82 protein-coding genes and 1 pseudogene (2 of these 83 running past the window's edge) are annotated in these 115,343 nt (G+C 68.3%); 46 read left to right on the plus strand and 37 right to left on the minus strand.

Features of this window, described 5'->3' with window-relative positions; all coding sequences use genetic code 11:
• The 9 genes from AC07M9_RS16615 to AC07M9_RS16655 all read right to left on the minus strand — a co-directional run.
• Window positions 1-2,163 carry the 5' portion of a TonB-dependent receptor gene (locus AC07M9_RS16615; RefSeq protein WP_494885196.1) on the minus strand. Its footprint begins 261 nt before the window's first position, so the window shows 2,163 of its 2,424 coding nt (coding positions 1-2,163); its start codon is at window positions 2,161-2,163; its stop codon lies beyond the left edge, outside the window.
• Window positions 2,164-2,315: 152 nt separating this feature from the next.
• Window positions 2,316-4,340 (minus strand): MGH1-like glycoside hydrolase domain-containing protein, encoded by a 2,025-nt coding sequence (locus AC07M9_RS16620; RefSeq protein WP_494885197.1) that lies wholly within the window; start codon window positions 4,338-4,340, stop codon window positions 2,316-2,318.
• Between the two features lie 242 nt (window positions 4,341-4,582).
• Complete coding sequence (locus tag AC07M9_RS16625) at window positions 4,583-7,186, minus strand: TonB-dependent receptor (RefSeq protein WP_494885199.1); 2,604 nt, start codon at window positions 7,184-7,186, stop codon at window positions 4,583-4,585.
• A gap of 192 nt (window positions 7,187-7,378) precedes the next feature.
• The gene (locus AC07M9_RS16630) at window positions 7,379-8,809 is read right to left on the minus strand and encodes a glycoside hydrolase family 43 protein (RefSeq protein WP_494885201.1); all 1,431 of its coding nucleotides are present in this window, start codon (window positions 8,807-8,809) and stop codon (window positions 7,379-7,381) included.
• A 109-nt stretch (window positions 8,810-8,918) separates the two neighbouring features.
• Window positions 8,919-9,926 (minus strand): arabinan endo-1,5-alpha-L-arabinosidase, encoded by a 1,008-nt coding sequence (locus AC07M9_RS16635; protein WP_494885203.1) that lies wholly within the window; start codon window positions 9,924-9,926, stop codon window positions 8,919-8,921.
• On the minus strand, window positions 9,923-11,488 hold the full coding sequence (locus tag AC07M9_RS16640; RefSeq protein WP_494885205.1) for an alpha-N-arabinofuranosidase: 1,566 nt from the start codon (window positions 11,486-11,488) through the stop codon (window positions 9,923-9,925). Before AC07M9_RS16640 ends, AC07M9_RS16635 begins: the two co-directional genes overlap by 4 nt.
• Before the next feature lie 23 nt (window positions 11,489-11,511).
• Complete coding sequence (locus AC07M9_RS16645) at window positions 11,512-12,438, minus strand: Gfo/Idh/MocA family protein (RefSeq protein ID WP_494885207.1); 927 nt, start codon at window positions 12,436-12,438, stop codon at window positions 11,512-11,514.
• A 2-nt stretch (window positions 12,439-12,440) separates the two neighbouring features.
• Window positions 12,441-13,445, minus strand: a complete 1,005-nt coding sequence (gene araD1, locus AC07M9_RS16650) for an AraD1 family protein (protein WP_494885209.1) — start codon at window positions 13,443-13,445, stop codon at window positions 12,441-12,443.
• A gap of 77 nt (window positions 13,446-13,522) precedes the next feature.
• A complete protein-coding gene (locus tag AC07M9_RS16655) occupies window positions 13,523-15,049 on the minus strand; it encodes an aldehyde dehydrogenase (NADP(+)) (RefSeq protein ID WP_494885211.1) in 1,527 nt (508 codons plus the stop codon).
• 112 nt (window positions 15,050-15,161) lie between these two features.
• On the opposite strand from AC07M9_RS16655, the gene AC07M9_RS16660 reads away from it, so the two are divergent.
• On the plus strand, window positions 15,162-15,920 hold the full coding sequence (locus tag AC07M9_RS16660; protein WP_494885467.1) for a FadR/GntR family transcriptional regulator: 759 nt from the start codon (window positions 15,162-15,164) through the stop codon (window positions 15,918-15,920).
• Window positions 15,921-16,025: 105 nt separating this feature from the next.
• Here the strand turns inward: AC07M9_RS16660 and AC07M9_RS16665 are convergent, their stop codons facing one another.
• Window positions 16,026-17,342: a sugar MFS transporter gene (locus AC07M9_RS16665; protein ID WP_494885213.1), complete on the minus strand. Its 1,317-nt coding sequence runs from the start codon at window positions 17,340-17,342 to the stop codon at window positions 16,026-16,028.
• Between the two features lie 158 nt (window positions 17,343-17,500).
• Between AC07M9_RS16665 and AC07M9_RS16670 the strand changes: the two genes are divergently transcribed.
• From AC07M9_RS16670 to AC07M9_RS16680, 3 genes are all read left to right on the plus strand, one after another.
• Complete coding sequence (locus AC07M9_RS16670; protein WP_494885215.1) at window positions 17,501-18,658, plus strand: aldose epimerase family protein; 1,158 nt, start codon at window positions 17,501-17,503, stop codon at window positions 18,656-18,658.
• A 22-nt stretch (window positions 18,659-18,680) separates the two neighbouring features.
• Window positions 18,681-20,477, plus strand: coding sequence for an IlvD/Edd family dehydratase (locus AC07M9_RS16675; protein ID WP_494885217.1), 1,797 nt, complete (start codon window positions 18,681-18,683; stop codon window positions 20,475-20,477).
• A gap of 111 nt (window positions 20,478-20,588) precedes the next feature.
• Window positions 20,589-21,443, plus strand: a complete 855-nt coding sequence (locus AC07M9_RS16680) for an SMP-30/gluconolactonase/LRE family protein (RefSeq protein ID WP_494885219.1) — start codon at window positions 20,589-20,591, stop codon at window positions 21,441-21,443.
• Between the two features lie 106 nt (window positions 21,444-21,549).
• On the opposite strand, the gene AC07M9_RS16685 is transcribed toward AC07M9_RS16680, so the two are convergent.
• The 6 genes from AC07M9_RS16685 to AC07M9_RS16710 are packed head-to-tail and all read right to left on the minus strand — an operon-like array spanning window position 21,550 to window position 28,247.
• Window positions 21,550-22,203, minus strand: coding sequence for a YjbE family putative metal transport protein (locus tag AC07M9_RS16685; RefSeq protein ID WP_494885221.1), 654 nt, complete (start codon window positions 22,201-22,203; stop codon window positions 21,550-21,552).
• A complete protein-coding gene (locus AC07M9_RS16690; protein WP_494885223.1) occupies window positions 22,200-23,276 on the minus strand; it encodes a D-alanine--D-alanine ligase family protein in 1,077 nt (358 codons plus the stop codon). The genes AC07M9_RS16685 and AC07M9_RS16690 overlap by 4 nt, the downstream gene beginning before the upstream one ends.
• A complete protein-coding gene (locus AC07M9_RS16695) occupies window positions 23,263-24,345 on the minus strand; it encodes an AbrB family transcriptional regulator (protein WP_494885225.1) in 1,083 nt (360 codons plus the stop codon). Before AC07M9_RS16695 ends, AC07M9_RS16690 begins: the two co-directional genes overlap by 14 nt.
• A complete protein-coding gene (locus tag AC07M9_RS16700; protein ID WP_494885226.1) occupies window positions 24,342-25,643 on the minus strand; it encodes a CitMHS family transporter in 1,302 nt (433 codons plus the stop codon). Before AC07M9_RS16700 ends, AC07M9_RS16695 begins: the two co-directional genes overlap by 4 nt.
• A gap of 28 nt (window positions 25,644-25,671) precedes the next feature.
• A complete protein-coding gene (locus tag AC07M9_RS16705; protein ID WP_494885228.1) occupies window positions 25,672-27,156 on the minus strand; it encodes an OprO/OprP family phosphate-selective porin in 1,485 nt (494 codons plus the stop codon).
• On the minus strand, window positions 27,153-28,247 hold the full coding sequence (locus AC07M9_RS16710; RefSeq protein ID WP_494885229.1) for an ABC transporter substrate-binding protein: 1,095 nt from the start codon (window positions 28,245-28,247) through the stop codon (window positions 27,153-27,155). Before AC07M9_RS16710 ends, AC07M9_RS16705 begins: the two co-directional genes overlap by 4 nt.
• Window positions 28,248-28,341: 94 nt before the next feature.
• Between AC07M9_RS16710 and AC07M9_RS16715 the strand changes: the two genes are divergently transcribed.
• The 3 genes from AC07M9_RS16715 (at window position 28,342) to AC07M9_RS16725 (ending at window position 33,277) form a co-directional block, all read left to right on the plus strand.
• Window positions 28,342-29,007, plus strand: coding sequence for a response regulator (locus AC07M9_RS16715; protein WP_494885231.1), 666 nt, complete (start codon window positions 28,342-28,344; stop codon window positions 29,005-29,007).
• The gene (locus tag AC07M9_RS16720; RefSeq protein ID WP_494885233.1) at window positions 29,004-30,380 is read left to right on the plus strand and encodes a sensor histidine kinase; all 1,377 of its coding nucleotides are present in this window, start codon (window positions 29,004-29,006) and stop codon (window positions 30,378-30,380) included. Before AC07M9_RS16715 ends, AC07M9_RS16720 begins: the two co-directional genes overlap by 4 nt.
• A gap of 104 nt (window positions 30,381-30,484) precedes the next feature.
• Window positions 30,485-33,277: a bifunctional diguanylate cyclase/phosphodiesterase gene (locus AC07M9_RS16725; protein ID WP_494885235.1), complete on the plus strand. Its 2,793-nt coding sequence runs from the start codon at window positions 30,485-30,487 to the stop codon at window positions 33,275-33,277.
• A 15-nt stretch (window positions 33,278-33,292) separates the two neighbouring features.
• Here the strand turns inward: AC07M9_RS16725 and AC07M9_RS16730 are convergent, their stop codons facing one another.
• Window positions 33,293-36,205: a PAS domain-containing protein gene (locus tag AC07M9_RS16730; RefSeq protein WP_494885236.1), complete on the minus strand. Its 2,913-nt coding sequence runs from the start codon at window positions 36,203-36,205 to the stop codon at window positions 33,293-33,295.
• Between the two features lie 418 nt (window positions 36,206-36,623).
• On the opposite strand from AC07M9_RS16730, the gene AC07M9_RS16735 reads away from it, so the two are divergent.
• The 7 genes from AC07M9_RS16735 to AC07M9_RS16765 all read left to right on the plus strand — a co-directional run bounded on the left by AC07M9_RS16735 (window position 36,624) and on the right by AC07M9_RS16765 (window position 45,549).
• On the plus strand, window positions 36,624-39,173 hold the full coding sequence (locus AC07M9_RS16735; protein WP_494885237.1) for a TonB-dependent receptor: 2,550 nt from the start codon (window positions 36,624-36,626) through the stop codon (window positions 39,171-39,173).
• Between the two features lie 279 nt (window positions 39,174-39,452).
• Window positions 39,453-40,613 (plus strand): DUF418 domain-containing protein, encoded by a 1,161-nt coding sequence (locus AC07M9_RS16740; protein WP_494885238.1) that lies wholly within the window; start codon window positions 39,453-39,455, stop codon window positions 40,611-40,613.
• 270 nt (window positions 40,614-40,883) lie between these two features.
• Window positions 40,884-41,921 (plus strand): glycosyltransferase 61 family protein, encoded by a 1,038-nt coding sequence (locus AC07M9_RS16745; RefSeq protein ID WP_494885239.1) that lies wholly within the window; start codon window positions 40,884-40,886, stop codon window positions 41,919-41,921.
• The gene (locus AC07M9_RS16750; RefSeq protein WP_494885240.1) at window positions 41,914-42,465 is read left to right on the plus strand and encodes a serine O-acetyltransferase; all 552 of its coding nucleotides are present in this window, start codon (window positions 41,914-41,916) and stop codon (window positions 42,463-42,465) included. Before AC07M9_RS16745 ends, AC07M9_RS16750 begins: the two co-directional genes overlap by 8 nt.
• A gap of 8 nt (window positions 42,466-42,473) precedes the next feature.
• Window positions 42,474-44,045 (plus strand): AMP-binding protein, encoded by a 1,572-nt coding sequence (locus AC07M9_RS16755; protein ID WP_494885241.1) that lies wholly within the window; start codon window positions 42,474-42,476, stop codon window positions 44,043-44,045.
• Window positions 44,046-44,050: 5 nt separating this feature from the next.
• Window positions 44,051-44,290: an acyl carrier protein gene (locus AC07M9_RS16760; protein WP_494885242.1), complete on the plus strand. Its 240-nt coding sequence runs from the start codon at window positions 44,051-44,053 to the stop codon at window positions 44,288-44,290.
• Window positions 44,287-45,549 (plus strand): type III PLP-dependent enzyme domain-containing protein, encoded by a 1,263-nt coding sequence (locus AC07M9_RS16765; protein ID WP_494885243.1) that lies wholly within the window; start codon window positions 44,287-44,289, stop codon window positions 45,547-45,549. The genes AC07M9_RS16760 and AC07M9_RS16765 overlap by 4 nt, the downstream gene beginning before the upstream one ends.
• Before the next feature lies 1 nt (window position 45,550).
• On the opposite strand, the gene AC07M9_RS16770 is transcribed toward AC07M9_RS16765, so the two are convergent.
• Together AC07M9_RS16770 and AC07M9_RS16775 are read right to left on the minus strand one after the other, a co-directional pair.
• On the minus strand, window positions 45,551-46,123 hold the full coding sequence (locus tag AC07M9_RS16770; protein ID WP_494885244.1) for an Lrp/AsnC family transcriptional regulator: 573 nt from the start codon (window positions 46,121-46,123) through the stop codon (window positions 45,551-45,553).
• A 49-nt stretch (window positions 46,124-46,172) separates the two neighbouring features.
• Window positions 46,173-48,641: a zinc-dependent metalloprotease gene (locus AC07M9_RS16775; RefSeq protein WP_494885245.1), complete on the minus strand. Its 2,469-nt coding sequence runs from the start codon at window positions 48,639-48,641 to the stop codon at window positions 46,173-46,175.
• A 709-nt stretch (window positions 48,642-49,350) separates the two neighbouring features.
• On the opposite strand from AC07M9_RS16775, the gene AC07M9_RS16780 reads away from it, so the two are divergent.
• The 6 genes from AC07M9_RS16780 to AC07M9_RS16805 are packed head-to-tail and all read left to right on the plus strand — an operon-like array spanning window position 49,351 to window position 59,046.
• Complete coding sequence (locus AC07M9_RS16780) at window positions 49,351-52,164, plus strand: TonB-dependent receptor plug domain-containing protein (RefSeq protein WP_494885247.1); 2,814 nt, start codon at window positions 49,351-49,353, stop codon at window positions 52,162-52,164.
• A 26-nt stretch (window positions 52,165-52,190) separates the two neighbouring features.
• Window positions 52,191-53,783, plus strand: coding sequence for an amidohydrolase (locus tag AC07M9_RS16785; RefSeq protein WP_494885249.1), 1,593 nt, complete (start codon window positions 52,191-52,193; stop codon window positions 53,781-53,783).
• A gap of 14 nt (window positions 53,784-53,797) precedes the next feature.
• Window positions 53,798-55,405 carry an amidohydrolase gene (locus tag AC07M9_RS16790; protein WP_494885251.1) on the plus strand — a complete coding sequence of 536 codons (1,608 nt, stop codon included), beginning with the start codon at window positions 53,798-53,800 and terminating at the stop codon, window positions 55,403-55,405.
• Window positions 55,362-56,747, plus strand: a complete 1,386-nt coding sequence (locus AC07M9_RS16795; RefSeq protein ID WP_494885468.1) for a D-amino acid dehydrogenase — start codon at window positions 55,362-55,364, stop codon at window positions 56,745-56,747. The genes AC07M9_RS16790 and AC07M9_RS16795 overlap by 44 nt, the downstream gene beginning before the upstream one ends.
• A gap of 41 nt (window positions 56,748-56,788) precedes the next feature.
• Entirely contained in the window at window positions 56,789-58,093 is a 1,305-nt protein-coding gene (locus AC07M9_RS16800; protein ID WP_494885253.1) for a M20/M25/M40 family metallo-hydrolase, read from the plus strand.
• Between the two features lie 47 nt (window positions 58,094-58,140).
• Window positions 58,141-59,046 carry an alpha/beta hydrolase gene (locus AC07M9_RS16805; protein WP_494885255.1) on the plus strand — a complete coding sequence of 302 codons (906 nt, stop codon included), beginning with the start codon at window positions 58,141-58,143 and terminating at the stop codon, window positions 59,044-59,046.
• Here AC07M9_RS16805 and AC07M9_RS16810 read toward each other — a convergent pair.
• The gene (locus AC07M9_RS16810) at window positions 58,974-59,750 is read right to left on the minus strand and encodes a methyltransferase domain-containing protein (protein ID WP_494885256.1); all 777 of its coding nucleotides are present in this window, start codon (window positions 59,748-59,750) and stop codon (window positions 58,974-58,976) included. The genes AC07M9_RS16805 and AC07M9_RS16810 overlap by 73 nt on opposite strands.
• Window positions 59,751-60,017: 267 nt before the next feature.
• Here AC07M9_RS16810 and AC07M9_RS16815 point away from each other — a divergent pair, with 267 nt between their 5' ends.
• From AC07M9_RS16815 to AC07M9_RS16845, 7 genes are all read left to right on the plus strand, one after another.
• Window positions 60,018-60,248: an acyl carrier protein gene (locus AC07M9_RS16815; protein WP_494885258.1), complete on the plus strand. Its 231-nt coding sequence runs from the start codon at window positions 60,018-60,020 to the stop codon at window positions 60,246-60,248.
• A complete protein-coding gene (locus AC07M9_RS16820; protein ID WP_494885259.1) occupies window positions 60,245-61,474 on the plus strand; it encodes a beta-ketoacyl-[acyl-carrier-protein] synthase family protein in 1,230 nt (409 codons plus the stop codon). The genes AC07M9_RS16815 and AC07M9_RS16820 overlap by 4 nt, the downstream gene beginning before the upstream one ends.
• On the plus strand, window positions 61,471-62,559 hold the full coding sequence (locus AC07M9_RS16825; protein ID WP_494885261.1) for a type III polyketide synthase: 1,089 nt from the start codon (window positions 61,471-61,473) through the stop codon (window positions 62,557-62,559). Before AC07M9_RS16820 ends, AC07M9_RS16825 begins: the two co-directional genes overlap by 4 nt.
• Before the next feature lies 1 nt (window position 62,560).
• Window positions 62,561-63,652 (plus strand): NAD(P)/FAD-dependent oxidoreductase, encoded by a 1,092-nt coding sequence (locus AC07M9_RS16830; protein WP_494885262.1) that lies wholly within the window; start codon window positions 62,561-62,563, stop codon window positions 63,650-63,652.
• A gap of 176 nt (window positions 63,653-63,828) precedes the next feature.
• Complete coding sequence (locus tag AC07M9_RS16835) at window positions 63,829-66,276, plus strand: hypothetical protein (RefSeq protein ID WP_494885263.1); 2,448 nt, start codon at window positions 63,829-63,831, stop codon at window positions 66,274-66,276.
• 8 nt (window positions 66,277-66,284) lie between these two features.
• The gene (locus AC07M9_RS16840) at window positions 66,285-68,102 is read left to right on the plus strand and encodes a GMC family oxidoreductase (protein ID WP_494885265.1); all 1,818 of its coding nucleotides are present in this window, start codon (window positions 66,285-66,287) and stop codon (window positions 68,100-68,102) included.
• 3 nt (window positions 68,103-68,105) lie between these two features.
• Window positions 68,106-69,281, plus strand: a complete 1,176-nt coding sequence (locus AC07M9_RS16845; RefSeq protein ID WP_494885266.1) for a catalase family protein — start codon at window positions 68,106-68,108, stop codon at window positions 69,279-69,281.
• A gap of 4 nt (window positions 69,282-69,285) precedes the next feature.
• On the opposite strand, the gene AC07M9_RS16850 is transcribed toward AC07M9_RS16845, so the two are convergent.
• From AC07M9_RS16850 to AC07M9_RS16870, 5 genes are all read right to left on the minus strand, one after another.
• Complete coding sequence (locus AC07M9_RS16850; protein ID WP_494885267.1) at window positions 69,286-70,671, minus strand: Dyp-type peroxidase; 1,386 nt, start codon at window positions 70,669-70,671, stop codon at window positions 69,286-69,288.
• Window positions 70,668-71,942, minus strand: a complete 1,275-nt coding sequence (locus AC07M9_RS16855) for a hypothetical protein (protein ID WP_494885269.1) — start codon at window positions 71,940-71,942, stop codon at window positions 70,668-70,670. Before AC07M9_RS16855 ends, AC07M9_RS16850 begins: the two co-directional genes overlap by 4 nt.
• A 10-nt stretch (window positions 71,943-71,952) precedes the next feature.
• Window positions 71,953-72,390, minus strand: a complete 438-nt coding sequence (locus tag AC07M9_RS16860) for a hypothetical protein (RefSeq protein WP_494885271.1) — start codon at window positions 72,388-72,390, stop codon at window positions 71,953-71,955.
• A 160-nt stretch (window positions 72,391-72,550) separates the two neighbouring features.
• Window positions 72,551-73,882, minus strand: a complete 1,332-nt coding sequence (locus AC07M9_RS16865) for a sigma-54-dependent transcriptional regulator (protein ID WP_494885272.1) — start codon at window positions 73,880-73,882, stop codon at window positions 72,551-72,553.
• Complete coding sequence (locus tag AC07M9_RS16870) at window positions 73,879-75,621, minus strand: sensor histidine kinase (RefSeq protein WP_494885273.1); 1,743 nt, start codon at window positions 75,619-75,621, stop codon at window positions 73,879-73,881. Before AC07M9_RS16870 ends, AC07M9_RS16865 begins: the two co-directional genes overlap by 4 nt.
• 353 nt (window positions 75,622-75,974) lie before the next feature.
• Between AC07M9_RS16870 and mqo the strand changes: the two genes are divergently transcribed.
• Window positions 75,975-77,693, plus strand: a complete 1,719-nt coding sequence (mqo, locus tag AC07M9_RS16875; protein ID WP_494885275.1) for a malate dehydrogenase (quinone) — start codon at window positions 75,975-75,977, stop codon at window positions 77,691-77,693.
• A gap of 63 nt (window positions 77,694-77,756) precedes the next feature.
• Here mqo and AC07M9_RS16880 read toward each other — a convergent pair whose 3' ends face one another.
• From AC07M9_RS16880 to AC07M9_RS16890, 3 genes are all read right to left on the minus strand, one after another.
• Complete coding sequence (locus AC07M9_RS16880) at window positions 77,757-78,779, minus strand: class 1 fructose-bisphosphatase (protein WP_494885470.1); 1,023 nt, start codon at window positions 78,777-78,779, stop codon at window positions 77,757-77,759.
• A gap of 70 nt (window positions 78,780-78,849) precedes the next feature.
• On the minus strand, window positions 78,850-79,698 hold the full coding sequence (locus AC07M9_RS16885) for a shikimate 5-dehydrogenase (RefSeq protein WP_494885276.1): 849 nt from the start codon (window positions 79,696-79,698) through the stop codon (window positions 78,850-78,852).
• Window positions 79,699-79,703: 5 nt separating this feature from the next.
• The gene (locus tag AC07M9_RS16890; protein ID WP_494885277.1) at window positions 79,704-80,711 is read right to left on the minus strand and encodes a LacI family DNA-binding transcriptional regulator; all 1,008 of its coding nucleotides are present in this window, start codon (window positions 80,709-80,711) and stop codon (window positions 79,704-79,706) included.
• A gap of 144 nt (window positions 80,712-80,855) precedes the next feature.
• On the opposite strand from AC07M9_RS16890, the gene ptsP reads away from it, so the two are divergent.
• Genes ptsP through AC07M9_RS16910 form a run of 4 tightly spaced genes read left to right on the plus strand, consistent with a single transcriptional unit; the run spans window position 80,856 to window position 87,449 of the window.
• The gene (gene ptsP / locus AC07M9_RS16895) at window positions 80,856-83,378 is read left to right on the plus strand and encodes a phosphoenolpyruvate--protein phosphotransferase (protein WP_494885278.1); all 2,523 of its coding nucleotides are present in this window, start codon (window positions 80,856-80,858) and stop codon (window positions 83,376-83,378) included.
• The gene (gene pfkB / locus AC07M9_RS16900; protein ID WP_494885279.1) at window positions 83,378-84,346 is read left to right on the plus strand and encodes a 1-phosphofructokinase; all 969 of its coding nucleotides are present in this window, start codon (window positions 83,378-83,380) and stop codon (window positions 84,344-84,346) included. Before ptsP ends, pfkB begins: the two co-directional genes overlap by 1 nt.
• Window positions 84,343-86,043, plus strand: a complete 1,701-nt coding sequence (locus tag AC07M9_RS16905) for a PTS fructose transporter subunit IIC (protein ID WP_494885280.1) — start codon at window positions 84,343-84,345, stop codon at window positions 86,041-86,043. Before pfkB ends, AC07M9_RS16905 begins: the two co-directional genes overlap by 4 nt.
• Window positions 86,044-86,096: 53 nt before the next feature.
• Window positions 86,097-87,449 carry a carbohydrate porin gene (locus AC07M9_RS16910; protein ID WP_494885281.1) on the plus strand — a complete coding sequence of 451 codons (1,353 nt, stop codon included), beginning with the start codon at window positions 86,097-86,099 and terminating at the stop codon, window positions 87,447-87,449.
• Window positions 87,450-87,462: 13 nt separating this feature from the next.
• On the opposite strand, the gene AC07M9_RS16915 is transcribed toward AC07M9_RS16910, so the two are convergent.
• Complete coding sequence (locus AC07M9_RS16915; RefSeq protein ID WP_494885282.1) at window positions 87,463-88,329, minus strand: Ros/MucR family transcriptional regulator; 867 nt, start codon at window positions 88,327-88,329, stop codon at window positions 87,463-87,465.
• A gap of 232 nt (window positions 88,330-88,561) precedes the next feature.
• Here AC07M9_RS16915 and AC07M9_RS16920 point away from each other — a divergent pair, with 232 nt between their 5' ends.
• The 6 genes from AC07M9_RS16920 (at window position 88,562) to AC07M9_RS16945 (ending at window position 94,353) form a co-directional block, all read left to right on the plus strand.
• Window positions 88,562-89,578 carry an LLM class flavin-dependent oxidoreductase gene (locus AC07M9_RS16920; RefSeq protein WP_494885283.1) on the plus strand — a complete coding sequence of 339 codons (1,017 nt, stop codon included), beginning with the start codon at window positions 88,562-88,564 and terminating at the stop codon, window positions 89,576-89,578.
• Between the two features lie 168 nt (window positions 89,579-89,746).
• The gene (gene rsgA, locus AC07M9_RS16925) at window positions 89,747-90,820 is read left to right on the plus strand and encodes a ribosome small subunit-dependent GTPase A (RefSeq protein ID WP_494885284.1); all 1,074 of its coding nucleotides are present in this window, start codon (window positions 89,747-89,749) and stop codon (window positions 90,818-90,820) included.
• A 3-nt stretch (window positions 90,821-90,823) separates the two neighbouring features.
• Complete coding sequence (locus AC07M9_RS16930) at window positions 90,824-90,979, plus strand: hypothetical protein (RefSeq protein WP_494885286.1); 156 nt, start codon at window positions 90,824-90,826, stop codon at window positions 90,977-90,979.
• Window positions 90,980-91,130: 151 nt separating this feature from the next.
• Window positions 91,131-93,254: a xanthine dehydrogenase family protein molybdopterin-binding subunit gene (locus AC07M9_RS16935; RefSeq protein ID WP_494885288.1), complete on the plus strand. Its 2,124-nt coding sequence runs from the start codon at window positions 91,131-91,133 to the stop codon at window positions 93,252-93,254.
• Window positions 93,251-93,736 carry a (2Fe-2S)-binding protein gene (locus AC07M9_RS16940; protein ID WP_494885289.1) on the plus strand — a complete coding sequence of 162 codons (486 nt, stop codon included), beginning with the start codon at window positions 93,251-93,253 and terminating at the stop codon, window positions 93,734-93,736. The genes AC07M9_RS16935 and AC07M9_RS16940 overlap by 4 nt, the downstream gene beginning before the upstream one ends.
• Complete coding sequence (locus AC07M9_RS16945) at window positions 93,736-94,353, plus strand: Isoquinoline 1-oxidoreductase subunit (protein ID WP_494885290.1); 618 nt, start codon at window positions 93,736-93,738, stop codon at window positions 94,351-94,353. The genes AC07M9_RS16940 and AC07M9_RS16945 overlap by 1 nt, the downstream gene beginning before the upstream one ends.
• Window positions 94,354-94,733: 380 nt before the next feature.
• Here AC07M9_RS16945 and AC07M9_RS16950 read toward each other — a convergent pair whose 3' ends face one another.
• The 3 genes and pseudogenes from AC07M9_RS16950 to AC07M9_RS16960 all read right to left on the minus strand — a co-directional run bounded on the left by AC07M9_RS16950 (window position 94,734) and on the right by AC07M9_RS16960 (window position 98,403).
• Window positions 94,734-95,492, minus strand: a complete 759-nt coding sequence (locus tag AC07M9_RS16950; protein ID WP_494885471.1) for a DUF1214 domain-containing protein — start codon at window positions 95,490-95,492, stop codon at window positions 94,734-94,736.
• A 66-nt stretch (window positions 95,493-95,558) separates the two neighbouring features.
• Window positions 95,559-96,116 (minus strand): annotated as a pseudogene (locus AC07M9_RS16955) (DUF1254 domain-containing protein); the annotation flags it as partial.
• A gap of 289 nt (window positions 96,117-96,405) precedes the next feature.
• Window positions 96,406-98,403, minus strand: a complete 1,998-nt coding sequence (locus AC07M9_RS16960) for a pyrroloquinoline quinone-dependent dehydrogenase (protein ID WP_494885292.1) — start codon at window positions 98,401-98,403, stop codon at window positions 96,406-96,408.
• Window positions 98,404-98,640: 237 nt separating this feature from the next.
• On the opposite strand from AC07M9_RS16960, the gene AC07M9_RS16965 reads away from it, so the two are divergent.
• The 6 genes from AC07M9_RS16965 to AC07M9_RS16990 all read left to right on the plus strand — a co-directional run bounded on the left by AC07M9_RS16965 (window position 98,641) and on the right by AC07M9_RS16990 (window position 106,466).
• A complete protein-coding gene (locus AC07M9_RS16965; RefSeq protein WP_494885294.1) occupies window positions 98,641-100,860 on the plus strand; it encodes a TonB-dependent receptor in 2,220 nt (739 codons plus the stop codon).
• A gap of 155 nt (window positions 100,861-101,015) precedes the next feature.
• Window positions 101,016-102,035, plus strand: coding sequence for an alpha/beta hydrolase fold domain-containing protein (locus AC07M9_RS16970; protein ID WP_494885295.1), 1,020 nt, complete (start codon window positions 101,016-101,018; stop codon window positions 102,033-102,035).
• The gene (locus AC07M9_RS16975; protein WP_494885296.1) at window positions 102,032-103,222 is read left to right on the plus strand and encodes a serine hydrolase domain-containing protein; all 1,191 of its coding nucleotides are present in this window, start codon (window positions 102,032-102,034) and stop codon (window positions 103,220-103,222) included. The genes AC07M9_RS16970 and AC07M9_RS16975 overlap by 4 nt, the downstream gene beginning before the upstream one ends.
• On the plus strand, window positions 103,219-104,379 hold the full coding sequence (locus AC07M9_RS16980) for a serine hydrolase domain-containing protein (RefSeq protein ID WP_494885297.1): 1,161 nt from the start codon (window positions 103,219-103,221) through the stop codon (window positions 104,377-104,379). Before AC07M9_RS16975 ends, AC07M9_RS16980 begins: the two co-directional genes overlap by 4 nt.
• Window positions 104,380-104,443: 64 nt before the next feature.
• Entirely contained in the window at window positions 104,444-105,280 is an 837-nt protein-coding gene (locus AC07M9_RS16985) for an HTD2 family dehydratase (protein ID WP_494885299.1), read from the plus strand.
• A gap of 19 nt (window positions 105,281-105,299) precedes the next feature.
• Window positions 105,300-106,466 (plus strand): acyl-CoA dehydrogenase family protein, encoded by a 1,167-nt coding sequence (locus AC07M9_RS16990; protein WP_494885300.1) that lies wholly within the window; start codon window positions 105,300-105,302, stop codon window positions 106,464-106,466.
• 47 nt (window positions 106,467-106,513) lie between these two features.
• Here the strand turns inward: AC07M9_RS16990 and AC07M9_RS16995 are convergent, their stop codons facing one another.
• The 5 genes from AC07M9_RS16995 to AC07M9_RS17015 form a co-directional block, all read right to left on the minus strand.
• Window positions 106,514-108,145 (minus strand): Na+/H+ antiporter, encoded by a 1,632-nt coding sequence (locus tag AC07M9_RS16995; protein WP_494885301.1) that lies wholly within the window; start codon window positions 108,143-108,145, stop codon window positions 106,514-106,516.
• 193 nt (window positions 108,146-108,338) lie between these two features.
• On the minus strand, window positions 108,339-109,490 hold the full coding sequence (locus tag AC07M9_RS17000) for a glycosyltransferase (RefSeq protein ID WP_494885302.1): 1,152 nt from the start codon (window positions 109,488-109,490) through the stop codon (window positions 108,339-108,341).
• A gap of 7 nt (window positions 109,491-109,497) precedes the next feature.
• Entirely contained in the window at window positions 109,498-110,031 is a 534-nt protein-coding gene (locus AC07M9_RS17005) for a DUF2141 domain-containing protein (protein ID WP_494885304.1), read from the minus strand.
• Complete coding sequence (locus AC07M9_RS17010) at window positions 110,028-110,972, minus strand: hypothetical protein (RefSeq protein WP_494885473.1); 945 nt, start codon at window positions 110,970-110,972, stop codon at window positions 110,028-110,030. The genes AC07M9_RS17005 and AC07M9_RS17010 overlap by 4 nt, the downstream gene beginning before the upstream one ends.
• Before the next feature lie 20 nt (window positions 110,973-110,992).
• On the minus strand, window positions 110,993-112,186 hold the full coding sequence (locus tag AC07M9_RS17015; RefSeq protein ID WP_494885305.1) for a glycosyltransferase: 1,194 nt from the start codon (window positions 112,184-112,186) through the stop codon (window positions 110,993-110,995).
• 249 nt (window positions 112,187-112,435) lie between these two features.
• Between AC07M9_RS17015 and AC07M9_RS17020 the strand changes: the two genes are divergently transcribed.
• Window positions 112,436-114,769, plus strand: a complete 2,334-nt coding sequence (locus tag AC07M9_RS17020) for a TonB-dependent receptor (protein WP_494885306.1) — start codon at window positions 112,436-112,438, stop codon at window positions 114,767-114,769.
• Window positions 114,770-114,861: 92 nt separating this feature from the next.
• Window positions 114,862-115,343, plus strand: the start of a protein-coding gene (locus AC07M9_RS17025; RefSeq protein ID WP_494885307.1) for an alkaline phosphatase D family protein. It continues 1,249 nt past the right edge of the window; the window shows 482 of its 1,731 coding nt (coding positions 1-482); its start codon is at window positions 114,862-114,864; its stop codon lies beyond the right edge, outside the window.

Genomic DNA, 115,343 nt, shown 5'->3' on the forward strand with positions numbered 1-115,343 from the left:
CGGGTTGGCCTCGGTCTGCGTGGTGTAGCTGCTGCTATAGGCGGTATCGACGGCCACCGTCCCGCCAAGGCTGGTCGAGAATTCGTGGTCGTAGGCGGCGCCCGCCGTCAGCGAGAATTCGGGCGCGCGGAACAGGCGCTGGCCGGTCTGGTCCTGGTCCTGATAGGGATTGGCCGCCGTGCCGTAAGTCGATGCCGGAAGGCTGGGTGTGCGCGGATTGAGGTTGCACCCCGCCCCGACCGACTGGCCCGCGTAGCACCCGCCGATGAAGTCGGTGTACTTCGAGTGATTGTACGCCGCTGCCGCGTTGAGCGACAGGCCGGGCAAGGCGCCGGGCCGATAGCTCACGCTCGCCTCGACGCCCTCGATCTCCGCCCCGCCCGCGTTCTGGGTGAGCTGGGTGAACGAGGCATTGTCGTAGCGCGACAGCTGCAGGCCGGAATACTTGTAGTAGTACCCCACGAGGTCGAACATCACCTGCCGCCCGCCGAGGTAGCCCTTGATCCCGGCCTCCCCGCCCTTTGCGGTCATCTGCCCGTAGGACAGGTCGACGCGCGGCGGGGTCTGGTTCGCCTGAGAGCGCAGGGTCGTCGGCACCGTGTTGAAGCCGCCCGAGGTGAACCCCTCGCGATAGGCGGCGTAGAGCGTCAGGTTGGTGCTCGGCCGCCAGGTCAACGTGACCTCGGGCGAGAAGTCGGTGTACCTGCGCTTCGGATTCAGCACGTCGATCGGGCTGGCGAACGATGTGCCTTCAAGCGACTTGGTCTCCCAGGAATAGCGCCCGCCCGCCGCCAGTTCGAGGTCCTCTACCAGCTTGTAGCGCGCCTGCCCGAACAGCGACGAGGCTTCGGTATGGACGTCGTAGTAGGTCGAGCCGACGAGGAACGGCGTCGTCACCCCGCCGAAATCGACCGCGAAGGCCTGTCGGATCTTGAAGTGCGCGTCCTGGTAGAACCCGCCGGCGAGGAAGTTCAGCGGTCCGTCGAAATCTGTCGCAAGACGCAGTTCCTGGCTGAAACCGGTGGCGTTGATGTCGTTCGAAGCGCCAAAGTAGGTGGCGTTCGAGAAGGTGAACGGATCGACCGACTTTTCGCGCAATTGGTAATAGCCCGTGACCGACGACAGCGTCAGCGCCTCGCCAAGGTCCTGGTCGATCGAGAGCGAGGTCAGGAACTGGCTCGACTTGGCGAAGGGAACGCCGTCCTGCAGCGTAGGGTCGAGCGCGGTCATGCGGGCGGGCAGGATGACGCTGTAGAACTTGCGGTTCAGCTCGCAGTCTATGGCGCCGGAGAGACGGCTCACGCCGCCCGGGCAGAACACGATCTGCGAGCCGCCGGTCGGCCCGACGCCGTCGCGCGTGCGCTTGCCATAGGCGATCTTGGCCTTGGCCCGCGTCCCGCCGCCTGCGGAATCGTAGGTCAGGGTGCCGCGCACGAAGACGTCCTCGGCGTTGTAGCTGTCCGCCGCCGGGCCGGGTGTCACCCCGGCGATGGGCACGGCGACGTTCTGGAACCAGCCATCCTCCTTGGAGTAGTAGCCGACCACGCGCGCGCCGATGGTCTCGGTCAGCGGCGAGGATACCGTGCCCTCGACATAACGCTGGTCGCCCGCGAACTCGTAGCCGGTGCGCAGCTTGGCCTCGAACACCTTGCCCGGATCCTGCGAGGTCAGCGAAACGATGCCGCCGGGGCTGTTCTTGCCGTAAAACAGCGCCTGCGGGCCCTTCAGCACTTCGACCTGACTAAGGTCGTACTGGCCGAGGCGGATCGCGTTGCCGTAGCTGATCGGCACGCCGTCGATGTTCAGGGTGACGGCGGTCTCGGTCGAGGGGTTGGAGATGCCCGAGCCGATGCCGCGCAGGTTGATCGAGCCGCCGACCTGGTTCTGGGACTCGGCGATGACGAGCTGCGGCACCTGCTGGCTTATCGTGGTGAGCGTTACCGTGGCATAGCGCTCAAGCTGTTCCTTCGACAGCGCCGAAACCGCCACCGGCACGTCGAGCAGGCGCTCGCTGCGCTTGCGCGCGGTGACGATGATGTCGCCGGACGTATCTCCGGCGGCCTGCGGGGCCGCCTGCGCCTGCGCCTGCGCGGCGGGTGTGGCCGCAAGGGTTCCGAACACGGCCAGCGCGGTTCCCGCCGCAAGCCTTTGCGCGTTCCTCATAATCCTCTCCTCCGACGACGTCCCTTTGCTGGACTATCGCGGCGGAGGCTTCCACCTGGATAGACAGTTGTCAACGCAGGCGCTCCCGACGAGGGGCGCCAGCGCGTCGTCATCGTTCCGGCGTTGCCGCGAGGGTCAAGCCCTCGCGAGGTTCAGCGGGCGAAGGCTTTCAGTTCGGCGAGGCGGATCGCGCGGCCGGGAGCGGGGTTCATGGTCACGCGGATGCGTTCGGCCTCGACGGCAGGCCATGCGACCTGGGTGATGCCGTTGGCGAGCGGCACGGTGCCCACCGCCACCTTGCTCCATCGGCCGCCGCGGAACAGTTCGACCACCACGGTGCGCGGCGCGGCGAACGTGCTGTCGTCGGCGAAGAAGGCCAGTTCCGCGCGGCCCAGCGTGACGGTCTTGCCGAAGTCCACCGCGTACCACTGCGGCTTGTCGGAGGCGGCGGAATCCCAACCGTTCGGCAGTTCCGGGTAGAACCACGCGCGGCCGTCGATGCCGTCGTGCAGCTTTTCGGCGTCGGTGCCGGATGAAGCGTCGGGCCTCGGATAGGCGCCGCGCACGAGCTGGACCGCCAGGTTCTCCTCGCGCGCGATCGCGGCGTTGGCCTTGCGCGCGACGGGCACCTCGATGCGCCCAAGCTGCGGCTTGCGGGCGACTTCGCGGCCGTCCACCTCGATGGCGAGGCCCCTGCCCCGGCCGTAATGGGTGCCGTCCGCGTCCCATGTGACCGAGACTGCGTGGCCGTGGTAGGGCACCCGTTCGACGCGGAACCACGCCAGCGCCTGCAGGTCACCGGCGGCGGGCAGCAGTGGATTGACCTCCAGCACGTCGTCGGCGCGCGGGCGGATGCCGACGAGGCCGCTCAGGATCAGGTCGAGGTAGCCGGAGTGGAAGTAGTGATGGCTGCGGTCCAGCCCGACGATGGGCTTGCCGGTCTCGGGGTCGTAGTCCTCCTCGAGGTCCAGCTTGTCACCCTGGAAATGCATCTGGGTGTAGAGGCGCAGCTCGCGCATCCAGTCGCTGCGGGTGACGGGGCCGCGCGCGTCGTAGTGATCGAGCAGGTTGGCCATGCCGGTCAGCACCTGCGTGGTCTGGTAGGGCCACACGGGTCCGTTCCACTGGCACTCGCGCGCGGTGCCGAGGTAGCGGTACTGGCGCATGTAGTATTCGTAGTTCTTCTCGACCGTGCGCATCCCGGCCTTGCCCGCCAGCGAAGCCGGGTCGAGCAGGTGCGTCCACGCCTTTGAATACTTCGCCTCGTCGGGCACGAGGTCGAACATCCACGGCAGGTAGCCGACCAGTTCGCGGTTGCGGATCGGGTCCCAGTACTTGACGTATTCGTTGGTAAGCTGGTGCCGGTCGGTGAAGTGGGCGAGCTTGGGATTCCACAGGTCGGCGAGCACGCGCGTGCGCAGCGCCTCGGCGCGACCGGCGTATTCCTGCGCCATAGCCGTGTCGCCCGCCAGCGTCGCCATGCGCGAGAGGGCGCGGGCGTTGGCGAACATGTAGCTGTTGACCGAAGGCCGGAACGCATCACCGCCCCGGAACCCGTCCTTGCCGCCCGAGGCGTCGATCGAGGACACGGTGTACTCGGTCGCGTCCAGCAGCGGCTCGACGAAGTAGAGGCCCTTGTCGAAGTCGAACTTCTCGTCCCACAGGCGGTAGACGTGGCGCATCGTCTTGAGGTGCGCGAGCACCGCCTCGCGGTCGCCGTCGACGAGGTAGCGGCCCCAGACCGAGTCCGCCATGTGGTCGGTGAAGTGGCGGTCGTTGCCGCCCTCGTACATGAAATTGACGTAGTCGTCGGTGAACCGGCGGTCGTTCAGCCAGCGTCCCTCGGCGATGTGGAAGCCGCTGGCGTCGTTGAGGCTGGCGAAGGGATGGCGCTGCCAGTCGACGTCGTCGGCGAACTCGGTGGTGATGTAGCCCTGCGCGCCCAGGTCGCGCTGGTGCGCGCGGAACAGACCCCAGCGGTAGTAGTAGACCGCGTCTATCTTGGGATCGGAGGATTCGAAGAAGGGAATGCGCCCCTCGTACCACGGCGCGTCATTGCCGAAGCGCGCCTTGGCGATGGCGGGAATGTCGAGGGCCGGTGCGGCGCCGGGCGGAGGGCTCGCGGCCGTTGCGAGAAGCGCCGCGGCGGCGAGGATCATCCCGTTCTTCAAGCGCATCTTCACCCCTTCGAAACGACATCGTCCCCGGCTCGACCGGGGACCGCTGGCGGCACTTCAGGCACAGCCCCACCGAAAGGTGGGGTGGCCCGGCCAGCGGTCCCCGATCGAGCCGGGGACGACGATATAGCACTTCGGGCGACCGTTCCCCGGGTGTTGGGAGAGGAAGGAGCCCCGGAGAAACGGTCGCCCGGTGCGGGCCGCGCCGCGTGAATGGCGTTCACGTCGCGGCCTGCATCCGATCAGAACTTGAAGCGCGCGCCGACTTCGAAGGTACGGTCGTAGGTGCGCGTGTCACGCGGCGTGCTGGAATACACGCCGCTCGCGTTCAGGCCCTTGAAGCGGTCCTGGTACGTGCGGTCGGTGATGTTGGTGGCATCGAAGGTCACCGTGAACGCCGGCGTCAGGTCGTAGCTGGCCGAGAAGTCGAGCTGGCCGGTCGGGTCTGCCACGACCGAGTTCGCCTGGATGCCGCCTGCATTGTAGGTGTCCACGAAGCTCGAACGCCAGTTGTAGGCGAGACGGGCCGAGATGCCGTACTTCTCGTAGATCGCCACGAGGTTGTACGAATACTTCGACACGTTGACGAGACGCTGGCTGCCGCCGTTGATCGGGTCGTCGTTCTTGCCTTCGATGTAGGTGCCGTTGATCTGGGCACCCAGGCCGCTGAGCGCGCCCGGCAGGAAGTCGAAGAACTGCTGGTAGGCCAGTTCGACACCCTTGAGCGTACCCTTCACGCCGCGCGGACGGCTGACCAGCCAGGTCTGGCCCTGGTACTGTTCGGGCGCCGCGTAAGTCTGGATGTAGCCGTCGAACTTGCGGTAGAACGCCGCCGCCGTCAGCGAGGTATTGCTGCTGATGTAGTATTCCAGCGTGGCGTCGTAGGCGTCCGACTTGATCGGGGCGAGGTCGGGGTTGCCGCCGCCGCCGGTGCCGGCATAGCCCTGGTTGCCGGTCGAGCCGCTGGGCACATAAGTGACGAGCGGGTTGAGGTCGGCGAAGTTCGGGCGGGTGATGGTCTTGCCCGCGGCCAGACGCAGCTTCAGGTTGTCGGCCAGGCCGAAGCGGATGTTGATGCTGGGCAGGACGTCGACGTAGTTCTGCTTGCTCTCCACGCCGTTGCCGGAAAGGTTCTGCACCGTGTTGACCACGCGCGCGCCGACCACGCCGTCCACCGGCATCGAGCCGATATCGAAGCGGTAGGCCGCCTGGCCGTAGAAGGCATAAGTCTTCTCGACGTCGGCGAAGGCAAGGTTGGGCTCGTAGGGACGGTCACCGGCGGCCTGGCCGAACCAGCTGCGGACGGTGTCGCTGTTGCTCAGCAGGTAGTCGCCGTTGGCGTCGAGGAACGAGCCGATGCCGGCCTTGCCCTTGACGAGGCCGCTGGGCGACAGGTCCCAGAAGTCGGTCGGCAGGGTGCTGACGAGGACCGGATTGGTGGCGGCCAGCGGGATCGAGGCGGTCGCCTGCGAGTCCACGCGGCGGTTGGTGTAGCGTGCGCCGACCTTGAGCGCCGACAGGAAGCCGTCGTCGAACCGGTGCTCGACGTCAGCGCGCCATGCCCACTGCTTGCTGATCGCGACGCTGTGGTTGTCGAACAGCGTGCGCAGCGTGAAGTTGGCGGGATCGGTGAGATCGACGCCCTGGATGTCGATGTTGGGCGTGCCGCCCACGTCGAACTGGTACACCGCCGTCGGGGCGTTGAACGAGGTGTCGACGATCATGTTGCGGTTGGCGATCTTGCTGCGATTGTACGTCAGCTCGGTCGTCAGCGTGGTGTAGTCGTCGGCGTCGTACTTCAGGCCACCATTGATCTGGTAGGTGGTGGTCTTGTCCTTGTACGCCTGGTTGCTGGTGATCGTGTAGGCGTTCTGCACCGTCACGCCGCTGGCGAGGCCGGGATAGTCGGCGTCGGGCGTCACCGAGGTGACGTTGCCCGCCTTGGGCAGGCCGACGAAGAAGTCGGTGTCGTAGCGGTTCTTGTACTGGGTGTAGATGCCGTCGACGTAGACCTCGAGGTTCGAAGCCGGGCGCCACTGGAACGAGCCGTTGTAGGCCATGCGCTTGCGGTCGCCCTGCGTGTACAGGCCGCCCACGGTGTCGGGCACGCCGACCATGGCGCCGGTCGCGGGGTTGGCGATCGGGTTCGACACGAAGTCGAACGCGGTGTTGTCCTCGAAGCGGCGGCGGTTGTACGAAGCCGCGAGCATCAGGCCGATCTCGCCGATCGGGGTCTCCCAGCGATTGCTGACGAGGCCGCTGCCCAGGTAGCTCCACTTGTCCGACTGGTCGCTGTAGATCGCGCGGCCGCCGCCGGCGATCTCGAGGCCGGTGAAGTCGAACGGACGGCGCAGGCGCACGTCGATGACACCGGCGACGCCGCCCTCGACGAGGTCGGGTGTGCTGGTCTTGTAGACGTCGACGCCGGCGAGCAGTTCGGCCGGGATGTCCTGAAGAGCGACGCCGCGGCCGGTGCCGGTGAAGGCTTCGCGGCCGTTGAGCAGCGTGGCGGTGTTGGGCAGGCCGCGGATCAGCACGGTGCCGGCTTCACCCGCGCCGCGCGTCACCTGGACGCCGGTCACGCGCTGGAGCGCATCGGCCACGGTGTTGTCGGGCAGCTTGCCGATGTCCTGGGCGACGATCGAGTCGACGATCTGGACCGAGTTTTCCTTGATCCGCTGCGCGCTGGCGAGCGAGGCACGGACGCCGGTGACGATGATCTCTTCAGCCGAAGCGTCGTCAGCGGCCGGGGCCTCGGGGGCCGCGGTGTCCTGCGCATGGGCCACGGTGGCCAGGCTCAGCGCGAAAACGGATGCGGTGCAGAATGCGAATGGCTTGAGTGCCATGGTATCAACCCTCCCAAATGGGGCTGGTCGATACCATGCCCCTCCAATTACTCCGGCTAGTTATTAGTCGGACTAATTCGTTGCAAGAGGAAAAACACCGAAGCTGTCAAAAACCTTTCACGGGTGTTGCCGATCCGCCGCAATACCGCCGGAAACCGGGAGGTTTCCGGCGGAAAGCAGGGAGAAACGAGGTCAGCCCGGAAGCCACGCGCTCGCCGGATCGGCAGCGGCCGCGAGTCGCACGTTGTCGGAGGAATGGGCCAGCGCCTTGCCGGAGAACGCCTGCGAGACGAAGCGCACGGCCCCGCCCTTAGCCTCCTCGCGGCGGAAGCGGTCGGCGCCCGGCACGGCGCCGGTCGCGGCGCGGGGCGCAAGGGTGACCGAACCGTCGGCGGCGGCGACGAGGCACTGGTCGCGCTTCATGATCGGCGAGAGCTGCACCGTGCCGTCGTCCGCCGGCCACGAGCGGAACTGCGTCTGCTCGATCGGGCCGGTTCCGACCTTGAGGCGGTCGCCCTCCAGCAGGAGGTTTACGCTGCGCTTCACGGCCGGGGCAAAGCGCTCGGGAAGCGGCCCGTTGCCGACCGGCACGCCGAAGTCGGGGCTGCCGTTGGCGCCGAAGTACAGGCGCTGGACGCGCGTATGGCGGTCCGGGTTGTAGAGCGGGTCGCCCTCGATCGCCTCGTAGTCGCGGCCGTGGTAGACGAGGATGTCGCGGCCCTGCTCGTCCACGGTGAAGCTGTTGTGGCCCGGCCCGTAGACCGAGGTCTCGCGGCAGGTGACGAAGACCGGTTCCTGCGACTTGGTCCAGGCGCGCGGGTCCATGATGTTGGCGGTCTCGTCCACGCTCAACAGGCCGAGGCAGTAGCGGGCGTCGGTGGCGCTGGCGGAGTAGGTCATGAACAGGCGCCCGTTCTTGACGATGAACGCGGAGCCCTCGTTGACCTTGTAGCCGCGCACTTCCCAGTCGAGCGTCGGCACGGTCAGGCGCGCGGGCGCTGCGGCGAGGGTCAGCGCGTCCTTCATCGGCGCGATGTAGACGTTGGAATTGGTGTCGATCCCCGGCTCGCGCTGCGCCCACGAGAAGTAGCGCACGCCGCGGTGGGTGAAGACGGTGGAATCGAGGTTGAAGCTGTCCCACGGCGCCTTGAACTGGCCCAGCACCGACCAGTTGCCGGTCATCGGGTCCGGGCCGTCACAGACCACGGCGAAAGTGCGGATGCGGAAGACGTCCTCGCCGCCGCCGCTCGGGCCCGCCGCGAAATAGACGATCCAGCGCCCGTCGATGAAGTGCAGTTCGGGCGCCCACAGGAAGCCGGACATCGGCCCGCTTGCCTCATGGCGCCAGAGCACGCGCTCCTCGGCGGTGGCGAGGCCGGCGATGGTCTTGGCGCGGCGCAGCGCGAGGCGGTCGTACTCGGGCACCGAGCCCATCAGGTAGTAGAAGCCGTCGTCGTGGAGGAAGATCTGGGTGTCGGCGCGCTGGCGCACCAGCGGGTTGATAGGGCCGGTCGGCTTGGGTGCCGGCGGGGTGCCCAGGGCGGCCGTGCCGGGGTTCGTGCAGGCGAGCGGCAGCAGCGAGGCCGCGGCGGCGAAAGTGCGGCGCGATAGAAGCATCGTCATGTCGTCCTCTCCGGTGGTCGTGTATGTTTAGGTGTCGTTCAGGTGCCGGTTAGGTCTACCTGAAAAAAGAGCGCCCCGGCACGAGGGCCGGGGCGCCGTCAGGTGGGTCTCAGTATTGCGCTACGGGCCAGCCGTCGGCATCCCAGCGGACCGGGGCGATGCGCAGTTTCGGCGCGCCTTTGTCCTGCTTGTCGTAGGCATGGTAGACGACGTAGGTCTGGCCGTCCTTGTCGGTGAAGGCGCCCGCGTGGCCGGGCCCGCGGAAGCGCTGCTGCTCCTGCAGGTCGGCGCGCAGGAAGATGCTGCCGCCCCCCTGCATCATGTCGCTGCCGTCCTTGCCGAGGTAAGGTCCGGTGACCTTCTTCGAGCGGCCGACCACGGTGTAGTACGTGCTGTTAACGCCCTTGCAGCAGTAGTCGTAGGACGCCAGCAGGTAGTACCAGCCCTCGTGCGGGATGATGAACGGCGCCTCGATCGGCGCGGGTCCGCCGGCCGGGGCAGGACGGCGCGCGATCGAGTAGGGCTCGGTCCCCGGCGCGGGCTTGCCGGTCCTGGGATCAAGCGGGAAGAGCTTGATACCGCTCCAGAAACTGCCGAGCGACAGCCACTGGCGGCCCTGCGCATCGACCACGAAGTTGGGGTCGATCGCGTTGAAATCGTCCTCCTTCGTGGACAGGACGACGAGGCCCTGGTCCTTCCACTTCGCCTTCGCGCCCAGCGTCGGACTTGTGGCGAGGCCGATGGCGGAGCGGTTCGAACCGAAGGTCGAGACCGAATAGTAGAGCCGGTATTCGCCGTTCACGTAACTGATGTCAGGCGCCCAGATGCCTTCGGTTCCGGGAACGGCCTCCTTGGCCCAGGCGGGAATCTCGGCGAAGACGGCACCCGCGTCGGTCCAGGTCTTCAGGTCCTTGGAGGTCCTGATCCCGATGTATTTGCCCACGGTGCTGAACACGTAATAGGTGTCACCCTCGCGGATGATGACCGGGTCGTGCACGGTGAGGTCGCCCGTGAGCTGCGAGTTGAGCGTCGGCGGCGCAGTGCCCTGCGCCAAAGCGGGCGCAAGCGCCGCGTTGGAAAATCCCAGCGCGGCAAGGGTTAGGAACAAGGTCTTCATTGCAGTTCGAGCACGACGACCGACTTCGCCGGCAGCGTGACCACGAGGTTTCCGCCCTGCACGCTCGCGCCGGTGAAGGGGACAGGCTTGACCACGTCGGGCGCGTCGAAGGTGTTGTGCGAGTTGATTGCCGAGGCCGTCAGCACCCGTCCGGTCACGCCGGCAGCGGACACGCCGTCCAGCTTGATCGTCACGGTGTTGGGCTGATTGGGATCGAGGTTCGACAGGCCGACATGGACCTTGCCGTCCTTGCCCTTCACCGCCGAGCCGCTCACCGCCGGCATAGTGAACTGGTCCTTGGCGTACCAGGGGGACTTGATCTCGATCGGCAGCACGGTCGCATCCTGCCACGGCTTGTACATCTCGAAGACGTGGTAGGTGGGCGTCAGCACCATCCTGTTGCCGTCCGCGAAGATCATCGCCTGGAGCACGTTCACCATCTGCGCGATGGCGGTCATGCGCACGCGGTCGGCGTGCTTGGCGAAGATGTCGAGGTGGGTGGAGGCCACAAGCGCGTCGCGCAGGGTGTTCTGCTGGCGCAGGAAACCGGGGTGCGTGCCGGGGTCCTGGGCGAACCAGGTGCCCCACTCGTCCACGGCCAGGAAGACCCGCTTGTCGGGGTCGTACTTGTCCATGATCGCGCTGTGCTTGGTGATCAGCTCGTCCATGCGGCGGGCTTCGTTGAGCGTATCGGCCCAGCCATGCTCGTCGAAGTTCACCGGGTCAGCCTTGGGCGGCCAGCCACCTTCGGGCAGCGTGTAGTAATGCAGCGAGACGCCGTCGAGCTGGGGCGCGGCGACACGCATCATGGTCTCGGTCCAGTTGTAGTCGTCGACGTTGGCGCCCGCTGCGACCTTCAGGATCTTGGTGCCGGCGGGCGGCTTGATGAAGGTGGCGTAGCGGCGGGTCTCGTCTGCCGCGAACTCGGGGCGCATGTTGCCGCCGCAGCCCCACAGCTCGTTGCCGACGCCGAAGTACTGGATCTTCCAGGGCTCCTTGTGGCCGTTCCGGGCGCGCTCGTCGGCCAGCGAACCGGCGGGCGAGGTCATGTATTCCACCCACTCGGCCATTTCGCGCGGCGTGCCGTTGCCGACGTTGCCGGCAATGTAGGCTTCCGCGCCGACCTGGCGGATCAGCTCGAAGAACTCGTGCGTGCCGACGGTGTTGGGCTCGGTGACGCCGCCCCAGTGGGTGTTGATCTTCACCGGGCGCTTGTTCTGCGGGCCGATGCCTTCACGCCAGTTGTACTCGTCGGCGAAGCAGCCGCCCGGCCAGCGGATCACCGGCACCGACAGGTCGCGCAGCGCCTTGACGACGTCGTTGCGGAAGCCGTTGGTGTTCGGGATCTTGCTGTTCTTGCCGACCCACAGGCCGCCGTAGATGCCGGTGCCGAGGTGCTCGGCGAACTGGGTGAAGACTTCCTTGTGGTAGACCGGGCCGGGCTTGTCGGCCTCGATCGTGGCGGTGGTCGGCTGGTTGTTGGTATCGGCCTGGGCCGTGCCCGCCAACGCGGTCGCGCCGAGCAGCATGGCCAGAGTAGTGCGGCGAATTGCCTTGATCATGTCCTGTCCCCTCCCTGGGGTTGTCAGTCGTGGAATGCGTCGACGATCTGGCGATTGCCGCGCAGGAATGCGTCGGCGACGAGGCGAAGCGGCGCGATGTCCGCATCGCTGCGCCCGCCCCGTATGAGGTTGGCGAAACGGGCGTAGAGGCCCGGATACTCGAGGTCCTCGTTGTGCTCGGTGCCGCTCGGCAGGGTCAGCACCGCACCGCCGTGCGAGAGCTTGAGCGTGCCCGCGTCGGTCTCGACCACGATGTCCCAAGACTGCGGGCCGGTCTGGCGCCAGTCGAGGTCCATGTGGATTTCGGCTCCGGCGGTGTCGCGGAACTCGATGTCCGCAGCGATCGGGGCAGCGCGGTTGGAGGGTATCTCCAGCGTCGCGGCCTTGATGAAGAACGGACGCGGCAGGATGTGCGTTGCGATCGAAAGGGCGTTGATGCCCGGATCGAAGACACCGAGGCCGCCCGGCTCCCAGATCCACGCCTGGCCCGGATGCCAGACGCGCACGTCCTCGCGCCAGACGATCTTCGCGCTCGTGACCGTGCGTTCGGCCAGCCATGCGCGGGCCGGGCCGACACCGGCCGCGAAGCGCGAGTGCCACGAGGCGAACAGCGTCACGCCCACCTTGTCGGCGCGGCTTTCCAGCGCGGCGACTTCGGCCAGCGTTGCGCCCGGCGGCTTCTCCAGGAACACGTGCATGCCCTTGGCGAGCGCCAGCGCGGCCAGATCGTAGCGCACCTGCGGCGGCGTGCAGAGCGCCACGGCGTCGACCGCCGGGCCGCTCTCGATCAGCTCCTCGAGGGTGTCGAAATGCGGAATGCCTTCCGGACCCTTGTGGTGCGGGCTGACCGTCGCGGCGAGGCTGAACGCCGCGTTGCCGTTGATCGCGGGGATGTGCTGGTCGCGCGCGATCTTGCCGACGCCGACGATGGCGATGCGGATCGGATCCATGCTCAGAGCGACTTCACGTTGGTCGTCGGCTCTTCCGAAGCGGCGGCGCGGGCCAGCGGGTTCGACACGGGCAGCGTGAAGGGCGCGGCGGCGATTTCGAAGACGTCGCCTTCCTCCGTGGTCACGCCGTCGGCGAACGACAGCGTCGCGGTGCCGAAGAAGTGGACGTGCACGTCGCCGGGGCGGCGGAACAGGTCGTACTTGAAGTGGTGGTGCTCCAGGTTGGCGAAGGTGTGCGACATGTTGTCCTCGCCCGAGAGGAAGGGCTTTTCCCAGATCGTCTCGCCATTGCGGACGACCTTGCTGGTGCCCTCGATCTTCTGCGGCGGGGTGCCGAGCAGCAGTTCCGGGCCAAGCGCGGCCTGGCGCAGCTTCGAGTGGGCGAGCCAGAGGTAGTTGTGGCGCTCGGTCACATGGTCCGAGAACTCGTTGGCGAGCGCGAGGCCGAGGCGGTACGCGGTGCCGTCCTCGCCGATCAGGTAGATGCCGGCCAGTTCGGGCTCCTCGCCGCCGTCCTTGGCGAAGGCGGGCATGACGAGCGCTTCGCCGGGGCCGACGAGCAGCTGGCCGTCACCCTTGTAGAACCACTCGGGCTGCTGGCCTTCGGTGCCCGCGGCGGGCTTGCCGCCTTCGAGGCCCTCGAGGAACATGCGCATGGAATCGGTCAGGTTGCCGCCCGAGGACGCGGCCTGGTGCATCTTGTCGCGGCCCTCGGCGGAACCGAGGTGGGTGAGGCCGGTGCCGGTCATCAGCAGGTGCGCCGAATCCTCGTGGTCGATCGGGGCCAGCAGGTTGCCGGCGGCGAATTCGGCGGCGATGTCGATGGCTTCGCCCTGCCCGCAGGCTTTCGCGGCTTCGGCGAGCGTCACGCCCTCGGCGATGGCGCGCAGCGCGAGTTCGCGGGTGCTGGTGACGCCCGGAAGGACATGGGCGGCATCGCCCTCGGCGAGAATGACGGAGCGTGCGCCGTCGGCGCTGCGATGCTGGAGCAGGCGAAGGTAGGTCATGGGGTCTCTCCCGAGGGATTCTTGGCCCTGCCGCGGCGCGCCTTCTGGTGAGGAGCGCCGCGGGGACTGGCTGGTGATCAGTTGAGGGTAAGCGTACCGTCGATCAGGCGCGGGGCGCCGTCACCGAAGGCATCGTCGCGCAGTTCGGGCGGAAGCACGCCCTGCGCGAGGTTCTGGTAGCTGACCGGACGCAGGAAGCGGTCGATTGCCATGCTGCCGACCGACGTGGTGCGCGGGTCGGAGGTCGAGGGGAACGGGCCGCCGTGGACCATTGCGTGGCACACTTCGACGCCGGTCGGCCAACCGTTGGCGAGGATGCGCCCGACCTTGCGCTCCAGCACGGGCAGCAGGCGCGAGGCAGTGCCCTCGTCCGTATCGTCCATGTGCAGGGTGGCGGTCAGCTGGCCTTCCAGGCCCTCGAGCAGGGTCAGCAGCTCGGCTTCGTCCTTGGCGCGCACGACGATCGAGGCTGCACCGAAGACTTCGTTGCCGGCTTCCTTGTCGGCGAGGAACTGCGCCGCCGTGGTCTGGAACAGCGCGGCGCCGCCGGTGGTGCGGCTGCCTTCCTCACCCTTGGCGACCGTCTCGACGCCCGGCAGAGCCGAGAGCGTCTCGACGCCCTTGGCGTAGGCGGCGGCGATGCCGGTGGTCAGCATGGTCTGCGGCTTGGCTTCGGCGACCGCGCCCGAGGCGGCGGCGATGAAGGCGTCAAGCCCCTCACCCTCGATGGCGAGGATCAGGCCGGGGTTGGTGCAGAACTGGCCGGCGCCCATGGTGAGCGAGCCGACGAACGCCGTGCCCAGCGCCGCGCCGCGCGCCTTCAGCGCTTCGGGCAGCAGCACAACGGGGTTGATGCTCGACATTTCGGCATAGACCGGGATCGGCACTTCGCGGGCCTGCGCCAGCTTGACGAGGGCGAGACCGCCGCCGCGCGAGCCGGTGAAGCCGACCGCCATGATGTGCGGGTTCTGGACCAGCGCCGCGCCAAGCTCGTTCGACGGACCGGCGAGGTGCTGGAACATGCCCTCGGGCAGGCCCGAAGCCGCAACCGCCTTGCTGATCGCGGAAGCCACGAGGCCGCCGGTGATCGGGTGCGCGGGGTGGCCCTTGACCACGACCGGGCAGCCGGCCGCGAGCGCGGAGGCGGTGTCACCACCCGCGGTCGAGAAGGCGAGGGGGAAGTTCGAGGCGCCGAACACGGCGACCGGGCCGACCGGGATCATGCGCAGGCGCAGGTCCGGACGCGGCAGCGCACGCTCGGGCAGCGCGGGATCGATGCGCAGCTGCTGCCACTGGCCCTTGCGGACGACGTCCGCGAACAGGCGCAGCTGGCCCATGGTACGGCCCCGCTCGCCTTCGCTGCGCGCACGCGGCAGGCCGCTCTCGGCGGTGTAGGCGTCGAGCAGCGAATCGCCGAGCGCGAGAATCTCGTCCGCGATTCGCTCGAGGAACGCGGCGCGCTCCTCGCGGCTGGTGGCGCGGTAGGTGTCGAACGCGGCGGCGGCGGCGGCGCATGCGGCCTCGACGTCGGCGGCGGTGCTCACGGGAAGGGGTTCGCCGTGGGGTTCGCCGGTGGCAGCGACGATGGAGCGGAATTCGGTCATCTGGGCTCTCCTGATTTACTCCGACATATTGTCGTCGAGCCGGAAACGCAATGTTTGTCGTTCCTTCTCGTGGAAAGGACTGTTAGTTTCGGTTTTGGAGGAACTCGTGACAGTGTCAGAAGCCGATTATACCAATACCGACGCGAGCGCGAGGCAGGGCGAGGAATCGCGGGGACCGGGGCGGAGGCTCCACGGCGCGATCGCCCACAAGCTGGGTACGGCCATCTTGTCGGGCAAATATGCCCCCGGAGACATTTTGTCCGGCGAAGTTGCTTTCGCCGAGGAACTGCAGGTCTCGCGCAGCGCCTACCGCGAGGCGATCCAGGTGCTGTCCGCCAAGGGGCTCGTGGCAAGCCGCCCCAAGGCCGGCACCCGCGTCCTCCCGCGCGACCGCTGGAACCTGCTCGACCCCGAAGTGCTCGGCTGGGCCTTCACCGGGGAGCCGGACATCGAATTCGTGCGCAGCCTCTTCGAACTGCGCGCCATCGTCGAGCCCGCCGCCGCCCGTCTCGCCGCCCAGCGCCGCGACAAGGTGGACCTCAAGGCGATGAAGGACGCGCTCACCGCCATGCGCCGCCACACCCTCACCACCGAGGCCGGGCGCGCGGCGGACCGCGATTTCCACAAGGCGATCCTGCAGGCGACCCGCAACGACGCCCTGCTCGTCCTCAGCGCCTCGATCGGCGCGGCGGTGAACTGGACCACCCAGTTCAAGCAGCGCGCCCGCGCCCTGCCCCGCAATCCGATCCCCGACCACGTGCGGGTGTATGACGCGATCGCAAACGGAGACGCCGCGGGCGCGGCCGAGGCGATGAACGTTCTTGTGGACCTGGCGCTCGAGGATACCCGCAGCTCGATGGAAGAGAAGTAAGGGCGAAGACCTGGGCCATCGCACCAGGTTTTCCCTTTCCTGACCTCTGAAACGAAAAACCCCGGCGATCTCTCGCCGGGGTTTTTCGCTTGTTCAGTCCCGCCCCTACTCGGCCGCGGCAGGCACCTGATCCGGCACCGCGTTGGTCACCTTGCTCCCCCACAGCGCGTAGAACAGCACGTAGAGTTCGCATGCCGCGGTCAGCAGGAACGAGGTCTGGAGGCCGTAGTTGTCGGCGATCCAGCCTTGCACGATCACCAGCGAACCGCCGGCGATGGCCATCACCAGCAGGCCCGAGCCTTCCTCGGTCAGCGGGCCGAGCCCCTTGATGCCGAGGGTGAAGATGGTCGGGAACATGATCGAGTGGAACAGGCCGACAAGGATCAGCGACCACATCGCGACGGGGCCGGTGGTGAACACTGTAACCATCATCACCACGAAGGCGCCGACCGAGAACACCGCGAGGACCTTGCCCGCATCGAAGCGCTGCATGATCGCGGAGCCGGCGAAGCGGCCCAGCATCATGCCGCCCCACAGGAAGGTCAGGTACTTGCCCGCCTGCTCGTGGGTGAGGTTGGCGATCTGCGGCTGGCTGACAAAGTTGACGAAGAGGTTGGCGACGCCGATTTCCGCGATCAGGTAGATGAAGATCGCAGGGATGCCGAACACGAGGTTGCGGTGGTTCCAGAGCGACAGCCCCTTGCGCTGCTCCTTGGCGACGCGCGAGCCGGCCGAGCCCATCGCGGGCAGCGGGAACTTGGCGATGATGACTGCAAGGATCACCAGCACCGCGGCAACGAGCGCATAGGGCAGCAGCACGGACTGTGCGTCCGCGAGGCGCTCGGCGTCGGTGAGGACGGTGCCCACCGCCGAAGTACCGCTCTTGGAGCGGCCGAGGATCAGGTAGGCGCCGAACAGCGGCGCGAGCATGGTGCCCGCCGAGTTCAGGGCCTGTACGAGATTGAGCCGCGAGGACGCGGTCTCGGGGTTGCCGACGACGGCTACGTAGGGGTTCGCGGCAACCTGCAGCAGCGTGATGCCGCTGGCGATGACGAACAGCATGACCAGCGTGACGCCGTAGGACGGGATGCTCGCGGCCAGCATCATGCCCAGCGCGCCGGCGGCCATGATGAGCAGGCCGGTGACCAGCGACTTCTGGTAGCCGATCCGCTCGATCAGCTTGGCCGAGGGAATCGAGGCCACGAAATAGGCGATGAACCACACGGATTCGATCAGCGTCGTCTGGGTGTAGCTGAGGTCGAACACGCTGCGCAGGTGCGGCAGCAGCGTGTTGTTGATGACGGTTATGAACCCCCACATGAAGAACAGGCTGGCGAGCAGCGTGAGCGCGGGACCGTAGCGGACGCCGGGCGTCTGCGCGTGAACCACGGGGGCGTCTCCGGACGAGACCACTGGGGGCATGACATTCCTCTCAAAAACTCAAAGCCGTCGACCAGTGGCAAACCGGCTTGCGCTCGTTCTATTTGTCGGACTATATGCGCGACAAGACGTCGTCAATGGTCGGCGTCATCACGCTGCTAACAGAAATCGATACTTGGACAACAGGTAGGAGTCAGGGAATGAGGAACGTGGGCAAGGGCTTGATGATGGCAGCGGCGGTATCCGCGCTCGCCTGCACTCTCTCGGCCGGACCGGCACTCGCCGCCGATGCCACGCAGGCTTCCGCCGGCAAGCTCTCCGACGGCACCGACGTACGGGCGGTGACGCTGACGGCCGCCAATGGCGTCTCGGCGACGATTCTCACCTATGGCGCGACGCTCTGGAAGCTGATGGTCCCGGACCGCGACGGCAAGGTCGCCGACGTCCTGCTCGCCTACGGCGACGTCGCCGGCTTCGAGAAGAAGCCGAACTACTGGGGCGCCACTATCGGCCGCTACGGCAACCGCATCGCCGGCGGCAAGTTCACGCTCGACGGCAAGACCTACCAGCTTCCCCAGAACGACCACGGCCAGTCGCTGCACGGCGGCGGCAAGGGCTTCGACGTCCAGAACTGGAAGGTCGAGTCGGTCAAGTCGGGCAAGGTCGCCACGGCGGTCTTCTCGCTCGTCAGCCCCGACGGCGATTCGGGCTACCCCGGCACGGTGAAGACCAAGGTCACCTATTCGCTCGACGAAAGCGGCAACCTGCAGATCGTCTTCGACGCGACGACCGACAAGCCGACCGTGCTCAACATGACCAACCACGCCATCTTCAACATGGCCGGCGAAGGTTCCGAGCGGGACGCGACGACGAACGTCCTCACCATCCCGGCAAGCCGCTACACCCCGGTGGACGACAAGCTGATCCCGACCGGCGAACTGCGCCCCGTCGCCGGTGGCCCGTTCGACTTCACCAAGGGCAAGGCTGTCGCCGTGGGCCTGCGCGACGGCAAGGACCAGCAGATCGTATTCGGTCGCGGCTTCGACCACAACTACGCGCTCGACAAGGGCCAGACCAAGACCCCCGAACTGTCCGCCCGCCTGGAGGACCCCATCTCGGGTCGCGTCCTCGAAGTGCTGAGCACCGAGCCCGGCGTGCAGTTCTACTCCGGCAATTTCCTCGACGGCACGCTCGTCGGCAAGGAAGGCCACCTCTACCGCATGGGCGACGGCATCGCGCTGGAACCGCAGAAGTTCCCCGATGGCCCGAACCATGCCGACTTCCCGTCCACCCGCGTCGATCCCGGCAAGCCCTACCGGCATGTCATGATCTACCGCGTGACCACCTCTCCGCGCTGACCGACACGAAACGAACCGATCCATGACCGAAAACACCGCCCCCAAGCTGCGCTCGCGCGCCTGGTTCGACAATCCCGACAACATCGACATGACCTCGCTCTACCTCGAGCGATACCTGAACTTCGGCCTCAGCCTCGAGGAACTGCGTTCGGGCAAGCCGATCATCGGTATCGCCCAGACCGGCAGCGACCTCTCGCCCTGCAACCGCCACCACCTCGTGCTGGCCGAGCGCATCCGCGAAGGCATCCGTGAGCAGGGCGGCATCGCGCTGGAATTCCCGGTCCACCCGATCCAGGAAACCGGCAAGCGTCCGACCGCCGGGCTCGACCGCAACCTCGCCTATCTGGCGCTGGTCGAGGCGATCTACGGCTACCCGCTCGACGGCGTTGTGCTGACCACCGGCTGCGACAAGACCACCCCGGCACTGCTGATGGCGGCGGCGACCGTGAATATCCCGGCGATCGCGCTGTCGGTCGGCCCGATGCTCAACGGCTGGCACAAGGGCGAGCGCACCGGCTCTGGCACGATCGTGTGGAAGGGCCGCCAGATGATGGCGGCGGGCGAACTCGACGCGGACGGCTTCATCAAGCTCGTCGCCTCCTCCGCCCCCTCGACCGGCTACTGCAACACTATGGGCACGGCGACGACGATGAACTCGCTCGCCGAAGCGCTGGGCATGATGCTCCCGGCCTCCGCCGCGATCCCCGCGCCCTACCGCGACCGCCAGGAATGCGCATGGCGCACCGGCAAGCGCATCGTCGACATGGTGCACGAGGACCTCAAGCCCTCCGACATCCTGACGCTCGACGCGTTCCACAACGCGATCGTCGTCAACGCCGCGATCGGCGGCTCGACCAACGCGCCGATCCATCTCGCCGCGATCGCACGCCACATCGGTGTCGACCTGCCGCTCAAGGACTGGGAGCGCCTCGGCCACAAGATCCCGCTGCTGGTGAACCTCCAGCCCGCCGGTGAATACCTTGGCGAGGACTACTACCGTGCAGGCGGCGTGCCCGCCGTGGTCGCGCAGCTGATCGGCCAGGGCCTGATCAACGAAGGCGCGATGACGGTCAACGGCAAGACCATCGGCGACAACTGCCGCGATGCGACCATCGAGGACGACAAGGTCATCAAGACCTTCGACACGCCCCTGGTCGAAGAAGCCGGCTTCCTGGTCCTGTCGGGCAACCTGTTCGACGCGGCGATCATGAAGACCAGCGTGATCTCGGACGAGTTCCGTGCACGCTACCTGTCGAACCCCGACGATCCAGAAGCCTTCGAAGGTCCTGCCGTGGTGTTCGACGGTCCCGAGGACTACCACCACCGCATCGACGACCCCTCGGTCGGCATCACGCCCGAGACGCTGATGTTCATGCGTGGCGCCGGCCCGATCGGCTACCCGGGCGCGGCGGAAGTCGTGAACATGCGTCCGCCTTCGTACCTCATCACCGAGGGCGTGAGCGCCCTGCCCTGCATCGGCGACGGACGCCAGTCGGGCACCTCTGGCAGCCCTTCGATCCTCAACGCCTCGCCCGAGGCGGCGGCGATGGGCGGTCTGGCGCTGCTGAAGACCGGCGACCGGGTGCGCATGGACCTCAAGAAAGGCACCGTGGACGTGCTTATCTCCGACGAGGAGCTGGCCCAGCGCCGCGCCGACCTCGAAGCCAAGGGCGGTTATCCCTACCCGGCCTCGCAGACGCCGTGGCAGGAAATCCAGCGCGCGCTCGTCGGCCAGATGGACACCGGCGCGATCCTGGAAGGCTCGGAGAAGTACCAGCGCATCGCCCAGACCATGGGCCTGCCGCGCGACAACCACTAAGACATAGGGGCCGGCGTTCTGAACCGCGCCGGCCCGCTCCCCACCCGGTCTTTGATCCTGTCCGACCGGGGACCGGGTGGGGGCTCCAACCCATACCGAGGGAGAGAACGGATGCCGCTCTGGCGCAAGATCGAGCGCGACGTGCGCGATACCCTGGGCGAAGGCGCGCTATGGTCCGCCCGCGACGGGGCATTCTACTGGGTCGACATCCTCGGCCCGGCGCTCAACCGCCTCAGCCTCGCCGACAATTTCATCACGCGCTGGGACATGCCTGCGCCCCTCGGCTGGGTGGCCGAGCGCGCTTCGGGCGGCCTCATCGGCGGCTTCCGCGACGGCGTTGCGGCGATCACGCTGGACCCGCTGACGGTAGGCGAGCGCTCCGATCCCGAGCCCCATCTCCCTGGCAACCGCATGAACGACGGCAAGGCCGACCGCCACGGCGCGATCTGGTGCGGCACCATGGACATGGCCGAGGAGGAAGTCACCGGCTCGCTCTACCGCCTTTCTCCCGGCGGCGAATGGCAGGTGATCGACACGGACTATACGGTGCCCAACGGCCCGGCATTCTCGCCCTGCGGGAACTGGATGTACCACGCCGATTCCGGCCGCCGTGTAATCTACCGTTTCTCGCTGACCGAGGGCGGCGTGGGCGAGCGAGAGGAATTCGCCCGCTTCTCCGAGGAGGACGGCTATCCGGACGGCATGACTACCGACGCCGAGGGCTACCTCTGGTCCGCGCACTGGGACGGAGGGCGCATTACGCGCTTCGCCCCGAACGGCACGCGCGACCGCTCGATCGAGCTGCCGGCGAAGCGCATCACCAACATCGCATTCGCGGGAGAGGGGCTCGACCGCATGTTTGTGACCTCGGCCTCGACGGGACTGCCAGAGTCGGAGTTCGACGGGGCCTTGTTCGAGGTCGATGCGGGCGTGACGGGAAACGCGGCCGGAACGTACCTAGGTTAGCCCAAAACACCGCGTCGTCCCCGCATGCGCGGGGGCGACGGAGATCTGGATTCAGTTCGGAGACTGCAGCAGGGGCGGGAGCATCGCTGCTCCCGCCCCTGCACCATCAGAACAACACCAGCAACCCGCGAGCCGGATCGACCAGACCTTCCCAGATCATCTTGCCCGCAACATAGACGATCACCAGCAGCCCGACATAGGCGAGCCAGCGATAGCGTTCGATCACCCGCGCCAGCACGTTGGCGGCAAGGCCCATCAGCGCGACCGAAAGGATCAACCCGATCGCGAGGATGCCGGGGTGGTCGCGCGCGGCACCGGCAACGGCGAGCACGTTGTCGAGGCTCATGCTGACGTCCGCCACCGCGACTGCCCAGGCGGCGGCCGCAAAGGTGCGCGGCGCCGACTTGGCGATGGCGTCGGTATCCTCGCCGCCCTCGCCCCCGGCCTGCAGCTCGCGCCACATCTTCCACGCTACCCAGACGAGCAGCAGCCCGCCCGCGAAGACGAGGCCGACGACCTGCATCAGCTGGCTGACCACGAGTGCGAAGGCCACGCGCAGGACCAGCGCGGCCATCACGCCGATCAGGATCACCTTGCGGCGCATGACCGGCGGCAGGCCCGCGGCCAGCGCGCCCACGACGATGGCATTGTCCGCTGCCAGCATGATGTCGATCAGCACCACCTGCCCGAACGCGGCGAGCGCGGCGGGGGAGCCGATGTTGGAGAAGTCGGCAACGATATGCTGCCACAGGTCGGTCATTCGGGATGTTCCTTGTTGGTCCATGCGGCGCGCGCGGCCGCGAGCAGAAAGTCGGAGTAGCGCCAACCGATCGCGGCGGCGGCGAGGGTGGAGAGGCTGTTCTGGTCCTCGCGGCCGTGCCGTCCGGCGCCGGTAAGGTTGGGCTTGGCGTTGACGTCGAACAGCAGGAACGTGCCGTCGGCGTCGGCCCGGCAGTCGATGCGCATGGTGGCGCGAATTTCTAGCAGCGCGGCGGCGGTCTCACAGGCGGCGGTCACCGCCACGATGGCGGGATCGGCGCATTCGTCGAGCGTCAGCGCCGCGCTGTTGCGGCTCACCGGCACGTCGCCGTTGTAGGGCGCGACATCGCCCACCTGGTCGAAGCGGCGGATCGGAGGGAGCGCGAAAGGTGCGTGTTTACCGGGGTGGGCGGCGGCAGGCATCACGGTGATCGTGATCTCCTCGCCCGGCAGGAACTGCTCCAGCATGATCGCCGCGCCGAAGCGCCGGCTTGCCGCGAGGGCCGTGACCTGGAGGCTGAGCTGGTCGAAGTCGCGCGCGACGCTTACCCCCTGGCTTCCCCGCCCGCGCAGGGGCTTCACCACCAGCGGCAAGCGGTCGGCGAACGGCCTGATGAACGCGTCGACGTCAGGCGCATCGCCGTCGATCAGCCACGAGCGCGCGACCGGCAGGCCCGCATCGCGAAGCCGGCCATTGGTTGCCCGCTTGTCATCGATGGCCTGCATTGCCTGCGGGTCGGGACCGACGATCCAGGCACGGCGGCTCGCCTCCTCGATCGGATGTCCTGCGAACACCACGGTATTGGCCCATAGCAGCGTCGCGCCGGCTGCGAGAGCCTCGGCAATGCCCTCCGGCGTATCGGGCCACACCCAGTCGAACACGCTCGCACGATCGGGATCAGCCACCGGCGTCACCAGCGTGCAGCCCGCCGAGACGAGCGCCGCGCCAATGTCGGCGCCGCTGTCCGAATAACCGCCGGGCTTGGCCTCCTTGCGCGCGCCGTCGATAACCGGCGGTTCGAGCGCCTGGTAGAGAATGGCGATCTTCTGCCGTAGCGGATCAGGCGCTTTCATCGGGAGCTCCCATCATGCGGAACGCGAAGGGCGCGCCAGCGATGACCAGCATCACGCGCACGAGGTGGTGGACGATCACGAAGCCCGCCTCGAGCGACAGGCTGAGCGCGACCATGCTCATCTCCGCCACCCCGCCGGGCGAATAGGCCAGCGCGACGAGCGCCGGGTTGAGCCCCGTGCCCCACCCGATCGCGAATGACCAGCAGAAGGTCACGACCAGCAGGATTGCGGTAGACCCCGCCGCCAGCACGAGCGTGCGGACCAGCGTCCGGAAGGATAGGCCGACGAAGCGGCAGCCGATCGTCGCGCCCAGCCCCACTTGCGCGGCGGCGATCGCCCAGGCGGGGATATGGAAGTCGCTTAGGCCCGAAAGGTGCACGGCGGCGCTGACGAACAGCGGGCCCATCAGGTGCCACGCGGGAAGGCGCAGCGCCTTGCCCAGCGCTGCGCCGACGATGACGCAACCGAGCGCCCACGGGAGCAGCGACCAGCTCGCCTGCCCCACCACCTGCGCCGCTGCCATGACCGGTGCGTGGGTTCCGGACTCGAAAGCGCGGATCAGGAACGGCAGGATGAACACGACGAGGAAGATGCGGGCGCCGTGGATCAGGCCGATGGTGCGCTCGTCCGCGCCGCGTTCGGAGCCCATGACGACCATCTCGGCGATGCCGCCCGGCATTCCGGCGAAATAGGCGGTCGGCGGGTCGAACTTGGCGACGCGGCGGAAGTAGAGGATGCAGGCGAAGGCGGAGGTCGCCAGGAACAGCGGCAGCAGCGCGATGGGCACGATCCACTGCATGGCCTGCGCGAACAGACCGGGATGGAAGGCGCTGCCCAGCACGACGCCGATCACCGCCGCCATCGGGCGGCGGCTGGCGCCCGATGCCTCGATCGGCAGTCGCGCTATGCTGCCGCCCGCGCAGGCGATCATCGAGCCGAGCACCCACGGCAGCGGCGCGCCGATCGACCAGAACAGCGCGCCCCCCACGGCCCCCAGCGCCAGCGCGGCAAGGAAGCGCAGGACGGTGCGCCGCGCTCCTTTGCCCGTATTCGCGCCCTCCCCCGTCATCCGACGAAGGGGAACGCCAGCACGAGCATGCCCACCACGGTCATCACCAGGCAGCACAGCGCCGCTGGGACCAGCGTGAAGCGCTGGTGGTCGGCAAGATCGACGCCGGCGATGCTGACCAGGAGGTAGGTCGAAGGCACCAGGGGGCTGAGCAAATGGACCGGCTGGCCCATCAGCGAGGCGCGGGCGATGGCGATCGGCTCCACCCCGTAGTGGGCGCCCGCCTCGGCGAGGATCGGGAGCATGCCGAAGTAGAAGGCGTCGTTCGAGATGAAGAAGGTGAACGGCAGGCTCAATAGCGCCGTGATAGGAGCCATGTAAGGGCCCAGCACGGGCGGGATGAAGTTCACGACCTCGTGGCTCATCGCGTCGACCATGCCGGTGCCCGAGAGGATGCCGGTGAAGATGCCCGCCGCGAAGATCAGGCCGACCACCGCCAGCACGTTGCCCGCATGGGCGGCGATGCGCTCCTTCTGCGTCGCGGTGTCGGGGTAGTTGGCGATCATGGCGATCGCGAAGGCCAGCATCATCAGGATCGGCAGCGGCAGCACGCCCCAGACCAGCAGGACCAGCAGCGCGATGACCAGCGCGGCGTTGAACCAGATCATCTTCGGCCGGCGCGCCTCGGGATACTGCGAAACCGCAAGGTCGCTCGCCTCGAGCGTCGTGGGCATCTCGATCGTGCCGATGCGGCGGCGTTCCTTGCGGCCGAAGTGGATCGCCAGGCCGATCAGGAACACGAGGCCCGCGATCATGCCCGGGATCAGCGGTACGAACAGCGTCGCGGGATCGAGCTTGAGCGCACTGGCCGCGCGCGCGGTCGGGCCGCCCCAGGGGGTCAGGTTCATCACGCCGCTGGTCACCATCAGCAGGCAGACGAGATGCAGGCGGTTCATGTCGAAGCGTTTGTAGAGCGGCAGCATGGCCGCCATCGTGATGATGTAGGTCGTCGAGCCGTCACCATCGAGGCTGACCAGCGCGCAGAGCACGACCGAGCCGATCAGGATGCGCATCGGGTCGCCGTGGACCAGACGGATCAGCTTGCCGACCAGCGGGTCGAACAGGCCGGTGTCGGTCATGGTGCTGAAGAACAGGATCGCGAAGAGCAGCATGACGCCGGTCGGCGCGAGGTTCTTCAACCCGTCGATCATCATGGCGCCGAGGCCGGAATGGAAGCCGGCGAGCAGCGCGAAAAGCGTGGGCACGACGATCAGCGCGACCAGCGGTGTCATCCGCTTGGTCATGATGAGCGTCATGAATGTGGCCACCATCAGGAAGCCGATCAGGGCAAGGCTCATGTTCGTCCTATGTCTGGTTGGGTGCGGTTCAGAACGTCACGCCGACGCGGGCGGAGAGCGTCTCGCCGTCGTCCTTGCCGGTGTAGGCACCGGCGGCGTTGTCGGTGTTCCAGTGGATCGCGTTGACTTGGAAGCGGGTGAAGCTGTTGAGATACCAGTTCACGCCCAGCGTCGCCGCCCAGCCATCGGCGGGGGTGACGATGTCGTCGAAGGCCAGGTTTTCGTAGCGCGCGGTGACTTCGATCGCGCCGGGGCCGCCCTCGAAGATCGAGCGCTTGACCTTGGGCTGGCCGAAACTGCCGAGGCGCGGGTTGTAGGGCGGAAGATCGCCGGTCAGGAACCAGCCACCCGACACGCTCCACGCCTTGGTCACGAAGTCCGGGCGGCCGCTATCGAGCCGCGCATGGCGCTCGCCGGCCTCGGCCATGACCCAGACCGGGCCGGAATAGCCGCCCAGTTCGGCGCCGTAGCCGGTGGTGCCGGTCCCGCCGAGCAGCGTGCCCGTCGAGAGGCGCAATCCGCCGCTGAAGCGGCCGCCGATCACCGTGTTGCGCGTCAGGGTGCCGCGCCCCGGCTGGAGATGCTCGTCGAAGCCCCAGATGCCGAGGTGCAGGACCTGGCGGTCGGACTTGATCGGGTTCCAGTGCGCGCGGCCCAGAACCGTGCGGTTGTCCGAGGTGGACTGGTCGCCGTCGATGCGGTCTCCCGTCACCGTCAGCGAGGCGTGGCCGGTCTTCCAGAACAGGCGCGGCATGATGCCCAGGCCGTAGAAGGCGCGCTGCGGGATGATCGCGGTGGCGACCACGGTACGCTCGAGGAACGGCGTCGAATCCGAGCCGGTCGAGCCTTCGAAGCTGCGGTCGTTGAACAGGTGGCCGATGCGCACGTCGTAGTCGAGCCCCGGCGAGATGCGGTTGCGCCAGCCCATGAAGGCGGTGACGACGTCGACTTCGTTCTCCGAGAAGTCGCTCTCGAACTGGTAGAAGAAGTGCGTGCCGACAGTGCCTTCGAGGCCCATGCGCAGCGCGCGCATGCCGGTGGTGGTAAGGTTGCGGCCCTCGTACTTCGAACCGGTCGAGGTGCTCACGTCGGTGATGATGCGCCCGCGCGGCTTGAAGGTGAACATGCCGTCGGCGGAGTGGAATACGGGGAGGCCCTGTCCCCATTCGGTGCTGCCGCCGGCTGCCGCGACCGCTGCCGCGCGGATGCGCTCGATGTCGCGCTCGGCGGGGCCGGGGGGCAGCAGCTGGGCGGCGTAGGGCTGGGTCACGATCGGCGCGGGCGGCGTCACCGGCTCTGCTGCGGCCAGCACCGGCGCGGGTGCCTGCGGCGCTGCCGCGGCCACGGCGCGCTCCGTCTCCAGCTTTTCGACGCGCTGGCGCAGCGAGGCGATCTCGGCGGCCTGCGCGCGCACGAGGTCGGCAAGGTCGTCACGGCTCGGCGTCTGGGCGAGCGCCGGGGTCGACGCGATCAGCGCGACGAGGGCCGCGCCGGTGGACAAGGTGCGTGTCATGGATTCGTGTTTCCGGAGGACAGGATCGCGTTCCAGTCGCGCAGGAAGCGCTCCCGGGTCAGGCGATCGAGGTTGACGAGAAGCTGGGGCCCGACGCGCACGACGCGCGCTTGCCCCGCAGGCAACCGGCGCGAAGGAACGTCGCTACGCACCGGCCAGAGGCTGTGCCGGGCAAGCTGCGACTGCCCGGCGCGAGAGAGGAGAAAGTCAAGGAACAGCCGCGCAGCCGCCGGATGGCGCGCTTCGCGGGAAATGAAGGCGATGCGCGAGGTCACCAGCGTGTAGTCGCGCGGGAACACCACGCCGAGGTTCGGATTGCGCCGCGCCTGCTCCAGCGCGTAGGAGCCGATCACGTTGTAGGCGATGGCCAGCTTGCCCGAAGAGACCCCCGCCAGCATCGGCCCGGTGTTGGTCGCCAGCACCGGCCTGGTCGCCGCGATCGCTTCCATCAGGCTGCGGGTGTCGCGGGTCGTCTGGAAGTCCTGCGAAAGATAGAGGTAGCCGGTGTTCGAAAGCGCCGGGTCGAACGTCGCGACTTTGCCGGCGAAGGCCGCGCGGCGGGTTCGGAGCAGGGTTTCGAGGTCCTGGTGGCTGCGCGGGACCTGCGCGGCGGGAACCCGCTTGCGGTTGTAGACGATGCCGATCGGCTCCGCCGTCACGCCGAAGCCCATGTTCTTCCACACCGCCGTGTCGGGCAGGTAAGGCTTCTCGGGGCTGGCGTACTGCTGCGCGTAACCGTCGTTGATGAGCTTGATCTGCAGGTCCATCGCCGAGGACCAGACGATATCGGCCGAGTACTGCCTGGCGCGGGTCTCGCGCACGTAGCGGCTGTACATCTCGGTCGAGCCGATATCGGCGTAGAAGACCTGGATACCGGGGAAGCGGCGCTTGAACTCGGCCACGACCGGGACCAGTTCGGCGCGGTCGGCATTCGCGTAGATGCGCACGCGGCCTTCGATGCGGGCATCGGCGATCGTCGCGTCGTACGACCGGGGGTAGCCCGCCGGGCGCTGCGGCGCGGCCGGTCGCTGGGCAGCCGCCGGCACCGCGAGCAGCGCGGCCAGAGCCAGGACAGGGGTGACGATGCGCATTTCGGTTCCTCTCGCTTTCCGGATCGAATGTCGGATAAGCAGTGCCGATGCTCTACGATTGCAACCTGTCATTCACCTTTCACGGATTCCCGCCTTGCGGATCCTGATCGTCGAGGACGACGCGGCCCTCGCGCGCGGGGTCGTCACCCTGCTGCGCGCCGCCGGCCACGCCGTCGACCATGTCGGCTGCGGGGAGGAAGCGCTGTCGATCCTGGCGAACGAACCCTACTCGCTGGTGATCCTCGACGTCGGCCTGCCCGACATCGACGGCTTCGAAGTGCTGGCCCGCCTCCGCACCCGGGGCGATCAGGCGCAGGTGCTCATGCTCACCGCGCGCGACGGCCTCGACGACCGCGTGCGCGGGCTGGACCTCGGCGCCGACGACTACTTGCGCAAGCCCTTCGAGGTCGAGGAACTCGAGGCCCGCGTCCGCGCGCTCGGCCGGCGGCGGGGCGGTGACGCGGCGCCGGAAATGCGCATCGGCGCAATGACCATCAACCGCTCCACCGGCCGTGTCGAGGTGGATGGCCGTCATGTCGAGCTGCGCCGCCGCGAATGGTCGGTGCTGGAAGCGCTGGCGGCGCGGGCCGGGCAGATCGTCCCGCGCGAGACGCTGCAGGCCGAGGTTTTCGGCTTCGACGATCCGGTCGGCTCCAACGCGCTCGAAGTGAACGTGACGCGCCTGCGCAGCAAGCTGGCGCCCGATGGCCCGGCTATCCGCACCGTGCGCGGGGTCGGATACATGCTCGACCGTCCATGACGCAGTCGCCGAAAAGCGCGGTTTCTCTGCGCCATCGCCTGCTGACGGCGATGATGGTGCCGCTGGTGATCCCGGCGCTGGCGCTGGGCCTCATCGGCTGGGTGCTGATCTCGGACGTCGTGCGCCGCACCAACGACCGCGTGCTGGGCGGCGCGCTGGGGGCGATCGCGGAAACCGTGCAGGTGGAGCGCGGCGAGATCACGCTGGACCTGCCGCCCGCAGCCTTCGGGATGCTGGAGAATTCCGAGCGCGACAACGTCTACTACCGCATCGCCGTGGGGAACCGGATGCTGACAGGCTACGCCGACCTTCCCGCGCCCCCCCTCTCCGCCCTCTCGGCCGAGCGCGCGCGCTTCCGCTTCGCCGACTATCGCGGCCAGCGCATCCGCATCGCCGAGGTCCGGCGCGACCTGCCCCGCATATCGGCTCCGGTCGTCGTGCAGGTGGCCGAAACGCTCGAAAACCGGCGCTCTCTGGAGCGCGGGCTGATGACCGCCCTGCTGATCGGCGAGTTCGTGCTGGTCGGCATCGTCCTGCTCCTGATCCGCCCCGCACTGGGCTGGAGCTTGCGCCCGCTCGCCGAACTGCGCACCGTGATCGAGGCGCGCGACACCCGTGCCGCGCCCGACCTTTCGCCGCTCGAGACCGGGCCTCTGCCCGCCGAGCTGCAGCCGCTGTCGCGCTCGTTCGACCGCCTGCTCGCCCAGCTGGACCAGGCGACGACCGGCATGCGCCGCTTCACCGCCGATGCCTCGCACCAGATGCGCACGCCGCTTTCGGTGCTGAAGGTGCAGCTCGCCCTCGCGCGGCGTGGATCGAACGAGGCCCTGCACGAGATCGGCGAAGCAGCCGACCGGCTGGAACGCCTGCTGACCCAGCTCCTCGCCCTAGCCCGCGCGGACGAGGCGGGCGAGCAGCCGCCGTTCGTGCGGATCGACCTCAGGGAAGTCAGCCGCGCGGTCATATCCCGCCGCATCCACCAGGCGATCGACGCCGACGTGGAGCTGCGGCTCGATTGCGAGGGCGAAGGCCCCGTACTGATCGCGGGGCATCGGACGCTGGTCTTCGAGATGCTCTCCAACCTCGTGGACAACGCCATCCGCTACAACCGGGGGGACGGCACGGCGACGATCATGCTGGAACGGGGCGAGCGCGTGCGCCTGACCGTCACCGACACCGGCCCGGGCATTCCGGCCGCCCTGCGCGGCCACGCTCTCGATCGCTTCGCCCGCCTGCAGGGCGAGCAGGGCCCCGCCGGCAGCGGTCTCGGCCTGGCGATCGTCAAGGCCGTGGTCGAGCGGCTCGGCGCGGGACTGGAACTGGGCGACGCCGGCCCCGGCCTGCGCGTCACCGTGACCTTCCCGGCGGCGTAGCAATTTCTGGCCGAGAAAATGCCTATGGGAAAGAGGCTTAGGCGCTCGTTAACCAACAGCGGCTACCAAAAGCGCTCCTAAACCCCGGGGGCTCATTTTTTCCGATGTTCGATGTTCTGCTGTGCATCCACGACCAGCACGACGGCTTGCTCGTTCTCCTGGCGGCGCTGATCTGCGTCATCGCGACGATGAGCTCGGTCCAGTTGCTTCGCCATGCACGCTACCTTTCGGGCCATGCGGTGACGCGGTGGATCTGCGGCGCCGGCATCGCAGTCGGCTTCGGCATCTGGGCGACTCACTTCGTCGCCATGCTGGGATACGATCCGGGCGTGATCGCCGGCTTCCGGCTTCCCGCGACGGTCGTCTCGCTGGTGACCGCGATCGCGATGACGACCATGTCGTTCTCCATCGCCCTCGCCCGGCCCGACCGCAAGGGACTGGCGCTTGCCAGCCTGCTCGGCGGCGGCGGCATCGCGGCGATGCACTACATCGGCATGTCCGCTCTGGAAATGCCGGCGGACATCCGCTGGAACGGCGGATACCTCGCTCTCTCGCTGCTGTTCGCGGTGCTGCCCATTGGCCCCGCCCTCGCACTGGCGGTGCGCGGTCGCTCGGTGCGCAGCGGCGTCGGGGCGGGCCTGCTGATGACGCTTTCGATCGTGTTGCTGCACTTTACCGGCATGACGGCCGTCCGGCTGGTGCCCGCGCCGCTCGACCTGCGAACCGGCGTCCTGATGTCGCCCGAAGGCATGGGCGCGGCGATCGCTGCCGGGGCGCTCGGCATTCTGGCGGTCTGCATCTCGGTGCTGGCCGTGGCGCGTCAGGCCCGCCTGGCGATCCACGCGAGCGAGCGCGACATGACGATCCTCGTGAAGGGCATCACCGACTGCGCGATCTACATGCTCGACCTAGACGGTATCGTCGCCAACTGGAACGCCGGGGCTCAGCGCCTGAAGGGCTATACCGCGAGCGAGGCGATAGGCCTGCCGCTCGCCGGCTTCTACACCCCCGGGGAACGCTCCGAAGGCGTGCCCGAACGGGCGCTCGCGATCGCCGCGCAGACCGGCAAGTTCACCGGCGAGGGCTGGCGCGTGCGCTGCGACGGCAGCCGCTTCTGGGCGCACGTCACGATCGAGAAGATCGCCGACGAGAATGGCGACCACATCGGTTTCGCCAAGATCACGCGCGACATGTCCCGCTTCAAGGAGGACGAGGACCGCCTCAAGGCCATGGCCCGCCATCTCGATGCAGCGCTGGGCAACATGTACCAGGGCCTCTGCCTGTTCGGGCCGGACGAGCGGTTGCTGGTGGTCAATGCCCGGTTCAAGGAAATCTGGGGCATCGACCAGGAGCTTTCGCTGATCGACATGACGCCCGCGGACGTCGCGCGGCTGGTGCTGGAAGCGCACGCGCACGCGGCGGTGCCGCCAGGACGGATGGACGAACTGCACCGCCTGCTCGCCCTGCCGCCCGCCGATCATGGCACCTCATCCGTCCTGCTGGACCTGGGCGACGAGCTTGTCGTCTCGATGACGGGCTGCGCGATGCCCGATGGCGGATGGGTCACGACCTTCGAGGACATCACCGAACGGCGCCGCTCGGACGCCAGGATCGCGCACATGGCGATGCACGACGCCCTCACCGGTCTTCCCAACCGGGCCAGCTTCGCCCACTGGATCGATGCCGAACTGGGGCAGGCGCGCCATTTCGGCCATCAGCTGGCGGCGGTCATGATCGACCTCGACCGCTTCAAGGAAATCAACGACACCCGCGGCCACGGTGCCGGCGATGCCGCGTTGCAGCACCTTTCGATGCGCCTGCTCGACGTGATGGCGGAAGGCGAAGTGGTGGCCCGTCTCGGCGGCGACGAGTTTGCCGCCGCCAAGCGCTTCAAGGACAAGGCCGAGCTGGCCGGGTTCCTCAGCCGCCTGGATACCTGCTTCGCGACCCCGTTCGGCCCCGACGACAACTGCTTCCTGCTCGACGCCAGCATCGGCCTTGCGGTGTTCCCCCATGACGGGCAGCAGCGCGAGCAACTGCTGAACAACGCCGATCTTGCGATGTACCGCGCCAAGGCCAATGTCGGCGAGCGCATCGCCTACTACGAGCCCGAGATGGACGAGACCGCGCGCGCTCGCCGCCAGCTGTCCAACGACCTGCGCCAGGCGATCGACCGCAACGAGCTGTCCGTCCTCTACCAGGCCCAGCACGGCCTCGCGACGGGCGAACTCAACGGCTACGAGGCGCTGCTGCGCTGGCAGCACCCGACGCGCGGGCAGGTCCCGCCGGACGAATTCATCCCGATTGCGGAGGAGACGGGCGAAATCTTCCGCATCGGCGAGTGGGTCCTGCGCGAAGCCTGCAGGGAGGCGCGCAACTGGCCCCAGGACCTGAAGGTGGCGGTCAACCTCTCCGCCATCCAGCTTTCGCAGAACGAAGTCGTCGAGATCGTGCGCGGTGTCCTCCTGGAGACCGGGCTTTCACCGAGGCGCCTAGAACTGGAGATCACCGAAACCGCGATCATCGGCGACAAGCTGCGCGCGCTGCACCTGCTCCGCCAGATCAAGAGCCTTGGCGTCAGCATCGCCATCGACGATTTCGGTACGGGCTATTCCTCGCTGGACACGCTCCACTCGTTTCCGTTCGACAAGATCAAGATCGACAAGTCCTTCCTGCTCCGTTCGCAGTCGAGCGCGCAGGCCCGCGCGATCATCAAGGCGGTGCTGGCGCTGGGCCAGAGCCTCAACGTGCCCGTGCTGGCCGAAGGCGTGGAAACGGCGGACCAGCTCGATCTGCTCAAGGAACAGGGTTGCGACGAGGCGCAGGGCTACTACTTCGGGCGACCGGGACTTTCGCCCAGTCTCGCCGCCGCGCAGGCCGCCAGGCAGATCGCCTGACGGCCCGGCGGCGCCTCATTCCCCCATCAGGTCGCGCACGCGCGCGGCGAAGGTCTCGACGACGAACGGCTTGGTGAGGACCTGCATCCCCGGCTGCAGGTGCCCGTTGCCGATCACCGAATTCTCGGCATAGCCGGTGATGAACAGCACCTTGAGGTCGGGCCGTGTCTCGCGGCCGGCGTCGGCCATCTGGCGGCCGTTCATGCCGCCCGGCAGGCCGACGTCGCTGACCAGCAGGTCGATCCGGATGTCGGACTGCAGGACCTGGAGACCCGAAACGCTGTCCGCAGCCTCGATCACGGTATAACCCAGGTCCTCGAGGATGTCGGTCACGAGCATGCGCACGCTCGGCTCGTCGTCGACGACGAGAATGGTTTCCCCCGCCTCCGCCGCCGGGAGCGGCACGTCCACCGGCACCATGCGATCCTCGACCGAATCGCCGTAGTGGCGCGGCAGATAGATGCATACCGTGGTCCCCGCGCCCACTTCCGAATAGATGCGCACCTGCCCGCCGGACTGCTTGGCGAAACCGTAGATCATCGACAGGCCCAGCCCGGTGCCCTGGCCGAGCGGCTTGGTGGTGAAGAACGGATCGAAGGCCTTGGCGATGACGCCCGGCGTCATCCCGGTGCCCGTGTCGGTCACGCAAAGCGACAGATACTGGCCCTCGGGCATGTCATGGGTACGCGCGCCGTTGCGGTCGAGCCACTTGTTCGCGGTCTCGATGGTGATCCGCCCGCCGTCGGGCATGGCGTCGCGCGCGTTGATGCACAGGTTGAGCAGCGAGTTCTCGAGCTGGCTGGGGTCCACCAGCGTCGACCAGAGTCCCCCCGCGCCCACCGTCTCGACCTTGATCGCGGGGCCGACGGTGCGCTGGATGAGATCGGTCATGCCGTTCACCAGGGCATTGACGTTGGTGGGCCGGGGATCGAGCGTCTGGCGCCGCGAGAACGCCAGCAGCCGGTGCGTCAGTGCGGCCGCCCGGCGCGCGGCGCCCTGCGCGGCGACGAGATACTTGTCGACATCGGCGAGGCGCCCCTGGCTGAGGCGCGTGCCCACCATCTCCAGCGCCCCGGAGACCCCGGCGAGCAAATTGTTGAAATCGTGCGCGAGGCCCCCCGTCAACTGGCCGACGGCTTCCATCTTCTGCGCCTGCCGAAGCTGTTCCTCGGCCTCCATCAGTTCGACCGTACGCTCGACCACGCGCTGTTCCAGCGTCTCGTTCAGCGCCCGCAGCGCAGCCGCGGCGCGGTCGCGCTCTTCCTCGATGGTGCGCCGCTGCTCGATGTCGAGCAGCACGCCGGGGAAGCTCAGCGCCGAGCCGTCGGGCGCGCGGTCGACCCGGCCGTTGGCCTCGATCCAGTAGTAGCGCCCGTCGGCCCGCCGCACCCGGTAGGGATGGGCGTAGGAGCCGCCGCGCTGGATCGCTTCTGCCATCGCCTCGGCCAGTCCGGCGCGGTCTTCCGGGTGCACCGATGCGACCACTTGCGCCAGGCTGAGCGTATCGCGGCTCAATGACGGATCTAGGCCGAAGGCCTCGGCGAACGCCTCGTCGACGGTGAAGCGATCGTTGGGTATGTCCCAGAACCACGTGCCGATGATCGCACCCGCCGACAGCGCGAGGTTCACCCGGTCGATGTTCTCGCGCGCCAGGGCCTCGCTCTTTCGCAGAGCGTCCTCGGCCCGCTTGCGCGCCTCGATGTCGCGGAACAGGACGGACACCTGCCGCCGGCTCGCGGGTTCGACGCGCGCCGCGGACACTTCGATGTGGCGGCCGGCGGCGAGGAAATAGCGCTCGAAGCGGATCGGCTCGCCCGTGCGCAGCACGTTGCCGTAAAGTTCCGCCCAGCCTTCCGCGTCGTCCGGCTCGAGCTCGCGCAAGGTCATGCCCGCCACGTCGGCGATGCCCGACTGGCGCTCGTACCCGGCGTTGGCCTCGACATGGACGTAGTCGCTGAGCGGGCCGTGCGGCCCGTCGAAGAACTCGATGATGCAGAAGCCGTCATCCACCGCCTCGAACAGCGCGCGGTAACGCTCCTCGCTACGGGCCAGCGCATCGGCCGCTTCGCGCTGCCGGGTGAAGTCGCGGGCGATGCCGACGAAGCGGATGGGCGTGCCGGCTTCGTCGAATTCCATTTCCCCGGCGCGTGCCAGCCACCGGACTTCGCCCGTCTCCGCGTCCCGCACCCGGTATTCCACCTCCCGCACGGTTTCCCCCCGGCGCCGCGCCGCGGGCGTCGTGATGAGGTGATGGTCCTCCGCGATGATCTGCGCCTCGAAGGCCGAGGCGGGATACTGCGACGCCGCCGGCAGGCCATGGAGGCGGCAGAACTCGGCTGTCGGCGTGACCGTGCCGTCTTGCAGATCGAGCGTGAACAGCCCGACCTTGCCCGCTTTCTGGGCACGGCGCAGACGCGCCTGCTGCTGGTCGGCGACGAGGGCGGCGCGCCGCAGGTCCAGCGTCGTCATCACCTGCCGGGCGAGAACCTTGAGCGCCTGCTCCTGCAGGGGATCGAGATCACGCGGCTCGTAGTCGAGCACGCAGAGCGTCCCGATCGGTGTGCCCTGCGTGGTCTTGAGCAGCGCACCGGCATAGAAGCGCAGACCGGGCTCGCCCGTCACCAGCGGATTCTGGCTGAAGTGGCCGTCCTGCGTGGCGTCGGGCACCACCAGGAAATCCTGCTCTCCCTGCAGCGCCTTTATGCAGAACGAGGTTTCCAGCGGTGTCTCGCGAACGCCGAGGCCGACTTCGGCCTTGAAGAACTGCCGGTCGCTGCCCACGAAATTGACGACCGCGATCGGCGTGCGGCAGATCGCCGACGCGAGCTGGGCAATCTCGTCGAAGGCATCCTCGTGCGGGGTGTCCAGGACAGCGTACTGCGCCAGCGCGGCGTCGCGCCGGGCCGCGGGATCAGGGGCGTCGTTCATCGGGATCGGCTCTTGTCATTCCAGCATCGGGAAAGGGCACATCGGCCGCACGTGGCGGATTCGCTACTTCAACTCATGGGAGAAGTATATCTTGGCCGTTCCGTTCCATCCGGCCTTCCACTTATGAATTTTTGAGCCGGCGGCAACCGGCCGGCCGGAGGGGCAACCGCATGGGGCGGAACGAGATTTCCCTCCAGCGATATCGTGTCGCAGAACCACGCGCCCGCTTTTGCGCCGAGAGCGATGGAAAATATGCTCTATATCAATGCTATAGAATAACACTTGCGTTCCCAAGCGGCACGATCTCCTCTTTCCTCCACCCCTTGCGAGCCATGGTGATTCATATCAAACATGGGGGAGAACGGCGTTTCCACCCCGACTCAATGAGGGCGGACCGCATGCCAGGGAGAGAGAGCCGATGAAATCCGTCCACTTACGCATGGTCCTTCTTGCAACAAGTTCGCTGGCGTGGGCCGCGCCCGCCTTCGCGCAGGATGCGCAGAGCGGCGCCAGGGTCAGCATCGGCAGCAACGACATCGTCGTCACGGCCCGTCGCAGCGAGGAACGCCTGCAGGACGTGCCGATCTCGATCACCGTGTTCAACCAGGAGCAGCTCTCCGACCGCAACGTGGTCAACGCGGGCGATCTGGCGACCTATACGCCGTCGCTTTCGTCGAACTCCAACTTCGGGTCGGAGAACACCACGTTCGCGATCCGCGGCTTCGCACAGGACATCGGCACCCTGCCGTCGGTGGGCACCTACTTCGCCGAGGTCGTGACGCCGCGCGGCGCTTCCAACGGCCTGCCCACGGGTGACGGGGTGCTGCCGGGCAGCTTCTTCGACCTCCAGAACGTGCAGGTCCTGAAAGGCCCGCAGGGCACGCTGTTCGGCCGCAACACCACCGGCGGCGCCGTGCTGCTCGTGCCCGAGAAGCCGACCGACGTGCTCGAAGGCTACCTCGAGGGCACCATCGGCAACTACGACACGCGCCGCGTCCAGGGCGCGATCAACATTCCGCTGGCGGACACCTTCAAGATCCGCCTCTCGGGCGACCGCATGGTCCGCGACGGCTACCTCAAGAACCAGAGCGGCATCGGTCCCAAGGACTTCAACGACGTCGACTACTACGCGCTGCGGCTCAGCGTGGTCGCCGACCTGACGCCCGACCTCGAGAACTACCTGATCGCCTCCTATGTCCATTCGGACACCAACGGGCCGATCACCAAGCTCGTCGCGGTCGATCCGACCGAGGGCCTCGGCGGCCTCTTCGCGGGCCAGCTGGCGCGGCAGGGCACCGGCTTCTACAACGTCATCAACCCGCTGGCGAAGTCGTTCAACAAGATCGACCAGTGGCAGGTGATCAACACCACCACGTGGCATGCGTCCGACACCGTGACGGTCAAGAACATCGCCAGCTACGCCGAATACAAGCAGACGATGAACGCGCCGGAATTCGGCCTCGATGCCATCATCGACTTCGGCGCGCTGACCGGCGGGGCTCTGCCGCTCGGCACCTACCATGTGCCCTTCACGCAGATTTCGCCCCCGCCCGGCCTCAAGACCGCCGACCAGTACACCTTCACCGACGAGCTGCAGATCCAGGGCAAGGCGATGGACAATCGCCTCGACTGGCAGGTCGGCGCCTATGCCGAGATCAGCAATCCGCTGGGCTATGCCGGCAGCCAGTCGCCGTTCCTCGCCTCGTGCACCGACCAGGGCGCGAACTTCCGGTGCAACGACCCGATCGGCCTGCTCACCTATCTCGGCGCGGTGCAGCAGGTGATCGCGGCGGGCGGCAACCCGGCGCTGGTGCCGCCGATCCACGTCGGATCGGTCAACTACACGGTCGGCAAGACGTTCTTCCAGGATTACGGGCTCTACGCGCAGGCGACCTATGCCCTTACCGACCAGCTCAAGCTGACCGGCGGCTTCCGCTACACCTGGGACAAGCAGCGCAACTCCAGCCTGCGCCAGACCTACACGCTGGCCTATCCGCCGTCCTACGGCCCCTTCCCCAGCCTGCCGGGCGCGCCCAACCCGCGCTGCACCGATCCCACCTCGACCGCCGACGGCTGCGTGGTGGAACTGCACCAGAAATCGAGCAAGCCGACCTGGCTGATCGACCTCGACTACAACCTGACGCCCGACGCCATGGTCTACGCCAAGTATGCACGCGGCTACCGCGCCGCCACCATCGCGCCGAACGTGGCGGCCCCGCTCAACCTGGTCGCACCCGAAAAGGTCGACAGCTTCGAACTTGGCTTCAAGAGCAGCTTCCACGGGTCCGTCAACGGCACGCTCAACCTCGCCGCGTTCTACAACGACTTCGCCAACCAGCAGCTTCAGGTCGGCTTCAATGCCGTGCCCGGCAGCGGGCAGGCGTCGACGGCGGCGCCGGTCAACTCCGGCAAGTCCGAGATCTACGGTCTCGAGGCCGAGGCCACGCTCAACCCGTTCGAGGGCCTCGCGCTCGCCGCCAGCTACACCTACCTCCACACCGAGATCAAATCGGTGCCGGAAGCGCTCTATACCTACACCGACCCGAACTTCACGCTCGCCGCGCCGTTCGAGCCGGGCGATCCGGAAGTGCTGTCACCCAAGCACAAGTTCACCGTCTCGGCGAACTACACGCTGCCGCTGGACGAGAGCATCGGCCGGGTTTCCTTCGGCGTGGCCTATACCTACCGCACCAAGATGCTGGTCAACTACATCGACCGCGAGAACCCGAACCCGGCGATCGCCGCGTTCAGCACGCTGCCTTCGCTCGGCCTGCTGAACCTCAACTTCGGTTGGGATTCGATCGCCGGCGCGCCGATCGACCTCTCGCTGTTCGCGACCAACGTGACCAAGGAAAAGTACTATAGCTTCGCCTCTGGCCTGGGCTCGCCGGAAGTCGGCTTCGAAGTCGCCTCGGTGGGTGAGCCGCGCATGTACGGCCTGCGCCTGAAGTACCACTTCGGCCGCTGACCACCGCCGAACCGCAGGAACCGCCGCCGACGGGGGCGGCAGGGGAGGGATGCCCGGGCGCCCTCCCCTGCCCATCGGCGCACCGCCCGCACCTCGATATCCCACTGAAATGCATTGTTTAGGCAGGTGCGGATGAAATCGAGGGGACAATATTACCAATATCCTCGCCGCTCTCCAAAAACGTACAAGTGTCGAACCTGAACTCCTACGGGCGGGAGCGGCATGTCTCGCACCACTATTCCTTCTCAGAAAACCGAACGCCTGCAGATCGTCGATGTCGTGCGCGGGTTCGCGCTGTCGGCGCTGTTTCTCGTGCATATGCTGGAAGGCTATGAGCTTTACTGGATCCATCCCGATCCCAGCTGGGCCAGCAAGGCCGTGTTCCTGCTCTTCATGGGCAAGTCCTTCCCGTTGCTGTCGATAGGGTTCGGCTTCAGCTTCTACATGCTGATCGATCGACCCGGAGCGAAGACGTCCCGCAATTCCCTGTGGTTCGCCTGGCGCCTCGTCATTCTCGAATTGATCGGCTGCGCCCATGCCATGATCTATTCCGGGGACATCATCGAGGTGCTGGCCACCCTTGGGCTGCCCCTGCTGCTGATCGCCAGGATCAGGGGGAAGCGCACACTGGTCGCCATCGCCATCGTATGCTTCCTGCAACCCCTGCAGTGGTGGGACATGGCGATCGCCGGACCCGGCATCCTGTCGGCGCCCTTGTCCGTGGGCGGCAATTCGGGCGTGTCGGCATACCTGCACGGAGGCCTGATGGAAGTCATCCGCGCGAACATGTGGGCCGGGCAAGTGACCAAGTGGCACTTCATGCTGGTGTCGGGGCGCATCTCCCAGATTCTCGGACTGTACATAGTCGGCCTCGTACTGGGCCGCGCCAATTTCTTTGAGCGGCTGACAGAGCTGCGCCGGGCCAGAATCCTTGCGCTCGTCGGCGGGCTGGCGCTGGTGCTCATCCTCCACTTCGGCCGTGCAAGGCTGCTGCATGAAGCTGCGGGAACGGAGGCGGCAGGCATCCTCGGCGCCATCCTGGAAGGCTGGGAAGACCTCGCCGCCACGATGTGCTGGGGCCTGGCGCTCTGCAGCCTGTGGCAGAGTTCCGCTCGCGTTCTTCTGGGTCCCCTCGCCAATGTGGGCCGCGCGACGCTGACGCTCTACATCATGCAGTCGGTGATATTCATTCCCCTGCTCTATCCGTTCGGCGCCGGCCTTTTCGCGGCCTGGGATGGGCCGACGCGGCTGTTTGCCGGACTGGGGGCGATCGCGGTCCAGATCGGCGTGGCAAACCTGTGGTTCCTGCGGTTCCGCTATGGGCCGATCGAGTGGGTCTGGCGGGCCGCGACGGACCTGCGGACGGACATCCCGTTCCGACGCGCACCTGCCGCGCCGAGGCTGCCCGCGCTCGACATGCAACCGACGCCCAGCAGCTAGGGCGCTGGCCGAAGATCGGGATGCGGCCGGCGAGCCGCCTCGCATCCCGATGGAGCCGGGCGCCCCGGCATCCCCAATTTCCAGATGGCCCTTCGCACCGCCAACTATCCCGTCCCCATGCGAGCGGATACGCATCGCACCGCAGTTGTGGAAGGGTTGCGTCACCATTTTCATTTCGTACTGGTGACTTACCTTGGTTTCATCCTGCCGTTCCAGCACCGGTCTCCCTGCCCGCCGGCACGCGCCGTGGCGTTGAGCGGGCAGAACCAGATGCTGCGTCCCTTCCTCCGTCCTGGACTGCACGGCGTGTCCCGCCTGATGGGCGCGAAGCCGCGGGACGTGCTGGCCCGGGCGGCGGAGCAGTGGGAGATCGCCCCTGCGAGCGTCGTCCACGTCCGCCCGGCACTGGTCGCCCCCGGCCAGCTCGAGCGCATCCGGGGGTCGGAGTTCGGCTCGGTCGAGGAAGTGCTCCGGGACTTTCGCGGCGGCTTCGATTCGGCTCAGGCGCCCACGCTCGGCTACTGCATCCGGAACGTCCTGCTGATGGACGGCATGCTCCATGCGGGCAATACGGCGCGCCATCTGCGCCAGGGTGCGGGTCGGCGGCCGCTGGGACTGGCCCCGCGCGAGGTGTCGCGCGCGGCGATGTACGAAAGCTGGGTCGGCAACCGCTGGTTCGGCAACTGGCTGAGCGACGACTGCCTCACCTACCGGTTGGCCGAAGCCGCCGGAGTGCCGATGGCCACCATGGTCCCCAAGGGGCATCAGTCGGCCTATGAGCGCACGCTCGGCATGACGCCGGTCAGGACGCAGGCCATGCTGTTCGACGAGCTGATCCTGTTCGACGACGGCTCTCACAACGCACACAAGCAGGCCCGCGCGGCGGACCTGCGCCAGCGTCTGGTCGGCAGTGCCCCGGTCCGCCATCCCGGCGTCTTCCTGCAGCGCGGCACGAGCGGCGAGAAGCGCCTGCTCGTCAACGAGTGCGAAATCGCGGAGCATCTGGTGACCCGCCACGGCTTCACCGTGCTCGATCCCACCACGTCCACCCTCGAAGAGATCGTGGCGGTATGCGCGGGCGCCGCGGTGGTGGCGGGCGTGGAGGGGAGCCAGCTGGTTCACGGGCTGGTGGCGATGCCGCCCGGCGCCCGCGCGCTGGTCATCCAGCCACCGACGCGCGCGGTGGCGGTGCTCAAGCTGTTCACCGACCGGCAGCAGCAGGATTATTCGCTCGTGGTGGGGATAGGAAGCGACGATGTATTTCACGCCGACATCGAAGACATCGACCGGACCCTCGATCTTGCCTGACGCCCCCACCGACGACGGCCCCCGGCGCGAGACGGCATGGCAAGTCGTCGCCGCGGACTATCGCCGCCACGGCTCGTCGATCACCAACGGCGCCTTCGTTTCGCTGTGCCTCTACCGCCTGGGGCACTGGGGCCAGGGGCGGCGCAATCCGGTCGCGAGGGGCGCGGTGTCGCGGCTCTACGGGCTGATGAACTTCTTCGTCGCGAACGTCACCAAGATCTGGATCCCGCCCCGCGTCACGATCGGGCGCGACATGCACATCGTCAACAACGAAGGCTCGCTCTCGATCCATCCCGACGTCGTGATCGGCGACCGCCTCGGCGTGATGCACAACGTCACGATCGGCACCAACATGCGCCCCGGCGCCCCGACGATCGGCGACGACGTGTTCATCGGCACCAACTCCACGGTTCTGGGCGCCATCCGCGTCGGCGACCGGGTGCGCATCGCGGCGAACTCGGCGGTGACCACCGATGTGCCCTCGGACTCGATCGTCGTCGGCTCGCCCGCAAAGATCTACCCCAGACTAGGACCGTTCCGGTGAACCCAGACATGCGCCCAGAGATTTGCAGCGTCTTCGACCTGTTCGACCACAACCTGCCGGACAGGGGCGACAAGACCTTCCTCGTCGATCCCGCAAGGTCCTGGACGTACGCCGAAGTCGCCGCCGAGGTCGACCGCGTCGCGGCGTTCCTGACGACGCGGGGCGTGCTGCCAGGAGACCGCGTGGCCGTGCAGGTCCGCAAGGGCATGCGCGAGGTCGCCGCGATGCTGGCGGTCAGCAGGATCGGCGGCGTGTTCGTCAACGTCAGCACCGCCTGGACCGCCGAGCAGCTGCTCTACGTCGTGCAGGACAGCGGCGCGCGGGCGGCGATCCTGGAGCCCGCCGCCGCCTCGGCGCTGGGCGATGGCCTTGCAGGCCTGACCGTGCTCGCCACCGGACCCGGCGCCGCGGCACCCTGCTGGCACGACCTGCCCGATGCGCCCGGCTGCGCGGCGCACGCCGGCGCTGAAACCGACCTTGCCGCGATCATCTACACCTCGGGCTCCACCGGCAAGCCCAAGGGCGTCATGCTCAGCCACCGCAACGTGGTCTGCGGCGCGGTTTCGGTGGCATCCTATCTTCAGCTGCACGCGGGCGACAGGCTGCTGAGCGTGCTGCCCTACAGCTTCGACTACGGCTTCAACCAGCTTACCACGATGATGCTGGTCGGCGGGACGGTGGTGCATCAGCCCGTGGCGATGGCGACCGAGATCGTGCGGGCCATCCGCGAGCATGCGGTCACCGGCCTTGCCGCGGTGCCGCCGCTGTGGATCCAGTTCATCCGCCTGCTCGACGCATCGCCGCAGGCCCTGCCCTCGCTGCGCTTCATCACCAACTCGGGCGGCAAAGTCCCGCCCAGCATTCTCGAGCGCATGCCCGAGGTGCTGCCGGGCGTGCGCATCTACCTCATGTACGGATTGACGGAGGCGTTCCGCTCCACCTTCCTGCCGCCGGAAAAATTCGCGCGGAAGATGGGCTCGATGGGCCAGGCCATCCCGAACGCGGAAGTCTACGTCATCAAGGAGGGCGCCGGCATCGCCGCGCCGGGCGAGCAGGGCGAACTCGTCCATCGCGGGCCGCTGGTGAGCCAGGGCTACTGGAACCGCCCCGAGGCCACCGCCGAGAAGATCAGGCCCTGCCCCGAGCTGGCGCCGCTCATCGGCGACGAGCCCGTCGTCTACAGCGGCGACATCGTCAGGATCGACGAGGACGGCGACCTGTGGTTCGTCTCCCGCCGCGATGCCCTCATCAAGAGCAGCGGCTTCCGCATCAGCCCGGACGAGGTGGAGGACCTCGTCCACCGCAGCGGCATGGCGACCGACCTCGTCGTGTTCGGCGTCGCGGACGACCTGCTGGGGCAGAGCGTCCACATCGCCGCCACGCTCACGCCGGGTGCCACGCGCGACGGACTGCTGGCCTACTGCCGCCGCGTCATGCCCGCCTACATGGTCCCGCGCGCCATCCACGTCTGGGACGCACCGATGCCCCGCACGGCGAGCGGCAAGCTCGCCCGGCCCGACGTGGTGCGGGCCTGCACCGTCCCCGCCGCCCCAAGCCCGCAAATCTCTCTCCAGGAGTGAACGACGTGCCTTTCACCACCGACAAGATCATCGAGCAGCTCCACGCCCTTTCCGGCTTCGACGGCCCCGTCGATGCGCAGACGCCGCTGTTCTCCTCCGGCGCGCTGGATTCCATCGCCATGATTTCCCTGATCGCCTTCGTGGAACAGGAACTCGGCATCGAAATCCGGGCCGACGAGGTCACGCTGGACAACTTCGACACCGCCGAGAGGATCAGCCGTTTCGCCCTCGAGCGAGCCGCATGACCCTCGATCGCGACGCCTGGCTGGCGGCGGCGGCGGACCAGTTCGGAACACCCGCCTTCGTCTATTTTCCGGGCGACATCGCCGCCCGGATCGACGAGATCAGGACTGCCTTCGACGGCCGGCTGGCGCTCAGTTTCGCCGTCAAGTGCAACCCCAACCCGGCGCTGCTGCGCTGGATGGTCGGCAGGATCGACCTGCTCGACGTGTCGTCGATCGGCGAATTCCGGCTCGCCCTCGAAGCGGGGTGGGACCCCGCCCTCGTCAGCTTCACCGGGCCAGCCAAGCGGGAGTTCGAGATCAGGGAAGCGGTCCTGGGCGGGATCGGCCTGCTGGTGCTGGAATCGCTGCGCGAGGCGCGCATCGCCAGCGAAGTCGCCTGCGCCGCCGGACGGGTCCAGCCGGTGCTGCTGCGCGTCGCCCCCGACAGCGTGCCGCGCGGCTTCGGCGACCAGATGGCGGGGCGTCCCAGCCCCTTCGGCGTGGACCTGCCCGATGCCCCGGAAGCGCTGGAGCAGATCGCCGCGATGCCGGGGCTTCGGATCGCGGGGCTGCACATCTATTCAGGCACCCAGTGCCTCAAGCCCGACGCCATCGTCGAGAACTACCGGGGCTTCCTCTCCATCTTCGCGGACCTGTGCGAAAAGGCCATGCTGACGCCCGAAAGCCTGGTGATGGGCGCGGGCCTGGGCGTGCCCTATCACGACGGTGACACGGCGCTATCGCTGGCCGGCGTGGCCGATGCGATCCTCCCGGATATCGCCCGCTTCCGCTCCGACCCGCGCTTCGCCGGGGCGAAGATCAAGCTGGAACTGGGGCGCTATCTGGTCGGCGAGGCCGGGTTCTTCCTCGTGCGCGTCGTCTCGATCAAGCATTCGCGCGGCGTGCGCATCGCCATCTGCGACGGCGGCATGAACAACCACCTGCCCGCCTCCGGCCATTTCGGCATGGTGATCCGCCGCAACTACAGCATGCACCGCGTCGGCGGCGGCGAGGGCATCGAGCCGGTGGACCTCAGCGGGCCGCTCTGCACCTCGATCGACAGGCTGGGCAGCCAGGTGCCGCTGCCGCCGCTGGCGGAAGGCGACGTGATCGCGGTCCACAACAGCGGCGCCTACGGCCTTACTGCCAGCCCCATCCACTTCATCAGCCACGCGCCCCCCGCCGAGCTGATGCTGCTGGATGGCGTGCTGCACGATGTCTCCCGCTGCTTCGCGCCGACTTCGGCTCCCGAAAGCAGGAGCCTCGCTGCGGCCGAATAAGTCAGCGGTGCGCCTGCAGGATCGCGGGCGCAATCTGGCGGTTCGCGACTTCGCGCAGGACGAAGCTGCTGCGGATGCGGGCGACGTGCGGCAGCACCGACAGTTCCTTGCGGTAGATCATGTCGTAGTCCTCCAGCGACTGCACGTTCAGGATCATCAGGAAGTCGGTGTCTCCTGTCACGAAGGCGCAGAAGCGCATCGAGGGGCTTTGCAGGACGGCGCGTTCGAAGTCCTGCAGCACGTTCTCCGCCTGCGACATCAGCTCGATCGACACCACCACGAGCGTCCCATACCCCAGCGAGCGCACGTTGAGGTTCGCCGAATAGTGCGTGATGTAGCCGGTTTCCTCCAGGATCTTGCGCCGCCGGGCGACCGCCGTGCTGGACAGGTGGACGTTGTCGCCAAGCCAGACGTCCGATGCGCGCCCCTCGGTGACGAGCGCGCGCATCAGGCGGAAGTCGGTGTCGTCGAGTTCGTGCTGGATGGGCCGGCTTCGCGCCGGTTCGAGCCAGTTCAATCGGCCTGACGGCATGTCCATGTTGCTTTGCGCCCCCTTTTTCGTTTTCAGAACCATAGTGCCGCAAGCCTCCGCGATTTCAAACGCAACAGGGCGAAAGGAGCGATCAGTTCGGCAGGACGTCGTCGAACCACCCGGTGTCGCCGATCGGCATGCCTGCCGGGATATCCGGCCTGGGTCGCCGCTGCTTGTCGATCTCGGCTTCGAGCCTTGCGGGATCGCCCAAGGTGCCAGCCATCGACACCTGCCACAGTCCCTCCTCGGAACCGCGCCTGGCCTTGGCGAAGCTGCCCGCGATGTCCTTGAGGAAGCCGTCGAGCACCGCCGCCACATCGGCGGGCGTGGCCGGATCGCGCGAGGCGGAGGCAAGCGCGAGCAGCGTCGTCTGCGCGATGCGCCGGGTGATCGCCCGGTCGTGCGCCCCGATCACCGGCCTCAGCTTGTCGAGCAGCGCCATCACGCCCGGCTGCCCGGCGTCGTAGCCGTGCTGGATATGCAGGCGCGTCAGGCGCGTGGGCGCGAGCAGGCTGTCGAGCGTGACCTGCGCGGCGACCTGCGCCGCAACCAGCGGGTCGAACACGGCCGAACCGGCGCCCAGCAGCACTTCCGGATCCGCCTCGGCATCGCTGCGTCCGCTCGTGCCGCTCGAGAGCATCATCGACAGCGGCCCAGGCACCGTCAGTTCGCGCTCCGAGAGCGTCGCGACCATCGCGTCCATCGCTGCCAGCTGTTCGGCTGCGGGGACCGGGCTCGGCGACGGCCTCCCGTCACCCGCCACGGCGTAGTCGTAGCGTACCCCGCCCACGAGCTTGCCGGTGGCGTCGATCGAGTAGCGGTGGAACAGCCAGATCGGCACGAACTTGCGCCGCAGGTTCGACAGCGGCTCACCTGCCAGCAGCACCCCGGGACCGAAGTTGCCGAGCGCTATGCGGCGCACTTCCAGCGTATGCGCGAGGTCGGCGGGCGTGTCCTGCCCCTCGGTCCACATGTTGACGCCGGGGACGGCGAGGTCGGCGGCGCGGCCGTCGATGTCGGTGCCGTAGATCATGCCGGACTTCTCGGCCGCATCGGCCTTGGCGGCGGCGGCCGTGTCGGCATCCATACCCGGGGCGGGTTCTCCGTAAAGCCAGTCGACGGTGAACTTGTCCCATTTGCCGATGCCCGAGGCGTAGGCATCCGCGAGGCTGAGGTTACCATCGGCGATGTCGACCTTGGGGCCGGGGTAGTCCATCACCGAGGCGCGGTCCTGGAGGCTGGCCTTGAAGTTGTGGACGAAGCCGATCGAGTGCCCGACTTCGTGCGCGCCGAGCTGGCTGATGCGCGCCAGAGCCGTGCGAACCGGGTCGTTCGGGCCGCCATTGCCGTTCTGCGCGGTGCCGACGAGGCCCTCGAAGATCGTGATGTCCTGGCGTACCCGAAGCGCGCCCAGCACGACGTTGCCCTTGATGATCTCGCCGGTACGCGGGTCGATGACGCCCCCGCCGTAGGACCAGCTGCGGTTCTGCCGGTCGGTCCAGTTGACCATGCTGTAGCGCACGTCCTGCGGGTCCACGCCGGGCGGCAGGATTTCCACCTTGAAGGCGTCGATGAAGCCGGCGGCGTCGAAGGCGTCGGCCCACCAGCGCACGCCGTCCGCCAGCGCGGTGCGGATCGGCTCGGGCGCGGCGCTGTCGATGTAGAAGACGATCGGCTTCCTGACCGGCGAGCGGGCGGCCGCCGGGTCGGTCTTCTCCAAGCGGAAGCGGTTGGCGTATTCGACCAGCATCGGCGAGCCGAGCGGGGTGCCGAAGTCGTAGACCTGCGTGGCATGGGCGCCCGAGCGGATGTCGAAGCGGCGGGGCTTGAAGCCGGGCTCGGGCAGCGCCACCAGCGAGGAGTGGACCGTGAAGCTGACCGCGCGTCCATCGGGCGCGAGGATATCGAGTTCGCGGCCGGCGCTGTCGGCGGCGAAGGTCTGCACCGTCTCCAGCTCGATGTTGCGCGGGAAGACCTTGATCGAGGCGGTGTCGACCGCGCTGAGCTTTTCCGACAGCCTGTAGCCCTTGGCGCCGGCGCCGAGAGCACCTGCGAGGTCCATGGAATCGGCCATCAGCAGCGGCGTCAGGTCGACCTTGACCGGGCCGGTTTCAGGCGCCTCGCCGACGATCTCCAGCATGGCGACGGTGCTGAACGGGAAGCTGGCGCGCGCGCCGCGGGCGACGCCGGTATCGCCGGTCGCGCGGTAGCGGGGGTTCTCGAAGACGACGGCGACCTTGCCGCCCAGGCGGCGGAAGGCCAGTACCTTGGTGTCGCCCTGCATGCCCCGGTCGATACGGATGCCGGCCGAGCCCAGACCGGTCTTGATCGCCTGCGTGAACAGGTATCGGCCCGAGACGCCCTCCGCGTCCGGCGCGGGAAGCACGAGCAGGACCTTGCCCTTCTGCGCATCCGCCTCGACCGGCAGCAACGCTCCGTCGGGAGACGCGGGGACGCGCACGGGCGCAGCGAGCGCATGCGCGCCGTGCAGCATGGCCAGCGCCGATGCCGCGCCGAGCAGGCATCTGCCGAAGTGTTTGGTGCTTGCTTGTATCGGCATCGGAAAAACAACCCCTGTTCTTGGACTGCCCGCGCAAATGGCTTGCGAAGCGGCCGGTGATGACCTGCCAAGACTAACAGATATCGCAGTGCAGCATCCCCGATCTTATCAGGCGATCAACCCCCGTCGATGATGAAATCCTGCGTCGAATGCCCACTTGACAATGGATTCCCCATCGGAGTTGGCGATCCGGGTTGCGGCTTCGGCACCGAAATCGCAATGCGTCGCCGTATTTCCGAATCGCGCTAATGCTGGGTGATCGGAAAATGCGCCCGAAAAGACTGCGCCGCACCTTTTCTGCGCCGAGACCGCCTTTCGCGACGGATTCTGTCAACCCGCTGCAGCAATCTCCCCATCTTTCATGGGATCACGCGCGGCGTTCCCGCTAAGATCGTCGACATCGGGAAGAGCACCGCGGGGCAGCGGCGCCAACGGGCACTTTCCGAAAATGGACCCTCGCGATCGTCGCGGGGCGGGGACGCAACGGATCGTAAAGCAGCGGGCAAGAATCCGCCGACCGGCCTTTCGCCGGTACGACCGAACGCGTGCCTTCCATTCACGACGGGAACGGGGACGCCTGCGGCAGACATGGTTCAGGCCGGAGGGAATTATCGCGATGCACAGCGCCACTGAAACAAGCGCCACCCAGATCACGAGCGCGGGTCGGACTTCCGGCGCTCGAAACAGGTCGAAGAATTTCACCGCCCGGATGCTGCTGCTGGCATCGGCGGCGCCGCTCCTGTCGGCCACCCCGGCCATGGCGCAGGCACAGACACCGGCGGACGAGATCGCCGAAGGCCCCACCAGCGACATCGTCGTCACCGGCTCGCGCATCGTGCGCGACGGCTACAGCGCCCCCACGCCCGTCGCGGTGCTGGGCGAAGCGGACATCGCCGCGCAGTCGCCCGCCAACATCTCCGACTTCGTGAACCAGCTTCCGGCCATCGCCGGGAGCGGAACTTCGGGCGGTTCCTCGGGCGGCCTGTCGAATGCGGGCGCGGGCATCAACTCGATCGGCCTGCGCGGGCTCGGGGTCGGGCGCACGCTCGTGCTGGTCGACGGCCAGCGCTCGGTCGCCTCCACCGTGGGCGGCACGGTCGACATCAACACGATCCCGCAGGACCTGGTGAAGCGGGTCGAAGTCATCACCGGCGGCGCTTCGGCGGCCTACGGTTCGGACGCGGTGGGCGGCGTCGTCAACTTCATCCTCGACACCGGCTACACCGGCGTGAAGCTTGCCGCCGACACCGGCATCTCGGACTACGGCGACGCCTTCAACTACCGCATCGCCGCCACCGCCGGCTTCTCGCTGCTCGATGACCGGCTGCACCTGCTGACCAGCGTCTCGTGGTTCGACCAGAAGCGCGAGGAAGGCATCGACCGCGACTGGAACGACAGCGGCTACTTCCAGATCAACAACCCGGCCTACACCGCCACCAACGGCCAGCCCCAGCGCCTGATCGGCAGCGGCATCGGTCCCTCGGGCTACACCGCGGGCGGCCTCATCACCAGCGGCCCGCTGATGGGCACCTACTTCCTGGGCGAAGGGCAGACCGCCAGGCTGAACTACGGCACCGTCTCCAGCCCGTGGATGGTCGGCGGCGACTGGCAGACGACGCTGGCGGGCCACGTCGGCACCAACACCCTCGTACCCAAGGACGAGCGCCTGAGCGTGTTCCAGCGCATCGGCTTCAACGTCACCCCCGACATCGAGCTCTTCGGCCAGTTCTCGTACAACCGCTCGGTCAGCGCCAGTTCCTACCAGCAGACGCCCAGCACCGGCGTCTCGATCCGCGTGGACAACGCCTATCTGCTCAGCCAGTACCCCGCCATCGCCGCGCAGATGGCCGCGCGCGGCCTGGCCTCGATCACGGTGGGCACCTCCAATGCCGGATTCCCGATCCCGGGCAGCGACATCAAGCGCGAAGTCTACCGCGGCGTGATCGGCGCCAAGGGCAGCCTCGACCTGTTCAGCAAGCCGATGAACTGGGACGTCTACTACCAGAAGGGCGTCACCAAGGCGCGCGAGGAGCTGACCAACACCTGGCAGAACGCCCGCATGGCGCTGGCGCAGGACGCCGTGTTCGCGGGCGACGGCAGCATCGTGTGCCGCTCCACGCTCACTGATCCGACCAACGGCTGCGTTCCCATCGACCGCCTCGGCACCAACGGTCCTTCGGCCGAGGCGCTCGACTACATCTACTACGACGGTTACCAGCCGATCCGTCACCAGACGATCAAGCAGGACGTTGCCGCCGCCACCATATCGGGCAGCGCCTTCGCGCTTCCGGCGGGCGACGTTGCCTTCGCCACGGGCGCGGAATGGCGGCGCGAGCAGATCAACGGCGAGGTCGATCCGGTCCACAACTCGGGCTGGCTCTACGGCAACTTCCGCGTCAACCAGGGCAAGTACGACGTCTACGAGGGCTTCCTCGAAGTCGACATCCCGGTGATCGACGGGATGAACCTCAACGCGGCGGCGCGCGGCACGCATTACTCGACCTCGGGCTGGGTCGGCACCTGGAAGGTCGGCGCCAACTGGCAAGTGATCGACGACGTGCGCCTGCGCGGCAACATCAGCCACGACATCCGCGCGCCCAACCTCGAGGAGCTGTTCGCCGCAGGCACCGCGCGCACCAACTCGGTCATCATCCCGGCCGGTTCGGGCGCTCCGGTCACCGGGTCGCAGCAGTTCGTGCAGAACGCCTTCGGCAACCCCGACCTCAAGCCCGAAGTCGCCGACGGCTGGACGGCGGGCATCGTCCTCACTCCGTCGTTCCTGCCCGGCTTCAGCGCCTCGTTCGACTACTACGACATCAAGATCGACGACGCGATCGGCTCGATCACGGCGCAGCAGACCGTGGACCTGTGCTATGACCAGGGCATCGCCTCCTACTGCCCGAACATCAAGTTCGTGAACGGCGCGCTCAGCACGATCGACCTGACGCCGATCAACTTCGCGACCCAGAAGACGCGCGGCTTCGATATCGAGGCGAGCTATTCGGTGGAGGTCGGCCCGGGCATGCTGCGCCTCCACGGGCAGGCCACGCACTACATCGAGAACGTGCTGGACGACGGCATCAGCTTCCCGATCGACTACGCCGGCGTCCTGACCAACACGACCTATGCCTCGCCCGACTGGGTCTACCGCCTGAGCGCCTTCTACGAACTGGAGCCGTTCACGCTCAACCTCGTCGCGCGCGGGTTCACCGACGGCGTCTATGGCAACGACTGGATCGAGTGCAACGGCGACTGCCCCGCCAGCACATCGCAGTACCGCACGATCAACGACAATTCGATCAACGGCGCCACCTACTTCGACGCCTCGATCGACTTCAAGTTCCCGACCATGGGCGGCAACGGCCACCTGACCTTCATCGTCAACAACCTGGCCAACAAGGACCCGGTCCTCGTCGGCAACGGGCCGGACGGCAACAACGTCCCCGCCTACGCCCAGACCAACCGCAGCCGCTACGATGTCGTGGGCCGCACGTTCCGCGTCGCCGCCAAAGTCGAATTCTGAACAAGCAGATGAGGAAACCCCGCAAGATGAGGACGTTCACCCGCGCCGTTCTGGCCGCCACCCTTGCCTCCACCGTGCTGGCCGCCGCGCCCGCCCGCGCCGAGGCTCCGCAGGCGCTCAAGGACGAGGTGGCGATCGAGGTCGAGGCGCAGCGCAAGCAGATCCAGGTCATGGTCGACCAGATCTTCAGCTACGCCGAGCCCGGCTTCCAGGAGTTCAAGACGTCCGAATACCTGACCGGCATCCTCGCCAAGAACGGCTTCACCGTGACCAAGGGCGTCGCCGGCATCCCCACCGCCTTCACCGCCACCTGGGGCAAGGGCGGCCCCAAGATCGCGCTGGGCAGCGACATCGACGACGTGCTGGGCGTCTCGCAGATGCCCGGCGTGCCCTACCTCAAGCCGATGATCGAAGGCGCGCCGGGCCACGGCGAGGGCCATAACTCGGGCATGCCGCTGATGGTGGCCGCCGCCATCGCCACCAAGAAGGTCATGCAGAAGCACGGCCTTGAGGGCCGGTTGATGCTCTGGCCGGGCGTCGCCGAGGAACTGCTGGCGACCAAGGCCTATTTCGTGCGCGCCGGGCTGTTCAAGGACGTCGACGCCTCGATCTTCACCCACGTCAGCTCCGACTTCTCGACCGGCTACGGCGAGATGGGCAACAACGGCATGGTCTCGGTCGAATACTCGTTCAAGGGCAAGACCGCCCACTCGGCGGGCATGCCGTGGGAAGGCCGCAGCGCGCTCGACGCGGTGGAGATCATGGACGTCGCCTGGAACTTCCGGCGCGAGCACCTGCCGCTTACCCAGCGCTCGCACATGATCATCACCAACGGCGGCGGCCAGCCCAACGTGGTGCCCGACAAGGCGAGCATCTGGTACTTCTTCCGCGAGCGCACCTTCGCCGACATCCGCAAGCTCTATGACATCGGCAACGACGTCGCCAAGGCCGCCGCGCTTGCCACCGGCACCACGATGACCCAGCAGACGCTGGGCTACGCCGCGCCAAACTTCGGCAACAAGCCGATGGCAGAGGCCGCCTATGCCAACATCAAGGCCGTCGGTATGCCCAAGTGGAGCGCGGACGACCAGGCCTTCGCCAAGGCCGTCCAGACCTACAACGAGCGCAAGATCGAGCCGCTCAAGGACGAGGTCACCGAACTCTCGACGCCCGAGAACCGCAAGCCCTCGACCGGCGGCGGCTCGGACGACATCGGGGATATCATGTGGGCGGTCCCGACGATCACCATCCGCTTCCCCTCGAACATCCCCAACATGATCGGCCACAACTCCACCGCAGCGATCGCGATGGCCACCCCGATCGCGCACAAGGGCGTGGAAGCGGGCGCCAAGGCCGTGGCGATGACGGTCCTGGACCTCGTCACCACCCCCAAGCTCATCGCCGACGCCAAGACCTACTTCACCGACGTTCAGCTCAAGACCGACACTTACGCCCCGGTCCTGACCGACGCGGACGTGCCCGCCATCTGGCTCAACGAGCGCAACATGGCGCTCTACCGCCCCCAGATGGAGAAATACTACTACAACCCGGCCAAGTACCCGACGTACCTCGACCAGCTCGGCATCAAGTACCCGATGCTCGAAGGCCCGGCGAAGTGAAGGGAGCGAGGCCCATGAAAAACAGGAAGCTCGCGGCGCTGCTGGCGCCGATGCTGGCGGTCGCGGCGCTGGCCCCCGTCCCTGCCCTCGCGGCGGCGGACCCGGCGCTCAAGCAGGAAGTGCTGGCCGGGGTGGAAGCCCAGCGCAAGCAGATCCAGGTCATGGTCGATCAGATCTTCAGCTTCGGCGAGCCCGGCTTCCAGGAGACGAAGACCAGCGAGTACCTCATCTCCATCCTCGAGAAGAACGGCTTCCAGATCGAGCGCGGGATCGCCGGGGTGCCCACTGCCTTTACCGCCACCTGGGGCAAGGGCGGGCCCAAGATCGCGCTGGGCAGCGACATCGACGGGCTCGTCGGCGTCTCGCAGGTGCCGGGCGTGGCAGAGGTCAAGCCGCTGACCGAAGGCGGCTCGGGCCACGGCGAGGGCCACAACTCGGGCATGCCGCTGATGGTGGCGGCCGCCATCGCCGCCAAGGACGTGATGACGAAGCACGGCATCCAGGGCCGGCTGATGCTCTGGCCCGGCGTCGCGGAGGAGCTGCTGGCGACCAAGGCCTATTACGTGCGCGCGGGCGTGTTCAAGGACGTCGACGCCTCGATCTTCGCGCACGTCAACACCGGCTTCGGCACCGGCTGGGGCGACCTCGGGCTCACCGGCATGATCTCGGTCGAGTACGAGTTCAAGGGCAAGACCGCGCACTCCGCCGGGATGCCGTGGGAAGGCCGCAGCGCGCTCGACGGGGTGGAGCTGATGGATGTGATGTGGCAATTCCGCCGCGAGCACCTGCCGCTCGCCCAGCGTTCGCACAACGTCATCACCAACGGCGGCGGCCAGCCCAACGTCGTGCCCGACAAGGCGAGCAGCTGGTACTACTTCCGCCAGAAGGACTTCTCCTCACTGCGGGATCTCTACAAGACCGGCAACGACGTGGCCGATGCCGCCGCGCTCGCGTCCGGCACCACGGTCAAGCGCAAGGTACTGGGCTTCGCCGCCCCCAACTACGGCAACAAGCCGCTCGCCGAGGCGCTCTACGCCAATATCGAGGCGGTCGGCGTGCCGCAGTGGACAGCGGCGGACCAGGCGTTCGCAAAGGCCGTGCAGACCACCAACCACCTCAAGGTCGAGGCGCTGCCCGCCAAGGTCACCCCGCTCTCCACGCCCGAGACGCGCGGCGATGCCAGCTTCGGCGGCTCGGACGACATCGGCGACGTCATGTGGACGGTGCCCACCGTCACCATCGGCTACCCGGCGAACATCCCGAACGTGATCTTCCACCACTCCACCGCCGCGATGGCGATGGCTACCCCGATCGCGCATAAGGGCACCTTAGCAGGGGCTAAAGCCGTCGCTATGACCATCCTCGACATCGCCACCACCCCCCAGCTGGTGGCCGACGCGAAGACCTGGTTCCGCGACGTGCAGCTCAAGGAGCAGAAGTACGATCCCCTGATCGCCGCCACCGACATGCCCGCGATCGACCGCAATGCGCGAACCATGACGCAGATCCGCCCGTCGATGGAACAGAATTACTACCAGCCCGACAAATACGACACATACCTGCAGCAGCTGGGCGTGGATTACGAGGCTTCGGGTCGCGAAACCTCGGGCGCAGGGGGCTAGGCCCGCCGCGCCGACCGGTCGGGGCCCTGTCCAGGGAAACTGCCCCGACCGGACCCTCTCAGGCCCGACCACCAGACAGGAGCCCGCGATGGCCCGGATCATCATCATCGGCGCCGGTATCACCGGCGTGACCTCGGCCTATGCCCTGCTCGAGCGCGGGCACGAGGTGACGATCGTCGAGCGCCTGCGCTACCCGGCGATGGAAACGTCGTTCGCCAACGGCGGCCAGCTTTCCGCCAGCAATGCCGAGGTGTGGAACTCGGTCACGACGATCACCAAGGGCATGCGCTGGATCTTCCGGGCCGACGCGCCGCTGCTGTTCAACATGCGCCCCACGTATCACAAGTACTCGTGGCTGGCCGAATTCACCGCCGCGATCGGCAAGCACCGCGCCAACACGGTGGAGACCACCCGCCTTGCCATCGCCGCGCGTCGCCACCTGTTCGCCATCGCCGAGCGCGAGGGGATCGACTTCGACCTCTCCCGCTGCGGCATCCTCCACTTCTACCGCGACCCGGCGACTTTCGCGCAGGCACGCCAGGGCAATGCACTGCTGCGCGAGGGCGGCCTGGAGCGCGAGGAAGTCTCCCCGGCGGAGGTCGCGCAGATCGAGCCCAGCCTCCACGGCGACTTCTGCGGCGGCTTCTTCACGCCCTCGGACTCCACCGGCGACATCCACAAGTTCACCAGCGGCCTCGCGGCGGCCTGCGAGCGGCGCGGTGCGCGCTTCGTGTTCGGCAGCGAAGTCGCCGGGTTCGACCTTCGCCCCGACGGTGTGTCGGTGCGGCTGCAGGCGGTGGGCGGCCTTGGGGAAGGACAGGCCCACCGTCCGCAGGACGCCCTCGAGGGCGACGCGGTGATGGTCTGCGCCGGGATCGCCAGCCGCGCGCTGGCCGCAATGCTGGGCGACCGCGCCAACATCTACCCGGTCAAGGGCTACTCGATCACCGTCCAGCTCGGCGACGAGGCCAGCCGCGCCGCCGCCCCGCGCGTCAGTTTGTTGGACGAGGACGCCAAGATCGTCACCAGCCGTCTCGGCGACGACCGTTTCCGCGTCGCGGGGACCGCCGAGTTCAACGGCATCAACCGCGACATCCGCGCCGACCGCATCAAGCCGCTCATCGCCTGGAGCGAGCGCCACTTTCCCGGCATGTCCACGCGGCAGGTCGTCCCCTGGGCGGGCCTGCGCCCGATGACGCCGACGATGATGCCGATCGTCGGCCGGGGCAGGCACCCCCGCGTGTTCTACAACACCGGCCACGGCCACCTCGGCTGGACCCTTTCCGCCATCACCGCCGAACTGGCGGCCGAACATCTGGGCAATCTGCCGGCGGCGGCATGAGCGGCCCTTGCACAGCCGCACCGCCAAGGTATCGTCCGCGCATGATCCGAGCCCTGCTTCCCCTGCCGCTGCTGCTGGCCGCCGCCCCCGCCCTCGCCGAAGTGTCCGCGCCCGAGCGCAGGATCGTCGCCTCGGCCGATGCGGGGGCGGACCATGACCTCGCGCTGCTGGAGAAGCTGGTCGCGCAGAACAGCGGCACCCGCAACGTCGAGGGCGTGAAAAAGGTGCGCGACATGGTCGTGCCTGAACTGACCGCACTCGGCTTCACCACCAAGTGGGTACCGATGGACGCGGTGAACCGCGCCGGACACCTGATCGCTGTCCACAAGGGCAAGGCGGGCACGACGCGCATGCTGCTCATCGGCCACCTCGACACCGTGTTCGAGCCGAGTTCGCCGTTCCAGACCTCGACTCGCGAAGGCGACCAGCTTCACGGCCCCGGCGCTGGCGACGACAAGGGCGGTATCGTCGTCATGCTCGCGGCGCTGCGGGCGATGAAGGCGGCGGGCACGTTGGCGGGCGCGAATATCGAGGTCGTGCTGACGGGGGACGAGGAAGCCTCCGGCACCCCGATCAGCACCTCCCGCGCGGACCTGATCGCGGCGGGCAAGCGGGCCGACGTGGCGCTCGATTTCGAGGGGCTGGTGGTCATCGACGCGCAGGACTACGGCTCGGTCGCCCGCCGTTCCGCGGCCGACTACACGATCACCACCACCGGCGTGACGGCGCATTCGAGCGGCATCTTCTCGCCCGGCGTCGGCGACGGCGCGGTGTTCGAGCTGGCGCGGATCATCACCGCCTTCCGCCAGGAACTGCCCGAGCCCAACCTCACCTTCAACATCGGCCTCGTAGCCGGCGGCGCCACCGCCAAGCTGAGCCCGGACGAGGCGGTGATCGAGGCGACCGGCAAGACCAACATCATCCCGCCCGTCGCCATTGCCAAGGGCGACTTCCGCGCGCTGACGCCGGAGCAGGTCGATCGGGTCAAGGCGAAGATGCAGGCGATCGTCGCGAAGCACCTGCCGCAGACGAGCGCTGCCATCACCTTCAAGGAAGGCTATCCGCCTATGGCCCCGACGCCGGGCAACCAGGCGATGCTGGACAGACTGAACGCAATCAACGCAGACCTCGGCCTGACCACCATGCCTGCGCTCGACCCGCTCAAGCGCGGCGCCGGGGACATCAGCTTCGTCGCACGGGACGTCGACGGGCTCGCCGGCCTCGGCCCCAGCAGCAGCGGCGACCACACCCCGGAGGAGCGCGTGGATCTCGCCAGCTTCCCGCGCCAGATCAAGCGCGCCGCGCTGCTCATGACGCGCCTCAGCCGGGAAAAGGCGAAACGCTGAGTATCGGATTGCGAAGAACGCCTTCTCCGCTAAACCGCGACATGCGCATGAAAATCACCGCGATCGCCGCCGCACTTCTGCTGGCGCCCGTCGCCGCCCCCGCGCAGGAAGCGCCCGCGCCTCCAGCCGGGAAGCACTCCATCGCGTTCGGCACCAGCTATTCGCTGAAGTCGGCCGTCCTGAACGACACGCGCGAGGTAAACGTCTGGCTGCCGACAGGCTACGACAAGTCGAAGGACCGCTACCCCGTCGTCTACGTGCTCGACGGCGGGACCGACCAGGACTTCACGCATGTCGCGGCGCTGGGTAGCCTCGCATCGCTGAGCTGGACTTTCGGCCCCTTCATCGTCGTGGGCATCCAGACCAAGGACCGCCGCGCCGAACTGACGGCGCGGCCGACCGACGAGCGCTACCTCGCCGCGTTCCCGGAAAGCGGCGGAGCGGACCGCTTCCGCCGGTTCCTGCAGCAGGACGTCGTGCCCTTCGTCGAAGGCCACTTCCGCACCAGCGACCGCCGGGCCGTGATGGGCGAATCGCTTGCCGGGCTCTTCGTGGTCGATACGATGCTCATCGACCCCACGCTGTTCGACGACTACGTGGCCGTGAGCCCGAGCCTGTGGTGGGACGATCGGCGGCCCCTGCGGAACCTGGAGCGATCGGCCAGATCGAACCAGCTGTCGAAAGCGCGCCTCTACCTCGCCGTCGCCGACGAGGGGGGCACGATGCAGGACGGCATCGACCGCCTGCGCTCCTTCCTCAAGACGCAGCCGTCCAGCCGGATAACCGTGCGCTACGCCGACTTCAGCAAGACCGCGTCGCACGACACTGTCTATCACCGCGCCGCCGAGGACGCGCTGCGCTGGCTCTACCCGGCGCCGCCCTATCCTGCCGAACCGACGCCCTGGTTCATGATCGAAGGCGCCTCTCCGCCGGCCGGGCCCGCTTCCCGCTGACCGGCAACGTCCCGGTGCCGCTCAACGGCGATCCGGAACGGGAAGCGTCTCGCGACACGGATGCCGGCCGGATCGAGGCCCGCCCCGCCCAGCACCTCGGGCCATTCCTCCGGCCGGAACGACCGGGCGATCGACAACTGCCCATCCTCGCGCACGATGCGGTGGACGCCCATGACCCGGGCCAGCCATGGATAGCCGTGATAGGCGAAGGCGTGGCGGTTCAGGTCGCAGACCAGCCATCCGCGCTTCGCGGCATCTTCCATGTGGCGCAGGAACCGGCCGAGTTGCTCGCCGGACATGTGATGGGCGACCTGGCTGCTGACGATGAAGTCGAACCGCTCGGGCTCGTCGGCGTAGTCTCCGGTGCGATAGTCGATGGCCATGCCGGGCGGGGTCATCGCCCGCGCCAGTCCCTCGCTCGCGGGGTTGAGATCGACGCCGACGAGCCGGGCCTCGATCCCCCGGCGCGCGGCCCAGCGGGACACCCTGCGCAGCACGTCGCCGTATCCGAAACCCACGTCGAGCAGACTGAAGCCGCGGGCATCGCCGATCGCGCGGGACAGGAAGGACAGCGTCGGATGAGCGGTGAAGGTCCAGCGGTTGACCCGCGCCAGATCGTGCAGCACCCGGCCGTAAGTGGCCTCGTCCAGATCGGCTGCATCCATCTGCTCTTCGCAAACGGAACGGGTGGCAAGATTGCTCATGTCCGGGCTCCAGCGTCCGTCGCGCGGGCAGGCGACTCCGGGATTTCAGGCCCACATCGTTAGCACACGGGGGAAGTTGCGGTGCAGGCATATCGCTCACTCGACGCCCTTGCGGGGACCCGGGAAAGCGCGCAGTCTCCGGCCTGAAAAAAGCGAGCCGGGATGCCATGATGAAAAGCCGATCACCGGTAAAGACAGGCTCCGCGTGACGGACCGCCGATCGCTCCTCCTCATCATCCGGCACCGCGTCGCCACGGAGAACAGCCGATGACCTATGACGACATCATCGCCCTCATCTCGAAGGAAACCGGCGTACCCGCCGGGCAGCTCCTTCCCGAGGCGACCTTGGCGACGCTCGACATCGCCTCGCTCGATCTCGTCAGCCTGCTGTTCGAAGTGGAGGACCGGTACGGCATCGAAATCCAGCCCGAGGAACTCTCGCGCGAAACGACGCTGCGCCAACTGCTCGAACGCATCGGGGTGACTGCACCGCAATGACCGGAACCGGGAAGGGCCGTGTTCTCGTGACCGGCATGGGCTGCGTGAGCGGCCTCGGATACGGCGTCGCGGCGAACTGGCGGCGCTTGCGGGAAGGCGGCGGCGCGATCCGTCCGCTCGTGCCCCCGGCGCCTGCAGGGGTCGCCGCCTGGGTCGACGAGCAGGGTGACGGTGCCGAGCGTTTCGCGGGCGTCGATCCGCAGCGCTTGCGCCGCCTCGGGCGGCTCGACCCGATCTCGGCCTTCGCGATTCACGCGGCGCTGGAAGCGCTGGACGACGCGGGGCTGGCGGAGCATCCCTCGCTCGCCCACCGCACCGCAATCCTGCTGGGCTGCGGCAGCGGCGGCAATGCGACGATCGACGCAGGCTACGAACGGCTGTTCGGCAAGGATGAGGCGCGCGTCCATCCCCAGACCATTCCCAGCTCGATGATAACCGCGCCCGCGGCGCAGATTTCCATCCTGCTGGGCGTGCACGGCCCGGTCTTCACGCTCTCCAGCGCCTGCGCATCGTCAGCCCATGCGCTGGGCGAGGCCATGCACATGATCCGCAGCGGCCGCGTCGACGTCGTCATCGCCGGGGGTGCGGAGGCTTGCCTCACGCGCGGCGCGATGGCGGGCTGGCAGTCGCTGGGCGTGCTGGCGCCAGACACCTGCCGCCCCTTCTCGCGCGATCGGCGCGGCATGGTGCTGGGCGAAGGGGCCGCCGTCCTGGTGCTGGAAAGCGAACGCCATGCCCTCGCCCGGGGCGCCCGCGTCCACGGCGAGCTGGCGGGCTACGGCGCGACCAGCGACGCGGGCCACATCACCGCGCCCGACACGGCCGGGATCGCCGGAGCCCTGTGCGCCGCGCACGAGGACGCCGGCGTCGCTTTCGATGCGCCGGTGCTCATCTCGGCGCACGGCACCGGCACCGCTCTCAACGACGTGGCGGAAACCGCCGCGCTGCAGGCGGTCTACGGCGCCGGCCTGTCGCGGCATCGCGTGATCGCCACCAAGTCCGCGCATGGCCACATGATCGGCGCGGCCGGCGCGATCGAGTTCCTGCTGGGCATGGTCGCCCTGTCCGAGGGGGTGGCCCCGCCGATCCTGAACCATCTCGGCCCCGATCCCGACTGCGACCTGCCGCTGGTCCTCGCGCCCGAGGCCATCGCGCCGGAGGCACTGATATCGAGCAGCTTCGCGTTCGGCGGGCTCAACGCCGTACTGGTGGGGAAACGGGCATGAGCGCGGCCGTCGCCCACATCAACCGCATCGGCACGGCCAATCCGCCGTTCGAAGTCCACGACGCCTTCGTCCGCTTCGTCGCGAACGAGTTGCAGGACGAACGATCCCGCCGCCTGTTCGAGCGCATGGCGGCACGGTCGGGCATCGCGAAGCGCTATTCCTTCCTCGAACCCGAGACGCTGCCGGACGGCACCGTGACCGACACCGAGCGGTTCTACGGCACCGGATCCTGGCCCTCTACCGGGCAGCGGATGGCGCGCTACGAGCGCGATGCACCGCGCCTCGCGCTGGCGGCCATCGACGCGCTCGGCATCGACGCCGCGAGCGCGGGGATCACCCATCTCGTCGTCGCCTCGTGCACCGGGTTCATGGCGCCGGGGCTCGACCAGATGATCGTCGCGGGCGCCGGGCTCGATCCCGGTGTCGAGCGCACGGTGGTCGGGTTCATGGGGTGCTACGCGGCGGTCAACTCGCTGCGCCTCGCGCATCACATCGTCCGCTCCACCCCGGAGGCACGGGTGCTGGTCGTCACGCTGGAGCTTTGCTCCATCCATTTCCAGCGCACCGGGGAGCTTGCCAGCCTATTGGCCATGCTCCTGTTCGGAGACGGCGCCGCCGCCGCGCTGGTCACCGCCGAACCGGCCGGCATCGCCCTGCGCGACTTTCGCGCCGTGACGATCCCGGGGACGGCGGACGCGATCACCTGGGGTATAGGCGACCAGGGCTTCGACATGCACCTGGGCGGCGAAGTGCCCGCCCGCATCGCCGAGGCCCTTGCCGCCGACGCCCGCCGCAATGACGACCTCGGCCTGCTGCGCGGCGCATCGGCGGGCGACTTCGCGCTGTGGGCGGTCCATGCGGGCGGACGCACCGTGCTCGACGCGGTGGAACACGGTCTGGGCCTGCCCCCCGAAGCGCTCGCGCCCTCGCGCAGAGTGCTCAACGACCACGGCAACATGTCCTCGGCGACGCTGATGTTCATCCTCGCCCGCATGCTGTCGGGCGAGGCGCAGGGGCCCGGGCTGGCGCTCGCCTTCGGGCCCGGCATGGCGGCGGAAAGCTTCCGCTTCACGCTCGGAACCTGACGTGCGCGACGCGCTCGTCGTCGGCGCAGGACTGGCGGGCAGCGCCGCCGCCTGCCTGCTGGCGCGCGCGGGCAAGGACGTGCTCCTGCTGGAGCGCGAGAGCGCGCCGCACCACAAGGTCTGCGGCGAGTTCCTGTCGGTCGAGGCGACCGCGCATCTGCGCCAGCTCGGCGTCGATCCGCTCGCGCTCGGCGGAGTGCCGATCGACAGGATCCGCCTGATCTCAGGCGCTGTCGAAGCCGAGGCCCCCTTGCCGTTCGGCGCCTTCGGGCTCAGCCGATACGCGCTCGACGAAGCTCTCATCGCCCGCGCCGCCGAGGCGGGCGCGCAGGTCGAGCGCGGGGTGCGTGTCCTGGAACTGGACGGCCTGGCGGCACGCACCAGCCAGGGCCATCACGAGGCTCGCCACGTCCTGCTGGCAACCGGCAAGCTGCCCCTGCGGGAAAAGGGCCTGCCGTCCCCGGGCCGTGCCGCCGACGGTTTCGTCGGCTTCAAGATGCACTACGGGCTTTCCCCTCTCGCCGCGCGGCGGTTGAGCGGGACGATCATGCTGGTCCTGTTCGACGAAGGCTACGCAGGGCTGCAGATGGTGGAGGATGGCCGCGCCAACTTGTGCCTGGTCGTGCGCCGCACGCTGCTGGCGCGCATCGGCGGCGACTGGAATGCCGTGCGGGGTTGGCTCGATGGCAACGAAGCCCTGCGAAGCCTGCTGGCGGACGCGGAGCCCCTGTTCGACCGCCCGCTGACGATCGCGAACCTGGCATACGGCATGGGACAGACACGTACCGACGACGGCCCGGTCCTGCCGCTCGGCGACCAGTGGGGCATGACCGCCTCGCTCACCGGCGACGGCATGTCCATTGCCCTGCGCAGCGGCTTCCTCGCGGCGCGCTGCCTCGTCGCGGGAGAAGGCGCGGCGAGCTACCGGCAGCGGCTCCATGCCGAGGCCCGTGGCCAGATCCGGCGCGCGATGATGCTGCAGCGCGTGCTCGATCGCCCGCTGCTGCGGCAGGCCGGCTGCCACCTCGCCCGTCTGTTTCCGTCCACGCTCACCCGCGCCGCCCGCGCCACGCGCCTGCGCGAATGGCCATAGTCTCCTGCGCGCAATCGCTCGGCGCCGACCCGCCGCCTCGCGTCATTACAGGCAAAGTCACTTGACGCCCGGACGAAACAGGAGCCTCCTGACGAACACATAAAGAGCACTAGGGCCGCCAGTCATACCGCAAGCCAGTCGTACCACAACAAGTGGGCGGCACTGTCGAGGGGAACATGGTGGTTGCTAGAGGACTTCTTCTGGGCCTGTCGCTCGTCACGCTGGCGGCCTGTGATCGCGGGCCCAAGGACGAGGCCCAAGCGGCCGGTGTCAGGGATGATACGCTCGTCCAGGCAGACGAGGATTACTTCCGCGAGATGGACGACGGCGTCCCCCTCAACCCCGACGAGGTGAAGGGCCGCAACATGTGGCTGGTCTGGACCGGCGGCAACGACCGCTTCTGGGACGGCATGACCAAACCGACGCTCGGCGGCTTCGACCTGCTCAAGATCGTCGCGCCCCCGCCGGGCAGCGCCAATGCCCGTCCCACGCGCTGGAAGGTCATGGGCCTCGTCAACGAGCCGTGCTTCGCGACCTCGAGCAAGCCGGACCAGTATGGCCTGTGGCGCGACGCGCGCGACCCCGCCTGCCCGCCCGATCCCTTCGCCGATGCGGCGAAGTATCCGGGCGTGAAGATCGGGGCGCGGGGCAGGACGGTGCCGGTCGGTTCATACTTCGGCGAACCCTCCGGCATCCTCGGCCTGCGCCTGTTCCCCAATCCCGATTTCGACGAGAAGGCCAAGGCCGCCTGGAACCCGCAGAGGTACTACGAGGACCCCCGCTACTACAACAACCCCAGGCTCGTGCGCCCCTACCGCGTCGGCATGAGCTGCGGCTTCTGCCACGTCGGCCCCAGCCCCACGCGTCCGCCCGCCGACCCCGAGAAGCCGACTTTCGCGAACCTGAACTCGACCGTCGGCGCCCAGTACATGTGGGTGGACCGCCTGTTCATGTGGAAGGCCGACCCCACCAACTACATGTACCAGCTGGTCTCCACCTACCGGCCGGGAGCGATGGACACCTCGCTCGTCTCCACCGACAACATCAACAACCCGCGCACGATGAACGCCGTCTACCTCCTGCGCGACCGCCTCGAAGCCGGACGGAGCATCGGACGCGAGACTCTCGCGGGCGGGAGCCGGAACAACGCCCAGTTCAACGACATCCTCGAGTCCGGTCCGCTCACCCGGTACTTCCACAAGCCCGACACCGTCTGGACGCCGCATGTGCTGAAGGACGGGGCGGATTCCGTGGGCGCGCTCGGCGCGCTCAACCGGGTCTACCTCAACATCGGCCTGTTCAGCGAGGAGTGGCTGCGCCACTTCAACCCGGTGGTCGGCGGCAAGATCATCTCCTCGATCGAGATCGAGACCGCGCGGCGCAATTCGGCCTACTGGCGCGCCACCGAGAAGGGCACGCCGCTGACGGCGCTGTTCTTCCTGAAAGCGGCGCGGCCCGACCCGCTCGCCAACGCGCCCGGCGGCGCGGGCTATCTGAAGGCGAGCCCGCAGGTGCTCCAGCGCGGGGCAAAAGCCTTCGCCGAAACCTGCGCGCGCTGCCATTCGAGCAAGCAGCCCGAGGCGCCCGCAAGCGCCACCCTGGCGAACGCCATCGGCACCGATTACGTCGCGCGGTTCCAGTCCTGGTGGCGCTGGACGCAGACGGAGGACTTCAAGGGCAGGATGCGCGCCATCGTCGCCCGGCCGGACTTCCGCCAAGGCAACTACTTCAGCACCGACGCCCGCATCCCGGTCACCCTGCTACGCACCAACCTGTGCAGCCCGCTCGCCACCAATGCCCTGCGCGGCAACATCTGGGACAACTTCTCGTCGGAATCGTACAAGACGCTGCCCTCGGTCGGCACGGTGGCCTACCAGGACCCGTTCACCGGCGAGGCGAAGCCCTACCGGATGCCGGGCGGCGGGCGCGGTTATACGCGCGTGCCTTCGCTGGTCTCGCTATGGTCGACCGCGCCGTTCCTGCTGAACAACACGGTCGGCGCTTTCAACGGCGATCCCTCGGTCGCCGGGCGCATGGCCGCTTTCGACGACGGCATCGCCAAGATGCTCTGGCCCGAGCGGCGCGAGCATGACGCGATGGTGCCCGGCGCCTGGGGCACGATCGACCGCACGAGCGCGCGCAGCTACCTCTACGTGCCCTCGGCCTTCCTCCCCGACGCCCCCGGCCCGCTCGACGACGAGGCGAGGAAGGCGCTCAAGTCGCTGGAGAACGCCGCCGGGGACATCGAGCTGGGCCCGATCCCCAAGGGCATGCCGGTCAACCTGCTCGCCTCGCTCCAGCCGCTTGCCGAAAGCCGCGATCCGGTGGCGGTAACGCGGCACTACCGCGACCTTATCGTGCTCCTGGCGCGCCTGAAGAAGAGCCTGCTCACCGCGCCCCGCGGAGCGGACGACGCCGCGCTGCGCCAGCACTTCGCCCCGCTGCGCAGTCAGCTGATGGGGCTCAACAAGTGCCCGGACTTCGTGGTCAACCGCGGCCACTACTTCGGCACCGCCCAGTTCAACCAGCGCCAGTTCACCAGGGACGAGCGCGCCTACGGCACCGAGCCGGTGCTGGGCGACGAGGACAAGACGGCGCTGGTAGAATACCTCAAGACGCTCTGACCAGCGCCATGGCTGCGCCCGAACATGACTACATCGTGGTGGGTTCGGGCGCCGCCGGGGGCACCGTCGCCGCGCGCCTTGCCGAGGCCGGGATGCGGGTGCTGGTGATCGAGGCAGGCCCGGACCCCCGAGAGGACACCGAGGCGCGCGCGGCGGCGGATTACGACGTTCCCGCCTTCCATGCCTTCGCCTCCGAAAACCCCCAGTTCGCGTGGGACATGAAGGTCCGGCACTTCGCGGACCCAGCGACGGCGCGGGCCGACGAGAAGGCGGTGGACGGCCTGATCGCCTATCCCCGCGCCGGGGCGCTGGGGGGCTGCACCGCGCATAACGCGATGATCTTCATGGTCCCGCCGGACAGCGACTGGCAGGCGCTGGCGGAACAGACCGGCGATCCCGGCTGGGCGCCCGGGGCGATGGCCGCGCACCGCAAGGCGGTCGAGAACTGCCGCCACCGCCCGCTCTGGCGCTGGCTCGCGCGCCTTGGCCTCGACCCGACCGGGCACGGGTGGCACGGCTGGCTGCCGGTCGAGAAGGCCGTGCCGATGCGGGCCCTGCGCGACGCCGCGCTGATCCGCTCGCTGGTGCTGGCAACGCTGCTGGACCTCGCACGCGGACGCGACTGGCTGGGCAGGATCGCCGTTTTCCTGCGCAACTGGGGCGATCCCAACGACCGGCGGCGGGGGAACCGTGAGCAGGTCTGCTACGCGCCGCTGTCCACCGACAACCATGGCCGCAGCGGTGCGCGCGAACGGGTGGAGGCGGTGCGCCGCCGCCACCCGGACCGCCTCGAAATCGTGACCGACTGCCTCGCCACGCGCGTCCTGTTCGACGAGGCCGGAACCGCGATCGGCGTCGAGTGGCTGCGCGGCCGCCATCTCCACCGCGCCTGCCCGCAACCGGGCGCGCCCCTCGGCCAAGGCAGGAGCATGGCGCTGCGCGAAGTGATCCTCGCCGGCGGTGCCTTCGCCACCCCGCAGCTGCTGATGCTGTCGGGCATCGGCGAGGCGGCGCACCTTGCCGAGCATGGCATCCCCCTGCGCGCCGACCTCCCCGAAGTCGGCCGCAACCTGCAGGATCGCTACGAGATCAGCGCGGTCCACTGCATGGCGCGCCCATGGCGCTCGCTGCAAGGCGCGACGTTCGCGCCGGGCGACCCGCTCCACCGCGCATGGCGTGAGGGCCGGCGCGGCATGTACATCTCCAACGGCGCGGCGCTGGCCGCGCTGCGCCGGTCGAGCACCGCGCGCGACGCCGCGCCGGACCTGTTCCTCATGGGTCTGATGGCGCGCTTCAGCGGCTATTATCCGGGCTATGCAGCCGACCTCTGGCCGGGGCTCGACGGGTTCAGCTGGACCGTGCTCAAGGGGCAGACCGGCAACCGCGCCGGCCGGGTACGCCTCGCCTCCGCCGACCCGCGCGACCAGCCCCGCATCGACTTCGCCCATTTCGAGCAGAACGGCGAGGCGGACCTCACCGCCCTCGTCGAGGGACTGGAGATGGCCCGCGCCCTCGCCCGCCCACTGATCGCTCGCGGCGTGATCGCCGAGGAGGAGCTTCCCGGCGCCCACATCACCGGCGCGGCGCTGCGGGAATGGGTACGCGTCAACGCCTGGGGTCACCACGCCTGCGGCACCGCCGCGATCGGCACCGTGCTCGATGCCGCGGGGCGTGTCCTGGGCATACCGGGCCTGCGGGTGGTCGATGCCTCGATCTTCCCGCGCATCCCGGGCCTGTTCATTGCCGCGCCGATCTATTTCGCGGCCGAGAAGCTGGCGGCGGACATCCTCGCCGACGCCGGCGTCCTTCCCGGCAAGGAGCCCTGAACCATGCTGCGCTTTCTCCACCGCCTGTTGGAACTCGGCCTGCATTTCGAGCGGCGCTTCGACCCGTTTTTCCGCCCCCTGTTCGACCGCCTGCTGCGCATGGCGCTGACCCGGTTCTGCAACTGGACGATCAACCTCACCCGCAGCCACGACGTGCCGCCGATCGCGGGAGAGGACGCCGATGCCGACGAGGACCTCAGCCTCGACACGATCATCGCCGAGATGCAGCACCACCTCGACCTCGACTTCAAGCCCGGCTACTACGAACGCGCGGGCAACACTAAGACCCACGGCCTCGTGCGCGGCACGCTGACGGTGCTGCCCGGCCTCCCCGAGCATGTGCGCCGGGGTATCTTTGCCGAGGAGCGCAGCTTCCCGGCCTGGATCCGCTTCTCCAACCCCGGCCCCCACGTCGAGCCCGACATCGACGACGTCGGCTTCGGCAGCATGAGCGTGAAGCTGATGGACGTGCCCGGCCCCAAGCTGATGGACGACGAACGCTTCACGCAGGACCTCACCGCGATCACCGTCATCACCTTCCCAACCCCCGACACGCGCGAGAACGCGCACCTGCAATACTGGAGCCGCCGCGAGATGGGGGTCTGGTACTTCCTCAACTTCAAGCGCCCGCACGTGCGCGACTTCATCATGCAGGCGCTGTGGAACCGCACGCTCGCCAACCCGCTGGCCAACGCATACTTCTCCTGCACGCCCTACCTGCTCGGCGAGGGGCAGGCGATGCAGTACAGCTTCCACCCGCTGACCCGCGTCACCACCCGCATCCCGCGCCTGCCGCTGCGGCCCGGCGACGAATACCTGCGCGACAACCTCGCCGCGTCGCTGCGCGAGGGCGAGGCGTGTTTCGAGATGCGGCTGCGGTTGCAGAAGGACCCGTTCCTCCAGCCGGTGGAGCAAGGCGCGGTGCTCTGGGACCCGGGCAGGACGCCGTACATCCCGGTCGCACGGATCACGATCCCCCCACAGGAATTCCGCTCCCCCGAACAGTTCGCCTTCGCCCGCCAGCTCACCTGGAACCCCTGGCACTGCGTTCCCGAACACCGCCCGCTCGGCAACCAGAACCGCGCGCGGCGGCGCCTGTACTACGAGATGTCGCGCTACCGGCAGGGCAAGAACGGCGAGGCGCACGTCGAGCCGACGGGTGACGAGCGGTTCGGCTGAACCGTCAGCCGCGCAGGATGCGCGCCAGGCCGCCGATCCCGGGGAGGAAGAAGTAAGCGCCCCCCACCACCGTCACGAAGCGCGGCAGTCCGGCGGTGAGCCTCGGGTTTCCGGCGGCGTCGTGCCAGGCGAAGGCGTCGGTCGGCATACCGCCACTCACCGGGCAGCGGTTGCCGAGCATCGGGTCCTGCTCGCCCGAGAGCCCGCCGAAGTAGGGGCTGGCGAGCCAGCTGCCCTGAACGAACTCGAACTGGCGGGCGAGGCTGGCGTTGAGGCAGATGAAGTGCAGGCCGCGCGGCTCCGCCGATGTGATGCCCGCGATGGCGGCCTGCGGGTCCGGCGCCGGGCCGTAGGGACGCCCCCGCCGCAGCAGCCGATGGAACCGCGCCGAGGCGGCAGCATCGTGCATGGCGCTGCCCTTCAGGCCGAGCGAGGAGACCACATCGCCGACAAACCCGCGCCGCCCGCGCGGATCGTCGCCGCTGCGGGGGTTGGCGCGGCGGATATGGGCGCCGATCGGGCAGATGGCGCCGTCCGGGTCGGCAGCAAAGGTGAAGCCGTTCACCCCCTCGCCGCCGAGCGCCGGGATCGGATCGCCGTCGATGCCCCGGCCGACCATGCGTTCGGCGAAGGCCACCGCCTCGCCCGCCCCGGCGGTCTGCGCGGCCCAGCCCCAGAAGCCCGCCACGTCCTGCTCCAGCTGGCGATAGACGAGGTACGTCCCGTTGTGCTCGATGCCGTCCCGGGCCGGATGGTCGGGCACGAAGCCGTATTCGTTGCCGTGGCCGAGCAGGAATTCCCCCAGCGCGATGCGCTCGCGGTAGAGGCGGTCGCGTGCGCCGCCGGGCTCGAGCGTCCCGTTCCAGTCGATCTCCGGCTGCGAGATGCCGTCGACGAAACCGAACGGCTCGCGCCCGACCGGGCCGCTGGCGGCATTGACGAGTAGCAGCGAGCAGGCGCCGGCGGGCATGGCGGCCAGCGTCTCGGCGAGGTGAGCCTCGATATCGCCGCCATCGCCCAGCAGGATCAGCAGGACATGGGGTTCCGCATCACCTGCGCCCCACCGCCAGAGCGCCGGCGCGCTGGCCTCCACATCCCCCAGCCGGCGCGAGCGCGAGGGGTCGCCCGCCAGACCGTCGAGGAACTCCGGCGCGAAGCCGTCGATCGTATCGACCGGCAGGTCCAGCGCGCGCAGTCCCGCCGCCGTGAAGGCCACCTGTCGCACGCGCGCAAGACGCCGGGCCTGCGCCTCGGCGAGCGTCGTCGCGCCGAGGCCGCGCAGCCATGCCCGCGCCGGCCCCGCTTCCTCCACCCGCAGCAGGACGTAGCGCGCGCCGTCCAGCGACCCGAAGCCGCGTCCGACGAGGGCCTGGATATCGCCGGGATTCATATCTCGGCGATCCAGCGGCGCAGCGCCTTGCCGCGTGGGCGGCGCTCGAAACCCGCGCGGATCCGGGCGTTGCGGGCCATGTCGTAGTTCGAGAGGCCGGGGAAGGCGTTGTACCAGACCTGCGTCGGGATCTGGTGATGGAACAGGTAGCGCTTGAAGTCCTGCTCGCGCCGCGCGCCGCCGACGATCAGCCAGTCCGTGCGCGGATAGCCGAGCCCGTTGGAGAACGAGAGGTTGAGCCCGAACGCGACCTTGTTGATGAAATCGTCGTTGTAGGCCTCGCGGCTGCCGTCGTAGTTGCTGGCGAAGTAGACGCGGCGCCGGTCGTCGAGGAAGGTCCAGCTCGCGAAGTGGATCGTGTTGACCCGCGCCAGCCGGCCCTTGCGGTAGATATGCCGCGCCCCCCAGTCGATCACCCAGAGGATCACGACGGTCAGCCAGCGGCGGAAAAGCCCGGGTTTCAGCGAGCCGATGGCACCGTACTGGTTGGCGATGTCGTGGTCCTCGTGCGCGGAAAGCATCCGGTTGCGCTCGCGGTTCGGCACGGGCGCCAGCACCGCGTCGGCCCGCTCGCGGCGGCGCAGCAGGAGGATGAACGGGACGAGGCCGATGAGGAGGAGCGGCAGCAGAAGCAGGCCGAGCAGCGGCAGGAGCAGGAAATGCGCGATGTCGCCGAGGCTATCCCTCAGGCTTTTGCCTCCGAGGGGTGCCAGCGGGACCGTTCTGCCGGCCTCCACGAGAATCGGCCAGAGCGTTTCCGGGTCGGCGCCGGCATGATCGAGGCGCGCGGCGCGCAGCACGCGGTGGAGCTGCGCTTCCTCCGCGATCTGGCGGGTCCCACGCCCGCGCCAGTTCACGTAGTTCGCCGCCACCGACACGCGGTTTCGCCGCATCCATCCGGCAAGGTCGGTGCCCTCGTCGAAGTCGATGCAGAACGCGAAGATGCGCCTCAGGCCCGGTGCGGCGAGCGCCGTCAGCGCCTCGACGAACGCCGCCTCGGTCCCGTCGAAGTCCGCTATGAAGGCGAGGCGCACCGGCTCGTGCACGGGCAGGCTCTCGGCCTGCAAGGCGATGCGGTCCGGCAGCGAGGGATCGTCGAGCACCACGAACCGCGCGAAATGCACCTGCCGGAGCCGGCCGAACGGGACCAGCGCATTGCCGGGGTCGGCCTGCCCCGGCGCCAGGGTCATCGTCGCCAGCAGGCTCTCCAGTTCCTCGCGCCGCCCGTGGCGGATCGGCGCGGCGACGAAGAAGTGCCCTTGCCGGACCACGTGCCCCGGCTCAGTCGCCGAACTCGAGCGCGAAGTCGATCAGGCGATTCCTGTCCCAGTAGACCTTGCCGAGATAGACCCCCGGCTCGACCATGCGGATCTCGTCGCGCACATGCGCGGCGAGCAGCGAGGTGTCCGAATAGTCGAGCACGATGCATTCCCTGCCGTCGAGCCAGCTGGGTTCCTTGTAGACTTTCGCCACGATCGCCTTGAGGCCGAAGGGCAGGATCGCATTGCGCAGGAACCCGCGCTCCGCGTCGAACACCTTGCCCTGCCAGGCGAAGATGTTGACGAGCTTGGCGATCTCGTCGGAAACCGAAGTGCCCGGCGCGATGATCGCCGTGCCCCTGGCCTCGCCGTCGGGGATCGGCCCCGCCTCGTGCGCGGAGAAGACCGCATCGAGTGCGGCCTGATCCATCTTGAGCCATTGCGAAACGAGCTGTCCCATGGCGATCCTCCCGGCAATTCCGAACAGGAACAGTCTTCCTGCCCGGTAATGCCCGCCATGATAGTATCATGGCGCGAGGGATTATAATGAAAACTCCCGTTCTATTTGGCGTGGTCCATAATATTTCCAGGCTCGTGGCCCGGATCGCGCGCGCGTCCTGTCAGGTGCCGCGATCGCCCAGGCTTCGCCTGATCTCGTTGAGATCGAGGCCGTGACGGGCGACCTTGTAATAGAACGTCTTGCGCGCAAGGCCGAGGGTCGCCATCGCCTTGCTGATGTTTCCCCCGGCCGCGCGGATCGCCTCGACCATGATGCTGCGCTCGAATGCGTCCACCTGCTCGTTGAGCGGGAGCGGCGCCGCACCGGCCGAGACGCCGTCTTCCAGGCCAAGGACCACCCGCTCGGCGAAATGCGCCAGTTCCCGCACGTTACCCGGCCAGTCGTGCTCGACCAGCCTGGCCCAGGTCGTCCTGTCCAGCATGGGGACCTCGCGCCGCAGCCGTCCGGCCGCCGCTTCCAGCAGGTGCGCGAAGATCAGCGGCACGTCTTCCCGGCGCTCGCGCAGCGGCGGAATACGCAGGCGGATCGCGGCGAGGCGGTAGAGCAGGCCCGGCCGCACCTGCATTGCGCCGAGGGTCTCGCGCATGCAGGCGATCACCCGCAGATCGACGGGCTGCGGCTCGCGCGTGCCTTCCGGGTGCACCACCCGGTCCTCCATGAACTGGACGAGATTGGCCTGAAGCGCGTCGCCTGCCTGGTCCACGTCGTCGAGGAACAGTGTCCCGTCGTGCGCCTGCAGCAGCTTGCCGTCGATCGGACCATGGCCCGAGCGCATCCCCCCGTGCAGCATCCGCCCGGCGACCTCGTCGGGCACGGCGCCGCAGGCGATGGTGACGAAACGCTGGCGCGCGCGCGGGCTGCGCTTGTGGATCATGCGGGCGACGAGTTCCTTGCCCGTCCCGGTCTCGCCCTCGATCAGCACGTCGATGTCCGTCGCAGCCAGGCTCTCGATCGTCGCGCGCAGCCGCACGATCTCGGGAAAGTTGCCGATCAGCGGCGATGTCGGCTCGCTGACCATCCGGCGCAGCCGCCGGTTTTCCAGCACGAGCGCGCGCTTCTCGCTGGCCCGCCCGGCCGAGGCGACGAGACCGTCCGGGTCGAAGGGCTTGGTGAGGAAATCCCACGCCCCGGCCTTCAGCGCATCGATCGCCATCGGCACGTCGCCGTGGCCGGTGACCAGGATGACCGGAAGCTCCGCATCCATGGCGACGATCGCGCGGAACAGCTCGATCCCCGACATGTGCGGCATCCGCACGTCGCTGACCACGATCCCGCGAAATTCGGGGCCGAGCGCCTTCAGCGCCTCGCGCGGGTCGTGGAAGGCGATGACCTCGTACCCGGCGAGCACGAGGGTCTGGCGCATGGCATCGCGCAGGTCCGCGTCGTCGTCGACGAGCGCGACGCGCCGGATTTCGGGCGGTTCCTCGGTCATGCCCGGCGTAGCTCCATCTCGAAACAGGCGCCCCGTGCGCTCGGCACCAGCCGCAGGACGCCGCCGAGGTCGGCCATGATGTCGCTCGCGATGACGAGCCCGAGCCCAAGGCCGGCGGGCCGGCTGGTGGCGAAGGGGGTGAACAGCCGCTCGCGCATGTCGGGCGGGATGCCCGGGCCGTTGTCGTGCACGGACAGGATGACCACTTCGCGCTCCGTCCGCACATCGAGCGTGATCGACGGCTGCGGCGTGTCCTCCAGCGCTTCCAGCGCATTCTGGAGCAGGTTGACCAGCACCTGCTCCAGCCGCACGGCATCGGCCATGACGCGCAGGTCTTCAGGCAGGTTCGGGATCGTCAGCCGCACCCCTCCCATGCGCGAACGCAGGATCAGCAGGCTACCCTCGACCGGCTCGCCCAGCGCAATGGCCGACACGGCCCCCGCCCCCTTGCGCGAGAAGCCGCGCAGTTCGGCGGTGACCCGCCCGATCCGCTCGGTCAGCCGCTCGATCGCGGAGAGGTTCTCCATGACGGAGGCGACATCCCCGCGCGCGATCAGCTGGCGGCTGTTGGCGGCATAAGTGCGGATCGCGGCCACGGGCTGGGCGGTCTCGTGCGCTATGCCCGCGGTGATCTGCCCCAGCGATGCGAGGCGATTGGCCTGCCGCAGCCCTTCACGCAAGGCATCGGCGCGCACCTCTCCGGCGGCGCGTTCGTCCATCTCGCGGCGCAGCTCGCGCGTCCGCTCGGCGACGAGGGCTTCCAGTTCTCGGGTCCGCTCCCGCTCGAGCCGCGCGCGCTGCGCCCGCCGGATCGCGCGGTCCCGCGCGGTCCATCCAAGCCCCGCCAGAACGAGAAGCGCCAGCAGCGCGGAAATCCGCGCATTGCGGGCGGCGCGCTCCACGCCCTCGGTCGAAGTCAGCACGTTCAGCCGCCAGCCCGGCACACCCATCGGCTCCGATGTCCACAGCAGCGGCGCGCCGGGGGCACCCTCGACATGGACGATGCCCGGCGGCGCGCCCTCGATCGGAGTCGGGCGCAGGGAGCCTTCTCCGGATTGCAGTTCCGCCCGGAAGCGGTGCTGCGCTGCCTGCGACAGAGGCTGCGTGGCCGTGAAGCGCCACTCGGCGCGGCTGGTGATGAGCACGATCCCCTCGGCCCCGGTGACGAAGGTGATCTCGCCCAGCCGCGCCCATTCGCGCTCGATCCGTTCGAACTCCAGCTTGACCACGACATAGCCGCCGCCGCGCGTGCGCTGAGCGAGGTAGAGGCCCGGCCGCTCGCTGACAGTGCCCAGCGCGAACTGGGTCCCGGCCCCGCGCTCCGCCGCGCTGCGGAAGTAGTTGCGAAAGGCGTAGTTCTGCCCGACGAAGCTGGCAGGTTCTGCCGCGTTGCTGGATGCGACGGTCGTTCCCCGGGCATCCAGCAGATAGATCTGCGCCGCCCCCGTCGTCCTCGCCAGCGTTTCCAGCTTCCCGGCGACCTCCTGTAGTGCCCGCCGCGACCCGGCCAGGCCGGCGACGATGTCGCTGTCGTCCGAAAGCGTGAGCGGGAGCAGGCGGAAACGCGCGATCTCGCTTTCGAGGTATGCCTCGCGCAGCGCTGCGGCGTTCGACGCGTCCTGCGCCAGGCGGGTGCGCGCGCCGTTCGCGGCCATGGCTCCCGCGCCCCATACCGCTGCTCCGCCGAGCAAAAGCAGAGCGATGCGCAAGGCGGGAATCCAGAAGCGCGGCAGGGTCATCGCTCCCCTCTAACCGCTCGGACGCGCTGTGCCAATAGTGGCACTGGAGGGCGTCTGGCTTGTGTTGAAACCGACACGGTCTGTTTGCCCGCAGGTTCGTCGAGTTACGATCATGACATTGATATAACTATATATTATGCGATCCTGCGGGAAAATTGCATCACCGACGCGCGTGGAGATAATGCCGGCGAAACGAACGCTAACCGGCTGCGCGCGCGAAATGCACAGATGGGCCGGGCCGGAAAGACCTGAGCCATGCCTGCCTGCCCCGTCATCGGACACCCCCGTGGCGCGCGTATTTCGCGTGGCGGCCCGCGCCGCCGCCAAGCCATTCGCAAATCGGAAAAAACCCTATGAACGACCTATCCAAGCGGGAAGCGCGACCCCGTTCCCGGCGTGGCCTCAAGATCGCCGGCGGCGTGGTCCTCGCCCTGCTGCTCGCCTTCGTGGCCTTCCTCTATCGCCCTCTCTACTTCGGCCCCGGCCCGGCGGCGCAGAACGACAAGCCCGTCGACGTGGTGGTGATCGGCGGGGGGATCATGAGCGTCACTCTGGCGACCTACCTCCAGGAACTGGAGCCGGGCTGGCAGGTGCGCCTGTTCGAACGCATGGACGAGGTCGCGGGCGAAAGCTCGAACGGCTGGAACAACGCCGGCACCGGCCACTCCGGGTTCGCCGAACTGAACTACACGCCCGAAGAGAAGGACGGCTCGATCGCGACCGAAAAGGCCGTCGACATCGCCGAGCAGTTCGAAGTCTCGCGCCAGTTCTGGGCCCACGAGGTCGCTCAGGGCCGCCTGCCGAAGCCTTCCGCCTTCATCAACCCGACACCGCACATGAGCTTCGTTTGGGGTGACGCGAACATCGCCTACCTCCACAAGCGGCAACAGGCGCTGGTGCGCAACCCGCTGTTCTACGGCATGCAGTATTCGCAGGACCACGGCCAGATCGGGCGCTGGGCGCCGCTGGTGATGGAAGGCCGCAGCGCTTCGCAGAAGGTCGCGGCGACCTACATGCCGCTGGGCACCGACGTGAACTTCGGGGTCATCACCCGCGAGCTGACCCGTTCGCTCACGCGCAATCCGAACTTCCGGATGCAGCTATCCCACGAAGTGCGCGGCCTGCGCCAGAACGCCGACAGGACATGGAACGTCACCGTCCACGATCTCAAGACCGATCGGGACACCACCATCAAGTCGCGCTTCGTCTTCATCGGAGCGGGCGGCGCCTCGCTCAAGCTGCTGCAGCTTTCCGGTATCCCGGAGGCGAGCAACTATGCCGGCTTCCCCGTCGGCGGCCAGTTCCTCGCGTTCCAGTCCCCCGCAGTCACCGGCCGCCACGACGTCAAGGTCTACGGCAAGGCGGAGGCCGGCTCGCCGCCGATGTCGGTGCCCCACCTCGACGCGCGCAAGCTCGACGGACGCGACGTGACGCTGTTCGGTCCCTTCGCGCTGCAGAGCACCAAGTTCCTCAAGAACGGTTCCTGGACCGACCTGTTCGGCTCGGTCACCCACGACAACGTCGGCGGCATGGCCAAGGTCGGCGCGGAGAACCTCGACCTCGTCAAGTACCTCGCGCAGCAGGCGATGCTGTCCGACGCGGACCGGCAGGCCGAGCTGGTGAAGTACTACCCGCGGGCCCGCCGCCAGGACTGGAAGCTGGTCACCGCGGGCCAGCGCGTCCAGATCATCAAGCGCGATCCCAAGAAGGGCACCGTCCTGCAGTTCGGCACCGAGATCGTGACCGACAGGGACGGCACCATCGCCGCGCTGTTGGGCGCTTCGCCCGGCGCATCGACCTCGCCCGCGATCATGATCGAGGTGATGCGCAAGGCCTTCCCCGAGCAGATGAAGGGCGCATGGGGCACGCGCGTGCGCCAGATGATCCCTTCCTACGGCCTCAAGCTGAACGGCAGCCCGGCGCTCACCAACCGCATCCGCCGGATGACCAGCGAGCGCCTCGGACTGCCCTACATCGCGGTCCCGGAGGACCTGCGGCAGCCGGCGCCCGCCGGTTCGAAGCCGGGCGTCGATCGCGGGGCCAACCTCAACCGCGAACAGCAGGCCCTGTAACGCGAAACGCCGCCGGGCCCGGGCCCGGCGGCGTTCCTTTCGAGCGGGATGGTTGCGGCGGCCTTACTCGGCCGTCAGCAGCTGCTCGGTCTCGCGTTCGTAGGCGGCGACTTCGTCCGGGGCGCCCAGGATCACGCCGATGCGCTGGTGCAGCCCGGTCGGCTCCGCATCGAGAATGCGCGCCTCCCCGTCGATCGCCCGGCCGCCGGCCTGCTCGATGAGGAAGCTCATCGGGTTGGCTTCGTAGAGCAGGCGCAGGCGGGCCTTGCCGGCCTCGCGGTGGTCGGCGGGGTAGAGGAACACGCCGCCGCGCTTGAGGATGCGGTGGATGTCGGCCACCATCGAGGCCGTCCAGCGCATGTTGTATTCGCCCACGAACGGCCCGGTCTCACAGCCGACGCGCTCGTCGATGTAGCGGCGCACCGCGGGCGACCACTGCGCCCGGCGGGCCATGTTGATGGCGACCTCGCGCGTGCCCGTGGGGATCTGCAGCGGCCCGTCGGTCATCCGCCAGGCGCCCATCTCACGGTCGAGCGTGAATTCGTAGACGCCCGCGCCCAGCGTCAACACCAGCAGGGTCTGCGGGCCGTAGATGGCATAGCCGGCGGCGACCTGGTCGCGGCCGGGCTGGAGGAAGTCCTCCTCGGTCACGTCGCGGCCCGAGGCATTCTCCGGCGCGCGCAGCACCGAGAAGATCGTGCCCACCGACAGGTCGACGTCGATGTTGCTGGAACCGTCGATCGGATCGAACAGGAGCAGGTATTCGCCCTTGGGATAGCGGTTCGGGATGCGATGGATCGTCTCCATCTCTTCCGAGGCCATGGCCGCGAGGTGGCCGCCCCACTCGTTCGCATCGAGCAGGATCTCGTTGGCGATGACATCGAGCTTCTTCTGGACCTCGCCCTGGACGTTCTCGGAACCGAGGCTGCCCAGCACATCGCCGAGCGCGCCCTTGGAGATCGCGTGGGTGATCGTCTTGCAGGCGCGGGCGACCGTCTCGATGAGCAGCCGCAGTTCCGAGGGACAGGCGCTGTCCTCGCGCCGTTGCTGCTCGATGAGGAAGCGGGTCAGGGTGATCGGTTGCATCATGGCCTTTCGCGATGGACGCTGCGCCGACGCGCAACTCAGGTTAACCTGCGGATCGCGGCGAACGGCGTTACGCCCCCCGCAACGAATCCGCGACCTGGGGACCATGCGCGAAACTGGCCGCTTGCGCTACTGCCTCCGCGTCCGGTCGCACCCCGGTATAGAGCACGAATTGCTCGATCGCCTGCAGGACGATGACTTCCGCGCCCGATATCACGGTCTTGCCGGCCGCGCGCGCAGCGCGGACGAAGGGCGTGTCCGCAGGCTGCGCGACGACGTCGAAGGCGACCTCGCAGGCCGCGATCTGCGCGGGCGGGAAGGCGAGAGCATCGGCCTGCGGTCCCTCCATCCCCAGCGGCGTGACGTTGACCAGCAGGGGAGCGCCCTGCCCCGGCATTTCCTCCAGCCATTCAAAGCCGTATTGCGCCGCGAGCGCCGGTCCATCCTGGCGGTTGCGGGCGACGATCGTGCCCTCGCCAAAACCCAGGTCGCGCAGCGCGGCGACCACCGCCTTGGCCATGCCGCCGCTGCCGCGCAGCAGGAACGGCGTCGCCGGATCGATGCCCCGCCGCGCCACAAGGTCGCGCACGGCGACGTAATCGGTGTTGTAGCCGGTGAGCATGCCGTCGTCGTTGACGATCGTGTTCACGCTGTCGATCGCCATGGCGGATTCCTCCAGCCCGTCGAGCATCGGGATGACCGCCTCCTTGAACGGCATCGAAATCGCGCAGCCGCGAATCGCCAGCGCCCGGATGCCGCCGACGGCGGCGGCGAGGTCGGTCGTGCTGAAGGACTTGTAGACGTAGTCGAGCCCGTAATGGTCGTAGAGCCAGTTGTGCAGCCGCGATCCGGCGTTGCCGGGCCGGGCCGAGAGCGACATGCAAAGGCGCGTGTCGCGGCCGATGGTGGTGCGTTCCATGAGTGTCAGTCTCCGGTGGTTTCGGGGGCAGCGGCGCGCAGGCTCGATCCGCGGGGTATCAGGCGGCCTGCCAGCACGACCTTGCGGCCTGCGGCCTCGGGGTTTTCGAGCCGGTCGAGCAGCATCGTCATCGCGGTGCGGCCGATCTCCTCCACCGGCTGCTCGATGACGCTGAGGCCGCCGCCGACGAATTCCATCCAGTCGTTGTTGTCGAAGCCGGCGAGCGCGATGTCGCGGGGCACTTCCAGCCCGAGGTCGCGCAGCGCGCGCAGGACGTTGACGAGCATCACGCCGTTGCTCGCCACCACGGCGTCGGGCCTCTCGGCGCGGCCAAGCAACCGGGCGATGACCTGTTCCGCCGCGTCCTTTGTGTGCGGAACCGCGATCGCCTCCACCGCAAGGCCAAGGCGTGCCGCCGCCTTCGTGAACCCGTCGCGGCGCTCGGCTCCGGTAGTGCTGGCGGCGCCGAACAGGCCGGTAATCCGCCGGTGCCCCTGCGCGTGCAGGTGCTCGACGAGCAATTCGGCCATGCGCACATTGTCGAGCAGCACGCAGTCGAACTCGGCATCCGGCGCGGCGCGGTCGATCAGGACCACGGGATAGTCGAGTTCGATGCGCCCGCCTTTCGCGACCCGCTGGCGCGAAGGCGCGAGGATCACGCCGGTCACGCGCTCCTCGTGGAGCAGTTCGAGGTAAGCGGCCTCCTTGACGGGGTCCTCGTCGGTGTTGCACAGGATCACCCGCAGTCCCCGCGCCGCCGCCACGCTCTCGATCGCGCGCGAGACGGCGGTGAAGAACGGGTTGCCGATGTCGGCGACGACGAGGCCGATGGTGTTGCTGTGCTGCGAGCGCAGCCGCCGCGCAGCAAGATTCGGACGGTATCCCGTGGATTTCACCGCCGCCAGCACGCGCTCGCTCATCGCCGGATCGACCGGCCGGCCGGCCAGCACGCGCGAAACGGTGGCGGGGGAGACACCTGCCACCTGCGCGACGTCCTTGATCCCTATCGCCATATGGAAATCGTTCTCTTATCCAACCGGCCAATCCCTCTTTGATACATCATTTATGCATCAAGGATTGCGCCAATCACAACCCCTCTTGACAAATTCGCTGAGAAAACGTTTTCTGAGGTGGGAGTGAATTGGAGAGGAACGACGATGCTCGCAGACGCCTTCACCGCGTCGCATGCCACCGATCTCGTGAGGATCGACGCCAAGGCCGCCGACAAGGCCGATGCGATTCGCCAGGTCGGCCAGCTGCTGGTCGCCGCCGGCTGCGCCGCGCCCGGCTACGAGGAGAGCATGGTGCGCCGCGAGGCCGTGGCGAACACCTTCCTCGGCTCGGGCCTCGCCATCCCGCACGGGCTGGGTGAGGACAAGGGCCTCGTCCGCCGCGACGGCATCGCCATCCTCCAGCTGCGCGAAGGGGTCGACTGGAACCCGGGACAGCGCGCCCATATCGTCGTCGGCATCGCCGCGAACTCGGACAGCCATATCGGCATGCTGCGCCGCCTGACCCGGCTGATCCAGGACGAGGACCGGCTCCAGGCGCTCATCGCCACCGACGATCCGGCCGACTTCACGCGCGCCCTCGGCGAAGACGCGGCTCCTGCCCCGACCGCCGCGCCGGCCGTGGACCTCGCCCATACCGCCGTCTGGGTGGTCGACTACCCCTCGGGCCTCCACGCCCGCCCCGCATCGACCTGGGTCGAGACCGCGCGCGCCTCCGGTGTCCGCCTGCGCGTGCGCCACGGCGAGGAAAGCGCCGACCCGCGCAATCTCGTCGCCCTGCTCCAGCTCGGCCTGCGCTGCGGTGACGAGGTCACCTTCTCCGCCGACGGTACGGGCGCGGAAGCAGCGCTCGGCAGCTTCGTCGCCGCCGTCCGCCGCCTCACCGCGCGCGAGAAGGAGGACGCCGCCCGCGCCGCCGAGAAGGCCAGGGCGCCGAGCCGCAGCTGGACGCCCGGCGGCAGCCCCCGGATGATCGCCGGCGTCGCCGCCAGCCCGGGCCTTGCGATCGGCCGCGTGCATGTTCTCAGCGCGGCGGAACTGGTGGTGCCCAACGTGCCGGTGGACCTTGCGACGGGGGGCGAGCAGCTCAACGGCGCGCTGGTGCGCACCCGCGCGCAGATGACGGCGCTGATCGACGACACCACCCGCCGCCTCGGCGCATCGGAAGCCGCGATCTTCAAGGCGCAGTCCGAACTCCTCGAGGACACCGACCTCATCACCCTCACCTGCCAGCTCATGGTCGAGGGTCACGGCGTCGCCTGGTCGTGGCATCAGGCCGTGGAGCGCATCGCCGGCAAGCTCTCGGCGCTCGGGAACCCCGTGCTCGCCGCGCGCGCCGCCGACCTCGAGGACGTGGGCCGCCGCGTGCTGGCCCAGATCGACCCGAGCCTCGTCACCGGCACCCTCGCCGACCTGCCAGACGAGCCCTGCATCCTCGTCGCCGCCGACCTGTCGCCCTCCGACACCGCGACGCTAGACATCGCGAAAGTCGCCGGCATCGCCACTTCGCTCGGCGGGCCGACCTCGCACAGCGCGATCCTTGCCCGTACATTGGGCCTGCCTTCCGTCGTCGCAGGCGGCGCGGAGCTTCTCGCGACCGCTGCAGGGACCGTCGCCGTGGTCGATGGCGATGGCGGCAAGGTCTGGATTTCGCCTTCCGAGGACGATCTCATCTCCGCGCGCGCCTGGATCGCCGACCTCGCCGCCCGCCGCGCCGCCGAGGAGCAGGAGCGCGGCCAGCCCGCCGTCACCCGCGACGGCCACCGGGTCGAGATCGCCGCCAACGTCAACCGCGCCGACCAGGTCGCCTTCGCGCTCGCGCAGGGCGGCGAGGGGGTGGGCCTGATGCGCACCGAATTTCTCTTTCTCGAAAGCGGCGACAGCCCCGGCGAGGACGAGCAGCTTGCCGTCTACCGCGCGATGATCGAGGCGCTGGGCGCCGATGCGCAAGGCCGCCCGCTGATCGTGCGCGCGCTCGACATCGGCGGCGACAAGCAGGTGCCCCACCTAGACTTGCCCCGCGAGGAGAACCCCTTCCTCGGCGTGCGCGGCGCGCGCCTGCTGCTGCGCCGTCCCGACCTGCTGGAGCCGCAGCTGCGCGCGCTCTACCGCGCGGCGAAGCTTGGCGGCGATCTCTCGATCATGTTCCCGATGATCACCTCGGCCCACGAACTCATCGCGCTGCGTCAGCGCTGCGAGGCGATCCGGGCGGAGCTGGACGCGCCGCAGGTGCCGATCGGCATCATGATCGAGGTTCCGGCGGCGGCGGTACAGGCCGCCTCGCTCGCCGCCCATGCCGACTTCTTCTCGATCGGCACCAACGACCTCACCCAGTACACCCTGGCGATCGACCGCCAGAACCCTGAACTCGCAGGCGAGGCGGACAGCCTGCACCCCGCCGTCCTGCGCATGATCGCGATGACCGTGGAAGGCGCGAAGGCGCATGGTCGCTGGGTGGGCGTGTGCGGCGGCATCGCCGGCGATCCCTTCGGCGCGGCGCTGCTGGTCGGGCTGGGCGTCAGCGAACTGTCGATGACCCCGCGCGACATCCCGGCGGTCAAGGCGCGCCTGCGCGCATCCGATCGCGGCGAACTCACCGCACTCGCAGAGCGTGCGCTGGCCGCCGAAGGCGCGGCGCAGGTCCGGGCACTCGACGGGGAGGCGATCTGATGCGCACCCTTACCGTCACCTTCAACCCCGCGATTGACCAGACCGTCACGCTGGACCGGCTCGTGCCCGGAGAAGTCCACCGTGCCCATGCGGTGCGGCAGAACGCCGGCGGCAAGGGCGTCAACGTCGCCAGCTGCCTGGCCGACTGGGGCGTGTCCGTCTCCGCCTATGGCCTGCTTGGCAGCGACAATGCGGCGCCGTTCGATGCGCTGTTCGCCGCCAAGGGCATCGAGGACCGCTTCATCCGCACTGCCGGAGCCACGCGGGTGAACCTCAAGCTGGTCGACCCGGCCGGCACCACCGATATCAATCTGGATGGCCTCGCAGTCGATGCCGGTCGCGCCGAAATGGTCGCCGCCACCATCTGCGATGCGGCACGCGAGGGTGACCTCGTCGTGCTGGCGGGCAGTCTTCCTCCGGGCTGCCCGCCCGATATGTATGCCGCCCTGACCGAGCGCCTGCGCGGCACCGGCTGCCGCGTGATCCTCGACACCAGCGGACTGCCGCTCAAATGCGCGCTGGAGGCGGGGATCCCGCCCCACGTCGTCAAGCCCAACCGCGACGAACTCGCCCAGATGCTGGGCCGCGATCTGCCCGACCTTCCCGCGATGGTCGAGGCCGCTGCGACCCTGCGCCAGAGCGGCGTCGCATTGGTCGTGGTCTCGATGGGCGAGCACGGCGCGCTGTTCGTCTCGGACGAGGGCGCGCTCAGCGCCCGCCTCGCTGTCGGCGACCTCGCCAGCACCGTCGGCGCCGGTGACGCGATGGTCGCCGGGATCGCCGCCGCCGTGCTGGAAGGCGCGTCGCTCGAACGCACCGCGCGGCTCGCCACGGCTTTCGCGGTGGCCAAACTCGGGATGATCGGGCCCAACCTTCCGGCGCTCGCGAGCGTGCATGCGCTGGCCGATGAAGTGACGGTGACCCCCGTGAAAATGACCGCGACGACAGCGGCAGGAGAGGCGAAATGAAGACGATCTTTGCCGTCGTCGAGGCAGGGGCCTCGGCCGTGCAGGGCGTGCTGGCGGGCGAGGCCCTGCGCCGCGCCGCCCGCAGCGAAGGGCGCATGATCGAAGTCGAGGTCCGCACCGGGCAGGGCGTGCTCAATCCGCTCGGCGACGACCTGCCGGGCGCGAACGGCCTGCTGCTGCTTGTCGGCGAAGGGGCGTCGGATGACGCCCTCGCGCGCCGGGCCGACCGCCGCGTGACGCTCGAAGCCGTGCTCGCCGATCCTGCCGCCGCATTGGTGTTCGAGGACGCTGGCGCTTCGGACGCGGCCACGCAGACCCCGCGCATCGTCGCGATCACATCCTGCCCGACCGGCATCGCCCATACCTTCATGGCGGCTGAGGGATTGACGGAGGGCGCACGGCAGCTCGGCTACCCGATCCGTGTCGAGACGCAGGGTTCGGTCGGTGCGGGTACGCCGCTGACCGCCGCTGAAATCGCCGAGGCTGACGTCGTCCTCATCGCCGCCGACCGCGAGGTCGACCGCGCGCGCTTCGCCGGAAAGCGGGTGTTTGCCTCGAGCACCAAGCCCGCGATCTCGGGCGGCGCGAAGTTGATTGAGCGCGCCCTGGCAGAGGCCAGGCCGCAGGGCGGGGAGACCGAGACCAGCGACGGGGCTCCGGCCTCCGGACAGGAGCGCGCGGGGCCGTACAAGCACCTCATGACCGGCGTTTCGTTCATGCTGCCCTTCGTGGTCGCGGGCGGCCTGCTCATCGCCATCGCCTTCGCGCTCGGCGGGATCGGCGCGAATACCGACGCCGCGAAGGGCACGCTGGCGCACACGCTGTTCCAGGTGGGCGCGCAGGGCGCCTTCGCGCTGATCGTGCCTGCGCTGGCGGGCTACATCGCCTTCTCGATCGCCGACCGGCCGGGCATCGCGCCGGGCATGGTGGGCGGCATGATGGCCGCGCAGCTGGGCGCGGGCTTCCTCGGCGGCATCGCGGCGGGCTTCATCGCCGGCTACGGGGTCGAGGGGCTCAACCGCCTGATCCGTCTGCCCAAGAACCTCCAGGGGCTCAAGCCCGTGCTGATCCTGCCGCTGCTGGGCACGCTGCTGACGGGCCTGCTGATGGTCTATGCGGTCGGCACGCCGGTGGCCGCCGCCCTCGCCTTCCTGACCGAGTGGCTGCGCTCGATGCAGGGCTCGAGCGCGCTGCTGCTCGGCGTGATCCTGGGCGCGATGTCGGCCTTCGACATGGGCGGGCCGGTCAACAAGGCGGGCTATGCCTTCTCGGTGGGCCTCATCGCCAGCAACGTCTGCACGCCGATGGCCGCGACCATGGCAGCCGGAATGACGCCGCCGCTCGCCGTCGCGCTCGCCACGCGCCTGTTCCGCGACCGCTTCACCGCCGAGGAACGCGAGGCGGGAGGCGCTGCGGCGGTGCTGGGCCTGGCCTTCATCACCGAAGGCGCGATCCCCTTCGCCGCGCGCGATCCTTTGCGGGTCATCCCCTCGCTGATGGCCGGTTCGGCGACGGCGGGGGCGATCTCGATGGCCTCGGGCGTCGAATTGAAGGTGCCGCATGGCGGGATCTTCGTGCTGCCGATCCCCGGCGCGGTGACGCATCTGGCCGCTTACGGCGCCGCGATCGTGGCGGGAACGCTGGTGAGCGCCGTGCTCGTGGGCCTGCTCAAGCGCAGGCCGGTGGTGCAGCCCTAACCCGCTGCTAACCCCGCCTTAACGACACCTTAGAACACCCGAGAGGATCGCACATGCCGGCCCTGCCGCTCAACGCCGCCTGCCGCGCGGGCGTCGCCGCCCTCGCCTTGTCCATCGCCGCCGCGCCTCAAGTCCGGGCGCAGTCGGCCGACGAGACCATCGACATCGCCGCCGGACCCGCGGAAACCCGGTCGTTTCAGCCCCTTTCCGACGAGGGCATCACCCTCTCGCTCAGCTACACCGGCGAGGCGGCGGGCAACGTCAGCGGCGGGCTGCGACGCGATGCGGCCTATGCCGGGCAGGTCTACGTCGGCGCCGACTTCGACATGAACCAGATCGCCGGGATCGGCGGCGGCGCGCTGCATATCGCGGTGACGAACCGGCACGGGGAAAGCCTTTCGGCGCTGGCGATCGGCAACAATACCTCGGTGCAGGAGATCTGGGGCACCCAGAACACCCACCTCGCCATCCTGACCTGGGAGCAGCACCTGCTGAACGACCGCCTCGTGATTGAGGCTGGGCGCAGCCAGGCGAACATCCACTTCCTCAATTCGCCGCTCTATTGCCAGTTCCAGGGCAATTCCGGCTGCGGAAACCCGACTTTCGTGTTCAAGAACAGCAACTTCACCTACTTCCCGGCTTCGAGCTGGATGGCCCACGCCAAGGCGCGGCTGACCGAGCACGTCTACGCCCACGTCGGTGCCTACGAGGTGAACCCCGACCGCAAGCGTGCGAGCGACCACGGCACTGCCTTCGGCACCGCCAACGCGACCGGCGTGATCGTCCCCTGGGAACTGAGTTACGAAACCGGCGAACAAGCCCGCCTTCCCGCTCGATACATCCTAGGGGGATGGGTGGACAAGGGCGACTACGACGATCCCCTGCGCGACGATGCGGGCGGTATCGCCATCGTCTCGGGCCGCCCGGCGCAGGTCCACAACGGCCGCTCGGGTCTCTATTTCCGGTTCGAGCAGCAACTTACCCGCCCCGACCCCCAATCGAAGCGCGGCCTCAGCGTCTACGGCGTTGCCATGACCAACCTGTCCGGCCATGTCGAGGAAAGCCGCTTCTGGGACCTCGGCCTTGTTCAGACCGGGACTTTCGCCGGCCGCGACGAGGACAGCGTGGGCTTCATGGTCAGCGACCAGCGGTTCAGCGACCTTGCCATGCAGCGGATGCGCGCCGCCGATCTCTCGGTGGGCGGGAGCGGCAGAATCTCGCGCCATCAGGTGATGATGGAGCTGTCCTACAGCGCGCAGATCGGGCCGGCGATCCGGCTCTCGCCCAACGTCCAGTACATCCTCAACCCCGACCGCACCGGCGCGCCGTTCCGGGGCCGCCCGACCGGCGACGCGCTGATCCTCGGAGCCAAGTTCACGGTGGACGCGCTGAAGCTGGGCCTTTGAGCCGCCCTGCGCCTCAGTTGCCGCCAGCAGCGTCGTTCTTGGGCGTCCGCGCCATCCGCCTGCCGCGCCCAAGCCGGGTCGGCCGCGCCGCCGGACTTGCGTCATCTCGAGCCGCCGGCGCGGGCGCCGCGTCAAGGGATGATGCCTCGCCAGTCTTGAACAGAGCCAGCTTGCCACGGCGCTTGGGTACGGTTGCTTCCGAAGCGGGCGGGGCGCTCTGGTCGTCGCCCTTGGGCGCGGACCTGGCGCGCGGCGTTTTCTTCGCCGGTTTTTCGGCAAGAACCGGGCTTTCATCCGGGCGGGCTTCGGTCACTTTCCTGGGGCGGGATGTCTTCGGCGCGATTACGGATACACTGGGCGATTTTTCCTTGGCCGCGCCCTTGCCGCGGCGCTTTGGCAGAGCAGCGGTATCCGGCGCCGACCGCGCGGGAGCGGGTGCATCCGTCTCCGGAGTCACGGATGCGGCTGCAACGGACTTCCGGCTGCCAAGCCCGATCTTCGCCGCAATCTCGCGCCGCCTGGCCGCGAATGTCGGAGCGACCATCGGATAACTCGGCGGCAGACTGTACCGCTCCCGGTAGCTTGCCGGTGTCAGACCGTTGGCGGCCAGATGGCGTTTGAGCGCCTTGTAAGGCCTGCCGTCGATCAGGCTGAGGATATGGTCCGGCGAGGCCAGACTTTTGCGCGCCGACACAGCCGGAACATAAGAAGGGACTTCCGCTTTGGGTTCGGTCCCCGCAACTTCTTCGACAAGCGCGGCGCGTGTCGAACGAATGAGCCCGGCCAACTCGTCCGACGCCACCGTGTTGTTGGCAAGATAGGCACTGAGCAACTGAACGGTCAATGCGACGACATCGGACGTATTCTCGTTTTCAGCCATGGATTATGCCTCTCCTGGTGTCCATTGAGCAGGAATATCTTCTGCCAACCTGCCGGATACATCTCATCCGCCGTGTTCGACAACCAGTTCGACAGCAAATGGCTCCTTTGCAAGCCGCTTTTCCGCAGCGCGTAAAAGTCCGAACAGGTTGATGACGGTGGCAGGGCTCCCCATCAACTGCCGTGTGTCGCTTCCTGCGACACACGGTGCAAGCTATCGGAAAAAGACACGCATGAAGAAGATAGGGTTCCTCTCGTTCGGGCATTGGTCGCCCTCCGCCCAGTCGGCCACCCGCTCGGCGAGCGACGTGCTGCTGCAGTCGATCGACCTTGCCGTCGCGGCCGAGGAACTGGGCGCAGACGGCGCCTACTTTCGCGTCCACCACTTCGCGCAGCAACTCGCATCGCCTTTCCCGTTGCTCGCCGCCATTGGCGCTCGCACCCGCCGGATCGAGATCGGCACAGGCGTCATCGACATGCGTTACGAAAATCCGTTCTACATGGCCGAGGACGCTGGCGCGGCCGACCTGATCGGCGGTGGCCGGCTCCAGCTCGGCATCAGCCGCGGCTCGCCCGAGCAGGTGGTCGAGGGCTGGCGCCACTTCGGCATCGCGCCCGCCGAGGGCGAGAGCGATGCCGACATGGGCCGCCGCCACACCGAGGCCTTCCTCCAATTGCTCAAGGGCGAGGGCTTTGCGCAGCCGAGCCCCAATCCGATGTTCCCCAACCCGCCGGGACTGCTGCGCCTCGAACCCCATTCGCCGGGCCTGCGCGAACGTATCTGGTGGGGGTCGGCGTCCAATGCCACCGCCGTCTGGGCCGCCAGGATGGGCATGCACCTGCAAAGCTCGACCCTGAAGGCGGACGAAACCGGCGAGCCGTTCCACGTCCAGCAGGCGCGCCAGATCCGCCTCTACCGCGAGGCGTGGAAAGAGGCGGGCCATGTGCGTGAACCCCGCGTTTCCGTGTCCCGCTCGATCTTCCCGATCATGGACGAGCGGGACCGCAACTATTTCGGGCGCGGCGAGAGCAGCGATCAGGTTGGCGTGATCGACAACATGCGCGCCGTATTCGGCCGTTCCTACGCGGCCGAACCCGCCGCACTGATCGAGCAGCTGCGCGCCGACGAAGCGATCGCCGAAGCGGACACGCTTCTGCTCACCGTACCGAACCAGCTTGGCGTTGCGTACAATTCCCACGTCATCGAAAGCATCCTCAAGCATGTCGCGCCCGGCCTGGGATGGCGTTAGGAGCGTCGATGGATCGGGCTGGCGGGGCCAGGACCGGGGATTGGGGGCAAGCGCGGTATCCAAGCCGCCTCTTGATCTGTATGGGCGGATGCGCGCGCCCGTCCTATGGTCGGCCGCGCCTATTCCTCGCCTTGGGGAGCCGGTCATGAAAGGCCCCTGCTGAAGCCTATGGAAGCACCGCTGCCGCCTCTTGCCCCTCTGCCGCCTGCTGCCGACATCACTCTCGCGGATCTGGGCTGGACACCGTTCTTCGAGCGGCAGGTGACCGCCGAAGAGGAGCGGGCGTGCCGCCCCGTGCGTGTGATGGCGGTTCACCGAGGGATGGTCGCGGTGGCTGGAGAGGGACTGGAAAGCCTGATCTCGTCGCGTTTGCCCAACCCCCGCGGCGGCCCCGATGCGCGCGCCGAGGAAGACCGCCCGACCGTGGGCGACTGGCTGCTGATCGAGCGCGACAGCCTGGAAGCGGTGCGCATCCTCGACCGCGTAAACCTGTTCAAGCGGCCCGCTCCGGGCGACGACCGGCGGGTCCAGCTGATCGCCGCGAACGTCGACACGCTGTTTATCGTCACTTCGTGCAACCAGGATTTCAGCGTCCCGCGCCTCGAGCGCTACCTCGTGCTGGCGCGCGAAGTGGGCGTCACGCCGGTCATCGTGCTCACCAAGATCGACCTGACCGACAGCCTGGACGTGTTCCGCGAAACCGCGCAGGCGCTTCAGCCCGGCCTCGAAGTGGAACTGGTGAACGCGCGTGACCTGGCCAGCGTCGCCAAGCTCGCGGCCCGCTGCGGCCGGGGCGAGACCGTTGCCCTGCTGGGGTCGTCCGGCGTCGGCAAGTCCACGCTGGTCAATACGCTGCGCGGCTCGGACAGCATCGCCACGCAGGCGGTGCGCGAGAACGACGGCAAGGGGCGGCACACGACCACCGTACGCGAAATGCACCGTCTCGACGGCGGGGGCTGGCTGATGGACACGCCCGGCATGCGCGAGTTCAAGATTTCGGATGCGAATACCGGATTGGCCGAAGTGTTCGACGACATCGTCGCATTGACGCTGCAATGCCGGTTCACCAACTGCACCCACGAGGCCGAACCCGGCTGCGCCGTCCGCCCCGCGATCGCGCGCGGCGACCTCGAAACCGCCCGCCTCGAGCGCTGGCGCAAGCTCACGGCGGAAGATATCATCAACACCGGCACCTTGGCAGAGCGCCGCACCCGCGCCCGCAAGTCCGGCAAGAGGAAATGACCCATGGCTGATCTCTATCTCAAGGCGCTTGAATCGGAGCGCAAGAGCCTCTGGGCCGCGTGCCGGCTCAAGGGTCTCGCGAAGGGCACGCCCGAACGGCTGAGGATCGTGGAGCTGGACAGGCTGCTCGCCGAGCACAAGGCCAAGAAGGCGGGTTGACCGTAGCGCGCTCGCCCGACTGTTCGCTGGACGAACGATCTGCAGAATCCTGGCCCGGATGCGCCGGCCTGCGTGCATGGACCGTGCATGGGCCAATTGGCCCCATCTCCCGGGAAGCCCGCGCATGATGCAAGCAGACAGGCGCCAGGTCATGAGGGGCGCCGGCGCCCTCCTTGTCGCGGCACTGTTGCCGTTGCCTGCACGGGTCCGCGCGGCGGTAGCGGTTGACGGGGCATTCGAACCGAACGCTTTCGTGCGCATCGGCGCGGACGGCCTGGTGACGGTAGTCATCAAGGCGGTGGAGTTCGGCCAGGGCGCAGCGACCGGGCTGGCCACGCTGGTGGCCGAGGAACTCGATGCGGACTGGGACAATGTCCGCTTCGAATTCGCCCCGAACGACAACACCCGCTACGCCAACCAGCGCATGGGAACGATGGCGGTCGGCGGGTCGACCACGATGGCGAGCGCCTGGATGCAGATGCGCAAGGCCGGCGCGACCGCGCGCCTGCTGCTCGTCACCGCCGCCGCGCGGCGCTGGGGCGTGCCGGTGTCCGCCGTCACCACCGAGCGCGGAATGCTGCGTGCCGGCCGCCATGAGGCGGGTTACGGCGACTTCGCAGCGGCGGCGGCGCTGCTGCCGGTACCCGCGGAAGTGGCGCTGAAAACGCCCGCGCAGTTCCGGCTGATCGGCAAGGTCGCCCCTCGCCCGGATTCGGCGCCCAAGTCCGACGGTTCGGCGATCTTCGCGATGGATGTGCGCCATGACGGGCTCGTCCACGCGGTCATGGCGCACCCGCCCGCATTCGGCGGCAAGCCTGCGCGCTTCGACGCTGCCGCAGCGCTGGCGGTTCCCGGCGTGCGCAAGGTCGCGCAGGCGGGCAGCGGCGTCGCGGTCTATGCGGACAGCATGGCGGCGGCACTCAAAGGCCGCCGCGCGCTCGACGTAACCTGGGACATGGCCGGCGCAGACACCCGGACCTCGGAACAGCTCGAGGCGGAAGCCATGCGCCTTGCCGCGCTGCCGGGCCACGCCGTCGTCGAGACCGCGCCCTTTCCGTCCGATCTGCCGCCCGGCGCGCGGGTCGTCGAAGCCAGCTTCGTGCTCCCCTACCTTGCCCACGCGCCGATGGAGACGCTCAACGCCACGATGCAGGTTACGGGCGACCGGCTGGACGTCTGGGCCGGCAGCCAGTTCCAGGTGCTCGAACCCGCCGCGATGGCGGAGGAACTGGGCATCGCCGAGGACAAGGTGCTGCTCCACCAGTGCTACGCCGGGGGCAGCTTCGGACGCCGCGCGACGCCGGGCCGCGAGTTCGGGCACGAGGCGGGCAAGGTCTGCGCCGCCTGGGGCGGGCCCGAGCCGCTCAAGTTCGTCTGGACCCGCGAGGACGACCTGAGCGGTGGCTTCTACCGGCCGATGATGGTCCACAAGGTGCGTGCGACGATCGGCGCAGACGGAATTATCCTGGGCTGGGATCACCGCATGGCTGGCCAGTCCATCGTCGCCGGCACCCCCTTCGAGGCGGGCGCCAAAAAGCGTGGGTACGACCAGATGATGGTCGAAGGCGCGAACGAGACCGGCTATCGCATGGGCGCGCATCGTCTTGGTGTCAGCGAGATGGCGAGCCGTATCCCGGTCAACTGGTGGCGCTCTGTCGGCGCGAGCCACACCGGGTTCGTCATCGAGGCCATGCTGGACCGCCTGCTCGCCGGCGCGGGCATCGACCTCGTCGCCGGGCGCATCGCGCTGCTCGAGGACGAGCGCGCCCGCGTCGTCGTGCGCCGGGTGGCCGAGATCGCCGACTGGACATCCGCCCGCCCGGACGGCCGCGCTCTGGGCGTTGCCTACGTCAAGAGCTTCGGCACCCATGTCGCGCAGATCGCCGAGGTGTCACGCGGGGAAGACGGTCTGCCGCGCGTCCACAAGGTCTGGTGCGCGGTGGACTGCGGCCTGCCGATCAACCCCGACAATATCCGCGCGCAGGTGGAGGGCGGCATCGGTTTCGCGCTGGGCCACGCGCTCCATGCCGAGATCGTGCTGGGAGAGGGCGGCCGCGTCATGCAGCGCAATTTCAACGACTATCCCTCGCTGCGCATGGGTGAAATGCCGGAGGTGGAAGTGGCGATCATCACCAGCGAGGCGGACCCTACCGGCATCGGCGAACCGCCCGTGCCTCCGCTCGCCCCGGCCGTGGCGAGCGCATGGCGGGTGCTGACCGGCCAGGTGATCGAGCGCCTGCCCCTCGCCCGCGCCATCCGGGAAGCCAGCGCATGACCACCGCCTTCACGCTCAACGGCAAGCCCGTGACGGCCGACGCCGAGACCGACACTCCCTTGCTGTGGGTGCTGCGCGACGAACTGGGGCTGACAGGCACCAAGTACGGCTGCGGCATCGCCCAGTGCGGCGCCTGCACCGTGCATGTCGAGGGCGGCACCCGCCGCTCTTGCGTCACGCCGGTCGGCACGATCGCCGGCAAGGCGGTGACGACCATCGAGGGCGCCGCAGGTGCCCAGGGCGCTGCCGGACGGGTAGCCACCGCCCTGCAGCGGGCCTGGGTCGAACTCGACGTTCCGCAATGCGGGTTCTGCCAGTCGGGGCAGATCATGGCGGCGATCGTGCTCGTGAAGCAGGTCGCCGAACCGTCCGATGCCGACATCGACGCCGCCATGGCGGGCAACATCTGCCGCTGCGCGACGTACTTGCGCATCCGCAAGGCCATCAAGCTGGCGGCCTCGCGGCTGCGGGAGTCGAACTGATGCGTATCGCCCATGTCGTTCTTGGCTGCAGCCTCGTACTGGCCTCCGCGACGGTCGTCGCCAAGGTGGCGGATGGCGGGGCGGACACCTTGCGCGCACCCTCGGACTTCGCGGGCATTCGCGACGGGCGGAAGCGCTCGCTCGCGCTCTTCGCCGAGATGGGCAAGGTCATCCAGCACCCGCGCTGCATGAACTGCCATCCGCGCACCGACAGCCCGACGCAGGGTGACGCGATGAGCCTGCATACCCCGCCGGTGACGCGCGGCGCCGACGGCCACGGCGTCACCGCCATGCGCTGCCAGACCTGTCACGGCGACGCCAACGTCTCGTTCACCGGCGAGCGCGGCAGTATTCCCGGCGATCCGCACTGGCACCTCGCCCCGCGCGAGATGGCCTGGCAGGGCAGGACCCCGGGAGAGATCTGCCGCCAGATCAAGGACCCCGCCCGCAACGGCGGCAAGACCCTCGCCGCGCTCGTCGAGCACAACCGGGGCGACCACCTCGTCGGCTGGGCCTGGCACCCGGGCGAAGGACGCAAGCCCGCGCCGGGCACGCAGGCCCGCTTCGGCGACCTGACGCAGGCCTGGGTCGAGGCGGGTGCATACTGCCCGGATTGAGTAGGTCGCCCGGCGGCGCGTCACAAGGCGACACTGGTTTACACGGTTTACACGGTCCAGGGGGCAAACTGCCTTCGTGGGGCCGGAATGTGTCGCCTTGCGGCAGGAAAGTGTCGCCTTGAGCGCGGGAAGTGTCGCCTTGCGTGTCCACTTGTGCGCCGCAAGTGTCGCCTTGTGTGCGCCACGCAGGGCGGGAGCGCGTCGCGGCAAGACAGATCGGCAGGTAGGCGCAGGCAAGATCATCCGGCCAGATTACCGCGCGGGCGGAAGTGTAGGAAACCGGCTTGTGCAAAGGCATTCGGACACGCCGCAAGCGGACTGTCTGGAATCGCCCCATAGCGGACGTTACAGAGAAGTCGCGAACGAAAGCTAGCGACACGCTAAGCTTCAAACCTTTCCACATCACCAAGCACCCAAGTCTTGTCGAACAGTGCCTTCTCGGGACCGTAGAATCGGAACAGCGCTTCGAACCTGCCATCCGCCCGAGTAGGAACCCAGTTTCCGTCACGGCCATCTGGGGCCATGGGACCGAAGTAGATGTCCGTAGAGCCATCCCCGTTTGCCTGCAGACCTGGTGAGTTCGACGCCCGGCTCGCGCGGTCCACATCTCGGATCAGGGCATGGGTCGCAAAGTCGTACAACGTCACCGACCAGTATTGCCGCACGGGCACGTTGGCGGGAACTCGCAGGCGGTAGGTGGCCCTCCCGTCCAGAGGGGCCCCTTGGTCGTCGCGGCTCAGGAACAGGTAATACTGCCCTGCACCGGGATGCTTCACGCTGGTGTATGCAGCGTAATACAAGAAGGCCCGAGCATCGAGCGGGTAGATGTCGCGCGTCTCGTAGTTACCGCTCAGCGTGATGTGCAGGTCCTCGTCGTAAGGCAGGAACCAGTGCCTGTCCCGGTAGAAGGGCGGATAGCCTTCGTAGCCCTGGTCGAAGAAGGCCCGCGCTTCCTGCAGGGCCTCGATGAGCACCGCCCCGGTCGCCTCGTCGGGCGCGAATGGCTGGCCTTTGGCGATGCCGATCGAGCGCAGCATGTCGATCGCCATCCGGTCGCGCTCGATCCAGGGCTGGCTGTCGATCATCCTGGCCAGCGCCTCGAAAAACCGCAGGTCGTAAGGGATCGCGGCGTCGAACATTTCATCGGCGGCGTCTACCAAGGTCGTCTCGGGTGGTTCGGATGCCTCGCTGAGCGGATAGATCTTGATGCGCCTGCCGTATGCCACCGCCTCGGCAATGTCGGCCTCGCTCCCCCCGCCGGGGATCGAGCGGAGAAGCGCATAGCCCTGGAACACGTCAGCGGGAAACGCGATGTAGCCCTCCGGCACCGCGCCGTCGTAGCCGGGCGGCAGGATCAGGTACTTTCCACCAGCCCCCTTGTCGACGCCTGCCGGACCAACATCCTCGAACGCGGTCTACCAGCAGTCCATCAGTGTGCCGGTGATCGAGCCACCTTCTGCTGGCGGGATCTCGACAACGACGGGCCCTGCTTCGGCGGTATCCCAGAATGGCATGAAGTAGATCGAGTTAGGGTTAGGCGTGAGGGTCTGGTTCTTCCAGTCGAGCAATTGCGACCAGTAGACGATCTGGTTGATGCACCCACCGATCGCCTTGAATGCCTGCAACATGAGGTCGAAGTTGACGACCGGAATGCCCCAGATCGCGGCCTCTACCGCGCGGCGGTAGGTCGTTCGTGCCGCTAGATGCTCCGATGACGCCCCTGAGGAACGAAACGGGCCATTGAGGGCGTCGGGCATAGGCATCCTTTCACTGGAACGTCAGTAGAAGGTTGTATGCGGAAGAGGTGCTGGGGAACTGGGGCAGACCCCGACCTGGCGATAGGAAAGTCCTATGTCCGGTAACCACCCAAAATCGCAGATCAGCGACGTTCCGGACTCGCCACCATCGCGGAGATCCTCTCTCCCCCCCCTCTCCCACCCTCATTGCAGACAGCCGGACGCGCTGAAAAGGCCGCGGCCGTTCGATCGGCGGGGGCTTCTGTCGCGTGGGTCTCGGCGATCCCCCATTCCTGCGGAACGGGGAGGATCTTCGTCACTGGCGCAGCTTGTACACCACCAGCGCGTCCGACAGCTTCGTGCCCGCGAAGGCGTTGCCGCCCGCCGCAATGGCGATGTACTGGCGGCCGTCAACCTCGTAGCTGGCGGGAACCGACATGCCGGGCGCGGGCAGGTCGACGTTCCAGACCTGCCTGCCGGTGCGGATGTCGAAGGCGTGGAACTTGGAATCCAGCGTGGCGCCGACGAACACCAGCCCGCCCCTGGTCGAGGTCGGGCCGCCCACCGTGGGCGAACCCCAGTTGAGGAACGCCGGCACGGTCAGCCCGAAACGGTGCGACTGGCCGAGCGGCACCTGCCAGGCGATCTTCCCGCTGCTCATGTCGAGCGCGGTCAGCGTGCCCCAGGGCGGCGGCATGCAGGGGATGCCCAGCGGCGAGAGGAAGAACTCGCCGGTCGCGATGAGGTTCGAGTCCGGCAGCTCGCGGGTCATGAAGTCGCCGTTCTTGAAGCCCTTGGGCTTTTCGCGGATCGCCATGGTGGACGCGAGGTTGTCGGTCTTGACGACCAGCAGGTTAGTGACCGGATCGTAGGTCGCGCCGCCCCAGTTGGTGCCGCCCATCGAGCTGGGCACGGTAAGCGCGCCCTTGGCGTCCGGCGGGGTGAACGGGCCATCGTAGCGCAGCGTATCGAACTTGGCGCGGCACCAGGCGCGGTCGATGGGCGTGAGGCCGAACATCTCTTCGCGCGTCACGCTGGTTTTGGCGAAGGCCTGCGGCAGGACCGGCACCGGCTGCGTAGGCGATGCGTGCTCTCCGGGAACGTGCGAGGCGGGCACAGGCGTCTCGCGCACCGGGAAGACCGGCTTGCCGGTATCGCGGTCGAGCACGAAGACCAGGCCGCTCTTGGTCGGCTGGATGACCACGTCGCGCAGACGCCCGTCCTTGCGGATGGTGACGAGCATCGGGTTGGTCGGCAGGTCGTAGTCGAACAGGTCGTTGTGGACGGTCTGGTAGTGCCAGCGCACCTTGCCGGTCTTCACGTCGACCGCGACGACCGCGTCCGAATAGGGGATGTCGAAATTGCGCGTCGCCGAGTAATAGTCGGGCGACGGGCTGGTGGTGGCAAGGAACACGAGGCCGCGCTTCGGATCGCCGGAGAGCAGCGACCAGATGTTGGCGGCGCCGGTATCATGCTCGTGGCCCTTGGGGATCGGGTCGAATTCCCAGAGCATCTGGCCGGTGCGGGCATCGAAGCCGCGGGTGATGCCGTCGGCCGCGTCGCGCAGGTTGTCGCGCGCGCCGGTGGCGGCGATGACCACGCCGTTGATGACGATCGGGGGCGAACTGGCCGGGACCGGGCCCTCGCCCTGCGGGTCGAAATCGGTGTGCGAGACGTAGCCGGGGTGGCCCTTGCCCGCGCCGAAGTCCTCGCACGGACGCCCCGTCGCGGCATCGAGAGCGACGATCGCGCGGTCGCCCGAGGAGCGATAGATGCGGTTCGCGCACACGGCGCCCGCCTTCGCCTCGGGATCGTGCCAGTAGGCGACGCCGCGGCAGTGCTTGGGTGCCATCTCGCCCTTGAACAGCGCGGGTCTGCCGCCCGAAGCCTTGAACGGATCGAAGGCCCAGCGCTGCTGGCCGTCGGTGGCGTCGACCGCGATCACCCGGTCGAACGGGGTGCAGTAGTAGAGCGTGCGCCCGACCACGAGCGGGATGAACTCCATGCGCGTGCCGGAATAGGTATCGCCGTCCTTGAAGTCGCCCGAATGGTGGGTGAAGGCGACCTCCAGCCTGCCGACGTTGGCGGGCGTGATCTGGTCGAGCGCGGACCACTGGCTGCCACCCGGATCGCCGCCGGTGCCCGACCAGTCGCCGCTGCGTCCGGTGCTGCGCTCGATCACGGCACCCTCGCCCGAAAGCGGCCGTGCCGCATCGCCGAAACGCGGCTGCGGAACCGGCACGGTGGCCAGTGTCCAGACGGCGAACGCGAGGAGCGCGCCGAGCAGCGTGTAAAGGATGGGATGCCTACGCAAGCTTCTCTGAAACTTCACAATTCGCCTCTATCGCAAGAGCTGGCGGAGCACCTGCACACGGAGTCGTAACCGACCCGTCGCCATGCTGCACTACGTCATATTGCCCGGTTTCCAGCGCCTGCGTGGCCCGGCAGGCGGAATGATCGGCTAACGATCAAGTTTGCAAACCGACCCCGCGATTTCGCCGAATCGCCGCAGCATTGGGCCTCCAATCCAAGAACATTTCAGGGGGTTTCCATGAGACTGAGGACTCTTCTCAAGCTGACTGCGTGCGCCGGCGCCATGCTGTCGGTGCCGGCTTTCGCCGACGAAGCACAGGACGCGCCGCAGGCGTCGTCCTCCGGCCCGGGTGACATCGTCGTCACCGCGCAGCGCCGCGAACAGAACCTGCAGGACGTGCCCGTCGCGATCACCGCGTTCTCGGGCGACGACGTCGAGCGCCTCGGCATGGACGACGTCTTCGACATCGCCAACTTCGTGCCCTCCACCCACATCACCCAGTCCTCGTTCAAGGCGACCGCGACCTACTTCATCCGCGGCATCGGCACCCTCGACATCACCACGACCAACGATCCGCCGGTCACCATCTACGAGAACGACCTGATCATCGCCCGCTCGAACGCCAACAACATCGGCCTGTTCGACGTCGAGCGCATCGAGGTCCTGCGCGGTCCCCAAGGCACACTGTTCGGCCGCAACACCAGCGGCGGCGCGGTCAACATCATCCTCAAGAAGCCCACCGCCGACTTCGGCGGCTACCTCGAGGGCTCCTATGGCAGCTACGACAAGGTCCGCGTCAAGGCGTCGGTCAACGCGCCGATCAGCGACAAGGTGCTGACCAAGACCAGCGGTTTCTGGGTCAACGACCCCGGCTTCATCAAGAACGACGCCACCGGCGAGACCGTGGGCGGCGAGAAGAACTGGGGCATCCGCGAGGACGTGCGCCTGCTGCCGACCGACTCCCTGACCTGGGACCTGTCGGCCAGCTATTCGCGCAGCGACGGCCTGGGCTTCCCGCTCTCGCCCACCGGCGAGCCGGCGAAGGACCGTTACAGCCCGCCGCCCGCGAACTACTACCACACCAGCGTCGGCGTGAAGGTCGGCGACTGCGGATCGGACCCGATGGCCGCCTGGGCCGCCGGCGAGGGCGGTGCCTGCTCGGTCGCCAAGTCGCTGGGCCTCGGCTCGATCATGAACTTCGAGACCGATGCCGGCAATCTCGAGCTGCTCTACGGCTTCCGCCAGTACTGGGCGACCTACAGCTTCCCGGTCGGCACCGTCGCCAACAATCCCTACGGAGGCAGCAACCTGTTCTCGGACGGCTACGGCTATTCGCATAGCGGCGAGCTCAAGTGGGCGGCCTCGGCGCTCGACGGCAAGGTCGAATACGTCGCGGGGCTCTACTACCTGAACCTCGTGGACGAGAACCGCCTGTCCAATGCCACTGCGACCGGATCGACGATCCGCTACACGCAGGACATCAAGATCCACACGACGACCAATTCCTACGCGGCCTATGCCCAGGCGGACATCAAGCCCGTCGACGGCATCACCGTGACGGTGGGCGGCCGCTTCACCCACGACGTCAAGGAACTCGCCTACATCCCGCAGACCGAGGTCAACGCGCCGACCATCTCCACCGCCGACGTCATCGCGCGCGGCCAGCCCGTCAAGCTGACCTCGAACCGCTTCACCCCGCGCGTCGCCGTGCAGTACGACTTCTCGCGCGACGTCAACGTGTTCGTTTCGGCCACCAACGGCTTCAAGGCCGGCGGCTGGAACGCGCGCGTGAGCAACCCGAACCTGGTCATCGCGGTCGATCCCGAGAAGGTGTGGTCCTACGAGGCGGGCCTGCGCTCGCAGTTCCTCGACGGGCGCGCCAAGGTCAACCTGACCGGCTTCTACCAGAAGCTGAAGGGCTACCAGAACACCGTGCAGGTGTTCCTCGACAGCACCAGCACCCTGACCACGCTGCTCCAGAACATCGCCGACGTGCGCACCATGGGCATCGAGTTCGACACCAGCTTCGAGGTGACCGACGGCCTCCTGCTCAACGCGACCGGCAGCTATCTCGACGCCAAGTACCTGAAGACCTACGTGTTCCCGAATATCCCGGCTTCGGCGCAGCTCACGGACTCGGAAATCCCGACCCAGGCACCCAAGTTCCAGGTCACCGCGGGCCCGACCTACGTGATGGACATGGGCAAGGACAGCACGCTGACCTTCTCGGGTCTGTGGCGCCACATGTCGCCCTACCAGATCGCGATCCTCAACCCGGTGCGCACCAAGACCCAGGACATGATGGACGCCAGCGTCCGTTACGACACGGGGGCGTGGTACGGCAGCCTCGCCTGCACCAACTGCACCAACCAGCACGCCTACATGCTGGCCCTGGCCAGCCGCGTCTACCCGATGGACCCGCGCCGCGTGACGGCGACCGTCGGCCTGCGGTTCTGAGCTGAGCGTCGGCTCGTCCGGATAAGGTCGAGCCGACAACAATGACACGCTGAAAATGACGATACGCTCAACCCAAACCTCGGCGTCCCCGCCTTCGTGCAGGCGACGGGGTGAGGTAGTCGGTGTTTAAAGAACGTACGAAGAAGGAGTCTTCCATGCTGGCCCGTCTCGCGACCTTTGCCGGGGGACTCCTCCTTTGCGCCGCCCCGACCCTCGCCGCACCCGAAGCGACCCCCGCCTTCGCCGTCTGCACCAGCGCCGCATGCCGCGCGCCCACCAGCCTAGACCGCGCGCACGTCGCGCTCGGCAAGGACGCGGTGGCCTATCCCGGCCTGACCTACGCGGCTTTGCGCGGCTATCGCCCGCTGACCCTGGACCTTTACCTTCCCGCCAAGCCCAAGGGCCCGCTCCCCGTCATCGTGCTCATTCACGGCGGCGGCTGGATCTACGGCAATCCGCGCGCCGAGGCCGGTTTCGCCGACCTTCCCAAGCTGCTGGGCGAAATCGCCGCGCAGGGCTTCGCGGTCGCCTCGGTCGAATACCGCTTCGCCAGCGAGGCCCCCTTCCCCGCCGCGCTAAAGGATGTGAAAGCCTCGATCCGCTGGCTGCGGGCCCATTCCGACGAGTTCGGCCTCGACCCCGACCGCTTCGTCACCTGGGGCGGCTCGGCCGGCGGCCAGCTTTCGGCCATCGCCGCGACGACCTGCGGCGTCGACAAGTTCGAGCCCGACACCGGCGAGGGCTACGGCGCCGTCCTCGGCGGTCCGCCCGCCTCGATCTCCGACTGCGTGCAGGGTGCGGTGGCGTGGTACGGTGCCTTCGATTTCACGCAGCCGATCGGCGGACCTTTCCCCATCGAGCAGCACCCCTACTTCGCCTGCAGGCCCGAGGGCTGCACCCGCGAGGAGCTGGAGAACCCCTCCGCCGCGCATTACCTCGACGCGAAGGACCCACCGATGCTGCTGGTCCACGGCGACGCCGACGCCTCCGCTCCCCCGGCGCAGAGCCGCCATTTCCTGGAGCTGCTGAAAGCCAAGGGCATCGAAGCCGAACTGGTCATGGTGCCCGGCGCCGACCATGGCTTCCGCGCCGCCACCGACGCGGCGACGCGCAAGGCACACCGGCAGGCGCTGGCGGCCTCGTTGGCCTTCACCCGCAAGGTCACCGCGCGATGAGGAAGACCCTGTTCGCCGCCGCGCTCGTCCTTGTCTGCGCCGTGGGTGCGATGGCGGCGGACGACGGCCGCTTCTGGCTGCGCTGGGCGGGCCGCGTGCCGGCGATGACCGGACTCGCCCCCGCCGCCGGGGCCAACGCGATTCCCGACGATCGCGCCACGATCGCCGGGCCGGGCGCGGGCGACCTGCCCACCTGCTCGCCGACCCCCGCCCTTGCCGGCGCCGACCTTGCGGCAACACGCTACCTCGCGGCGCGCAAGACCGACGCCTTCCTCGTATGGCACGATGGCTGCCTCGTGTCCGAGCACTACGTCACCGGCGATGCCGCCTCCCCGCGCGCCGCCGGGGCCATGGCCAAGTCGCTGGAGGCGCTGGCGGTCGGCCGCGCGATCCGCGAAGGCGTGATCCCGGGCCTCGACGCGCCGGTGGCCGCGACGCTGCCCGAATGGCGCGGGGATGCGCGCGCGAAGATCCGCTGGCGCGACCTGCTCTCGATGCATGCGGGGCTGCAGTGGTACCGCCAGCAGGCCTCGCCGTTGAGCGACTTCCAGCGCATCATCATCGGCAGCGATTACGCCCCGCGCGCGCTGGCGCTCCGATCCATCGCCGCGCCGGGGACCACGTTCGACTACTCGGCCTGGACTTACGACGTGCTCGGCCTCGCCCTCGCCCGCGCGGGCAAGGCGCCCTACGAGACGCTGGCGACCCGCTGGCTGTCGCAGCCGCTCGGCCTCCATCCAATGAAAATCTACGTCGACCGCCCCGGCGGCAACGTCCACGCCAACTGCTGCCTGTGGAGCCGCGCCGACGACTGGGTCCGCCTCGGCGCCCTGCTGGTCGCGGAATCGCGCCAACCCCGCCTGCTCCCGCCGGGCTTCGTCGAGGAGATGCGCAAAGGCGGGGCCGACCAGCCCAACTACGGCCTCGGCGTCTGGCTCGGCAGCCCCTACAAGGCCGAGCGCCGCATTGCTTCCCCAAGCAACCCCTACCCGACCCCGGTGAAGTCCGTGATCAAGCAGTCCGAGCCCTTCCTCGCCGACGACGTGATGACCTTCGAAGGCGTCGGCCAGACCAAGACCTGGGTAATCCCCTCGCGCGGGCTGGTGATCGTCCGCTTCGGCACCGCGCCCAAGGACTGGGACGACGCCGTGGTCCCCAACCTCTATCTCAAGGCGCTGGGCTCTTGAGGCGCTGGCTCCTTGCCCTCCTCCCCCTCCTCGCCGGCTGCGCGGGGACGCTGGACGAAGCGCAGCTGCTGGAGCAGCGCCGTGCCTGGTGGGCCGCGCCCGACCATGCACTCAAGGTCGATGGCCTGCGCCCCCTCGAACGCATCCACGGCGCGCCGGGCGAGCCCATGCCCGTCGCCACCGGCCGGGCCGACGCCCTGCTCGCCGCCGCGCAAGGTGCCATCGGCAACCACAGGACCGCCGCCCTGCTCATCTGGCACGGCGGCGCGCTGCAGCTTGAGCATTACCACGAAGGCTTCGGCCCGGACATGCTCTCCGCCCCCGCCTCGATGCCCAAGCCGGTCTTGGCACTGGCGGTCGGCGCGGCGGTGGACCGGGGCCTCATCGAACTCGACGCCCCGGTCTCGCGCTGGATCACCGAGTGGCGCGGCGATCCACGCGGCGCGATCACCCTGCGCCAGGCGATGCAGATGCGCTCGGGCTTGGTGAAGTACGGCGCGGCGACCGCCAGGGGCAGCGACGGCGAGGCGCAGATGCTCGGCACCCGCCTCGAGGCGCTGGTGCTGAAAACCCCGCTGGCGCGCGAGCCCGGCAGTCGCTTCGACTACAACAACACCGACAATGCCCTGGCCATGCTGGTCCTTCAGCGCGCGACCGGCGAGCGTTACGCCCAATGGCTGTCGCGCACCGTCTGGAGGCCGATGGGCGCGGGCGACGCCTTCTCCTGGCTCGACCACCCGCACGGCATGGCGCGCACGTTCTGCTGCCTGCTCGCCCGCCCGCGCGACTGGGTGCGCGTCGGCCGGCTCATCAAGGACGGCGGCGCGGCAGGCGGACGGCAGGTCATCTCGAAGGCCTGGATCTCGGCGATGACCGCGCCCTCGCCCACCAATCCCAACTACGGGCTGCAGATCTGGCGCGGCTCGCCTTACGCGCCGACCCGCAGCTACGGCAGCGGCGCAGCCCCGCCTCTGCCGATCGGCGCGCCCTTCGCGGCGGATGACATGCTGATCTTCGACGGCGCCGTCGGCCAGCGCGTCTACGTCTCGGCCTCGCGCGATCTCGTCATCGTGCGGATCGGCGACTTCGCGGCGGACTGGGTCGATTCCCGGCTCCCCAACGCGGTCCTGCGCGTTCTGGCCGAGACCGGCGGCTAATCGGACTGCGAACACATATGCATCGCCAGTCGCGGCCAAGCGGGGGCACGGCAAGGGAAGAGGCATGACGACGCAATCCTACGAGGCATGGATCGGGCGCACCCGCACCAGTCGCGACGTGCTGACGAGCGGCACCGCGGAGCGGCTGCTGGGCGCGATCGACTCCCGCCCGCTCGACCCCGCCGCCGGCGCGCTGCTGCTCGGCCACTGGCTGTGCTTCCGCCCCGAGATGATGCGCGAGCGCACCGGCCGCGACGGCCACCCGATGAAGGGCGACTTCCTGCCCCCGGTCGAGCTGCCGCGCCGCATGTGGGCGGGCAGCCGCATCGCATGGCAGCGCGCGATCCCGCTCGACGCGGCGCTGGTGCAGCGCTCGACCATCGAGGCGATCAGCGCCAAGTCCGGTCGCAGCGGCGACCTCGTCTTCGTCACCGTCCGCCACGAGGTGAGCGACGATGACGGCCTGGTCCTCACCGAGCACCAGGACATCGTATACCGCGAGGCGACGACCGGCGCCGCGCCTGCCAAGCCCGTGGAACCAGTGCTCCCGCTCGAATGGTCCCAACCCTTCTCCGCCGACCCGGTGCTGCTGTTCCGCTACTCCGCGCTGACCGGCAATTCGCACCGCATCCACTACGACCGCGCCTATGCCCAGGCCGGGGAAGGCTATCCCGCGCTCGTCGTCCACGGCCCGCTGACCGCGACGCTGCTGCTCGACCACCTCGTGACCCGCGCCAGCAAGGCCCCGAAATCCTTCGCGTTCCGCGGGGCGAGCCCGCTGTTCGACACCGACGCCATCACCCTCGGCGCCACCCCGCCCGACGGCGACGGCACCGCCCGGATGCAAGCCACCAACGGCCAGGGTGCGCTCTGCATGAGCGCCACCGCACAGTTCGCCTGATCAGACCCAAGGACACCCGATGCCCGCCGACCTTCCCGACGATCCGCACACCCCGATCCGCGACGCGATCCGCGCGCTCTGCGCCGATTTTCCCGACGAATACTTCCGCAAGATCGACGAGGAGCGCGGCTATCCCGACGCCTTCGTCGATGCGCTGGCGAACAACGGCTGGCTCGCCGCGCTGATCCCCGAGGAGTTCGGCGGCTCGGGGCTCGGCCTCGCGGAAGCCTCGGTCATCATGGAGGAGATCAACCGCTGCGGCGGCAATGCCGGGGCGTGCCACGGCCAGATGTACAACATGAACACGCTGCTGCGCCATGGATCGGCCGAGCAGAAGGCGCTGTACCTGCCGCGCATCGCCAGCGGTGAGCTGCGGCTGCAGTCGATGGCGGTGACCGAGCCGACCACCGGCACCGACACCACCCAGCTCAAGACCACCGCCGTCAGGAAGGACGGCCGCTACGTCGTCAACGGGCAGAAGGTGTGGATCAGCCGGGTGCTGCACACCGACCTGATGATCCTGCTCGCGCGCACCACCCCGCTCGACCAGGTCGCCAGGCGCAGCGAGGGGCTCTCGATCTTCCTCGTCGACGTGAAGCAGGCGATGCGCAGCGGCATGGAAGTGCGCCCCATTCCCAACATGGTCAACCACGAGACCAACGAGCTGTTCTTCACCGATCTCGAAATTCCCGAGGAAAACCGCATCGGCGAAGAAGGTAAGGGTTTCAAGTACATCCTCGACGGTCTTAATGCGGAACGTACGCTGATCGCAGCCGAATGCATCGGCGATGGCTACTGGTTCGTCGACCGCGCCGCGAAGTACGCAGGGGAGCGCGAGGTGTTCGGCCGCCCGATCGGCCGCAACCAGGGTGTGCAGTTCCCGATCAGCGAGGCCTATATCGAAGTGCGCGCCGCCGACCTCATGCGGTTTCGAGCTTGCGAGCTGTTCGATGCCCACCAGCCCTGCGGCGCCGAGGCCAACATGGCCAAGTACCTCGCCGCCAAGGCCAGCTGGGAAGCGGCGAACGCCTGCATGCAGACCTTCGGCGGCTTCGGCTTCGCCAACGAATACGACATCGAGCGCAAGTTCCGCGAGACCCGCCTCTACCAGGTCGCGCCGATCAGCACGAACCTGATCCTGTCGTACATGGGTGAACACGTACTGGGCATGCCGCGCTCGTTCTGAAGCTGGAAAATCCTCTCTGTCGCCCAGCGATGGGGAGGATCGGCGCCTCAGCCCAGATACCGCGTTTCCGACAGATCGAGTTCGCGCGTGAGCTTGCGCGCGGTCTCGCTGCTGATCCCGCGCGCCCGCACCAGTTGCGCCAGCGCCTTGCGTTCTGCCCTGACGCCCACGAGGCGGAATTCGCGGAGCAGCTTGTCGCCGGCGCGCGATTCGTCGGACTGGCGGCCGCTCAGTCCCTCCACCCGCTCCCGGTAGAGGTTCATTACCTGCCCGCCGGCCTCGGCGTAGATGTCCGCTTCCACCCGGTCGGCGGCGAGCGCGTGCTGGTGGCGCTCGATCGCCTGGATCGCGGCTTCGGCGGTGGCGACGCGGGCACCGGCTTCCTCGGCATGCCTGGGCGGTTCGGGCGGCATCGTCAGGCCCTTGAGCAGGACCGGCAGGCCGATGCTGGCCAGCACCAGCGAGACGACGATCACCCCCGCCGCGAGGAAGATCGCGAGGTCGCGCGCGGGAAACGGCGTGCCGTCGTTCAGTACCAGCGGCAGCGTGAGCACGCCCGCCAGCGTGATCGCCCCGCGCACTCCGGCGACGGAAGTGGCCGCGATCAGGCGCCAGTCGGGGCTCTGCATGCCGGCACCGCGCTTGGTGCTGCGCAGGATCGTCAGCTTGAGCGAGGCCCAGACCCAGGCGAAGCGCAAGGTGGCGAGCCCGGCGACGATGGCGAGCACGTAGACCGCCAGCCACCACGGCCCGGCATGCCCGGTCAGCGCCACCGTCTGCTTCGCGCCGGTGAGGATGCCGGGAAGCTGTTCGCCCAGCAGCACGAAGATGATGCCGTTGAGCGTGAACTGCACGGTGTCCCACACCGAATTGCGGCGCATGCGGGTGACCGCCAGTGCCTGCCGCGAAATCTCCGCATAGGTCATCGTCACGCCCGCGCTCACCGCCGCGAGGATGCCCGAGGCGTGCAGGTGTTCCGCCAGCAGGTACGAGCCGAAGGGGATCAGCAAACTGACGAGGATCTGCGAGCCGGTGTCCTCTCCCCAGCGCTTGGTGACCCAGGCCTTGGCGCGGGTGACGGCGAGCGTGACCGCCACGCCGATCGCCAGCCCGCCCAGCGCGACCCAGGCGAAGTTCAGCGCCGCTTCCCCGGCGGAGAACGTGCCCGTCAGCGCGGCGGCGACGGCGAAGCGCAGGCACACCAGGCCCGACGCGTCGTTGAGCAGCGATTCGCCTTCGAGGATGTGCATCATGCGCTTGGGGATCGGCACGCGCGCGGCGATGGCCGAAACCGCGATCGGGTCGGTGGGCGAGACCACGGCGGCCAGTGCGAAGGCGACCGCCAGCGGCATGGCCGGGATCATCCAGTGGATGAAGAAGCCCATCCCCACCACCGTGATGAGGACCAGCCCCAGCGCCAGTTCCACCACCGTGGAGGCATCCTTGAGCAGTTCGTCCTTGGGGATGCGCCAGCCATCGAGGAACAGCAGCGGCGGCAGGAACAGGAACAGGAACAGTTCGGGATCGAGTTCGACCCGGTGCGAGGTGGACAGGCCGATCACCGCACCCAGAACGATCTGGACCAGCGGCGTAGGTATCGAGAACGGCAGCATCCTGGCAACGGCTCCGCTGACGACGACGGCCAGCAGGAGGAAAAGAACGATCGAGACTGTTTCCAAAACGTCACTCCATGGGTGGAACCACCGGACCCTAGGGGACGGGCGGCGACCGGCGCAACCCCTGCAACAGCGCTTTTGGAGCTAATTCGGGCCGCGATCTGGGCTTTGGCGGGATCGTCTAGCCGATAAGCCGTCGTCACCGCGCAGGCGGCGACGAGAAGTGGTGTCTTCAATTCAGGCTGGACATCCGCCTTCAGGCCGCGCGCTGCCTTGCCGCATGGCTGCGTTCGTAGAGGGCGAAGAGTTCGGCGAAATGCTCGGTGCTGGTGCGCGCCGGGCATGGGCGGTGCGGCGGGCCGGACAGCACCGCCAGGATCGCGCGCGCGGCGGCGGCGGGGTCGCGGGCGGCATAAGTGGTGCCTGCCCCGCCCGAGGCATGGTCGGCCGCGCCGCCCTCGTCCGGCACGATGACGTGAATGCCGCTGGCGCGCGCTTCGGCGGCGGCCATGCAGAAGGTCTCGGCCTCGCTGCCGTGGATCAGCGCGTCGGCACTGGCGAGCACGCGGGCGAAAGTGTCGCCATTGCGCTCGGGCGTGAACAGGCGGACGTGCGGGTTGCCGGCGATGTGCTTGACGACGACGCGGCGCTCGCGCCCCTCGCCGAAGATGACGAGGCCGATCGGGCGTTCCTGCGCGGCGGCATTCACCGCGTCGATCACCAGCGGCCAGCGCTTCTCGGCGGCGAGGCGCCCGACGCCTAGCAGGAGGCCGGCGCTTTCGGGCAGGTCGCAGTCGGCGAGGAGCTGGGCGCGCAAGCCCGAATCGCGGTTCTCGGGCGAGAAGCGGCCGGGCTGGACGCCCATCGGGATCGACACGGTGCGCGGCACGCCGCCCTCGGCCAGGCGTCGCGCAAGGTCGGGATTGGCGCAGACGACGTGGTCGAAGCGCGCGGCGTGGCGGCGCAGGTGGTCCCAGTAGACCGAGAACTGCCAGTCGATCGTGCGCTGCGAGAAGACGTTGCCGAACCAGCGGTAGGCATAGGCGGAAAGCGGGTCGGCGTGCATGATGAGGCTGCGCGGCGCACTGCCCCGCCAGTCGGCGACGAGACCCGCGCTGCGCCAGGGCGAAGTGGCCTCGACATAGTCGGGCGCCAGTGCGTCGAGCGTGTCGTGAAGCTGCGCGGCCGAGGCGAAGTGCCCGTACTTGCGGTCGAGCGGGAAGCGCGGGTTCTTCAGGGTGATGATCCGCGCGCCCGGTCCGCGCTCGATCACGGCGTCCTCCTCGCCGGGCGCGACGATGACGATCTCGTGGCCCAGCGCCGCGCCGATGCGCAGTTTCTGCTCGACATAGGTACGCACACCCCCGCCGCGGGGCGTGTAGAAGGCGCAGACATCGACGATCTTCATGACGTCATCACCTCGATGCGAGCGGGGCGACGCCGAGGCCCCTGCGGTAGTTGAGCACGATCGACAGCGGCGTCGGACGGTTGCCCGCGGTGGCGGCGGCACGGTCGGCGCGCGGCTTGTTGAAACCCAGCCTGGGATTGCCGGCGAAACCGATGCCGTCGATCTTCCACCCGAACTTGCGGTTCTCGTCGCGGTCGTGGAGCAGGCTGACCGCGTAATTGCCGGGTCCGGGGACGCGCACGCAGAGGCGCACCGGGCCGCTGGCGGGAACGGCGATCTCGACACGGCGGAACGTCTTGCCCTCGCTGACGAGGACGTTGTCGTCGGCGAGGAAATCCTTGTCGTTCGCGGGGTAGACTTCCAGCTTGAGGTTGCCGGTGCGATCCTTGAGACCTTTGACCTCGACCGCGAAGGACGCGCCCGTCTCGCCCTGCCGGCACCGGGCTTCAGCCTTGCCGAGATCGGGCGTGGAGGCGAGGGTGGCGGCGGCGCCCATGGGCAGGATGGTGCTCAGCGAAAGTACGGAAACGAGCGATATCATGTACGGGCCTCCGCATTGTTGGCCAGGTTGTTGGCGAGGTCGTGAAGCGCGATGAGCGCGCCGAGCACCAGGTGCGTGGCGAGGATCAGGCCGGCCATCAGCGCCATGAGCGTGCCGATGTCCCGCTCCTCGCCCAGCACCACCACGGTGATGCCCGCGAACAGCAGGTCCTTGTTCGGGATCAGCGGCAGGCGCGAGACCAGCAGGCGCAGTGTCGCCAGGTAGAACCACCAGGACAGCGCGACGTCGGGCAGCACGAAGTTCCACAGCACCGCCGACAGCAGGGTCGAGATGACGATGCGGGCGAGGTGCATCCGGCCGATCATCCACAGCTGCTCGCGGGGCAGGCTGAAGACGCGGCGGCGGAAGGCCATGGCGCCGATCGAGATCGCCAGGATGACGCCCAGCGAGAGCATCAGCACCGGCCCCTCGATCCCCAGCGTATGCGCGCCCATGAACGGCAGCACGACCGCCATTAGCAGGACGGTGACGGCGTTGCCCGTCATCGCCGAGAGGATCGCGGTGTCCTTGACCGCGCCGAACGGGGCCGCCACCAGCGCCATACGGCGCCGCGCCCAGGTGTAGAAATAAGCGTCGCCGAGATAGCCGAGCAGCAGCTCGTTGTAGAGCTTCTTGCGGATCAGCGCGAAGAAGCCGGCGGCGGGCACCCCCCATAGCTTGCGGAAGATCAGCCACTCGCTGAACGGGGTGACGAGGTACGAGGCCGCGAAAACCAGCCAGAAGGCCGGCGAGGTGGGGATCATCGCCGGCAGGCGGCGCAGCTCGATGCTGCTCGTCTCGTGGAGCACGGCGGCGATCACCGCGAGCGAGAGCAGGATCGAAAACACCGCGTTGCGCCCGCGATGCGAGCGATCCTGCGGGTTCAGCTGGATCGCCGGCAGGTCGAGGCCGCTGAGTGCCGCTGATGGTGGCAAGGACATCTCCATGAATGGTGCGGGGGCTACTGGAACCGGCGCAGCGTGCTGCCGGGCGCGAGCGTGCTGAGCGTGAGGCCGAGCCTGCGGTCGGCGTCGCGACGCCGGATGACCTCGTGCATCAGGTCGATGTAGCGGTCGGCGGCCGCCTCGACCTCGTAGTGCGCGGCGGTGGCGCGGGCGCGGACGGGATCGCCGCGCATCTGGCGCAGTGCCGCGAGTCCGCGCGCGAAGCTGTCGATGCAGCCCGGCGGGACGACCAGGCCGGTGCGGTCGTGCTCGACGATGGCGGCCATGCTGACGCAGCAGTCGGTGGCGAGGACCGGCAGGCCCGCCGCCAGCGCCTCGACGACGACGCCGGGAAGGCCCTCGTAGTCCGAACTCAGCACCAGCGCGTCGTTATGGGCGAGCAAGGGGTCGATGCTGGCGACGTGGCCGGCGAAATGGACCTGCCCGGCGATGCCCAATCCCTGCGCCAGCGCTTCGAGGCGGGCACGGTCCGGGCCTTCGCCGGCGATGGTAAGCGTGTCCTCGGGCCGTCCCGCCGCCGCGAAGGCGCGCAGCAGCATCGGGAAGTTCTTCTGCGGCACGAGCCGCCCCGCCGCGAGATAGCGCATGCCCCAGGCCGAGGGCGGGCGGCGCTTGATCCGGCCGAGCTGGATCAGCCGCTGGCGCGTCAGTATCGGGTTGGCGATGACGCTGACCTGCCGGCGCTCGGCCAGCATGAGTTCGCGGACCTCGCGGCGCATCGGCTCGGAAAGCGCGACGACCGAATCGAACAGGCGCCCCTGCACGCGCAGCCAGGCGCCGTAGCCCGTGCGCATCGGCTGCCCCATGTCGGGCCGGTGGAGCGCGTTGCTGACCTTGAGCACCATCGGCGGCGCATGCTGGCCGAGCAACGCCTTCATCGCGGCGGCAAGAACGGCGTAGGTGTTGCCCGGAAAGAACACGAGGTCCGCCCGGCGCTCGAGGAGGAAGCTGTAAAGACTATGGACCATCCACGGGGTCTGCCAGCTGCGTGTCGAAAGACGGGTAGGGATGCTCCAGTAGTCGAGCGGTGGCACGCTGCCGAGGCTCGAGCCGCCCGACCGGCCGAGCACAATGGTCACGTCATGACCGGCACCCCGCCAGCGCGTCGCCAGGCCCAGCGCGACGCGCTCCACCCCGCCCGGCTCCAGGCTGTGTATGGGTATGGCAATCCTGAGAGGTCGGTTCGTCACGCCCCGCGATCTATGGATCGATGATTTCGCGTTTGTGACGGTGGCTCCGGCGGTCTTTTGCCCGACATGCAACTGCCATCGAAACGCCACGGATCAATGCATTGGCCGCGACGCGGCCCAATTCGTCAGATCATTGTCTATCTTTGGTCACCAAAGTGACTGCGCGTTGTCTCTGAACTGTCTGCACCGCGTCAAAATTCGCGCCCAGATGCTGCGTCGCACAAAGATTTGGCACAGGGGGTTTCAGCCATGCGCACCACTTCATACCGTAATTTCGTCATCCTCGGCGCAAGCCTTGCCGCCATCGCCGCGAGCACGCCCGCTTTCGCCGACGACGCGGCCGACGCCGCCGACTACAGCGCTGACGCCGACGCCATCGTCGTCACCGGCCAGCGCACCACCTACAACAACGCCGCGCTCGACGAGACGCTGCTCGACGACAAGTCGCCGATCGCCGCCGCCATCGACCTCATCGGTACCCTGCCCGGCGTACAGGTCAACGAGGGCGACGCCTACGGTTTCGACGACTGGTCGACCACTTACTCGATCCGCGGCTACCAGACCAACCTCGACACCCAGCAGGTCGGCCTGACCATCGACGGCCTGCCCAACGGCGGCTCGGGCTACGGCGGCGGCTCGAAGGCGAACCGTTTCGTCGACAGCGCCAACATCGCCACCGTCGAAGTCTTCCAGGGGACCGCGGACATCGCCTCGCGCTCGAACGAGGCGCTGGGCGGCACGATCAATTTCGTGACCTCGGACCCCAGGGACGAGCTGAACGTGCGCGTCCAGGGTTCGGTCGGCGACTACGAGGCGCGCCGCTACTACGGCCGCGTCGACACCGGCCTGATCGGCGGCGTTGCCAAGGCATGGTTCTCCTACGCGCATCAGGAAGCCACCGACTGGATGGAAGGCTCGGCGAAGAACTACCGCGACACCTTCTCGGGCAAGTTCGTCATCGACACGCCGGTCAGGATCAGCGGCTACGCCAGCTACGACGATGCGTTCGAGAGCAACTACGACCAGATGTATTCGCCCGAGCAGTACGCGGCGAGCCCGCATTCCGACGCGCTTGTCGGCGTGTGGACCGGCGTGCCGGCGGCCGACCAGAACTATCGTCAGGTCTGGAACACCAAGCGCAAGAACTTCTTCGGCTACGTCAAGGCCGAGACCACGATCGCCGACCAGCTCGACCTGAAGGGCTCGATCTACTACCACGACATGGCCGGCCGCGGTGACTGGGCGCCGCCCTACATCGTCGACGTGATCCAGGACGGCACCGGCGCGCAGAGCGAGATCTCGGGCGGTTCGGTCAAGGGCACGCCCGCCTGGTGGGCCACCTTGCCCGCCGGTTCGGGCACGCCGGTCTACTACGCCACCAACGCCGCCGGACAGGCGGTCAACCCGACCACCACCGCCAACTTCCTGTGGCAGCAGTCCTATCGCCACACCCACTACCGCAAGGACCGCCTCGGCGGCACCGCCGATGCGGCGTGGAACGCACAGTTCGGTTCGATCGAGAACACCCTGCGCGGCGGCCTGTGGTACGAGGACGCGCACCGCCGCGAATGGCGCGACTGGCACCACATCACCGACACCCGCGTCGGCCCGGCCTACGACGCCGATCCCTATTGGACGCAGTACGACCGCAAGTATCCGCAGAGCACCTTCAAGTGGTACGTCGAGGAACAGATCGTCGTCGGCCCGGTGACGGCCAACATCGGCGGCAAGCAGTTCATCAACCACATCGACCGCGAGGACCTGTTCGGCGAAACCGACAACCTCAAGACCAAGTCGAAGTCGAAGATCCTGTGGTCCGGCGGCGTCAAGGTCGAGCCGCTGGCCGGTCTCGACGTGTTCGGCGGCTACTCGGAGAACTTCAAGGCGCTCACCGACAACCTGCTCGAGTACAGTGCCGACGCCATCGCCGACATCAAGCCGGAAACCGCCGAGAACTGGGAAGCGGGCGTCCGCTACGCCAGCCCGATCTTCAACGCCTCGGCGACCTGGTTCAAGAGCAAGTTCTCCAACCAGGTGATCTTCGTGCCCAGTTCCACCTCGGCCGGCCCGGACTACCTCAGCGAAGGTGACGGCCGCTTCTTCAACGCCGGCGGCATCGACTCCGAGGGCTTCGAAATCCTCGCCAACGTCCGCCCCGTCGATGGCCTGAGCCTCTACGGCGCCTACACCTACATCGACGCCACCTATCGCGGCACCGGCAATGCCGAACTCGACGCGGAGCAGGGCGTCACCGCCGGCAACCGCGTCTCGGGCATTCCGAAGCACATGTGGGTGCTGTCGGGCACCTACAACTACGGCCCCGTCACCCTCGGCGTCACCGGCAAGTACACCGGCAACCGCTTCGTCGATGCCGACAACTCGTGGGTCTCGAAGAACTACTTCCTGACCGACCTCTCGGTGGCGGTGAAGGGCGAGGCACTGAGCGATCACTTCAAGTCGCTGCAGTTCGCGCTCAACATCACCAACCTGACCGACGAGGACTACCTCGGCGGCATCTCGGGGAACTACGCCTGGATCGGCACGCCGCGCACCGCCGTGTTCAGCGTCACAGCCGACTTCTGATCGCCCTCGCCTGAACGCCTGCCGGGCGGGCCGGAGCCTTAAAGGCCCGGTCCGCCCGTCTATCTTCACGAACACCGACAAGGGACGCACCCATGACCAGCATCCTCCGCAAGACCCAGGTTTCCCGCCGCGCGCTGCTCGCCGGCCTGGCAGGAACCGCGGCGATGCTGGCCATGCCCTCGGCACTGCTCGCCGCCGCGGCGGTAAACCCGGTGTTCCGCCACGGTGTCGCCGCCGGCGATCCGGACGCGTCGAGTGTGGTGCTGTGGACCCGCGTCGAGGCCGAGGGCGCGCAGGAGGTCCGCTGGGAACTGGCCGCCTCGCCCGACTTCAGGAAGGTGCTGAAGTCCGGCACCATGACCACGGGCGCCGACCGCGACCATACCGTGAAGGTTCTTGCCACCGGCCTGCCGTCCGGCGGCACGTTCTACTATCGCTTCCTGCTCGGCAAGGCGGTGTCGCAGATCGGCCGCGCCCGGACGTTACCCGAGGGCAGGCTCGACAAGCTGGGCATCGCGCTGGCCTCGTGCTCGAACTACGCCTTCGGTTTCTTCAACGCCTACGACGCGATCGC

Source organism: Novosphingobium sp. GW821-FHT09E05 (assembly GCF_059416165.1).

Coding starts and splice junctions, on each gene's coding strand:
- AC07M9_RS16620 (WP_494885197.1), bottom strand. CDS start 4,340: ATGCGCTTGAAGAACGGGATGATCCTCGCCGCCGCGGCGCTTCTCGCA.
- AC07M9_RS16625 (WP_494885199.1), bottom strand. CDS start 7,186: ATGGCACTCAAGCCATTCGCATTCTGCACCGCATCCGTTTTCGCGCTG.
- AC07M9_RS16630 (WP_494885201.1), bottom strand. CDS start 8,809: ATGACGATGCTTCTATCGCGCCGCACTTTCGCCGCCGCGGCCTCGCTG.
- AC07M9_RS16635 (WP_494885203.1), bottom strand. CDS start 9,926: ATGAAGACCTTGTTCCTAACCCTTGCCGCGCTGGGATTTTCCAACGCG.
- AC07M9_RS16640 (WP_494885205.1), bottom strand. CDS start 11,488: ATGATCAAGGCAATTCGCCGCACTACTCTGGCCATGCTGCTCGGCGCG.
- AC07M9_RS16645 (WP_494885207.1), bottom strand. CDS start 12,438: ATGGATCCGATCCGCATCGCCATCGTCGGCGTCGGCAAGATCGCGCGC.
- araD1 (WP_494885209.1), bottom strand. CDS start 13,445: ATGACCTACCTTCGCCTGCTCCAGCATCGCAGCGCCGACGGCGCACGC.
- AC07M9_RS16655 (WP_494885211.1), bottom strand. CDS start 15,049: ATGACCGAATTCCGCTCCATCGTCGCTGCCACCGGCGAACCCCACGGC.
- AC07M9_RS16665 (WP_494885213.1), bottom strand. CDS start 17,342: ATGCCCCCAGTGGTCTCGTCCGGAGACGCCCCCGTGGTTCACGCGCAG.
- AC07M9_RS16670 (WP_494885215.1), top strand. CDS start 17,501: ATGAGGAACGTGGGCAAGGGCTTGATGATGGCAGCGGCGGTATCCGCG.
- AC07M9_RS16675 (WP_494885217.1), top strand. CDS start 18,681: ATGACCGAAAACACCGCCCCCAAGCTGCGCTCGCGCGCCTGGTTCGAC.
- AC07M9_RS16680 (WP_494885219.1), top strand. CDS start 20,589: ATGCCGCTCTGGCGCAAGATCGAGCGCGACGTGCGCGATACCCTGGGC.
- AC07M9_RS16685 (WP_494885221.1), bottom strand. CDS start 22,203: ATGACCGACCTGTGGCAGCATATCGTTGCCGACTTCTCCAACATCGGC.
- AC07M9_RS16690 (WP_494885223.1), bottom strand. CDS start 23,276: ATGAAAGCGCCTGATCCGCTACGGCAGAAGATCGCCATTCTCTACCAG.
- AC07M9_RS16695 (WP_494885225.1), bottom strand. CDS start 24,345: ATGACGGGGGAGGGCGCGAATACGGGCAAAGGAGCGCGGCGCACCGTC.
- AC07M9_RS16700 (WP_494885226.1), bottom strand. CDS start 25,643: ATGAGCCTTGCCCTGATCGGCTTCCTGATGGTGGCCACATTCATGACG.
- AC07M9_RS16705 (WP_494885228.1), bottom strand. CDS start 27,156: ATGACACGCACCTTGTCCACCGGCGCGGCCCTCGTCGCGCTGATCGCG.
- AC07M9_RS16710 (WP_494885229.1), bottom strand. CDS start 28,247: ATGCGCATCGTCACCCCTGTCCTGGCTCTGGCCGCGCTGCTCGCGGTG.
- AC07M9_RS16720 (WP_494885233.1), top strand. CDS start 29,004: ATGACGCAGTCGCCGAAAAGCGCGGTTTCTCTGCGCCATCGCCTGCTG.
- AC07M9_RS16725 (WP_494885235.1), top strand. CDS start 30,485: ATGTTCGATGTTCTGCTGTGCATCCACGACCAGCACGACGGCTTGCTC.
- AC07M9_RS16730 (WP_494885236.1), bottom strand. CDS start 36,205: ATGAACGACGCCCCTGATCCCGCGGCCCGGCGCGACGCCGCGCTGGCG.
- AC07M9_RS16735 (WP_494885237.1), top strand. CDS start 36,624: ATGAAATCCGTCCACTTACGCATGGTCCTTCTTGCAACAAGTTCGCTG.
- AC07M9_RS16745 (WP_494885239.1), top strand. CDS start 40,884: ATGCTGCGTCCCTTCCTCCGTCCTGGACTGCACGGCGTGTCCCGCCTG.
- AC07M9_RS16755 (WP_494885241.1), top strand. CDS start 42,474: ATGCGCCCAGAGATTTGCAGCGTCTTCGACCTGTTCGACCACAACCTG.
- AC07M9_RS16765 (WP_494885243.1), top strand. CDS start 44,287: ATGACCCTCGATCGCGACGCCTGGCTGGCGGCGGCGGCGGACCAGTTC.
- AC07M9_RS16770 (WP_494885244.1), bottom strand. CDS start 46,123: ATGGTTCTGAAAACGAAAAAGGGGGCGCAAAGCAACATGGACATGCCG.
- AC07M9_RS16775 (WP_494885245.1), bottom strand. CDS start 48,641: ATGCCGATACAAGCAAGCACCAAACACTTCGGCAGATGCCTGCTCGGC.
- AC07M9_RS16780 (WP_494885247.1), top strand. CDS start 49,351: ATGCTGCTGCTGGCATCGGCGGCGCCGCTCCTGTCGGCCACCCCGGCC.
- AC07M9_RS16785 (WP_494885249.1), top strand. CDS start 52,191: ATGAGGACGTTCACCCGCGCCGTTCTGGCCGCCACCCTTGCCTCCACC.
- AC07M9_RS16790 (WP_494885251.1), top strand. CDS start 53,798: ATGAAAAACAGGAAGCTCGCGGCGCTGCTGGCGCCGATGCTGGCGGTC.
- AC07M9_RS16800 (WP_494885253.1), top strand. CDS start 56,789: ATGATCCGAGCCCTGCTTCCCCTGCCGCTGCTGCTGGCCGCCGCCCCC.
- AC07M9_RS16805 (WP_494885255.1), top strand. CDS start 58,141: ATGAAAATCACCGCGATCGCCGCCGCACTTCTGCTGGCGCCCGTCGCC.
- AC07M9_RS16810 (WP_494885256.1), bottom strand. CDS start 59,750: ATGAGCAATCTTGCCACCCGTTCCGTTTGCGAAGAGCAGATGGATGCA.
- AC07M9_RS16815 (WP_494885258.1), top strand. CDS start 60,018: ATGACCTATGACGACATCATCGCCCTCATCTCGAAGGAAACCGGCGTA.
- AC07M9_RS16820 (WP_494885259.1), top strand. CDS start 60,245: ATGACCGGAACCGGGAAGGGCCGTGTTCTCGTGACCGGCATGGGCTGC.
- AC07M9_RS16825 (WP_494885261.1), top strand. CDS start 61,471: ATGAGCGCGGCCGTCGCCCACATCAACCGCATCGGCACGGCCAATCCG.
- AC07M9_RS16835 (WP_494885263.1), top strand. CDS start 63,829: ATGGTGGTTGCTAGAGGACTTCTTCTGGGCCTGTCGCTCGTCACGCTG.
- AC07M9_RS16840 (WP_494885265.1), top strand. CDS start 66,285: ATGGCTGCGCCCGAACATGACTACATCGTGGTGGGTTCGGGCGCCGCC.
- AC07M9_RS16845 (WP_494885266.1), top strand. CDS start 68,106: ATGCTGCGCTTTCTCCACCGCCTGTTGGAACTCGGCCTGCATTTCGAG.
- AC07M9_RS16850 (WP_494885267.1), bottom strand. CDS start 70,671: ATGAATCCCGGCGATATCCAGGCCCTCGTCGGACGCGGCTTCGGGTCG.
- AC07M9_RS16860 (WP_494885271.1), bottom strand. CDS start 72,390: ATGGGACAGCTCGTTTCGCAATGGCTCAAGATGGATCAGGCCGCACTC.
- AC07M9_RS16865 (WP_494885272.1), bottom strand. CDS start 73,882: ATGACCGAGGAACCGCCCGAAATCCGGCGCGTCGCGCTCGTCGACGAC.
- AC07M9_RS16870 (WP_494885273.1), bottom strand. CDS start 75,621: ATGACCCTGCCGCGCTTCTGGATTCCCGCCTTGCGCATCGCTCTGCTT.
- mqo (WP_494885275.1), top strand. CDS start 75,975: ATGAACGACCTATCCAAGCGGGAAGCGCGACCCCGTTCCCGGCGTGGC.
- AC07M9_RS16880 (WP_494885470.1), bottom strand. CDS start 78,779: ATGCAACCGATCACCCTGACCCGCTTCCTCATCGAGCAGCAACGGCGC.
- AC07M9_RS16885 (WP_494885276.1), bottom strand. CDS start 79,698: ATGGAACGCACCACCATCGGCCGCGACACGCGCCTTTGCATGTCGCTC.
- AC07M9_RS16890 (WP_494885277.1), bottom strand. CDS start 80,711: ATGGCGATAGGGATCAAGGACGTCGCGCAGGTGGCAGGTGTCTCCCCC.
- ptsP (WP_494885278.1), top strand. CDS start 80,856: ATGCTCGCAGACGCCTTCACCGCGTCGCATGCCACCGATCTCGTGAGG.
- pfkB (WP_494885279.1), top strand. CDS start 83,378: ATGCGCACCCTTACCGTCACCTTCAACCCCGCGATTGACCAGACCGTC.
- AC07M9_RS16905 (WP_494885280.1), top strand. CDS start 84,343: ATGAAGACGATCTTTGCCGTCGTCGAGGCAGGGGCCTCGGCCGTGCAG.
- AC07M9_RS16910 (WP_494885281.1), top strand. CDS start 86,097: ATGCCGGCCCTGCCGCTCAACGCCGCCTGCCGCGCGGGCGTCGCCGCC.
- AC07M9_RS16915 (WP_494885282.1), bottom strand. CDS start 88,329: ATGGCTGAAAACGAGAATACGTCCGATGTCGTCGCATTGACCGTTCAG.
- AC07M9_RS16920 (WP_494885283.1), top strand. CDS start 88,562: ATGAAGAAGATAGGGTTCCTCTCGTTCGGGCATTGGTCGCCCTCCGCC.
- rsgA (WP_494885284.1), top strand. CDS start 89,747: ATGGAAGCACCGCTGCCGCCTCTTGCCCCTCTGCCGCCTGCTGCCGAC.
- AC07M9_RS16930 (WP_494885286.1), top strand. CDS start 90,824: ATGGCTGATCTCTATCTCAAGGCGCTTGAATCGGAGCGCAAGAGCCTC.
- AC07M9_RS16935 (WP_494885288.1), top strand. CDS start 91,131: ATGAGGGGCGCCGGCGCCCTCCTTGTCGCGGCACTGTTGCCGTTGCCT.
- AC07M9_RS16940 (WP_494885289.1), top strand. CDS start 93,251: ATGACCACCGCCTTCACGCTCAACGGCAAGCCCGTGACGGCCGACGCC.
- AC07M9_RS16945 (WP_494885290.1), top strand. CDS start 93,736: ATGCGTATCGCCCATGTCGTTCTTGGCTGCAGCCTCGTACTGGCCTCC.
- AC07M9_RS16950 (WP_494885471.1), bottom strand. CDS start 95,492: ATGTTCGACGCCGCGATCCCTTACGACCTGCGGTTTTTCGAGGCGCTG.
- AC07M9_RS16965 (WP_494885294.1), top strand. CDS start 98,641: ATGAGACTGAGGACTCTTCTCAAGCTGACTGCGTGCGCCGGCGCCATG.
- AC07M9_RS16970 (WP_494885295.1), top strand. CDS start 101,016: ATGCTGGCCCGTCTCGCGACCTTTGCCGGGGGACTCCTCCTTTGCGCC.
- AC07M9_RS16975 (WP_494885296.1), top strand. CDS start 102,032: ATGAGGAAGACCCTGTTCGCCGCCGCGCTCGTCCTTGTCTGCGCCGTG.
- AC07M9_RS16985 (WP_494885299.1), top strand. CDS start 104,444: ATGACGACGCAATCCTACGAGGCATGGATCGGGCGCACCCGCACCAGT.
- AC07M9_RS16990 (WP_494885300.1), top strand. CDS start 105,300: ATGCCCGCCGACCTTCCCGACGATCCGCACACCCCGATCCGCGACGCG.
- AC07M9_RS17000 (WP_494885302.1), bottom strand. CDS start 109,490: ATGAAGATCGTCGATGTCTGCGCCTTCTACACGCCCCGCGGCGGGGGT.
- AC07M9_RS17005 (WP_494885304.1), bottom strand. CDS start 110,031: ATGATATCGCTCGTTTCCGTACTTTCGCTGAGCACCATCCTGCCCATG.
- AC07M9_RS17010 (WP_494885473.1), bottom strand. CDS start 110,972: ATGTCCTTGCCACCATCAGCGGCACTCAGCGGCCTCGACCTGCCGGCG.
- AC07M9_RS17020 (WP_494885306.1), top strand. CDS start 112,436: ATGCGCACCACTTCATACCGTAATTTCGTCATCCTCGGCGCAAGCCTT.